This window comes from Micromonospora sp. CPCC 206061, assembly GCF_036906915.1.
GTDB lineage: Bacteria > Actinomycetota > Actinomycetes > Mycobacteriales > Micromonosporaceae > Phytohabitans.
This window is the reverse complement of sequence record NZ_JBAKHX010000020.1, coordinates 1-106,577: the sequence shown is the minus strand read 5'-3', so window position 1 is coordinate 106,577 and position 106,577 is coordinate 1. Positions and strand designations below refer to the sequence as shown.

Annotated in this window: 97 protein-coding genes; 59 read left to right on the top strand and 38 right to left on the bottom strand. The window is 71.3% G+C overall.

Features of this window, described 5'->3' with window-relative positions:
- On the bottom strand, nt 1-232 hold a 232-nt coding region (locus V6V89_RS16660; RefSeq protein ID WP_334620030.1), incomplete at its 3' end, for a hypothetical protein.
- 236 nt (nt 233-468) lie between these two features.
- On the bottom strand, nt 469-2,142 hold the full coding sequence (locus tag V6V89_RS16655; protein ID WP_334620029.1) for a hypothetical protein: 1,674 nt from the start codon (nt 2,140-2,142) through the stop codon (nt 469-471).
- Between the two features lie 115 nt (nt 2,143-2,257).
- Between V6V89_RS16655 and V6V89_RS16650 the strand changes: the two genes are divergently transcribed.
- The 5 genes from V6V89_RS16650 to V6V89_RS16630 all read left to right on the top strand — a co-directional run bounded on the left by V6V89_RS16650 (nt 2,258) and on the right by V6V89_RS16630 (nt 6,803).
- A complete protein-coding gene (locus tag V6V89_RS16650; protein WP_334620028.1) occupies nt 2,258-2,680 on the top strand; it encodes a TraR/DksA family transcriptional regulator in 423 nt (140 codons plus the stop codon).
- Entirely contained in the window at nt 2,677-3,252 is a 576-nt protein-coding gene (gene lspA, locus V6V89_RS16645) for a signal peptidase II (RefSeq protein ID WP_334620037.1), read from the top strand. The genes V6V89_RS16650 and lspA overlap by 4 nt, the downstream gene beginning before the upstream one ends.
- A gap of 41 nt (nt 3,253-3,293) precedes the next feature.
- Nucleotides 3,294-4,178, top strand: coding sequence for an RluA family pseudouridine synthase (locus V6V89_RS16640; RefSeq protein WP_334620036.1), 885 nt, complete (start codon nt 3,294-3,296; stop codon nt 4,176-4,178).
- A gap of 94 nt (nt 4,179-4,272) precedes the next feature.
- On the top strand, nt 4,273-5,256 hold the full coding sequence (locus V6V89_RS16635; protein WP_334620027.1) for a hypothetical protein: 984 nt from the start codon (nt 4,273-4,275) through the stop codon (nt 5,254-5,256).
- 281 nt (nt 5,257-5,537) lie between these two features.
- The gene (locus V6V89_RS16630) at nt 5,538-6,803 is read left to right on the top strand and encodes a MinD/ParA family ATP-binding protein (protein ID WP_334620026.1); all 1,266 of its coding nucleotides are present in this window, start codon (nt 5,538-5,540) and stop codon (nt 6,801-6,803) included.
- Here V6V89_RS16630 and V6V89_RS16625 read toward each other — a convergent pair.
- Nucleotides 6,800-8,524, bottom strand: a complete 1,725-nt coding sequence (locus V6V89_RS16625; protein WP_334620025.1) for a hypothetical protein — start codon at nt 8,522-8,524, stop codon at nt 6,800-6,802. The genes V6V89_RS16630 and V6V89_RS16625 overlap by 4 nt on opposite strands.
- A 357-nt stretch (nt 8,525-8,881) precedes the next feature.
- Here V6V89_RS16625 and dnaE point away from each other — a divergent pair, with 357 nt between their 5' ends.
- Together dnaE and V6V89_RS16615 are read left to right on the top strand one after the other, a co-directional pair.
- On the top strand, nt 8,882-12,412 hold the full coding sequence (gene dnaE, locus V6V89_RS16620; protein WP_334620024.1) for a DNA polymerase III subunit alpha: 3,531 nt from the start codon (nt 8,882-8,884) through the stop codon (nt 12,410-12,412).
- A 104-nt stretch (nt 12,413-12,516) separates the two neighbouring features.
- Nucleotides 12,517-13,308, top strand: a complete 792-nt coding sequence (locus tag V6V89_RS16615; protein WP_334620023.1) for a DUF2567 domain-containing protein — start codon at nt 12,517-12,519, stop codon at nt 13,306-13,308.
- Here the strand turns inward: V6V89_RS16615 and V6V89_RS16610 are convergent.
- Nucleotides 13,223-13,924, bottom strand: a complete 702-nt coding sequence (locus tag V6V89_RS16610; RefSeq protein WP_334620022.1) for an LON peptidase substrate-binding domain-containing protein — start codon at nt 13,922-13,924, stop codon at nt 13,223-13,225. The two genes, V6V89_RS16615 and V6V89_RS16610, sit on opposite strands and share 86 nt — an antisense overlap.
- 87 nt (nt 13,925-14,011) lie before the next feature.
- Between V6V89_RS16610 and hisD the strand changes: the two genes are divergently transcribed.
- The 8 genes from hisD to hisF all read left to right on the top strand — a co-directional run bounded on the left by hisD (nt 14,012) and on the right by hisF (nt 19,862).
- Nucleotides 14,012-15,301, top strand: coding sequence for a histidinol dehydrogenase (gene hisD / locus V6V89_RS16605; protein ID WP_334620021.1), 1,290 nt, complete (start codon nt 14,012-14,014; stop codon nt 15,299-15,301).
- Nucleotides 15,298-16,407 (top strand): histidinol-phosphate transaminase, encoded by a 1,110-nt coding sequence (locus V6V89_RS16600; RefSeq protein ID WP_334620020.1) that lies wholly within the window; start codon nt 15,298-15,300, stop codon nt 16,405-16,407. The genes hisD and V6V89_RS16600 overlap by 4 nt, the downstream gene beginning before the upstream one ends.
- Nucleotides 16,404-17,015 carry an imidazoleglycerol-phosphate dehydratase HisB gene (gene hisB / locus V6V89_RS16595; protein WP_334620019.1) on the top strand — a complete coding sequence of 204 codons (612 nt, stop codon included), beginning with the start codon at nt 16,404-16,406 and terminating at the stop codon, nt 17,013-17,015. Before V6V89_RS16600 ends, hisB begins: the two co-directional genes overlap by 4 nt.
- On the top strand, nt 17,012-17,182 hold the full coding sequence (locus tag V6V89_RS16590; RefSeq protein WP_334620018.1) for a hypothetical protein: 171 nt from the start codon (nt 17,012-17,014) through the stop codon (nt 17,180-17,182). Before hisB ends, V6V89_RS16590 begins: the two co-directional genes overlap by 4 nt.
- A 251-nt stretch (nt 17,183-17,433) precedes the next feature.
- On the top strand, nt 17,434-18,060 hold the full coding sequence (gene hisH / locus V6V89_RS16585; protein WP_334620035.1) for an imidazole glycerol phosphate synthase subunit HisH: 627 nt from the start codon (nt 17,434-17,436) through the stop codon (nt 18,058-18,060).
- The gene (locus tag V6V89_RS16580; RefSeq protein ID WP_334620017.1) at nt 18,053-18,370 is read left to right on the top strand and encodes a hypothetical protein; all 318 of its coding nucleotides are present in this window, start codon (nt 18,053-18,055) and stop codon (nt 18,368-18,370) included. Before hisH ends, V6V89_RS16580 begins: the two co-directional genes overlap by 8 nt.
- 17 nt (nt 18,371-18,387) lie before the next feature.
- Nucleotides 18,388-19,107: a bifunctional 1-(5-phosphoribosyl)-5-((5-phosphoribosylamino)methylideneamino)imidazole-4-carboxamide isomerase/phosphoribosylanthranilate isomerase PriA gene (priA, locus tag V6V89_RS16575; RefSeq protein WP_334620016.1), complete on the top strand. Its 720-nt coding sequence runs from the start codon at nt 18,388-18,390 to the stop codon at nt 19,105-19,107.
- On the top strand, nt 19,104-19,862 hold the full coding sequence (gene hisF / locus V6V89_RS16570) for an imidazole glycerol phosphate synthase subunit HisF (protein ID WP_334620015.1): 759 nt from the start codon (nt 19,104-19,106) through the stop codon (nt 19,860-19,862). Before priA ends, hisF begins: the two co-directional genes overlap by 4 nt.
- On the opposite strand, the gene V6V89_RS16565 is transcribed toward hisF, so the two are convergent.
- Both V6V89_RS16565 and yczE read right to left on the bottom strand, forming a co-directional pair.
- On the bottom strand, nt 19,859-20,293 hold the full coding sequence (locus V6V89_RS16565) for a hypothetical protein (RefSeq protein ID WP_334620014.1): 435 nt from the start codon (nt 20,291-20,293) through the stop codon (nt 19,859-19,861). The genes hisF and V6V89_RS16565 overlap by 4 nt on opposite strands.
- Before the next feature lie 96 nt (nt 20,294-20,389).
- On the bottom strand, nt 20,390-21,001 hold the full coding sequence (gene yczE / locus V6V89_RS16560) for a membrane protein YczE (RefSeq protein WP_334620013.1): 612 nt from the start codon (nt 20,999-21,001) through the stop codon (nt 20,390-20,392).
- Nucleotides 21,002-21,059: 58 nt separating this feature from the next.
- Between yczE and yczR the strand changes: the two genes are divergently transcribed.
- The 3 genes from yczR (at nt 21,060) to V6V89_RS16545 (ending at nt 23,334) form a co-directional block, all read left to right on the top strand.
- Nucleotides 21,060-22,517 carry a MocR-like transcription factor YczR gene (yczR, locus tag V6V89_RS16555; protein WP_334620012.1) on the top strand — a complete coding sequence of 486 codons (1,458 nt, stop codon included), beginning with the start codon at nt 21,060-21,062 and terminating at the stop codon, nt 22,515-22,517.
- Nucleotides 22,514-23,071 carry a DUF1349 domain-containing protein gene (locus V6V89_RS16550; RefSeq protein WP_334620011.1) on the top strand — a complete coding sequence of 186 codons (558 nt, stop codon included), beginning with the start codon at nt 22,514-22,516 and terminating at the stop codon, nt 23,069-23,071. Before yczR ends, V6V89_RS16550 begins: the two co-directional genes overlap by 4 nt.
- A 101-nt stretch (nt 23,072-23,172) precedes the next feature.
- On the top strand, nt 23,173-23,334 hold the full coding sequence (locus V6V89_RS16545) for a hypothetical protein (RefSeq protein ID WP_334620010.1): 162 nt from the start codon (nt 23,173-23,175) through the stop codon (nt 23,332-23,334).
- Nucleotides 23,335-23,345: 11 nt separating this feature from the next.
- Here V6V89_RS16545 and V6V89_RS16540 read toward each other — a convergent pair whose 3' ends face one another.
- The 3 genes from V6V89_RS16540 to V6V89_RS16530 form a co-directional block, all read right to left on the bottom strand.
- Nucleotides 23,346-25,172 (bottom strand): AMP-dependent synthetase/ligase, encoded by a 1,827-nt coding sequence (locus V6V89_RS16540; RefSeq protein ID WP_334620009.1) that lies wholly within the window; start codon nt 25,170-25,172, stop codon nt 23,346-23,348.
- Between the two features lie 43 nt (nt 25,173-25,215).
- A complete protein-coding gene (locus V6V89_RS16535) occupies nt 25,216-25,653 on the bottom strand; it encodes a GNAT family N-acetyltransferase (protein ID WP_334620034.1) in 438 nt (145 codons plus the stop codon).
- Between the two features lie 406 nt (nt 25,654-26,059).
- A complete protein-coding gene (locus V6V89_RS16530) occupies nt 26,060-26,689 on the bottom strand; it encodes a TIGR03085 family metal-binding protein (RefSeq protein ID WP_334620008.1) in 630 nt (209 codons plus the stop codon).
- 118 nt (nt 26,690-26,807) lie between these two features.
- Here V6V89_RS16530 and V6V89_RS16525 point away from each other — a divergent pair, with 118 nt between their 5' ends.
- On the top strand, nt 26,808-28,598 hold the full coding sequence (locus V6V89_RS16525; RefSeq protein ID WP_442935155.1) for an ABC transporter ATP-binding protein: 1,791 nt from the start codon (nt 26,808-26,810) through the stop codon (nt 28,596-28,598).
- Nucleotides 28,595-30,376, top strand: coding sequence for an ABC transporter ATP-binding protein (locus tag V6V89_RS16520; protein WP_334620006.1), 1,782 nt, complete (start codon nt 28,595-28,597; stop codon nt 30,374-30,376). The genes V6V89_RS16525 and V6V89_RS16520 overlap by 4 nt, the downstream gene beginning before the upstream one ends.
- On the opposite strand, the gene V6V89_RS16515 is transcribed toward V6V89_RS16520, so the two are convergent.
- Nucleotides 30,373-31,134, bottom strand: coding sequence for a DUF2470 domain-containing protein (locus tag V6V89_RS16515; protein WP_334620005.1), 762 nt, complete (start codon nt 31,132-31,134; stop codon nt 30,373-30,375). The two genes, V6V89_RS16520 and V6V89_RS16515, sit on opposite strands and share 4 nt — an antisense overlap.
- Nucleotides 31,135-31,209: 75 nt before the next feature.
- Here V6V89_RS16515 and rpsD point away from each other — a divergent pair, with 75 nt between their 5' ends.
- Complete coding sequence (rpsD, locus tag V6V89_RS16510) at nt 31,210-31,818, top strand: 30S ribosomal protein S4 (protein WP_334620004.1); 609 nt, start codon at nt 31,210-31,212, stop codon at nt 31,816-31,818.
- On the opposite strand, the gene V6V89_RS16505 is transcribed toward rpsD, so the two are convergent.
- From V6V89_RS16505 to V6V89_RS16495, 3 genes are read right to left on the bottom strand one after another with little or no spacing between them, the layout of a single operon-like run.
- On the bottom strand, nt 31,815-32,408 hold the full coding sequence (locus V6V89_RS16505; protein WP_334620003.1) for a TetR/AcrR family transcriptional regulator: 594 nt from the start codon (nt 32,406-32,408) through the stop codon (nt 31,815-31,817). The two genes, rpsD and V6V89_RS16505, sit on opposite strands and share 4 nt — an antisense overlap.
- Before the next feature lie 10 nt (nt 32,409-32,418).
- Complete coding sequence (locus V6V89_RS16500) at nt 32,419-33,156, bottom strand: ABC transporter permease (protein WP_334620002.1); 738 nt, start codon at nt 33,154-33,156, stop codon at nt 32,419-32,421.
- Nucleotides 33,153-33,938, bottom strand: coding sequence for an ABC transporter ATP-binding protein (locus tag V6V89_RS16495; protein WP_334620001.1), 786 nt, complete (start codon nt 33,936-33,938; stop codon nt 33,153-33,155). The genes V6V89_RS16500 and V6V89_RS16495 overlap by 4 nt, the downstream gene beginning before the upstream one ends.
- Before the next feature lie 111 nt (nt 33,939-34,049).
- Here V6V89_RS16495 and V6V89_RS16490 point away from each other — a divergent pair, with 111 nt between their 5' ends.
- Genes V6V89_RS16490 through V6V89_RS16480 form a run of 3 tightly spaced genes read left to right on the top strand, consistent with a single transcriptional unit; the run spans nt 34,050 to nt 36,263 of the window.
- Nucleotides 34,050-34,418 (top strand): MerR family transcriptional regulator, encoded by a 369-nt coding sequence (locus tag V6V89_RS16490; RefSeq protein WP_334620000.1) that lies wholly within the window; start codon nt 34,050-34,052, stop codon nt 34,416-34,418.
- Complete coding sequence (locus tag V6V89_RS16485) at nt 34,415-35,410, top strand: aldo/keto reductase (RefSeq protein ID WP_334619999.1); 996 nt, start codon at nt 34,415-34,417, stop codon at nt 35,408-35,410. Before V6V89_RS16490 ends, V6V89_RS16485 begins: the two co-directional genes overlap by 4 nt.
- Nucleotides 35,411-35,453: 43 nt before the next feature.
- The gene (locus V6V89_RS16480; protein WP_334619998.1) at nt 35,454-36,263 is read left to right on the top strand and encodes a hypothetical protein; all 810 of its coding nucleotides are present in this window, start codon (nt 35,454-35,456) and stop codon (nt 36,261-36,263) included.
- Here V6V89_RS16480 and V6V89_RS16475 read toward each other — a convergent pair.
- Both V6V89_RS16475 and V6V89_RS16470 read right to left on the bottom strand, forming a co-directional pair.
- Nucleotides 36,256-37,125 carry a methyltransferase domain-containing protein gene (locus V6V89_RS16475; protein WP_334619997.1) on the bottom strand — a complete coding sequence of 290 codons (870 nt, stop codon included), beginning with the start codon at nt 37,123-37,125 and terminating at the stop codon, nt 36,256-36,258. The genes V6V89_RS16480 and V6V89_RS16475 overlap by 8 nt on opposite strands.
- 92 nt (nt 37,126-37,217) lie before the next feature.
- Complete coding sequence (locus tag V6V89_RS16470; protein WP_334619996.1) at nt 37,218-38,174, bottom strand: SCO2525 family SAM-dependent methyltransferase; 957 nt, start codon at nt 38,172-38,174, stop codon at nt 37,218-37,220.
- On the opposite strand from V6V89_RS16470, the gene fxsT reads away from it, so the two are divergent.
- Nucleotides 38,161-40,260: an FxSxx-COOH system tetratricopeptide repeat protein gene (fxsT, locus tag V6V89_RS16465; RefSeq protein ID WP_334619995.1), complete on the top strand. Its 2,100-nt coding sequence runs from the start codon at nt 38,161-38,163 to the stop codon at nt 40,258-40,260. The genes V6V89_RS16470 and fxsT overlap by 14 nt on opposite strands.
- A 58-nt stretch (nt 40,261-40,318) precedes the next feature.
- Here the strand turns inward: fxsT and V6V89_RS16460 are convergent, their stop codons facing one another.
- Nucleotides 40,319-42,256, bottom strand: a complete 1,938-nt coding sequence (locus V6V89_RS16460) for a hypothetical protein (RefSeq protein WP_334619994.1) — start codon at nt 42,254-42,256, stop codon at nt 40,319-40,321.
- 241 nt (nt 42,257-42,497) lie between these two features.
- Between V6V89_RS16460 and hisI the strand changes: the two genes are divergently transcribed.
- Genes hisI through V6V89_RS16445 form a run of 3 tightly spaced genes read left to right on the top strand, consistent with a single transcriptional unit; the run spans nt 42,498 to nt 44,922 of the window.
- The gene (gene hisI / locus V6V89_RS16455) at nt 42,498-42,914 is read left to right on the top strand and encodes a phosphoribosyl-AMP cyclohydrolase (protein ID WP_442935154.1); all 417 of its coding nucleotides are present in this window, start codon (nt 42,498-42,500) and stop codon (nt 42,912-42,914) included.
- Nucleotides 42,911-44,452 (top strand): anthranilate synthase component I, encoded by a 1,542-nt coding sequence (locus V6V89_RS16450; RefSeq protein WP_334619992.1) that lies wholly within the window; start codon nt 42,911-42,913, stop codon nt 44,450-44,452. Before hisI ends, V6V89_RS16450 begins: the two co-directional genes overlap by 4 nt.
- Entirely contained in the window at nt 44,449-44,922 is a 474-nt protein-coding gene (locus V6V89_RS16445; protein ID WP_334619991.1) for a Trp biosynthesis-associated membrane protein, read from the top strand. The genes V6V89_RS16450 and V6V89_RS16445 overlap by 4 nt, the downstream gene beginning before the upstream one ends.
- Here V6V89_RS16445 and V6V89_RS16440 read toward each other — a convergent pair.
- Nucleotides 44,850-45,116, bottom strand: coding sequence for a hypothetical protein (locus tag V6V89_RS16440; RefSeq protein WP_334619990.1), 267 nt, complete (start codon nt 45,114-45,116; stop codon nt 44,850-44,852). The genes V6V89_RS16445 and V6V89_RS16440 overlap by 73 nt on opposite strands.
- A gap of 211 nt (nt 45,117-45,327) precedes the next feature.
- Between V6V89_RS16440 and V6V89_RS16435 the strand changes: the two genes are divergently transcribed.
- From V6V89_RS16435 to trpA, 4 genes are all read left to right on the top strand, one after another.
- On the top strand, nt 45,328-45,585 hold the full coding sequence (locus V6V89_RS16435) for a hypothetical protein (protein WP_334619989.1): 258 nt from the start codon (nt 45,328-45,330) through the stop codon (nt 45,583-45,585).
- A gap of 173 nt (nt 45,586-45,758) precedes the next feature.
- Nucleotides 45,759-46,562, top strand: coding sequence for an indole-3-glycerol phosphate synthase TrpC (trpC, locus tag V6V89_RS16430; RefSeq protein ID WP_334620033.1), 804 nt, complete (start codon nt 45,759-45,761; stop codon nt 46,560-46,562).
- Entirely contained in the window at nt 46,559-47,776 is a 1,218-nt protein-coding gene (trpB, locus tag V6V89_RS16425; protein ID WP_334619988.1) for a tryptophan synthase subunit beta, read from the top strand. Before trpC ends, trpB begins: the two co-directional genes overlap by 4 nt.
- A gap of 103 nt (nt 47,777-47,879) precedes the next feature.
- Nucleotides 47,880-48,752, top strand: coding sequence for a tryptophan synthase subunit alpha (gene trpA / locus V6V89_RS16420; protein WP_334619987.1), 873 nt, complete (start codon nt 47,880-47,882; stop codon nt 48,750-48,752).
- 187 nt (nt 48,753-48,939) lie between these two features.
- Here the strand turns inward: trpA and V6V89_RS16415 are convergent, their stop codons facing one another.
- On the bottom strand, nt 48,940-49,443 hold the full coding sequence (locus V6V89_RS16415; protein WP_334619986.1) for an NUDIX hydrolase: 504 nt from the start codon (nt 49,441-49,443) through the stop codon (nt 48,940-48,942).
- A 128-nt stretch (nt 49,444-49,571) separates the two neighbouring features.
- Here V6V89_RS16415 and lgt point away from each other — a divergent pair, with 128 nt between their 5' ends.
- The 3 genes from lgt (at nt 49,572) to V6V89_RS16400 (ending at nt 55,090) form a co-directional block, all read left to right on the top strand.
- Nucleotides 49,572-50,786, top strand: a complete 1,215-nt coding sequence (gene lgt, locus V6V89_RS16410; protein WP_334619985.1) for a prolipoprotein diacylglyceryl transferase — start codon at nt 49,572-49,574, stop codon at nt 50,784-50,786.
- Nucleotides 50,787-50,816: 30 nt separating this feature from the next.
- The gene (locus V6V89_RS16405; protein ID WP_334619984.1) at nt 50,817-52,013 is read left to right on the top strand and encodes an FAD-dependent oxidoreductase; all 1,197 of its coding nucleotides are present in this window, start codon (nt 50,817-50,819) and stop codon (nt 52,011-52,013) included.
- A gap of 83 nt (nt 52,014-52,096) precedes the next feature.
- Nucleotides 52,097-55,090, top strand: a complete 2,994-nt coding sequence (locus tag V6V89_RS16400) for an AfsR/SARP family transcriptional regulator (protein ID WP_334619983.1) — start codon at nt 52,097-52,099, stop codon at nt 55,088-55,090.
- On the opposite strand, the gene V6V89_RS16395 is transcribed toward V6V89_RS16400, so the two are convergent.
- Complete coding sequence (locus tag V6V89_RS16395; protein WP_334619982.1) at nt 55,091-55,918, bottom strand: GNAT family N-acetyltransferase; 828 nt, start codon at nt 55,916-55,918, stop codon at nt 55,091-55,093.
- Between the two features lie 115 nt (nt 55,919-56,033).
- Here V6V89_RS16395 and gltB point away from each other — a divergent pair, with 115 nt between their 5' ends.
- The 3 genes from gltB (at nt 56,034) to V6V89_RS16380 (ending at nt 62,883) form a co-directional block, all read left to right on the top strand.
- Nucleotides 56,034-60,629: a glutamate synthase large subunit gene (gene gltB / locus V6V89_RS16390; protein ID WP_334619981.1), complete on the top strand. Its 4,596-nt coding sequence runs from the start codon at nt 56,034-56,036 to the stop codon at nt 60,627-60,629.
- A complete protein-coding gene (locus tag V6V89_RS16385) occupies nt 60,622-62,136 on the top strand; it encodes a glutamate synthase subunit beta (RefSeq protein WP_334619980.1) in 1,515 nt (504 codons plus the stop codon). Before gltB ends, V6V89_RS16385 begins: the two co-directional genes overlap by 8 nt.
- Before the next feature lie 405 nt (nt 62,137-62,541).
- Nucleotides 62,542-62,883 (top strand): AAA family ATPase, encoded by a 342-nt coding sequence (locus tag V6V89_RS16380; RefSeq protein WP_334619979.1) that lies wholly within the window; start codon nt 62,542-62,544, stop codon nt 62,881-62,883.
- Between the two features lie 151 nt (nt 62,884-63,034).
- Here the strand turns inward: V6V89_RS16380 and V6V89_RS16375 are convergent, their stop codons facing one another.
- From V6V89_RS16375 to dhaK, 3 genes are read right to left on the bottom strand one after another with little or no spacing between them, the layout of a single operon-like run.
- Nucleotides 63,035-64,543: a putative PEP-binding protein gene (locus V6V89_RS16375; RefSeq protein WP_334619978.1), complete on the bottom strand. Its 1,509-nt coding sequence runs from the start codon at nt 64,541-64,543 to the stop codon at nt 63,035-63,037.
- Nucleotides 64,540-65,157 carry a dihydroxyacetone kinase subunit DhaL gene (gene dhaL, locus V6V89_RS16370; protein ID WP_334619977.1) on the bottom strand — a complete coding sequence of 206 codons (618 nt, stop codon included), beginning with the start codon at nt 65,155-65,157 and terminating at the stop codon, nt 64,540-64,542. The genes V6V89_RS16375 and dhaL overlap by 4 nt, the downstream gene beginning before the upstream one ends.
- Before the next feature lies 1 nt (nt 65,158).
- Nucleotides 65,159-66,157, bottom strand: a complete 999-nt coding sequence (gene dhaK, locus V6V89_RS16365) for a dihydroxyacetone kinase subunit DhaK (RefSeq protein WP_334619976.1) — start codon at nt 66,155-66,157, stop codon at nt 65,159-65,161.
- A gap of 49 nt (nt 66,158-66,206) precedes the next feature.
- Here dhaK and dhaM point away from each other — a divergent pair, with 49 nt between their 5' ends.
- The 6 genes from dhaM to V6V89_RS16335 all read left to right on the top strand — a co-directional run bounded on the left by dhaM (nt 66,207) and on the right by V6V89_RS16335 (nt 71,140).
- The gene (gene dhaM / locus V6V89_RS16360; RefSeq protein WP_334619975.1) at nt 66,207-66,584 is read left to right on the top strand and encodes a dihydroxyacetone kinase phosphoryl donor subunit DhaM; all 378 of its coding nucleotides are present in this window, start codon (nt 66,207-66,209) and stop codon (nt 66,582-66,584) included.
- On the top strand, nt 66,568-66,828 hold the full coding sequence (locus tag V6V89_RS16355) for an HPr family phosphocarrier protein (protein ID WP_334619974.1): 261 nt from the start codon (nt 66,568-66,570) through the stop codon (nt 66,826-66,828). Before dhaM ends, V6V89_RS16355 begins: the two co-directional genes overlap by 17 nt.
- An 89-nt stretch (nt 66,829-66,917) precedes the next feature.
- A complete protein-coding gene (gene pyk, locus V6V89_RS16350; protein ID WP_334619973.1) occupies nt 66,918-68,369 on the top strand; it encodes a pyruvate kinase in 1,452 nt (483 codons plus the stop codon).
- On the top strand, nt 68,366-69,241 hold the full coding sequence (locus tag V6V89_RS16345) for an acyl-CoA thioesterase (RefSeq protein ID WP_334619972.1): 876 nt from the start codon (nt 68,366-68,368) through the stop codon (nt 69,239-69,241). The genes pyk and V6V89_RS16345 overlap by 4 nt, the downstream gene beginning before the upstream one ends.
- 252 nt (nt 69,242-69,493) lie before the next feature.
- A complete protein-coding gene (locus V6V89_RS16340) occupies nt 69,494-69,943 on the top strand; it encodes an RrF2 family transcriptional regulator (protein WP_334619971.1) in 450 nt (149 codons plus the stop codon).
- Nucleotides 69,944-70,210: 267 nt separating this feature from the next.
- A complete protein-coding gene (locus tag V6V89_RS16335; protein WP_334619970.1) occupies nt 70,211-71,140 on the top strand; it encodes a sulfite exporter TauE/SafE family protein in 930 nt (309 codons plus the stop codon).
- A 57-nt stretch (nt 71,141-71,197) separates the two neighbouring features.
- Here the strand turns inward: V6V89_RS16335 and V6V89_RS16330 are convergent, their stop codons facing one another.
- Complete coding sequence (locus tag V6V89_RS16330; protein ID WP_334619969.1) at nt 71,198-72,247, bottom strand: LacI family DNA-binding transcriptional regulator; 1,050 nt, start codon at nt 72,245-72,247, stop codon at nt 71,198-71,200.
- On the bottom strand, nt 72,240-75,104 hold the full coding sequence (locus V6V89_RS16325; RefSeq protein ID WP_334619968.1) for a glycoside hydrolase family 3 C-terminal domain-containing protein: 2,865 nt from the start codon (nt 75,102-75,104) through the stop codon (nt 72,240-72,242). The genes V6V89_RS16330 and V6V89_RS16325 overlap by 8 nt, the downstream gene beginning before the upstream one ends.
- 332 nt (nt 75,105-75,436) lie before the next feature.
- Here V6V89_RS16325 and V6V89_RS16320 point away from each other — a divergent pair, with 332 nt between their 5' ends.
- Nucleotides 75,437-75,574, top strand: a complete 138-nt coding sequence (locus tag V6V89_RS16320; protein ID WP_334619967.1) for a hypothetical protein — start codon at nt 75,437-75,439, stop codon at nt 75,572-75,574.
- A gap of 429 nt (nt 75,575-76,003) precedes the next feature.
- On the opposite strand, the gene V6V89_RS16315 is transcribed toward V6V89_RS16320, so the two are convergent.
- Nucleotides 76,004-77,224, bottom strand: a complete 1,221-nt coding sequence (locus tag V6V89_RS16315; RefSeq protein WP_334619966.1) for an ROK family transcriptional regulator — start codon at nt 77,222-77,224, stop codon at nt 76,004-76,006.
- Nucleotides 77,225-77,404: 180 nt separating this feature from the next.
- Between V6V89_RS16315 and V6V89_RS16310 the strand changes: the two genes are divergently transcribed.
- Genes V6V89_RS16310 through V6V89_RS16300 form a run of 3 tightly spaced genes read left to right on the top strand, consistent with a single transcriptional unit; the run spans nt 77,405 to nt 81,047 of the window.
- Nucleotides 77,405-79,084 carry an extracellular solute-binding protein gene (locus tag V6V89_RS16310; protein ID WP_334619965.1) on the top strand — a complete coding sequence of 560 codons (1,680 nt, stop codon included), beginning with the start codon at nt 77,405-77,407 and terminating at the stop codon, nt 79,082-79,084.
- Nucleotides 79,081-80,130, top strand: coding sequence for an ABC transporter permease (locus V6V89_RS16305; RefSeq protein ID WP_442935153.1), 1,050 nt, complete (start codon nt 79,081-79,083; stop codon nt 80,128-80,130). Before V6V89_RS16310 ends, V6V89_RS16305 begins: the two co-directional genes overlap by 4 nt.
- On the top strand, nt 80,127-81,047 hold the full coding sequence (locus V6V89_RS16300; RefSeq protein ID WP_334619964.1) for a carbohydrate ABC transporter permease: 921 nt from the start codon (nt 80,127-80,129) through the stop codon (nt 81,045-81,047). Before V6V89_RS16305 ends, V6V89_RS16300 begins: the two co-directional genes overlap by 4 nt.
- Nucleotides 81,048-81,142: 95 nt before the next feature.
- Here the strand turns inward: V6V89_RS16300 and V6V89_RS16295 are convergent, their stop codons facing one another.
- Nucleotides 81,143-81,817, bottom strand: a complete 675-nt coding sequence (locus V6V89_RS16295) for a S1 family peptidase (RefSeq protein ID WP_334619963.1) — start codon at nt 81,815-81,817, stop codon at nt 81,143-81,145.
- 229 nt (nt 81,818-82,046) lie between these two features.
- Between V6V89_RS16295 and V6V89_RS16290 the strand changes: the two genes are divergently transcribed.
- A complete protein-coding gene (locus V6V89_RS16290) occupies nt 82,047-83,969 on the top strand; it encodes a beta-galactosidase (protein ID WP_334619962.1) in 1,923 nt (640 codons plus the stop codon).
- Nucleotides 83,970-84,248: 279 nt separating this feature from the next.
- Here V6V89_RS16290 and V6V89_RS16285 read toward each other — a convergent pair whose 3' ends face one another.
- Genes V6V89_RS16285 through V6V89_RS16275 form a run of 3 tightly spaced genes read right to left on the bottom strand, consistent with a single transcriptional unit; the run spans nt 84,249 to nt 86,149 of the window.
- Nucleotides 84,249-85,274 carry an NADP-dependent oxidoreductase gene (locus V6V89_RS16285; protein ID WP_334619961.1) on the bottom strand — a complete coding sequence of 342 codons (1,026 nt, stop codon included), beginning with the start codon at nt 85,272-85,274 and terminating at the stop codon, nt 84,249-84,251.
- Complete coding sequence (locus tag V6V89_RS16280) at nt 85,271-85,693, bottom strand: organic hydroperoxide resistance protein (protein WP_334619960.1); 423 nt, start codon at nt 85,691-85,693, stop codon at nt 85,271-85,273. The genes V6V89_RS16285 and V6V89_RS16280 overlap by 4 nt, the downstream gene beginning before the upstream one ends.
- Nucleotides 85,694-85,702: 9 nt before the next feature.
- Nucleotides 85,703-86,149 (bottom strand): MarR family winged helix-turn-helix transcriptional regulator, encoded by a 447-nt coding sequence (locus V6V89_RS16275; protein ID WP_334620031.1) that lies wholly within the window; start codon nt 86,147-86,149, stop codon nt 85,703-85,705.
- A 243-nt stretch (nt 86,150-86,392) separates the two neighbouring features.
- Here V6V89_RS16275 and V6V89_RS16270 point away from each other — a divergent pair, with 243 nt between their 5' ends.
- Nucleotides 86,393-87,763, top strand: coding sequence for an NAD(P)/FAD-dependent oxidoreductase (locus V6V89_RS16270; protein ID WP_334619959.1), 1,371 nt, complete (start codon nt 86,393-86,395; stop codon nt 87,761-87,763).
- A gap of 11 nt (nt 87,764-87,774) precedes the next feature.
- Here the strand turns inward: V6V89_RS16270 and V6V89_RS16265 are convergent, their stop codons facing one another.
- Nucleotides 87,775-89,019 (bottom strand): sialidase family protein, encoded by a 1,245-nt coding sequence (locus V6V89_RS16265; RefSeq protein WP_334619958.1) that lies wholly within the window; start codon nt 89,017-89,019, stop codon nt 87,775-87,777.
- A 54-nt stretch (nt 89,020-89,073) separates the two neighbouring features.
- A complete protein-coding gene (locus V6V89_RS16260; RefSeq protein WP_334619957.1) occupies nt 89,074-89,778 on the bottom strand; it encodes a hypothetical protein in 705 nt (234 codons plus the stop codon).
- 126 nt (nt 89,779-89,904) lie between these two features.
- On the opposite strand from V6V89_RS16260, the gene V6V89_RS16255 reads away from it, so the two are divergent.
- On the top strand, nt 89,905-90,870 hold the full coding sequence (locus tag V6V89_RS16255; RefSeq protein WP_334619956.1) for an NAD(P)H-dependent flavin oxidoreductase: 966 nt from the start codon (nt 89,905-89,907) through the stop codon (nt 90,868-90,870).
- A 90-nt stretch (nt 90,871-90,960) separates the two neighbouring features.
- Here V6V89_RS16255 and V6V89_RS16250 read toward each other — a convergent pair whose 3' ends face one another.
- Nucleotides 90,961-92,508, bottom strand: coding sequence for an MFS transporter (locus V6V89_RS16250; protein WP_334619955.1), 1,548 nt, complete (start codon nt 92,506-92,508; stop codon nt 90,961-90,963).
- A gap of 126 nt (nt 92,509-92,634) precedes the next feature.
- Between V6V89_RS16250 and V6V89_RS16245 the strand changes: the two genes are divergently transcribed.
- Nucleotides 92,635-93,663: an ROK family protein gene (locus V6V89_RS16245; RefSeq protein ID WP_334619954.1), complete on the top strand. Its 1,029-nt coding sequence runs from the start codon at nt 92,635-92,637 to the stop codon at nt 93,661-93,663.
- Here the strand turns inward: V6V89_RS16245 and V6V89_RS16240 are convergent.
- Nucleotides 93,644-94,816: an MFS transporter gene (locus V6V89_RS16240; protein ID WP_334619953.1), complete on the bottom strand. Its 1,173-nt coding sequence runs from the start codon at nt 94,814-94,816 to the stop codon at nt 93,644-93,646. The two genes, V6V89_RS16245 and V6V89_RS16240, sit on opposite strands and share 20 nt — an antisense overlap.
- Before the next feature lie 63 nt (nt 94,817-94,879).
- Between V6V89_RS16240 and V6V89_RS16235 the strand changes: the two genes are divergently transcribed.
- A complete protein-coding gene (locus V6V89_RS16235; protein ID WP_334619952.1) occupies nt 94,880-95,869 on the top strand; it encodes a LacI family DNA-binding transcriptional regulator in 990 nt (329 codons plus the stop codon).
- A gap of 205 nt (nt 95,870-96,074) precedes the next feature.
- On the opposite strand, the gene V6V89_RS16230 is transcribed toward V6V89_RS16235, so the two are convergent.
- From V6V89_RS16230 to pdxR, 3 genes are all read right to left on the bottom strand, one after another.
- Nucleotides 96,075-96,524, bottom strand: coding sequence for a GNAT family N-acetyltransferase (locus V6V89_RS16230; RefSeq protein ID WP_334619951.1), 450 nt, complete (start codon nt 96,522-96,524; stop codon nt 96,075-96,077).
- Between the two features lie 94 nt (nt 96,525-96,618).
- The gene (araA, locus tag V6V89_RS16225; RefSeq protein ID WP_334619950.1) at nt 96,619-98,139 is read right to left on the bottom strand and encodes an L-arabinose isomerase; all 1,521 of its coding nucleotides are present in this window, start codon (nt 98,137-98,139) and stop codon (nt 96,619-96,621) included.
- Between the two features lie 108 nt (nt 98,140-98,247).
- Nucleotides 98,248-99,642 (bottom strand): MocR-like pyridoxine biosynthesis transcription factor PdxR, encoded by a 1,395-nt coding sequence (gene pdxR / locus V6V89_RS16220; protein ID WP_334619949.1) that lies wholly within the window; start codon nt 99,640-99,642, stop codon nt 98,248-98,250.
- 47 nt (nt 99,643-99,689) lie between these two features.
- Between pdxR and V6V89_RS16215 the strand changes: the two genes are divergently transcribed.
- Together V6V89_RS16215 and V6V89_RS16210 are read left to right on the top strand one after the other, a co-directional pair.
- On the top strand, nt 99,690-100,145 hold the full coding sequence (locus tag V6V89_RS16215) for a carboxymuconolactone decarboxylase family protein (RefSeq protein WP_334619948.1): 456 nt from the start codon (nt 99,690-99,692) through the stop codon (nt 100,143-100,145).
- Nucleotides 100,142-100,939 carry an isocitrate lyase/PEP mutase family protein gene (locus V6V89_RS16210; protein WP_334619947.1) on the top strand — a complete coding sequence of 266 codons (798 nt, stop codon included), beginning with the start codon at nt 100,142-100,144 and terminating at the stop codon, nt 100,937-100,939. The genes V6V89_RS16215 and V6V89_RS16210 overlap by 4 nt, the downstream gene beginning before the upstream one ends.
- Here the strand turns inward: V6V89_RS16210 and V6V89_RS16205 are convergent.
- Entirely contained in the window at nt 100,911-102,059 is a 1,149-nt protein-coding gene (locus V6V89_RS16205) for a sensor histidine kinase (RefSeq protein ID WP_334619946.1), read from the bottom strand. The genes V6V89_RS16210 and V6V89_RS16205 overlap by 29 nt on opposite strands.
- On the bottom strand, nt 102,056-102,712 hold the full coding sequence (locus V6V89_RS16200) for a response regulator transcription factor (RefSeq protein WP_334619945.1): 657 nt from the start codon (nt 102,710-102,712) through the stop codon (nt 102,056-102,058). Before V6V89_RS16200 ends, V6V89_RS16205 begins: the two co-directional genes overlap by 4 nt.
- 119 nt (nt 102,713-102,831) lie before the next feature.
- Here V6V89_RS16200 and V6V89_RS16195 point away from each other — a divergent pair, with 119 nt between their 5' ends.
- The 4 genes from V6V89_RS16195 to V6V89_RS16180 are packed head-to-tail and all read left to right on the top strand — an operon-like array spanning nt 102,832 to nt 106,272.
- Entirely contained in the window at nt 102,832-103,362 is a 531-nt protein-coding gene (locus tag V6V89_RS16195; RefSeq protein WP_334619944.1) for a hypothetical protein, read from the top strand.
- Nucleotides 103,359-104,420: an efflux RND transporter periplasmic adaptor subunit gene (locus V6V89_RS16190; RefSeq protein ID WP_334619943.1), complete on the top strand. Its 1,062-nt coding sequence runs from the start codon at nt 103,359-103,361 to the stop codon at nt 104,418-104,420. Before V6V89_RS16195 ends, V6V89_RS16190 begins: the two co-directional genes overlap by 4 nt.
- Entirely contained in the window at nt 104,417-105,076 is a 660-nt protein-coding gene (locus tag V6V89_RS16185) for an ABC transporter ATP-binding protein (protein WP_334619942.1), read from the top strand. Before V6V89_RS16190 ends, V6V89_RS16185 begins: the two co-directional genes overlap by 4 nt.
- A complete protein-coding gene (locus tag V6V89_RS16180; RefSeq protein WP_334619941.1) occupies nt 105,073-106,272 on the top strand; it encodes an ABC transporter permease in 1,200 nt (399 codons plus the stop codon). The genes V6V89_RS16185 and V6V89_RS16180 overlap by 4 nt, the downstream gene beginning before the upstream one ends.
- Nucleotides 106,273-106,577 lie beyond the last annotated feature (305 nt).

Below are 106,577 nucleotides of genomic sequence, written 5' to 3'. Positions count from 1 at the left end.
CGGACGACGAACCGTAAAGCGCTGGGACGGCCTGGCCGTCTGCTTCGCGGAACACGGCGACGACCGCGACGCCTAAACGCGCCGTCCGCGCCGCGCCGTCCGCGCCGCGCCGTCCGCGCCGCGCCGCGCCGTCCGCGCCGCGCCGTCCGCGCGGAGCGCGCCCCTTTCCGTCGATCAAGGGCGAATGCACGTGGTTCGATCTCATTTCCACGTGCATTCGCCCTTGATCCATGCAGATCTCCTTGATCGACGCCCTTGGATTGAGTGATCCGGCGCTGCGTCAAGGTCGTTTGCCGATGGGACCGGTGCCGTTCCGCGCCCCTCACGCGACCGAATTGCCCGGTCCGTGCTGGGGAGCTGCTAGGGCTTGAAACGACTTCCGTGCAAAGACGGACATATCACCGCTTCCCGGCCGCGAGCGAGGCGGCGAACGACGCGGCGGGCACGACGCGTGGTCGCGCAGCGCCCTCACGAGTGCAGCCTGTCACCACAGAGGCCCACCCCGCCGGCGTGAGGCGGCTGTGATCGGGCTCGTGCATGGGATGTCGAGTTTATCGCTGAGGTTGGGCGTTTTGCGTTGTTTGTGGGTTTAGGGTGGTCTGAATTGGGTACCAGCGGTGCGGCATGTTGTCGGACGTCTTCACGTTCCGTATTCTTGCCAGCCACCGGAGTGCGCGGCGTCCCGCCGCGCGCCGTTTTGCTAGTGGGGGACGCGATGGCCGAGCGGGCGAAAGCCGCACGCAAGGCGGCATCGAAGAGCGGCGCTGCTACACAGCGTGCCGCAGGGGCGCGGGCGACCGCGTCGCGAGGGAAGAGCACGCCGGCGACGACGGCACCGGCGGGCCGGAAGGCGGCGCCCGCCAAAACAGCCGGGCCCGGTAAGAAGGCCGCGAGCAGCGCGAAGACCGCTGCGGGGAGCAAGGCCGCGCCAGCCAAGGCGGCTTCGGCGAAGGCCGCCCCCGCGGCGAACGCTAAAGCGACACCTGCCTCAAAGGCCGCGCCGGCTACGAAGGCCGCGTCCACCGCGAAGGCCGCGCCTGCCGCGAAGGCCGCGCCGGCTACGAAGGCCGCGCCTGCCGCGAAGGCCGCGCCTGCCGCGAAGGCGGCATCTGCGACTAAGGCCGCAGCCCGCGGCCAGGCGGGTGCGAAAGGCCAAGCACCGGGGAAGGCGCCGGCGAAGGTGGCGACCAAGGCCGCCCCCAAGGCCGCGCCGACGGCAGAGGCCCAGCCTGCCGCGACCGCGGCCGGTGGGACGAGGGCCAAGGCCGCGACTGGCCGTAAAGCTGCGGCGGCGGGTGCCGGATCGGGGGCCAAGGCGAGCAAGGCCGGGGCTGCCAAGAAGGTTGCCGCTCCGACGGCCGGTGGCGCGTCGGCGGCGAAGCCGACGGCTGGTCGTAAGGCCGCTGCGACGGCCACGCGTGGCGAGCAGAGGGCGAAGAAGGCAGCACCCGTGAAGGCGAGCACTGCCGCGACAGGCAGGGCCGCAGCGAGCAGGGCCGCAGCGAGCAAGGCCGCCCCGGCCACGGCGCGGGCCAAGGTAGCGCCCGCTGCGAAGACCGCGCCCGCTGCGAAGACCGCGCCTGCTGCGAAGACCGCGCCTGCTGCGAAGACCGCGCCTGCTGCGAAGACCGCGCCTGCTGCGAAGACCGCGCCTGCTGCGAAGACCGCGCCTGCTGCGAAGACCGCGCCTGCTGCGAAGACCGCGCCCGCTGCGAAGACCGCGCCCGCTGCGAAGACCGCGCCCGCTGCGAAGACCGCGCCCGCTGCGAGGACCGCGCCTGCTGAGAAGACCTCGACAAAGAAGACCTCGACAAAGAAGGCCGTAACGAAGGCAGCTAAGGCCGCCGCCGCGCCACAGGCGCCGGTCGAGAAGGCGGCGGCACCTTGGAAGAGGTCGGCTTCAACGACGAAGGCGGCACCAGGTAAGAAGGCCGCGCCAGCAGCGAAAGCCGCGGCCCCCGCCGAACCGGTGAGCCAGGCCGGGGCAACGCCAGCCAGCGACGCGAAGCCCGCGAGCAAGGCCACGGCGAAGCGGGCCGCCAGGAAGGGCGCGACTAAGGCGGCGTCGCCAGTGGGCGACGTGCGAGATGACACGACGGCCGGTACGACCCCGGCCACCGGACCGTCTGAAGAGACGGTCACCGCCGCTCCAGACGCTACGGCGAGACCCGCTCGTAGCGCTGAGGAGATCACCACACCGACCGCGGCCACCCAGGCCCCGCCGACCGCCGCGCAGACCGCGGACAAGGGAGCGACGATGGCGAAGACTGCCGACACGAAGACCACCGCCGCAAGCCGCAAGCCGGCCAAGGGCACCCGCACTGCCGCGGAGACCGAGAAGATCAGGGCCGCGCTGGCGGCTCGGCTGGACGAACTGCGCACCGAGTACGATCAGACGCTGAGCGAGATTACCGAGCTTCAGCGCGAGCGGCTGACCGACTCGGCCGGCGACGACCAGGCTGACACCGGCACCAAGACGTTCGAGCGTGAGCAGGAGATCTCTCTCGCCAACGGCATCCTGGAGCGGGTCAGCCAGGTGGAGCGGGCGCTGGAGCGGCTCGATGAGGGCGGCTACGGCTGGTGCGAGCGGTGTGGCAACCCGATCCCGGTGGAGCGGCTTGCCGCGTTCCCCTCCGCGACACTGTGTGTGACCTGTAAGCAACTGGAGGAGCGGCGCTGACTGCGGACGCGGAGACGACGGCGGCCGATTCGACGGCCGGGACGAAGGCGACCACGCGAAGGCGTGCGGTCACCATCCTGGCCGCGACGGCCGCCGTCGTGTGCCTTGCCGACCTTGGCACCAAGCACTGGGCGCTCGCCGCGCTCGAAAACCGCGAGCCGGTGAGGTTGCTGGGCGGCGCGGTCTACCTGACGCTGACCCGTAACAGTGGTGCGGCGTTCAGCATGGGCAGCGACTACACGTTCGTGTTTCCGGTCGTGATGGCCGGTGTGGTGGCGTGGATCTGCTTCATGGCGGTGAAGCTGCGATCGCTGCCGTGGGCGGTGGCGCTCGGGCTGGTGCTCGGCGGCGGGCTCGGCAACTTTGTCGACCGGCTGTTTCGGGCGCCGGGCCCCTTCGTCGGGCACGTCGTCGACATGGTCAGCCTCTTCGATCCGTACGGCCAGGTGTGGCCGATCTTCAATCTGGCGGACAGCGCGCTGGTGTGCGGCGTGGTGCTCGCGGTGGTGCTGGAGTTGACGGGGCGGCAGCGCGACGGCTCGCGAATCCGATCCAAGAAGGATCCTTCGTGACGCCGACCCGCTCGTTGCCAGTACCCGATGGCCTGGATGGGATGCGCCTGGACCAGGCCGTGTCACGCCTTTTCGGGCTGTCTCGCACTGCCGCTGCCGCGCTGGTCGAGGCCGGCGACGCGCTCGTGGATGGCGTGCCCCGGCCGAAGGCCGACAAGGTCAGCGCCGGTTCGTGGCTGGAGGTGACGCTGCCGGCGCCACCGGCGCCACCCCAGGTGGTGGCGCAGGCTGTGCCGGGCCTGCGCGTGATCTACAGCGACGAAGACATCGTGGTGGTCGACAAGCCGGTCGGCGTGGCCGCGCACCCGAGTCCGGGGTGGACGGGGCCCACGGTGATCGGCGGCCTGGCCGGCATGGGGCATTCGATCTCGACGAGCGGCGCGGCCGAGCGACAGGGTGTGGTGCACCGGCTCGACGTCGGCACGACGGGCCTGATGGTGGTCGCTAAGAGTGACCAGGCTTACAGCGCCTTGAAGCGAGCGTTCAAGGAGCGCGAGGTCGAGAAGCGATACCACGCGGTGACACAGGGGCATCTGGATCCGCTGCGGGGCACGATCGACGCGCCGATCGACCGGCACCCGACGCACGACTACAGGTGGGCCGTGATGTCAGGCGGTAAGCCCAGCGTCACGCATTACGACACGCTGGAGGCGTTTCCGTCCGCAAGCCTCGTCGATGTCCGGTTGGAGACCGGCCGTACGCACCAGATCCGGGTCCACTTCTCGGCCATGCGGCACCCGTGCGTGGGTGACCTGACGTACGGTGCGGATCCGACACTCGCGGCGCGGTTGGGGCTGTCCAGACAGTGGTTGCATGCCCGGGCGCTCAGCTTCCTGCACCCCCGTACGGGGGAAGAGGTTCATTTCGTCAGCGACTACCCTGATGACCTGGCGAGGGCGCTGACGAAGCTGCGCGACGCCGCCTGACCAAACAAGCCGAAATCCCGGTCGATCGCCGTCGTGGGCAGCCACGGCTCCTACCGGGTTCGAAGGTGACCCGCGACGGAGGGAGAGCGACGCCGTGCGCGCTGGCGACCTGCTGCGCCGGCTTGACAGCCGGATGCTGCCACCCCTGGCGGCAGCGCTGGGTCGGCTTGCGCATGGTCGGGTGCGCATTCGTGTACTCACGGCTACCGCTCTGCTCTCGGTGAGCGCGGTGCTGTTGACCGCGGTGTGGACGGCGAGCCGCGGCCAGCCCTCCGGTGACGTCACGGTGGGTGATGTCGTGCGGGTCGGTGTGACCGACGGGGAGTCGATCCCGCAGTACGTGCGGTCGAGCCGAAACGAGCTCGCCACGCTGGCCGAGGGGCAGGAGACGTACGCTCTGGTCACCCTCTCGGCGTACCTGGAACCCGAGAGGCTGAAGCCGATCCTGGGTGGGATCGCGGTGTCGCAGGTTTTCGGGCGGGTGCCGCTGCCGGAGACCCAAACCCAGATAGTGCGCATTCCGGCGCTGCGCGTGCCCGACGACGTCACGGCCGGGATGGCGATCGTCGCCGGCCGCAAGGAAGCCGAGGCGGCGGAGTACCGCCAGCTCAGCGAGCAGCTGACCGGCGGCAGCGCGCGCGAGCGGGAGCTGCGCCAGGTGTACGACCGCGGCGCGACGGTGGCCGTCGCGGAGGCTGAGGCATACCGCGGTGGCTGTTCCTGTGTGTACGCGGCTGTGGTTCGCGCCACATCCCAGGCGTTGGATCGGGTTTTCGAGCGACCGGAGGTGCGCGCCGTCGACGCCGCGCCGGAGGTGCGGCGGCTGGACCGCGCGGTGTTCCTCCCGCCGTTGCCCGAGCAGCGCGACATCGTCCGCCCGCCGGCCGATACCGCCCTGCCGTCCGAGCCACCGGCCTCCGCGACACCCGCCCAGCCTGCGGAAAGCCCGTCGGCCTCGCCCGCTGAGCCGTCGCCGGAGCCGTCCGCCGAGCCGTCGCCCAGCGCCTCCAGCGACGCCTCGGAGCCCTCCACACCCGCGCCGAGCGACCCCGCGACGACGACGCCCTCGTCTCAGTGACAACCGTTCGGCAGCATCTCGCGGCCTGTCCGGCCGTTGAACCTTTGGGTGGGTGCCGCTCGTGTCCCAAAACGGGTCGATCGGAGTGTCGTGCTCTCGTAGGGCCGATGGTGTGGTCTCAATAGGGATTTGTTCGTAGCCTGTCATGCGGGGTCCTCGCTGAGAAACGCCGATCGAAGCGAGGGACCAAGACCGGAGTTCAGGTCAATCGCCGTCGTTGGTCGCCACGGCTCCTACCGGGATCCGCAGGTGGACCGAGATGGCGCTGGGAGGGGCGAGCCGTGGAGGGCACCGAGACCGGCTGGGGCCGGCCTGCGGAACCAGCGCCGCGATGGCGTGCGCTATTGGACCGTGCCCTACTAGGCAACCGCTCGGGCGAAGACCCAGAGGTCGTGGTCGATCAGCAGGGCATGATCCGGCGGGCACCGAGCCCGCTCGATGGGCAGGCGCCACGCCCCCGGGTGAACGGCGCGAACGGCCGCCCGAGCTACGGCGGGTACCCGCAGGACTACGACGAGGGCTATCCGCCCGACATCCGCTACCGCGACGACTACCGGGATCAGCCCCGGTACCCCGACGACTATGAGAGGCGGTACCCGCCGCAGCGCGAGGAGTACAACCGGTACGCCGCTCTGGAAGAGGAGCGCTACCTGCCACCCCCGCCGAGCAACGGATACGCCCCGCCCGCACCCGACCCGTACCCGTCGCGCATCGAGTGGCGGCAGAGCCGGCCCGACCCCGAGGTCGAACGTGCGGTGGGCGTGCTGCGCCGCGACCTGGGCAACCCGAAGGTGCTCGCGTTCGCCAACCCCAAGGGCGGCGTGCACAAGACCACCGCGACCGTGCTGGCCGCCGCGACGGTCGGCAGTGTCCGCGGGCGCGGGGTCCTGGCCTGGGACGACAACGAGCTGCGCGGCACGCTCGGCCTGCGCGCCGGCAGCGCACGCCACGCGCGTACCATCCGGCACCTGATCGCCGATCTGGCTGACGTCGAGGCGATGCACGGGATCGACCTGAAGGACACCCTGGACGACTACCTGCGGCACGCCTCCGACGGCTCGTACGACGTGCTGGCCGGCGAGGAGAGCCCACGGTTCGCGCAGCGGCTTGACCAGTACACCGTGCGGCGGGTGCTGGAGCTGCTGCGCCGCACCCACGACGTGATCTGTGTCGACACCGGCAACAACGTGGAGAGCGCCAACTGGCAGACCGTGCTCCAGGCGGCCGACCAGCTCGTGATCACCACGGTGCCGCGCGAAGACGCCGCGTTCACCGCCGACTGGATGCTCGACCTGCTGTACGAGGTGGGCATGGGCGAGCTGGCGGAAAACGCGGTCACGCTGCTCTCGTGCCCGACGCCGGCCAAGTCGCCGCTGCTCGACGACCTGGCGGGGCACTTCGAGGGCAGGACCAGGGCGGTGGCCGTAGTGCCCTACGACCCCGCGCTGGAGGCCGGCTCCTCGATCGAGTACGCCCAACTCCAGCCGGAGACGCGGGAGGCGTGGCTGAAGGCGGCGTCGGTGATGCTGGAGCCGTTCGTCCGTTAGCTACCTTTTTTGATCACGGGGCGCTGCTGGGGCCACGACTTCGGCAGGATGTCCTTTTCGTACTTCGGTCGCGGGTCGGGTCGGCAGCCGTAGACGATGCCCCAACGCGGGCAGGACCCGTCTGGTAGCCGCTTCATGTGGGCGATCCACGACATGTACCCGACGGTGTCGCGGCGCTCGGTGTCCGGCATGTACCGGTTGGCGGTGGCCGAAGCGGCCGACGCCAGCACCAGCATGATCGGGATCAGCATGACGCCGGCCGGGGCGCCTCCGCGCTCTGTCTTCGGCTCGAGCCGGTGCGCCATCATCCGGCGGACCGCCTTCACGCCGTACAGCACCGCGAACCCGGTGAGCAGCAGCGTGCAGTACAGCAGCACGGCGGTCGTGCGCGGGTACAGCCGGACGGTCATCGTGGCCCACTGCTCGCTGGCCAGCCACATCCGCAGTACCCAGGCGCCGGCCGCGAAGCAGCCGAGCGAGATCACCGCGCTGCGCCGCCAGCCGAACCAGAGCGCGGCGCCGATGCCGATCGCGAGCAGCAGCGTGAACACGCCGACCCCGCCGAGCTCGCCGGTTGGCGGCCACAGCAGCGACTCGGCGCCCGGCCGGTCGTTGCGCCACATCGCGAAGTAGGTGGGCTCGGTGTTTGTGTCGAAGTAGAAGTAGTTGTCGCTTGTGGCACCGGTGGGCGCGAAGATGCCCATGATCGTGCCCCAGGTGATGCGCAGGAAGATCAGCAGCGCGCTGCCGGCGAGCAGCAGCGCCTTGACCCAGCCGCGCCGCCATGGGGTGACTATCAGGAAGGCGAGCACCACGCCGGGCGCGCACCAGACCGCCCAGCCGGTGTAGAGCTGGAAGAGCAGCGCCAGGATCGCGCCTATTCCCGCGCCGTAGAGCAGGGCGAGCAGCGGGTGCAGCCGGTCGGAGCGCCTGGCCTGGCGCAGCAGCGCCACCAGTACGGGGATCATGATGACGAGCGTCAGCTGCGGGTACGGCTTGACCGGCTCGATGAACGGCAGCATCGCCACGACGCCGATGCCGAGGGCCCACATCGGGCGCAGGCTCATCCGCCAGGCGAGGTAGGCGCCCGGTCCGAAGAGCGCGGTGCCGAAGATCTGCAGATCCTTGAGGGCGTACAGGGGCAGCTGGTCGGAGCGCTCTGACCAGTACTGGATGATGGTGAACGGCAGCGGACCGTAATGGTCGGGGATGTCCTCGCCTCGCATGAGCATCTCGGTCCATTGAAGGATCCAGACGTAGTCGCCGCCGCCGGCCCAGAGAGGCTGTGGGGTGTCGCGAAGGGCGACCTGGATGCCGCCCGCGACCATGCCTGTCGCGAGGCCCGCGACCGCGGCGCACCCGATCCGGACGACGACATCGCGCCAGTACGGGCTGAGCAGCTTGTGCGCGACGATGAGCACCGTGACGATCGCGACGGCGATGATCGCGAACCGGAACTGGAGCGCGGAGAGCCCGCTGACCTGGCCGATTCGGTTCATCGGATCGACGTCGATGTTTTTTGCCCAGAAGGGGAAGATCAGGGCGGCGGTGACCGCGGTGGCGATCTCCAGCGGGATCCACAGCGCGCGCAGCCAGTTGCGCCAGCGTTGGCGCTTGACGGGCGGGCCGGCCGGTTCTTCCCGCGGTTCTTCCGTGACGGTTGGTGCTGATGTGGTTTCGACCGGCGGCAGCGGGTCCTCAAGCAGTTCCTCAACCGGCATGGGCTCCGGTTTCCGGCCTACTGCCGGTTTCGCGGTGTCTCCCACCAAATCTTCCGCTACCATCCATCCACCTTCGCCCCGTGGGATTGCGGAAGCCCGCGGCGGCACAGGATACCCGAGCCGGGTAACGGCCCGGTGGCGTCGCTCATACCTACCGTAGGTGGCGCCGCTTGGTCATGTCACGGTATCGGGCAATTCACTCGCGTCCACTGTGGACGTGCGTGGTGATCGATGGGTGAGCTGTGCCCAAGTGATCCAGATGGCACGACGTGAGGCCGTGTCGCCCCTGCCGGGTGTCAGCCCCCCGGGCTAGGCTCTGTGACCGGTAAGTCGCACGCGAACGGGAGGGGGCCCAGGGTGTCTGACTCGTTCGTGCACCTGCACGTGCACACCGAGTATTCGATGCTCGACGGTGCCGCCCGGCTCAAGGATCTTTTCAGCGAGACCAAGCGGCTCGAGATGCCCGCCCTCGCGATGACCGACCACGGCAACCTCTTCGGGGCGTACGACTTCTACAAGCAGGCCACCGCTGCCGGGGTCAAGCCGATCATCGGCTGCGAGATGTACCTGACGCCCAACACCGACCGCCGCGACCGCACCCGGGTCCGCTGGGCCGACGGTGGGGAGAACGACGTCTCCGGCGGTGGCGCCTATACCCACATGACCATGCTCGCCGCCGACGCCACCGGCCTGCGCAACCTCTTCCGGCTCGGGTCGCTGGCCAGCTTAGAGGGGTATTTCTACAAGCCGCGCGCCGACCGCGAGCTGCTCCACCAGCACGCAAAGGGGATCATCGCGACCACCGGCTGCCCGTCCGGCGAGGTCCAGACCTGGCTGCGCATCGGCGACTTCGAAAAGGCGTGCGCCTCGGCGGCCGAGTTTCGAGACATCTTCGGTCCGGAGAACTTCTACCTTGAGCTGATGGATCACGGGCTCGGCATCGAGACCAGGGTGCGCGAGGACCTGATCCGGCTCGGCAAGCGCCTCGGGCTCAAGCCGGTCGCCACCAACGACCTGCACTACACCTACGACCGCGACGCCGACGCGCACGAGGTGCTGCTCTGCGTGCAGTCCGGTTCGACGATGGCCGACCCGAAGCGGTTCAAGTTCGACGCCCGCGACTTCTATCTCAAGTCGCCCGCCGAGATGCGCAAGCTGTGGGACGCCGAGGTGCCCGGCGCCTGCGACCACACGCTGGAGATCGCGGAGAAGATCGGCGACTACTCGACGCTGTTCGCGTCGCGCGACCTGATGCCGCAGTTCCCGGTGCCGGCGGGGGAGACCGAGGAGTCGTTCCTGCGCAAGGAGGTCATGCGCGGCCTCGAAAACCGGTTCCCCAACGGAGTGCCCGAAGACCGGCGGCAGCAGGCCGAGTACGAGCTCGACGTCATCCTCAAGATGGGCTTCCCCGGCTACTTCCTGGTCACCGCCGACCTGGTGGCGCACGCCAAGAAAGAGGGCATCCGGGTCGGGCCGGGCCGCGGTTCGGCAGCGGGCGCGCTGATCGCGTACGCGCTGGGCATCACCGAGCTCGACCCGATGCAGCACGGCCTGCTGTTCGAGCGGTTCCTCAACCCCGACCGCGTCTCGATGCCCGACATCGACATGGACTTCGACGAGCGCCGGCGCGGCGACATGATCCGGTACGCCACGGAAAAGTACGGGCAGGAGCGGGTCGCGCAGATCATCACGTACGGCACGATCAAGGCGAAGGCCGCGATCAAGGACGCCGCGCGGGTGCTCGGATACCCGTTCGCCATGGGCGACAAGATCACCAAGGCCATGCCGCCGGCCGTGATGGGCAAGGACATCCCGCTGGGCGGCATCTTCGACTCAAGCCACCCGCGATACCCCGAGGCGGTCGAGTTCCGGCAGCTCTACGACTCCGACGCCGAGGTGCAGAAGATCGTCGACACCGCCAAGGGGCTCGAAGGACTCAAGCGGCAGTGGGGCGTGCACGCCGCGGCCGTGATCCTGTCCCGCGACCCGCTGGTCGACGTGCTGCCGATCCAGAAGCGCGAGCAGGACGGCGCGATCATCACCCAGTGGGACATGGGCGCCTGCGAAAACATCGGCCTGTTGAAGATGGACTTCCTCGGCCTGCGCAACCTCACGATCCTCGACGACTGCCTCGAAGCGATCCGCGACAACCGGGGCGTCGACGTGGTGCTCGAAGAGCTGCCGCTGGACGACAAGCCGACGTACGAGCTGCTGGCGCGCGGCGACACGCTGGGCGTGTTCCAGTTCGACGGCGGTCCGATGCGCGCGCTGCTGCGCTCGATGGTGCCCGACAACTTCGAAGACATCTCCGCGGTGGGCGCGCTCTACCGGCCGGGTCCGATGGGCGCCAACGCCCACAACGAGTACGCCGATCGCAAGAACAACCGCAAGCCGGTCGTGCCGATCCACCCCGAGCTGGCCGAATCGCTGCAAGAAATCCTGGGCGACACCTACGGGCTGATCGTCTACCAGGAGCAGGTTATGGCGATCGCGCAGAAGGTCGCCGGCTACACGCTCGGCGCCGCCGACCTGCTGCGCCGGGCCATGGGCAAGAAGAAGAAGGAGATCCTCGACAAGGAGTTCGAGCCGTTCTCCGCGGGCATGAAGGCCAAGGGATACTCCGACGCGGCGATCAAGACGCTGTGGGACATCCTGGTCCCGTTCTCCGACTACGCCTTCAACAAGGCGCACTCCGCGGCGTACGGCGTCGTGTCCTACTGGACCGCGTACCTCAAGGCCAACTACCCGGCCGAGTACATGAGCGCGCTGCTCACCTCCGTCGGTGACGACAAGGACAAGTCCGCCGTCTACCTCGCCGAGTGCCGGCGGATGGGCATCAAGGTGCTGCCGCCCGACGTCAACGCGTCCAACGCCCGGTTCGCGGCCGTCGGCAACGACATCCGGTTCGGGTTGGCCGCCGTGCGCAACGTCGGCGCCAACGTCGTCGAGTCCATCCGGCGCTGCCGCAAGGAAAAGGGCGCCTACACCGACTTCTACGACTACCTGCGCAAGGTCGACGCCGTCGCCTGCAACAAGAAGACCGTCGACGCGCTGATCAGGGCGGGCGCGTTCGACTCGCTGGGCCACAGCCGCAAGGGCCTGCTCGCGATCCACGCCGACGCGATCGACTCGTTCCTCGACATCAAGCGCAACGAGGCCGTCGGCCAGTACGACCTGTTCGGCGACGCGTTCGGCTCCGACGACAGCGGCGGCGGCATGGTCGTGACCCCGGTCATCCCCACCGACGAGTGGGACAAGTCCGACCTGCTCGCGTTCGAGCGCGAGATGCTCGGCCTGTACGTGTCCGACCACCCGCTGCTCGGTGTCGAGCACGTCCTGCGGGACGCCGCCGACATGACCATCGCCGCCCTCGCCGAAGAGGGCAACGTGGCCGACGGCCAGGTCGTCACGCTCGCCGGCATCCTCTCCGGAGTGCAGCGGCGCATCACCAAGCAGGGCCGGGCGTGGGCGTCCGCTTCGCTGGAAGACCTGGGAGGCGCCGTCGAGGTGCTCTTCTTTCCCAACACGTACGAGGTCGTCGGGCAGTACATCGCCGAAGACGCCATCGTCGTGGTCAAGGGACGCGTCGACCGGCGTGACGACCAGCCGCGGCTGATGGCGATGGACATGTCACTGCCCGAGATCACCGCCGCCGACGAGGTCAAGCCGATCGTGCTCGCGCTGCCCCCGTCGCGGTGCACGCCGCCGCTGGTGGAACGCTTGCGTGAGGTGCTGACCAGCCACCCGGGCAGCGCCGAGGTCCACGTCAAGCTCGTCAACGGCTCCCGCTCCACCCTCCTGCGCCTGGGCCCGACGAGGGTCGCCCCGACGACGGCGCTGATGGCCGACCTCAAGGCGCTGCTCGGCCCCAACGCCTTGGCCAGCTGACCCACCTGCCCCAAAGCCACGGCGTCTGGCCTTGATCGGCGGGGAAGATCGGGCGGTGGGGCACCCGGTCGGGTGGGGGTGCGGGAGGCTGAGAGGATCGGGGCGTGACGGAGGAGCTGCGCGAGCCAGAAGTCGAACTTCGTACCGCGCCGGCGCGGCCGCGTCTGCTGCGGGTACTGGGCGTCGCGGCCCTGGTCGCGGTGGTGCTCGCCGTGTTGGGTGCGCCGCTCGGCCTGCTGTGGAAGGCGATCGCGCCGGGTGTGCCCATGGTGAAGACGGCCGAGGGGGCCCGGCTGGTGGATCCACAGCCGGAGGAGTTCGTGGCGGCTGACGGGTGGTTCACGCTGCTGGGTCTCGGGTTCGGTGTCGTGGCGGCGATCGTGCTGTGGATGGTGTTGCGGCGCTACCGGGGGCCGGCGGTGCTGGCCGGGATCGCGGTCGGCACCGTAGCTGCCGGGCTGGTGGCGTGGTGGCTGGGCAGCAAGGTGGCGCTCGACGACTTCGACCAGGTGGTGGCGGCGGCACAGGTCGGTCAGCCGCTGCGCCGGCCGCCGGACCTGCGGGCGGGCGGGTTCGAATGGCTCTACGGCGTCATCCCGACCTTGCGTGGTGACGTGCTGATTCCGGCGTTCGGCGCGGTGGTCATGTACACCTTGTTGGCCGGCTGGTCCAAGTACCCCGGTCTGCGCCCGGAGCCGGAGGCCGACGGCGCGCCAGCGATCGACGGCGCGCCAGCGATCGACGGCGCGCCAGCGATCGACGGCGCGCCAGCGATCGACGGCCCGCAAGCGATCGACGGCCCGCAAGAGATCAGTTGGGGCTCACCGGCACCGCAAGCTCCGACAGCGGCACCGGCACCGCCCGTACCTGATTCAGCAGCGCCGCCTCGCGACTGAGCAGCCGCAGCTCCGCCCGCAGCCGCGCCGCCGTGTCGGGCGCGGCGAGCAGCCGCTGGCGGTCATCGAGGGTGAGCGCCGTGGTGGCCGCCACCAGGTGTGACAGGACGGTCGGGTCGTCGGGGAGCTGCTCGGTGGCCTCGTCGGTGTCGGCGCGCATGAGGCTCAGGTACTGCCGGAACACCGAGAGGACGCGCGGCGCGAGCAGGTTGGCGATCTCCTCCTGGCCGGCCGGCTCGGGCAGCCACTCGACGTTGGCGGTGAGGTACGGGGTGGAGTCGGCGTCGACGTCGATGACGCGAAACCGGCGCCGTCCCACGGTCACGATGTCGTACTTGCCGTCGGGCAGCTCGGTGACCTGCCGCAGTTCGGCCGTGCACCCCACCTCGTGGAGGCTGACATCCGAGGAGCCGGGAACTGAGGACGGCCCGGCGGTGGGCAGGGTCTCCCAGCCGCGACTGATCGCCACGACGCCGAACTCGCGGGGTGTGCCGTCGGGCAGGGAGACGAGGTGGCGCACGAGCTCGCGGTAGCGCTCCTCGAAGATGTGCAGCGGCAGCACCAGCCCCGGAAAGAGCACCGTCCCCAGTGGGAACACCGGCAACCGCTGATCCACTTCACAACCCTACCGAACGAGTCCCACTGCCTGGACCCGCCGGACGGGCGCGCCTCCACCAGCGAAATGGCCGCATAGACTTGCGGCGTGTTGAACCGGATCGACCTGCGGGGCAGTGCCACCGACCCCCGCGGCCTCCTGCCTCGTGCGCAGCTCGACGTCTCCGTCGCGGTCGACAAGATCCGTCCGGTCGTCGAGGCGGTGCGCGAGCATGGGGCCGCCGCGGTCCGGGAGGCGACGGAGCGGTTCGACGGGGTGACCCTGGGCGCGCTGCGGGTGCCGGCTGAGGCGATCGCGGCGGCGGTGGAGGCGCTCGACGCCGACGTGCGAGCCGCGCTGACCGAGGCGATCGCGCGGACCCGCAAGGTGCACGCCGACCAGCGGCGCGCCGACGTGACCACCCAGGTCGTGCCGGGTGGCACGGTCACCGAGCGCTGGGTGCCGGTGGCGCGGGTCGGCCTGTACGTGCCGGGTGGCCTCGCCATGTATCCGTCCACCGTGGTCATGAACGTGGTGCCCGCCCAGGTGGCGGGCGTGGGTTCGCTGGTCGTCGCGAGCCCGCCGCAGGTCGACAACGGTGGCCTGCCCGATGCCAGGGTGCTGGCGGCGTGCGCGCTGCTGGGCGTCGACGAGGTGTACGCGGTCGGCGGCGCCCAGGCGATCGCCATGCTGGCGTACGGGGTCGACGAGTGTGATCCCGTCGACATGATCACCGGGCCGGGCAACATCTGGGTGACCGCCGCCAAGCGCCTGCTGCGCGGCGTGGTGGGCATCGACGCCGAGGCGGGCCCTACTGAGATCGCCATCCTGGCCGACGACACCGCCGACCCGGTCCACGTCGCCGCCGACCTGATCAGCCAGGCCGAGCACGACCCACTGGCGGCGAGCGTGCTGGTCACGCCGTCCGAGGCGCTGGTCGAGGCGGTCGAGCGCGAGCTGACCCGGCAGGTGGTGGCCACCAAGCACGCCGGCCGGATCACCGAGGCGCTGACCGGGCCGCAGTCCGGAGCGGTGCTGGTCGATGACCTGGAGGCGGGGCTGCGGGTGGTCGACGCGTACGCGGCGGAGCACCTGGAGATCCAGACGGAGAACGCGCGCGAGTGGGCCCTGCGGGTGCGCAACGCCGGCGCGATCTTCGTGGGGGCGTACTCGCCGGTGTCGCTGGGCGACTACTGCGCCGGCTCCAACCACGTGTTGCCCACGGGCGGCTGCGCGCGGCACTCGTCGGGGCTGTCGGTGCAGTCGTTCCTGCGCGGCATCCACATCGTCGACTACGACGAGGCGGCGCTGCGCGACGTCGCCGGCCACGTGGTCACGCTCGCCAACGTCGAAGACCTGCCGGCACACGGCCAGGCGGTGGAGGCGCGGTTCAAGTGAGCCTTCCCCTCCGCGCTGACCTCAGAGGATTGAAACCGTACGGAGCGCCGCAGCTCGACGTGCCCGTGCGGCTCAACACCAACGAAAACTCCTATCCGGTGCCGGAGCCGGTGGTCGAGGCGATCGGCAAGGCGCTACAGGCCGAGCTGCGCGATCTCAACCGGTACCCGGACAGGGACGCCGTGGCTCTACGCGCCGATCTGGCCGACTACCTCGGGCACGGGCTGAAGACCGAGAACCTCTGGGCCGCCAACGGCTCCAACGAGGTGCAGCAGCAGTTGCTCCAGGCGTTCGGCGGGCCTGGGCGCACGGCGCTGGGCTTCACCCCGGCGTACTCGATGCACCCGCTCCTGGCCACCGGCACCGGCACGCGCTGGGTCGACGGATACCGGGCGGAAGACTTCGGCCTCAGCGTCGAGCACGCCGTTGCGCAGGTCGAGCAGCACCGGCCCGACATCGTGTTCCTCTGCTCGCCCAACAACCCCACCGGCACCGCCCTCGACCCCGCCGTGGTGGCTGCCGTGCTCGACGCGGCACCGGGCATGGTGGTGGTCGACGAGGCGTACGCGGAGTTCGCCCGGCCGGGCACCCCGAGCGCGCTGACCGTGCTCCCTGGGCACCAGCGGCTCGTGGTGACCCGCACGATGAGCAAGGCGTTCGGGTTCGCGGGCGGGCGGCTCGGCTATCTCGCCGCCGATCCGGCGGTCATCGACGCCGTGCAGCTCGTGCGGCTCCCGTACCATCTCTCCGCCCTCACGCAGGCCGCCGCCCGCGCGGCGCTCGCCCATCGCGGCGCCCTGCTCGCCACCGTCGAGGCCATCAAGGAGCAGCGCGACCGCATCGTCGAGGTGCTGCGGTCGCGCGGCCTGCGGGTCGCCGACAGCGACGCCAACTTTGTCCTGTACGAAGTTGGCGGCGACCAGAAAATCGCGTGGCGTGCGCTACTCGACCGTGGTGTGCTCGTGCGCGACGTCGGCCTCGCCGGTTGGCTGCGAGTCACCGCCGGCACACCAGACGAGACGGACGCCTTTTTGGAGGCGCAAGAACGAGCGAGCGGAGCGCCGCCTCGGGCCGCCGCGCAGCGAGCGAACCAGGAGGAATCGTGAGCCGCACCGCCCGCATCGAGCGGACGACCAAGGAGACCAAGGTGCTCGTCGAGGTCGACCTCGATGGCACCGGCAAGGGTGACATCAGCACGGGCGTCGGCTTCTACGACCACATGCTGCACCAGATCTCCCGTCACGGCGGCTTCGACCTCACCGTCCACACCGTGGGCGACCTGGAGATCGACGCGCACCACACCATGGAAGACACCGCGCTCGCGCTTGGCGCGGCCTTCGCGGAGGCGCTCGGCGACAAGGCGGGCATCAGGCGGTACGGCTCTGCCGTCATCCCGATGGACGAGGTGCTCGTACAGGCCGCCGTCGACCTGTCCGGCCGGCCCTACGTGGTGCACGACGAGCCCGCCCTGGCCCCGTACATCGGGCCGGTGTACCCGACGAGCATGACCCGGCACATCTGGGAGTCGTTCGGCCAGGCCGCCAAGATCACGCTGCACGTGACGGTGCTGCGGGCGGCCCGCCCCGGCGGTCACCCCGACGCGCACCATGTGGTCGAGGGCCAGTTCAAGGCGGTGGCGCGGGCACTGCGCGAGGCCGTGTCGATCGACCCGCGAGCGGCGGGCGCGATCCCGAGCACCAAGGGCGTCATATGAACAGCGTGCTGCCCGTCGTGCTGTTCGCCCTCGCCGGCGTACTGGTCGGCGGGGCCTGGTCGATGCACCGCCAGGGCGCCGCGAAGGGGGCGGTCGGCCTCGTCGGTGTGCTCGCGGCGCTGGCTGCCGCCGGCGGCGTGCTCTGGCTTATCCCGGGAGACGGATGATGCCACCCGACGAAATCGCTCCGCTGCGCTCCACGATTCCGCGGGGGCCCCAGCAGCCACCCCACGAAATCGCTCCGCTGCGCTCCACGATTCCGCGGGGGCCCCAGCAGCCACCCCACGAAATCGCTCCGCTGCGCTCCACGATTCCGCGGGGGCCCCAGCAGCCACCCCACGAAATCGCTCCGCTGCGCTCCACGATTCCGCGGGGGCCCCAGCAGCCACCCCACGAAATCGCTCCGCTGCGCTCCACGATTCCGCGGGGGCCCCAGCAGCCGCCGCGCGTGGTGATACTGGACTACGGTTCGGGCAACCTGCGGTCCGCCGAACGCGCGCTGGCGCGCGCCGGCGGCGACGTCACGGTCACCGCTGACCTGTCGGCCGCGGCCGACGCCGACGGGCTCGTCGTGCCGGGCGTCGGCGCGTACGCCGCCTGCATGGCCGGCGTCGAAGCGCTCGACGCCGGGCCGGTCATCGCCGAAAGGGTCGCCGCCGGGCGCCCGGTCCTCGGCATCTGCGTCGGCATGCAGATCCTTTTCGAGTACGGCGAGGAGCGTGGCGTCGTCACGAAGGGGCTGGGCCTGCTGCCGGGCGGCGTGACCCGGCTGCCCGCCGAGCGCGTGCCGCACATGGGCTGGAACGAGGTTCAGGCCGCCCCCGACTCGATGCTCTTCGCGGGGCTGCCAACTGGCACCCGGTTCTACTTCGTCCACTCGTACGCCGCTTTCGGTGCCGGTCCCGGCGTGACCACCTGTACCCATGAAGAGCCCTTCGTGGCCGCGGTCGAGCGCGGACCGCTGTCCGCGACGCAGTTCCACCCGGAGAAGTCCGGCGACGCCGGCGCGGCCCTGCTGCGCAACTGGGTGACATCTCTTGGCTAAGGAGCGGGCGCGGCGGCGGGCGCTCCGGGAGGCTGAGGCGGCGCGCGAGCGGGCCGTCGCCGCGCGGCGACGGGAGCGGCGCGCGCGGCTGCGCCGGCTCAAGCCGAAGCTGCCCAGACGCTCCCGCACCGGCCGCCTGTTCGCCCGCCGCAGCCGCGCGGAACGCGCCGGCATCGTCGCCCTGTGCGTGGTACTGCTGACGGTCGTGTGGGTGTTCGTCGACCCGATCGCATTGCGTGTGGCGCTGATCGCGCTGCTCGTGCTCGTCTTCCCGGCCGTCGTGGTGATCGCGTTCGGCCGCCGCACCTGATCGTTCTTGGAGATCCCGTGAGCCTTGTCCTCCTTCCCGCCGTCGACGTCGCGAGCGGCCAGGCGGTCCGCCTCGTGCAGGGCGCCGCCGGCAGCGAGACCGTGTACGGCGACCCGCTCGACGCGGCGCTCGCCTGGCAGCGGGACGGCGCCTCGTGGGTGCATCTCGTGGACCTCGACGCGGCGTTCGGCCGGGGCTCCAACGCCGCTCAGCTCGCCGACGTCGTCGGCCGGCTCGACGTGCACGTGGAGCTCTCCGGCGGCATCCGCGACGACGAGTCCCTGCGCTCCGCACTCGCCACCGGGGCGGCCCGCGTCAACATCGGCACCGCCGCCCTCGAAGACCCGCAGTGGTGCGACCGGGTCGTCGGTGAGTACGGCGACCGGGTGGCCATAGGGCTCGACGTGCGCGGTCACACGCTGTCGGCGCGCGGCTGGACCCGCGACGGTGGCGACCTCTTCGAGGTGCTGGAGCGGCTCGAAAAGGCCGGCTGCCAGCGGTACGTGGTGACCGACGTGCACCGCGACGGCACCCTCACCGGCCCCAACCTCGACCTGCTGCGCGAGGTGTGCGGGCGCACCGACAAGCCGATCATCGCGAGCGGTGGCGTCTCCACGCTCGACGACCTGCGGGCGCTGTCGGGCCTGGCGTCCGACGGCGTCGAGGGCGTCATCGTCGGCAAGGCGCTGTACGCGGGCGCGTTCACCGTCGCTGAAGCGCTGGAGGTCCTGCGGTGAGTGTCGCCGTACGCGTGATCCCCTGCCTGGACGTCGACGCCGGACGGGTGGTCAAGGGCGTCAACTTCCTCGACCTGCGTGACGCCGGTGACCCGGTCGAGCTGGCGGCGGCGTACGACGCTGCCGGCGCCGACGAGCTGACCTTCCTCGACGTGACCGCCTCGTCGGACGACCGCGGCACGATGCTCGACGTCGTACGCCGTACGGCCGAGTCGGTGTTCATCCCGCTGACCGTGGGCGGCGGCGTGCGCTCGGTCTCCAACGTGGACGTGCTGCTCCGGGCGGGGGCCGACAAGGTGGGCGTCAACACGGCCGCCATCGCCCGGCCTTCGTTGATCAGCGAGATCGCCGACCGGTTCGGCAACCAGGTGCTCGTACTCTCGCTCGACGTGCGGCGCGGGCCGATGCCGAGCGGTTTCGAGGTCACCACGCACGGCGGCCGCCGCGGCGCCGGGCTCGACGCGGTCGAGTGGGCGCGGCGCGGCGCGGAGCTGGGCGCGGGCGAGATCCTGCTCAACTCGATGGACGCCGACGGCACCAAGGCCGGGTTCGACCTGGAGCTGATCCGGGCGGTCCGCGCCGTCGTCGACATCCCGGTGATCGCGAGCGGGGGTGCCGGCAAGCGTGACGACTTCCCGCCGGCGGTATCGGCGGGGGCCGACGCGGTGCTGGCCGCGAGCGTCTTCCACTTCGGCGAGCTGACCATCGGCGAGGTCAAGCAGACCCTCCGCGAGGCCGGTCACCCCGTCCGCTAGGGGGCCAGGTAGCGGACGGTGTATTCGCGGACGGCGGCGGCGTAGTCGTCTTCGGCCAGGGTCCAGGTCATGCTGCCCAGGGGGCCTGGGCGGATCGAGCGGTTGAGGACTCCGTGGATGGTGTCGACCGCCGTCGCGAGACCCGTGCGGGGGCGGCCGCGCCACAGGCGTTCACCCATTGGGGTGAGGCCGAAGAAGCCGTCGGTCACCGTAACGAGGCCGGCGCCGGACAGCCGGTGGACCGCGACCTCGACGTCGTCACGCGTGGGGATGCTGTCGTTCAGGTGGGCGGCTGTGGCGAGCAGGTCGGCGAGCGCCACGCCTTCGGGGCGGCGGGTGTTGGCCGCCCTCAGGTGTCGCCCGGACCCGCCCCCGATGACCACGGAGACGAAGACCCACGCGTCACTCCACTCCCAACCGGCATCCGCCATGGCGCCATGATGCCTTGGCGGGACCGGTTCAAGGAAGGCGGATGTGATCTGCTGAGCATCCCTCAGTTTTCTTGAACTGTCGAGGCATCGTCCACGTTAGACATACTCGGGGGCGGGGACGGTGAAGAGGGGTATGAACGCGTGCGCCAGCGGGCCGATCGTTACCGCGTACGCGACCGTGCCGATACCGACGGTGCCACCAAGGAGCCAGCCGATGGCGAGTACGGTCACCTCGATGGCCGTACGGGTGCGGCGGATTGACCGGCCGGGCTTCAGCGCCACCCATCCGGTCATGAGTCCGTCGCGGGGGCCGGGGCCGAGCCGCGCGCCGATGTAGAGGCCGGTGGCGGCGCCGTTGAGCAGGATGCCGGCGGTCAGGAACGCCACCCGTGCTGGCAGGCCCTGCGCGGCGGGCAGGAGCGCGAGTGCGCCGTCGACGGCGAGGCCGATCACCACGACGTTGGACACGGTGCCGACGCCCGGGCGCTGCCGCAGCGGTATCCAGAGCAGCAGCACCGCCGCGCCGGTGATGATCACGATCCAGCCGAACCGCAGCCCGGTGGCCTCGGCGAGTCCCTGGTGGAAGACGTCCCACGGGTCGAGCCCGAGCGACGACTCGATCATCAGGGCCATGCTGAGTCCGTACAGCACGAGGCCGCCGAGCAGCTGCCCGTACCGCCGTAAAGTGGCCTTGCCCGGGGTGATCATACGTGCCACTCTGAAGGCCAATTAAGATGCTGGAAAGGGCCAATCAGGGAGGGGTGGCATGACGAGCTTGGTCCGGGGGAGTCAACTGGCCCGCTTACTCGGGCATTGGCACGCGCTTCCGGGGCGCAGGCGCAGCCCTGACTACGCCGCGCTCGCCGGTGCGGTGCGCGGGTTGCTTGCCGACGGGCGGCTGCCGCTGGGCGTACGGCTGCCGGCCGAGCGCGAGCTGGCCGAGGCGTTGAAGGTGAGCCGCACCACGGTCACCGCCGCCTACCGGGGGCTGCGTGAGTCGGGTCACCTGACCAGCCGTCGCGGTGCCGGCAGCTGGACCACGCTGCCGCGCGGCCACCGGGTGGCCAGCTCGGGCCTGTGGACGCCGCTCGACGACATGGACATGATCGACCTCGGCTGCGCGGCCCTCGCGGCACCGGCCGAGCTGCTGCCCTCCGCGCGCGCCGCCGCCGAAGACCTGCCCCGGTACCTGGATGGTGCCGGCTACCACCCGACCGGCATCGTGGAGCTGCGGGAGGCGATCGCGCAGGAGTACACCGAGCGCGGGTTGACCACCTCGGCCGAGCAGATCATGGTCACCAACGGCACGCAGCACGCCCTCGACCTGGTGCTCCGGTTGACCGTGCCGGCCGGCGCCGGCGTACTCGTGGAGTCACCCACGTATCCCAACGCGCTGGCCGCGCTGTCCGCGCGGCGCGCGCGGATCGCCACGCACGGCCTGGACGCGCTCGGCGCGGGCTGGGATGCCGACCTGCTCCTCGACGCCATCCGGCAGACGAGGCCGCGGCTGGCGTACCTGATCCCCGAGTTCCAGAACCCGACCGGCCACCTCATGCCAGCGGAGCTGCGCGAGCGGGTCGTCGCCACCGCGCACGCCAGCGGCACCGACCTGGTCGTCGACGAGTCCTTCGTGGACCTCGCTCTCGACGGTACGCCGATGCCCCCGCCCACCGCGGTCTTCGACCGGCACTCGCGGGTGGTGTGCATCGGCGGCATGAGCAAGCCGTACTGGGGCGGCCTGCGCGTCGGCTGGGTGCGCGCGTCGGCGCCCTTCGTGCAGCGGCTGGCCGCCCTGCGGGTCGGTGTCGACATGGCCAGCCCGGTGCTCGACCAGCTCGTCGCGGTACACCTGCTGGCGCGCGCGGACGTCATCGTGCGGGCGCGGCAGGCACAGCTCGCGGCCCAGCGCGACGCGCTCGCCGCCGCGCTGCGCGAGGCCCTGCCGGAGTGGCGTTTCACGCTTCCGCGCGGCGGCGTGACGCTGTGGGCGGAGCTGGACGGGCCCATCTCCAGCGCGCTCGCCCGCGCCGCCGAGGAGGTCGGGGTGCGGTTGGCGCCCGGCCCGCGGTTCGGCGTGGACGGCACGCTGGAACGCTTCCTGCGCTTCCCGTTCACGCTGCCGGCCGCCGAGCTGGTCGAGGCCGTGAGCCGCCTCGCGGCGGTGCGCTACGACCTCGATCGCACATCGCGTCCACAGTGGAAAGAACCGGCGGTGTTCGCATGACAACCACCATCACGGAGCTGCCGGAGCGGCTCGAGCTTACGGCGCCGGCGCGCACCGACCTCTTCATCGACCCGGGTCGCGGTGAGCCGACGCTCAACGCGAAGCGCGTGCTAGGCACCGTGCCGGACGGCCCGTTCCAGTTCTCCGCGCGGGTCCGGGTCGGCTTCAACGGCACCTTCGACGCCGGCGCGCTGCTGGTGTGGGCCGGCGAGCGCAACTGGGGCAAGCTCTGCTTCGAGTACTCGCCGCAGCGCGAGGCGATGGCGGTTTCCGTCGTCACCCGCGGATACTCCGACGACGCAAACAGCTTCACCGCCGCGGCCGACGCTCCACTGTGGCTGCGCGTGTCCCGCCTCGGGCCGAACTGGGCCTTCCACGCCAGCACCGACGGCAAGTACTGGCACTTCGTGCGCCACTTCGCGCTGGAGGACAGCGACGAGCCGGTGCTGGTCGGCCTCCTCGCGCAGGCGCCGATGGGTGACGGGTGCACGGTCTGGTTCGACCAGGTGACGTTCGTCGCGGAGCGGCTGGCAGACTTGCGCAGCGGCGAGTAACGGCAGGATGACGCTGGCGGCGCGTATGCTGCCGGTCACCGAGGACGCGCGGGTTCAAGCGGCGCACGCTCGGGCGCATCGGCTGGATCCGGCCGGCGGCGGTGGCGGTGCTGCTCGCCCTGCTGTCGGTGGCCAACCTGGTGCCGGCGCTGGCGGCCCTGGCGACGCTCGCCGTGGTGTGCGTGGCCCTCGTGATCGTCGAGACCGTCGTGTACGCGGAAAGCCGCCGGGAGGTCCGTGCCTCCGCGGCGGCGTCCCACTAACTACGGGTCGGTCAGATCTCGGCGAGGGTGCCCTCGTACATCTTGTCGATCTCACCGGCGAAGTTCTGCTCCACGGAGCGACGCTTGATCTTCATGGACGGGGTCATCTCGCCGTCTTCGATGGTCAGGTCGCGGTGCAGGATCGCGAACTTCTTGACAGTCTCCCAGCGGTTGAGCTTGGAGTTCAGCTCCTCGACGTACCCGGCCACCATCGCCAGCGCCTCCGCCGACGTGGAGATCTCCTCGTACGACTTGCCTTCCAGCGGGGTGCCGGCAGCCCAGCCGACGATCGCGTCCGGGTCGAGCGTGACGAGCATCGTGCAGTAGTTGCGGGCCTGCGAGATGACGACCGCTTGCGAGGTGTACGGGCACAGCGCCTTGAACATGCCCTCGATGTGCGACGGCGCGATGTACTTGCCGCCGGACGTCTTGACCAGGTCCTTCTTACGGTCGGTGATGCGCAGGAAGCCGTCTTGCGTGAGCTCGCCGATGTCGCCGGTGCGGAAGAACCCGTCTTCGGTGAACGCGGCCGCCGTCTCCTCGGGCAGGTTGTGGTACCCGCGCATCACAGGCGCCCCGCGCAGCAGGATCTCGCCGTCGTCCGCGATGCGGCACTCCAGGTCGCCGAGCGCCGGCCCACAGGTGCCGATCTTGATGTTGCCGCTGCGGTTGACGAAGTTGCCCGCGCTCGCCTCGGTGAGGCCGTACCCCTCGCTGATCGGCAGCCCAGCCGCGGCGAAGAACTCCGCGATCGGCACCGACAGAGGCGCCGAGCCGGACACCAGTACCCGGATCCGGCCACCCAGACGGGCCTGGAGCTTGCTGAAGACCAGCTTGTTGGCGATCGCGTACTTGAGCTTCAGGCCGGCGGGCACCGGCTGGCCAGCCTGCTCAAGGGTGACCTTCTCCTTGCCGACGGCCACCGCCCAGCCAAAGATCTTGGCCTTGGCGCCACCCGCGTCCTGAGCCGACGTGACCGCCTTGTTGTACACCTTCTCGAAGATGCGCGGCGCGCCACACATCAGCGTGGGCTTGACGATCGCGAGGTTGTCGACCAGCTTGTCGATCCGACCGTCCACATAGGTGGGCAGCCCGACGTGGATGACGCCGCACAGCAGCGTCTTGCCGAACGAGTGTGACAGCGGCAGCCACAGGTACTGGAGGTCTTGCGGCTCCAGCAGGCCGAGGTCGGACTGGGCAACTCCCTCCCAGCACCAGCCCCGGTGCAGCAGCTCGACGCCCTTCGGCCGCCCGGTCGTGCCGGACGTGTAGATGAGCGTGGCGAGGTTGTCCGGCCCGATCGTCGACACGATCTGCTCGATCAGGCCGGGCTCGGCAGCCAGCTGCGCCGTGCCGCGCGCCTCCAACTCGGCGAGCGTGAGCTGCGTCGGCGACGCCGACGCGTCGGCGTCGCCGTCGATGAGGACCACGTGGGTCACACCGGGCAGCGTGGCGCCGGCGAGCTTCGCCGCCTGCGCCTGGTTTTCCGCGATGATTACCTTCGAGCCGGAATCGCCGACGATGTAGGCCACATCTTCGGGCTCGGTCGTCGGGTACACGGTGGTGGTGGCGCCGCCCGCGCACATGATGCCGAGGTCGGCGATGACCCATTCGAGCCGGGTGTTGCTGATGATCGCCACTCGGTCTTCGGTCTCGATGCCGAGGCCACGCAGGCCGGCGGCGACCGCCTTGGCGCGCTCGCCGACCTTGGCCCAGGTCAGCCATACCGGTCCGGAGTCGTCCGGTGCCGGGTGAGCGAACGCGTCCTTGTCAGGGGTCGCGGCGACGCGCTTAAGGAACATATCCGGAATGGACTGGTAGGGAACGTCAATAGCCATTGCGAAGGCCGCCTTTATTCAAGCCAGGGTGACCACCGTCACGTTACTGTGAGGTTACCGTACGGTAGTCGCCCTGCGTCTCCGCCGCTAGACCCAGCTTCATGCCCTCATGGCTGGCGACAAAGCCCAGCCTCTCGTAGAAGCGGTGTGCGTCGGCGCGTGACTTGTCCGTGGTGAGCTGGACCAGCGCACATCCCCGCTGGCGCGCCTGGTCGACCGCCCACCCGACGAACCGCTGCCCGACGCCGGAGCCCCGCCGGTCCGCCCGTACCCGGACCGCCTCGACCTGCGAGCGCTCGGCGCCGTGCCGGCTCAGCCCTGGGATGTACGTGATCTGCATGCACCCGACCACCTCGCCGCCGTCGTCCGCGACGGCCAGGATGTTGCGGGGATCGGCGGCGATGTCCGCGAAGGCCCGCTCGTACCGTTCGTCCACGACCGCCACGTCGCGGGCCGCGCCAAGCTGGTCGTCGACCAGCATGGCGAGGATGGCGGGCAGGTCGGCGAGGACGGCTTCACGAAAGATCACCCTCCGACCCTATCCAGGGCCGTGCGGCCCGGCGGTGTGCCGGGCCGCACGCGATGCCTGACCGGTCAGGCGCCCTCCGGGCGCGTCCGAGGGACGAGTTCGGCGATATAGCGAGCGGCGCGAGCGCCGCTCTCGGTCGCACGAGGCGGTCGGCGGCGTGGCGCCGGTCGCGCGGGGAAGGCGTGCGCGGAGCGCCGCCGATCAAGGGAAATCGCATCGATCAAGGGCAAATGCACGCGGAAATGAGATCCAAGCACGTGCGTTTGCCCTTGATCGGCGGCGAGGTCGGCGGCGAGGTCGGCGGCGAGGTCGGCGGCGAGGGTGGCGGCGAGGGTGGCGGCGAGGGTGGCGCGGCGGGCTAGATGCCCAAGCGGGCCGTGCGGAGGCGTTCGGCTACCTCGGGTGGGGCGTCCACCTGGACGCGGGTGGCTCGCTGGCGGCCGCTCAGGAAGAGGGCCAGCTCGGCCGGTGGGCCGATCAGGCGTACCCGTTGCCCGCCGGCGCCCGCGGTCGTCTCCCCGTACCCGGGAGCCTGGATGAGCACCGCGGCGCGCACGCGGCGCAGCGCGAGCCGAGCGGACCCGCTGGCCCGCCGCCACAGGGTTTCCTGAAAGTCCCGCGGCAGCTCGCGGGCCCGCCAGCCCGGCGTGGCCCGGCGCACGTCTTCGTGGTGGACGAAGAATTCGAGGGTGTTGACCGCGGCGTCGGTGAGAGGATTGCTCACCGGGCTCCACCAGGGTGCCGCTCGCACGAGGCCGACGAGCTCCGGGTACGGCTTGTCGGCGAGCTTGCGGCGCACCCGCTCGGCGTGCCCGCGAAGCGCGCCGATCACGATGCCGGCGGCGGCGTCCGGCCGGCGCTCCCGCATCACGATGTGCGCGGCGAGATCGCGGGTGGTCCAGCCCTCGCAGAGGGTTGGCGCGTCCGGCCCCACCGCGAGGAACAGATCGGCGAGTGCCCTACGTTCGTCTTGGGCGTACGAAGCCACGCTTGCAGCGTATCTGTGACCGCCGACACAACCGTGTAACGGATCGCTTTGGTAAGGATGTTATGGACCAGGAGTGCTTACGGCGGGGGAGCGCGTGACCGACAAGACGAGCCGAGACGTGCTGAGCAGAGGCATGCGCGTTCTCGGGCACGGCATCCGCGAGGAGCCGTGGATCTTCACGGCGGGCGTGGTGGGCAGCGCGTTCTTCGGCCTGCTGACGGTCGTCGGCGCGTTCATCGTGGGCGCGATCGTCGGCGAGGTGGTGGTGCCGTCGCTGGAAGACGGCCATGCCGAGACCGGCCTGCTCGCGCTCATCGCAGCCGGGCTGGTTGGCTTGAGCCTGGTCAGGGTGGTGGCCATCTTCGGGCGCCGGCTGGGCGCGGGGTTCATGCAGTTCCGGCTCCAGGCCGTGTACCGCCGCCGCGTGACCCGCCGCTACCTGGACCTCCCAGTCTCCTGGCACCACCGCAACGCCACCGGCACGCTGCTGTCCAACGCGAACTCCGACGTCGAAGCCACCTGGTTCCCGATCGCGCCGCTGCCGTTCGCGGTCGGCACGGTGGTGATGCTGCTGGCGGCGTTCGTGACGCTGTTCGCCACCGACTGGGTGCTCGCGCTCGTCGGCGTGCTGATCTTCCCGGCCCTCTTCGGCCTCAACGTCGTTTACTCCCGCCGCATGGCCCCCCGCCAGGCCCGGGCGCAGCAGCTGCGCGCCGAGGTCAGCGCGATCGCGCACGAGAGCTTCGACGGCGCGCTGGTGGTCAAGACGATGGGGCGGGAGGCGGAGGAGACCGCTCGGTTCGCGGCGCGCGCCCGCGAGCTGCGCGACGCGCTGATCGCCGTCGGCCGGCTGCGCGGCATCTTCGACCCGATGCTGGAGACGCTGCCCAGCCTGGGCACGCTCGCGGTGCTGATGGTCGGCGCGTGGCGGCTCAGCCAGGGCGCGATCACGATCACCGAGCTCGTCAGCGTCGCGTTCCTGTTCACCGTGCTGGCCTTTCCGGTGCGCGCGATCGGCTGGGTGCTCGCCGAGCTGCCGCGCAGCGTCGCCGGCTGGGACCGCGTCCAGCGCGTCATCACCGCGACCGGCGACATGCCGTACGGCACGGCGTCCGTCGAGGGCAGGGATGCGCCGGCCGCCATCAGCTTCGAGCAGGTGTCCTTCGGGTACGAGGATGGCACCGTCCTGCGGGACGTCTGCTTCACCGTCCCAGCGGGACGGACAGTGGCGCTCGTGGGACCGACCGGTTCCGGCAAGTCCACGATCGCCTCGCTGGCGGCCCGCCTCGTCGACCCGGCCACCGGCACGGTGCGGCTCGACGGCGTCGACCTGCGGTCGCTGTCCGCGGACGCGCTGGCCGGCTCGATCGCGCTGGTGCCGCAGGTGCCGTTCGTGTTCGACGACACGGTGCGCGCCAACGTGGGCCTCGATCGCCCTGGACTGTCCGATGAGGACGTCTGGGCGGCGCTGCGGTTGGCGGAGGCCGACGGGTTCGTCGCGCGGCTGCCCGACGGGCTCGACACGATGGTGGGCGAGCGCGGCACCACGCTGTCGGGTGGGCAGCGGCAGCGGTTGACGCTCGCCCGCGCCCTCGCCGGCAACCCGCGGCTGCTGGTGCTCGACGACGCGACCAGCGCGGTCGACCCGCGCGTGGAGGCGGCGATCCTGGCGTCGCTGCGGTCCACGTCCTCCGGGCCGGCGGCGTCGATACTCGTGGTGGCGTACCGGCGGGCCACGATCGCGCTCGCCGACGAGGTGGTCTACATCGAGCACGGCCGGGTGGTCGCGACCGGCACCCACCCCGACCTGCTGGCCACCGTGCCCGGATACGCGGACCTGGTCACCGCCTACGAGAAGGCCGAGGCAGAACGCGAACGTGAACACGCATACGAGGAGGTGACTCCGTGAACACGCTGCGACGCGGGCTGGCCCTGTCGCCGGAGCTGCGTGCGGGGCTCGCCGGCACGCTGTTCTTCGCCGTTGTGGCCATGGCGGGGCGGGCCGCCGTACCGGTGGCGATCCAGCAGGGCATCGACCGGGGCCTGCGCGCGCCCGGCGGCCCCGACCTCGGCGTGGTGGGCGTCGTCGTGGCGGCCACCGTCGCGGTGCTGGCGGTCACCACGCTGTGCGGGTACCTGATGATGCGCCGCCTGTTCACGGTGAGCGAGACCGCGCTCGCCAACGTGCGGATCCGCACCTTCCGGCACGTGCACGACCTGTCGATGCTGCACCAGCAGGCGGAGCGGCGCGGCTCGCTGGTGTCGCGGGTGACCAGCGACGTCGACCAGATCACGCAGTTCCTCCAGTGGGGCGGCGTGATCCTGCTGATCAGCCTCGGCCAGGTCGCGGTCACCACGGTCGTGATGGCGGTGTACTCGTGGCAGCTCACGCTCGTCGTGTTCGCCGCGTTCCTACCGGCGGCGGTCGTCATCCGGGCGTTCCAGCGGCGGCTGCGTGGGGCGTACGGGGTGGTCCGGGAGCGCACGGGCGCCATGCTCGCGGCCGTTTCGGAGAGCGTGGTGGGCGCCGAGGTCATCCGGGCGTACGGGGCGTCCGGGCGGACCGCCGTGCGGCTGGACGCGGCGATCGACGGCCAGCGCAAGGCGCAGCAGCGGGCGCTCCGGTTGAGCGTCACCGGGTTCTCCACGGGGGAGCTGGCCGCCGGCCTTGCCCTCGGTGCGGTGGTGATGATCGGTGTACTGCTCGGCGTCGACGGTCAGATCACCATCGGCCAGCTCACCGCGTTCCTGTTCCTGGTGACGATGTTCACCCAGCCGGTGCAGATCGCGACCGAGGTGCTCAACGAGGCGCAGAACGCGGTCGCGGGCTGGCGCCGGGTGCTCGACGTGCTGGACATCGAGCCCGACGTGGCCGATCCGGCTGCGGACGGTGTGGACCTGCCGGCCGGCCCGCTCGACGTCCGCTTCGAACACGTCTCGTTCTCCTATCCGGGTGCCCTCCGGACCGACGGCGACGGGACTGCCAGCCAACAGAGCCCCAGGGTCTTGTCCGATGTGGACCTGGAGATACCGGCGAAGACGCGGGTGGCCGTTGTCGGCGAGACCGGCAGCGGGAAGACCACGTTCGCCAAGCTGCTGACGCGGCTCATGGACCCGAGCGAGGGCGCGGTGCTGCTGTCGGGCGTGCCGCTCGACCGGGTGCGGTTCGCGTCGCTGCGCAGCCGGGTGGTGATGGTGCCGCAGGACGGGTTCCTGTTCGACGCCACCGTGGCCGAGAATGTCCGCTTTGGACACCCGGAGCTGAGCGACGAGCAGCTGGCGCTGGCGTTCGCCGAGCTGGGGCTGGCGGACTGGGTCGAGGGCCTGCCGCACGGCGCGCAGACGCCGGTGGGCGAGCGCGGTGAGGCGTTGAGCGTGGGGGAGCGGCAGCTCGTGGCGCTCGCTCGGGCGTATGTGGCGGACCCGGACCTGCTGGTGCTCGACGAGGCGACCAGTGCGGTGGACCCCGCGACCGAGGTGCGCCTGCAACGCACCCTGGACGCCGTGACCCGCGGCCGCACCACGGTGGCGATCGCCCACCGCCTGTCCACCGCCCAGGCGGCCGACGAGGTCATCGTGGTCGACAACGGTGAGGTCGTGCAGCGAGGCCCTCACGCGGCGCTCGTGGCGGACCCAGACAGTGTCTACGCACGCCTCTACGCCAGCTGGCTGGAGCAGACCCGCTAGGCCTGGTCCGCGGCGGAGCCGCAGTGGCGGCACAACACGGGGTGGAGGAGGCGGGCCAGGTCGGCGCGGTCGTCCACCGGGCGGGGAAATGCCAGGCGCACGCGGTACTCGGCGTTCGCCGGCCCTAGGGCCACCACGAAGCCGTACCGGTCGAGGCGGACGACGCGGGGTGTCGGGCCGGCGGGTGCGGTGTGGCCGCTGCCGGCGAGCTGCCGCTCGATGAAGCCGGTCATTTCCGGCACGTGGTGGTCGGCGAGGTCGGTGAGCAGGTCGCACTCGATGTGGTGCAGCGGGTCGGGCTCGGCGGCGGCGTACTCGTCCGGGTCCACCTCGACCGTCCCACCGGCCCGCTCCAGCCGCACCTCGGCCGGCTCCATGCGGTACAGCACCTGGCCCTGCCCGACGTCGAGCAGGTCGCCGACCGGGTCGCAGTCGGCGAAGTCGAGCGCCGCCTCGCGCGCCTCGGCCCCGTCGAGCGCCACGGCCCAGCCGGATACCCACACCCGTCCGAGTGACGGCGAGCCGGCCACCGGCGGTACGTCGGGGACGTCGAGGACGACCGCGATGTCGTCGGCGCCGTCCGTGGGGCGCAGGGCGCGGGTGAGGTCGCTGTCGGCGGGCACCAGCAACAGGACCCGACCCGCCCGATCGGTGGCGTGCCGCACGCGGTGCGGACCGGGGCGGCAGGCGATGTGCGCGCTGCCGGCGAGCCGGCCGGCCGCCAGTGTGCGGGCGACCTCGGCGGGACTGGGCTGCATCTGGCCTCCAAGGTTAGGTTAAGCTAACTTGCGCAGGTAATGTAAGGCTAACCTAACTTGTCAGGAGGCGTCTACGTGAACCAGGCCCGACCGAAGGCGAGGCTCTCCCGGGCACTCGGCATCCCGCTGACACGGAAGTGCGTGAAGTACTTCGAGCGCCGGCCGTATCCGCCCGGCGTGCACGGTCGGGCGCGGCGGAAGACTTCCGACTACCAGGTGCGGCTGCTCGAGAAGCAGCGGCTGCGGCACCAGTACAACATCAGCGAGGCCCAGATGCGGCGCGCGTTCGAGGAAGCGGCCCGCAGCACCGACAAGACCGGCGAGCGCCTGGTGAGCCTGCTGGAGCGGCGGCTCGACGCGGTCGTGCTGCGCGCCGGGCTGGCCCGCACGATCTACCAGGCCCGCCAGCTCGTGGCGCACGGCCACTTCACTGTGGACGGTCGCAAGGTCGACATCCCGTCGTACCGGCTCAAGCCCCACCAGGTCGTCGCGGTGCGCGAGTCGAGCCGGCAGAAGCCACCGTTCCAGATCGCGGCCGCCGGTGCCCACGCCGAGGGCCCCATCCCGCACTACCTGTCGGTGGCGCTCTCCGACCTGCGGGTGACGCTGCTCAAGGAGCCGGAGCGGCGCGAGGTGCCGGTGCTCTGCGACGAGCAGCTCGTCGTCGAGTTCTACTCCCGCTAACTGATCTTGCCGGCGATATAGCGCTGGAGCGTGGGCGCTACCGCCGAGATCACCACCTCCGGCGGGGCGGAGGCCAGCGGCTCCAGCTTCAGTACGTATCGGACCATGGCGAGCCCGGCCATCTGGCTGGCCACGAGGCTGGCCCGAAGCCGGGCCTCGTCAGGCTCCCCGCCGAGCTTCGGCAGGACGTACCGGAGCATCTGCGTCGTGACGAACTCGCGCAGCAGGCGCGCGGTCCACTCGTTGCTGAGGGCCGAGCGCAGCAGCGCGACGCCCGCCGCGCCCGCGGGTGAGTCCCAGACGGACAGGAACATGCGGACCACCCGCTCACCGATCCCGTCCATGCCGCCCTCCAGCACCTGGGGCAGCACCGTCGCCGGGTCGATCGGGAAGTCCATACACGCCCGGAACAGCTGCTCCTTGGTGCCGAAGTAGTGATGCACCAGCGCCGGGTCGACCCCGGCGCTGGTGGCGATGCCGCGGATGGACGCCGCGTCGAACCCGCGCTCGGCGAACGCCTCCCGGGCCGCGGCGAGGATCGCCTCGCGGGTGTCCGGGTTGCCGGGGCGCCGCCCGGTGCGTCGTGCCATCCGCGGACCCTCAGGCGGTGCGCCGGCGAAGGGTGGCAGCGGCCAGCACCAGGGCGACGGTTACGGCGCCGGCGACGATCGCCAGGTCGCGCCACATCGTGCCGGTGGGATCGGTGTGCACACCCACCTCTTGGAGCGCCTCCACCGCGTACGACAGCGGCAGCACGTCGCTGATCGCCTCCAACCAACCCACCATCTGGTCACGGGCGACGAACAGGCCGCAGAGCATGATCTGCGGGAACGCCACCACCGGTAGGAACTGTACGGCCTGGAACTCGGTGCGCGCGAAGGCACTGCACAGGAGGCCGAGCGCCACCCCGAGCACCGCGTTGACCACCGCGATCAGGATCACGAGCCATGGGCTGCCCTGCGTGTCGAGGCCGAAGAGCCAGTACGCCACGGCCGAGGCGACCGCAGCCTGGACGGCAGCGGCGATCCCGAACGCGATCCCGTATCCGAAGAGCAGGTCGATCTTGCCCAGCGGGGTGGTGAGCAGGCGCTCCAGCGTGCCGGTGGTGCGCTCGCGCAGCATCGCGATGCTGGTCACCAGGAACATGATGATGAACGGGAAGACGCCCAGCATGACCAGCGCGATCCGGTCGAAGACCTGCGGCTGGTCGTCGAACATGAAGTACAGCAGGGTCAGCAGCACGACGGGCACCAGCAGCAGGAGCGCGATCGTGCGCCGGTCGTGGCTCAGCTGGCGCAGGATGCGGCCGGTCGTGACGGCGAGGATGCGGGGGTTCATCGGGACTCTCCGGTGTTGGTAGGAGCCGCGGCCGACCTCGACGGACCTCGACCCGGATTCCGTTTTGGGCTCTCCTCCTGGGCGCGGATGAGGCGCAGGAACGCCTCGTCGAGGTCGTCGGTGCCGGCGCTCGCCCGCACCGCGGCGGGAGTGTCGTCGGCGATCAGCTGGCCCTCGCGGATCAGCAGCAGCCGCTCGCAGCGGGCCGCCTCATCCATGACGTGGCTGGAGACCAGCAGGGTGGCGCCGTTCGCGGCCATCTCGTGGAACCTCTTCCACAGCTCGTCGCGTAGCACCGGGTCTTGCCCGACGGTGGGCTCGTCGAGGACGACCAGGTCGGGGTTGCCAACTATCGCGCAGGCCAGCGAGGCGCGGCTGCGCTGCCCGCCGGAGAGCGTGCCGACCAGCTGGCCGGCGGCCTGCTTGAGACCGACGTCGGCGACCGCCTGGTCGGCCTCGGCCGCGTCCATCCCGTACAGCGCCGCGAAGTACCGCGCGTTCTCCCGCACGGTCAGGTCGGCGTACACGCTCGGCGCTTGTGTGAGGTAGCCCATCCGGCGGCGCAGCGACGCCGCCCCCGCCGGCTCGCCGAAGACGGCGATCGAACCGGACTTGACGATCTGCACGCCCACGATCGCCCGCATGAGCGTGGTCTTGCCGCTGCCGCTCGGGCCGAGCAGACCGGTGACGCTGCCGCGCGGGATCGTGCAGCTGAGACCGTGCAGCACGGTCCGCTTCCCACGCTCGATCACGAGGTCATGGACCTCGATCGCGGTGTCCATGTGTGCTCCTTCGGGTAATTCAACGCCTGTTGAACTCAACGCTAGATGAAATCTTGGAACGGCGCAATCGGGCTTGACTTCGAGTGCGCTCGAACTGGAACCCTGGAAGGCATGACGATGACCGTGAGCGAGGCGGCGGAGCGGGTCGGGCTCACCGCGTACACGCTGCGTTGGTACGAGCAGGAAGGGCTGGTCGAGCCGGTCGACCGCGACTCGGCCGGACGCCGCCGGTACTCCGATCAGGACGTCGGCTGGCTGGTGCTGCTGACCCGGCTCCGGCGCACCGGCATGCCGGTGCGCGACATGCGCCGGTACGCGGAGCTCGCCCGCCAGGGCGACCGCACGCTCGGCGCGCGCCGAGCGCTCTTCGAGGCGCACCGCGACCGGGTACTGGCTCGCATCGCCGAGCTGGAAGAAGACCTGGAAGTCTTGAACTACAAGATCGACGTCTACGGGAAGATGGAGCGGGAACTACAGTGACGCGAAAGATCGCCGACGCCGACGTCGCACCCATCGGCCTCGGGTGTATGGGCATGAGCATGGCCTACGGCGTCACCGACGACGCCGAGTCCACCCGCACCCTGCACCGGGCCCTCGACCTCGGCGTCAACCACCTCGACACCTCCGACGCGTACGGCGCGGGCGCCAATGAGCGGCTGCTCGCACCCGTCGTCCAGGCACGCCGCGGGGAGGTGTACCTCGCCACCAAGTTCGGCATCCGGATGCCGCCCGGCGCCTCCCACTCGGCCACGCCCGGTACCCGTATCGACAGCAGCGCAGAGTGGGCCGCCGAGGCCTGCGATGCTTCCCTGTCGCGGCTCGGCATCGACACGATCGACCTGTACTACCTGCACCGCCGCGACCCGGCCACCCCGATCGAGGAGACCGTCGGCGCGATGGCCGCGCTGGTCGGCGCCGGCAAGGTCCGCCACCTCGGGCTCTCCGAGGTCAGCCCGGCCACGCTGCGGGCGGCCCACGCGGTCCACCCGATCGCCGCGGTGCAGATGGAGTACTCGCTGTTCACCCGCGACGTCGAGAGGGAGATGCTCGCCACCTGCCGCGAGCTCGGCGTGACCCTGGTCGCGTACTCGCCGGTCGGTCGGGGACTGCTCACCGGCGCGATCACATCGACCGCGCAGCTCGGCGACGGAGACTTCCGGGCCGCCGCGGCGCCGCGGTTCGCGCCCGAGAACCTCGACGCCAACCTGGCCCTCGTCGCACGGGTCCGCGAGGTGGCCGCCGAGATCGGCTGCACACCGGCCCAGGCGGCGCTCGCCTGGCTGCTCGCCCAGGGCGACGAGGTGGTGGCGATCCCCGGCACCAAGCGCGTGAAGTACCTGGAGGAGAACGCGGCGGCCGCCGACATCTCGCTCACCGCCGAACAGCTCGATCGGCTCACCGCCGCGGTGCCGCCCGAAGCCGTCGCGGGGGAACGGTACGCCGAGGCAGCAATGCGATTCATCGGACACTGAGTTGATATTGCCCCCCGGATCGGGCGTGCGGCACGATGGCGCCGTGATCGAGTTGCCGGTCGTCGAATCGGGGTTCCTGGGAGAGTGGGTGGACCGGCTGCGGAGCGCGGCCGGCCCGCCCGTGGTCGGGATCCTGTTGCGCGGCAGCTACGCCCGCGCCGCCGCCACCGCGTACAGCGACGTCGACCTCGACGTGGTCGTCACCGGTCCCACCTACGAGGCGCACCCCGCTTACCTGGCCGAGACCGGTGTGGGGCGCCTCGTGCACATCTCCATCGCGATGGCCGACGCGGCGACGTGGGCCGCGCACGTCGCCGCCCCCGCCGACTGGGCGTTCGGGCTGCCGGTGCGCTCGCCGATGCGCGTGCTGTGGGCCGCCGACGAATGGCGCGAGCGGCTCGACCGTACCGAGATCCACCAACCACCCGCGCGGCCACAGCTCGAAGCGCTGGTCGCCGACCTCGGCAAGGTCGCCGGCGCGTTCGCCGCCGGTGACGACCTCGGCGGCCGCTTCGCGGCCAGCGACCTCGCCCGCCGCTGCCCGTCCGTGCTCCGGCTCGCCAACCCCTCGGTCACCGTCGCCAGCCGCCGCGAGGCCCTCGACGCGGCGCTCGGCCTGCCGGCCGCGCCGCCCGGCTACCGCGAGGCCATGCTCACCTGCCTCGGCCTCACCGGCGGTTCACCATCCGATGTGTACGCGGCCGCGCGCCGCCTGGTCAGCGGAACGGTGGCGACGGTGCGCCCCTACGCACGTGAGCTCGCCGAATCAGCCGGACAGGATTGGGGTGAGGCGCTGGTCGACGGCCGCCTCGACCGCTACCTCGCACAGCTACGCCCGCACCGGTTTACGTAGGGCCGGCTGGGAAGACGTCGACCCGGCAGGCCAACGGAGAATCGCTGGCCAGATAGTCGAGCGTGACGTCGTAGTCCGCGCCCGAACGCACGCGCACCGGCGTCGGCAGGAAAATGATCTGCGGATTGAGCAGGAACTCGGTGGGCTTGTCGGCCCAGACGCCGTCGGCGAACTCGATGTCATACGTGATCTTCACGGCGTTCGCCACACCGTCGTCGGTGCCCGTCACCCGCACCCGGGTGTCGATCCTCTCGTCGGAGGGATCGAGGAAGTCGGTCGACAGATACAGCGCTGGGCTGGTCAGCGAGCGATCGTCGTCGAGCTCGGTGAACCGCGAGTCGTAGGTGAACTTCAGCCCGTACAGCTCTTCCTGGGCGTGGAGCAGCTCGACATAGTTCTTCATCTGCATCGGCACCACCCGGCCGCCCGGCTTGAGAAACCGGAGCAGGTTTCGCACGATCTGCAGCTGCGGTTCGAAGAAGAAGCCCGCGCTGATCACTTCGCTGATGAGGACGTCGACGCCTTCGGGCAGGTCGGTGGTGGTGGCGTTGGCGTTGAGCGCGATGACCCGGTCGCTCAACCCGTTGCGCCGGGCGTTTTGCTCGATGACGGGGATGAACTCGGGGTTGAGCTCCAGGCAGTAGACCCGCGCCGCGCCGGCCTGCGCCGCGAGCATCCCCAACAGCCCAGTGCCGCTGCCGGCGTCCACCACGACATCGCCTGGCCTCACAGCCTGGTGGATCGCTGTCCGCAGATACTCGACGCGATGCGCATCGTACAGACAAGCTTGGATGTCATATGTGGTGAACGCCTTGTCGGTGACGTTTCCGTGGGTCGGAACAGAGTCACTGGAGTGAACCACCGGTACCTGCTTCTGTGAGGTCGACTTGCGTGTACCTACCGGGCGCCGACCGCAATCTTAGCTGGCTCGGTGACCCCATCGACCAAGTGCGCTCACGGCCGGGGCCGGCGGTTTCGGCTACCCAGGGCCAGAACCATGCCGTCCCAGCCATCGCGGAATGCCTGGCCGGGCGCCACATGCTCGACCGTCAACTCGTCGGCGTAGGGCCGCAGCACCCGTCTGACCTCGTACTCAGTAACTGCTACCGCGGGAAACCGCAGGTCACGGACGTGGTATCCGCGAGAGTTCCGGATGAACGCCGCGGCGAATGGTGCGCCGGGCCGAAGCGAGGTGAGGAAGTTGCGCGTCGCCAGCTCGAACTCCGTGGGGATACCGGTGATCGACTCGGCGACGAAGAACATCGTGCCGAGATCCCAGAGCCCCTCGGGCAGAGCGAAGACGCTCGCCTTTTCCACCTTGGCGATTGCGGGCAGCACGGCACGCGGGCGCTGGAAGCGGCGGTACATCGGCGCGGACTCGCGCAACGCCTCCCAGAACGGATCCCAGAGCTGTCCGTACGGCCGGACGCCGTGCTCCAGCCACCGCACGTTGGAGGCGGAATATTCCCACAGGGTGATGGACTCGGCGACGGGAAGCATCGCCAGCGCGGGGTAGAGATTCGTGCCCGAACCGACGTCGATGGCGTGGCGTTTTCGGCCGATCGCCCGCGTCGCGAAGAACCTGCCGACGCGTGAAATGACGGCATGGTCGTCGGGATGGATCTCGCCGTAGTTATGGTCCGCGTACCACTGCGAGTCGAACTCGTCCCACGGCGCGTCTGCGTTGCTGACAGCAGTGGCGACTTTTTGATCTGGTATGACCGCCATCGATCGGCTCCTTACGCTGCGCAGCAACTGAATCAACGCTATCAGCGATAGTTGGTAAGTACCCATCAGACGACCGGATACGCCTGTGTCGGGAAAAGGATCTGTCGAAAGCAATATCTTGACGGGCGAGCGGTTCCGACCCTCGAACACCACCGATACCGTGTGACTCATGGCGCGCGGCAAGATGCAGATGGTAAGTAGCGTCATCGGTGGCCTGACCGTCTTGTTTCTCGGCAGCCTCGCGTTCAACGCCGCGTCCAACCAGGAGCGCTGGCCCGGCGCGCTCGATCTGGTGCGCACGAATCCATGGATCACGGTTGTGCTGCTGGTGCCGCTCGCCACCTGGTTGCTGTGGCTGTCCGCGGGCGCTGCCGGTCGCACGCAGAGATACGGCCGTCGTGGCACCCTGCCGCCAGCCAAGACATTCCGGATGCCGCCGAGGAACCTTCTGTTCACGGGACGCGAGCTGGCGATCCACGAAGTGCGGACGGCGCTTACGAGCCACCGGTCGGTCACGGTGCAGGCGATCGAGGGCATGGGCGGCGTGGGAAAGACCCAACTCGCGATCGAGTACGCCTACCGGTATCTCCATAAATACGCCTTCGTCGCATTCATCGACGCCGAACGGCTCGAATTGATCTCCTCGCAGTTCGTCGCGCTGGCCAATGCCCTCGATGTGCCGGATCCGGTCGCCGAACAGGCTGTCACCGCGGTGTATCGGGCACTGGCCAACCGTTCGCCGTGGCTCGTCATCTTCGACAACGCCGGCGAGGACTTCACCCCACAGCAGTTGCTGCCGAGCGGCGAGACCGCCGACGGGCACGTGATCGTCACGACCCGCCACCGCGGTTGGTCCAGTCGCGGCACCGTCCTCGAACTCGACGTGTTCGAAGACCAGGAGTCCGTCACGCTCCTTCGACAGCGCGTCCCGGACATCCACTGGCGAAACGCACACCGCATCGCCGAGATGCTCGGCAACCTCCCTCTCGCGATCACCCAAGCGGCCGCGTACCTCCGGTACACCGGGATGCCCGCCGCCGAGTACGCCAGCCTGCTCACCCACCAGATCGAGACAATGATCGAGCGGGGCGACGTCACCGACCGGCCAGGCGTGGTCGTCGCCACCCTCTGGAGCCTCCACCTGCGCGGCCTGGAGGTCGCTCACCCGCCCGCGGTCGCGCTGCTGCAGGTGTGCGCGATGCTGGCGCCCGAACCCATCCCGCTCCACCTCTTCACGCGGCACCCCGGGGTGCTGCCCGAGCCGCTCCAGCGATCCGCGCGAGACCCCGTCCGCTGGAACGACGCGATCGGCGCGGTCGTCGGGCGCAGCCTCGCCAGGCGGCAGAGTGACCGCCTGCTGGTGCACCGGCTGGTGCGGGCGGCCATCCGGCGCGACATGTCGGAGGACGCCAGGGCGGCGACGCACGAGTTGGCGTGCCGCCTGCTCGCGGCCGAGGCCCCGCCCGACATACGAGACCACCCGACGCGCTGGCAGATGTGGCAGGACCTTCTGCCGCACGTCTTCGCCGTGGTCGAGCAAGGGCCGGTGCCGGGTGCCGACACCGAGGTCGCGGTGATCCTGCGGGTCTCGGCCTGTTGTGTGCGCAACATGGGCGATCCGGTGACCGCGCATCCGCTCGCCGAGCGCGCACTGGCCATCGACGAGCGCGTGTACGGCCGCCAGCACCCGCGAGTCGCCGAAGACCTGCACATCCTCGGCCAGAGCCTGCGCGACCTTGGACGTCCGGCGGAGGCCCGGCCGCTCGTCGAACGGGCACGCGAGATCCACGACCGCCGGTACCTGCCGGGAGACCGCGCCAGCGCGCAGGATCTCGCTCAGGATCTCGCGCTGCTCGCGCTCATCGTCCGCGACCTCGGCGAGCCGGAGGTCGCCCTACCTCTCGTCGAACGCGCCCACGAGATCGACCTGGCGACCCACGGGCCGACCCACGGCTACATCGCTGACGACCTCACTACGCTGGCCCGCCTCCGGCAGGACCTCGGCGATCCGCAGGGCGCGCGGGAACTGGCGGAACGCGCCTTGGCGATCGACACTCGGCTCTACGGGTCGAGCCACGCCTACGTCGGCATCGACTCGACCATCCTCGCCAACATCCTCAACGACCTTGGCGAACGCGACGCCTCCCGAGAGCTGGCGGCCGTCGCCACTGCGATCTTCCAGGCCAGGCCGGGCACCGACTACCGGTGGACCGAGGAGGACCGGAACCTGCTTCGCAAGCTCTACCCCGAGGGCTGGAGCGCCTCCTGACGCGTACGGCTCGGCGCCCCGGCCACGTGCCGGGACGGCCGAGCCGTCGCTTGTCCGGTCAGAGGGCGAGGACGCGGTCCAGGAAGTTCCGGTACCGGCGCATCGCCACCCGCATTGCCTCGGTGTCGGGGGTGTCCGAGTGCCGGCGCGGGTCGAGGTCGACCTGCTCGGCCAGCAGCCGCTCGGCGAGCGTGTGCACCGCGCTGGCGACGAGCGCCTGTGCCTGCGCGACCGCCGCCTCGGGGTCGTCGACGAACAGCGACTTCACCTGGTGCCAGTCGTCGCGGAAGCGTTCCGCGTCGTCCCCGCTCCACACGGCGATCGGCGTCTCCGCCACGTCGCCCGGCCGCAGCGGGCTGGCGGCGGCGACCAGCACGGGCTCCGGCTCCTCGGTCACTGCCTCGGACTCGCCGTCCTCCTCGGCCTCGCCGTCCTCCTGGGCCGCCTGGGCGGCCTCGCCGCCCGCGGGGGGCGGCGTTCCCCAGTCGTGTTCGTCCTCCTCGTCGGGGCCGTCACCGCCCGCGGCGTCCGCATCCTCCTCGTCGGAGCCCTGCCCGTCGCCCTCCTCCTCCGGTGCCTGCTCGCTCTCCGCGACAGGCTCGCTGTCCGCGGTGGTCTCATCGAGTACAGGCGGAGCGGTCAACAGTTCGGTGATGTCGGCCGTGTCGGAGTGCTCGTCGGCCGTCTCCTCGGCGGAATCCACGCCGCTCTCAGCGTCGACCTCGGCCGCCGGCTCGTCGGCGCCCTCTTCTTCGTCCGTGTCGGTGAGCGCCTCGGCCTCGTGCGCATCCTCAGCCTCGTCGTCGGCGTCGGACTGCCCGGCAACGTCTTGCCCGGCAACGTCCGGGGCCGCGAGCGCGTCGGCGCCGTCCGTGGTGTCGTCTTCGTCGGTCTCGCCCTCGGTTACCGGCTCGGCGAGTGCGTCCGCGTCGTCGGTGTCGCCCTCAAGCTCGGCGACCGTTTCTGGCTGGTCGTCGGACGCTTCGTCTTCGTCGGCGCCTTCCGGGTCGGTGAGCGCGTCGGCGTCGCCCGTGGTGTCGTCTTCGTCCTCGTCCGTGACGGCTGGGCTGGCGAGTGCGGCTGCGGTGTCGTCCTCGGGCTCCGCGAGGGCGTCGGTCTCGTCCTCCGTGACGTCGCTGTCATCCTCGGGGCCGGCGAGCGCCTCGGCGTCTTGCGCGTCCTCAGCCTCGTCGTCGGCGTCGGACTGCTCGGCAACGTCTTGCCCGGCAACGTCCGGGGCCGCGAGCGCGTTGGCATCGTCCGCAGTGTCGTCGTCTTCATCGGTCTCATCCGTGACCGCGGTGGCGGCGAGCGCGTCGGTGTCGTCGGAGGCTTCGTCGGAGGCTTCGTCGGCGCGCTCCGGGTCGGTGAGCGCCTCGGCGTCGTCCGTGCTGTCGTCGGTGACCGTTGGGCTGGCGAGTGCGTCGGCGGTGTCGTCTTCGTCGGTGTCGCCTTCCGACTGCACGAGCGCGTCGGCCTGGTCTCCGGCGGCGTCACTGTCGTCGGTGGGTTCGGCGAGTGCGTCGCTGTCGGCCCCGTCGATGGCGTCTTCAGGGCCTGCGAGCGTGTCGTCGGGCTCGTCCGTCGCCGGTGACTGCGCGAGCGCGCCGGCGTCGTCCGGGTCCGTCTTCGCGGGCGTCGCGAGGGCGTCGGCGCTTTCCGGTGCGCCGGAGGATTCGGCGTCAGATTCGTCGTCGTCGAGGTTGGGCGGGGCGTCCGGGGTGGCGAGCGTGGCCGTCGGCTCTTCGGCGGCAGCGGGCGCGGAGGTGGGCGCGGCGGACTCGATCAGCTGGGTGGCGATGGGCGGCAGCGGGCTCGGCGGTTCCTCTTCGAGCCGGGGGCGGATGACCGGCATCTCGGTGGTCGGCTCGTTGAGCACGGGCGTATCTGTGGGTGGGCGCGGGCCGGGGAGTGCGATGGCGCCTGGCGTGGGGATCGCGATGGTGGGGTCGGCCTGGCCGTTCTGGCCAGGTGTCGAGGTCGGGCTGGGGTGCATTGCTGTGTGTCCTCCGTCCGCTCGTCTGGGCGCGACCGGCGGGCCGGTGCCGGTGCGCCCCAGGTGCGCCCGTACAGGTTTCTTCGGCGTCGCTGACCCGACGAAGGCTGGACCGGGTGACCTGAGGAAGGGCCCGATGACCAGAAAAGGGGGAGCGCGCCCCGCCGGAGACGACCCGTGGCGGCGCACAGTCAACCTACCGCCGGAACACAAATAGCACAGCCCCCGAAACCGTGGTCAGATGCGTACGGAACAATCGGGCACTGTGCCAGTACCTGAACCGCCGGCCGGCCGCGTACGGTCGTCCGCCCTCGCCCCAGACGTCGCCAGCCGGCTTCGGCGCAACGACGACGGCCTCGTGGCCGCGATCGTCCGAGAGCACAGCACCGGCGAGGTGTTGATGATGGCGTGGATGGACGACGAGGCGCTGCACCGCACGCTCACGACGGGCCGGGCGACCTACTGGTCGCGCAGCCGCCAGGAGTACTGGGTGAAGGGCGCGACGTCGGGGCACCACCAGTACGTGAGGTCGGTGGCGCTGGACTGTGACGGCGACACGGTGCTGGTGAGCGTCGAGCAGGTCGGCGCCGCGTGCCACACGGGCGCTCGCACGTGTTTCTTCACCGAGTTGCCCGCGAAGCAGGGGAGTCCCGCATGACGACCGGTGCTGTGAGCCCTGACGAGAGCGGGTTTGGCGAATTGGCGGCCACTCGCCGGGTGGTGCCGGTGACGCGGCGGCTGCTGGCCGACGGCGAGACCCCGGTGGGGGTTTACCGGAAGCTGGCCGGCGGCCCGGGCACGTTCCTGCTGGAGTCGGCCGAGCAGGGCGCGGGCTCGGCGGGTACGGCCTGGTCGCGGTACTCGTTCGTCGGTGTGCGCAGCGCCGCCACGCTGGTGGAGCGTGACGGGCGTGCGCAGTGGCTGGGCACGCCGCCAGCGGGGCTGCCCACCGGGGGCGATCCGGTGGCGGTGCTGCGCGAGACGGTCGCGGCGCTGACCGGCGACACGGCCGTTGACGGCCTGCCCCCGCTGACCGGCGGCATGGTGGGATATCTGAGCTATGACCTGGTGCGCCGGTTCGAGCGGCTGCCGAGCATCGCCGACGACGACATCGGCCTGCCCGAGCTGGGCATGATGCTGGCGACCGACCTGGTGGTGCTCGACCATTTCGACGGTTCGGCGATCCTGGTGGCGAACGCGATCCTTCCCGAGCGCGCCACCGACGCCGATCGCGTGGCCGCGTACCACCACGCGGTGGGCCGGCTCGACGCGATGACGACGGCGCTGTCCCGCCCGATCCCGCCGATGATCTCCACTGTGGAGAGTGCGGGGCTGGGCGACGTGGTGAGCCGCACCGATCCCGGCGCGTATCCGAAGGCGGTCGAGACGGCCAAGGAGGCCATCCGGGCCGGCGAGTGCTTTCAGATCGTGGTGGCCCAGCGGTTCGAGCGGGAGACCACCGCCGACCCGCTCGACGTCTACCGGGTGCTGCGCACCACCAACCCGAGCCCGTACATGTACCTGCTGCGGTTCGACGGGTTCGACATCGTGGGCTCGTCGCCGGAGGCACACTTGAAGGTCACGGGTGGCACTGGAGGCACAGCGAGGCGGGCACTTCTTCATCCCATCGCCGGCACCCGGCCGCGGGGCGTGACCCCGGAGCAGGACGGCGCGCTGGCCACCGAGCTGATCGGCGACCCGAAGGAGCGGTCGGAGCACGTCATGCTGGTCGACCTGGGCCGCAACGACCTGGGCCGGGTCTGCCGGCCGGGCACCGTGGAGGTGCCCGAGTTCGCGATGATCGAGCGGTACAGCCACGTCATGCACATTGTCTCGACCGTCGTTGGTGAGCTGCGCGAAGATCAGACGGCGTTCGACGCGCTCGCCGCGACGTTCCCGGCGGGCACGCTCTCCGGCGCGCCCAAGGTCCGCGCCATGGAGATCATCGAGGAGCTGGAGCCGACCCGCCGGGGACTCTACGGCGGCACGGTCGGGTACTTCGGGTTCGGCGGCGACCTGGACATGGCGATCGCGATCCGCACGGCGCTGCTCCGGGGCGGCCGGGCTTACGTGCAGGCTGGCGCGGGGATCGTGGCCGACTCGGACCCGCTCGCCGAGGAGCGTGAGACGCAGAGCAAGGCGGCCGCCGTGCTCGCCGCCATCGCGGCCGCGGAGACGCTGAAGCCAGCACGATGAACACTCGGCGGGAGTTGAGCCTCGCGGTGCTGTTGTGCGCCGCCGGCGCCGGGCTGGCGCTCTTCGCGGCGACCCGCACGTGGTGGGTCGAGGTGGTGCCTCGCCCGGCGCCGCTGCCGGCGACCCGCACGGCTCACGACGGTGGCGGTCTGCTGCCGGCGCTCGCACTGGTGGGACTGGCTGGGGCAGGGGCCATGGTGGCCACCAAAGGGCGGGCGCGCAGGTGGCTGGGCGTACTGCTGCTTCTGAACGGTGCTGGAGTGGCGACCGGCGGGGCGCTTGGTCTGAGCGATGCCATCGGTTGGCCTTTGGCCTGCGTAGCAGGCGGGGTGGCGCTCGTCGCCGGCGGCGCGCTCGCCGTCGTGCGCGGCGGCCGATGGCCGAGCCTTGGTACGCGTTACGAGCGCGCGCCCGTCGCGACCTCGGACTGGGACGCGCTCGACCGGGGCGAAGACCCGACGCTGCGCTGACTGAGCTGCCGGCGGATCTCGGCGATGCGGTCGGCCCGGGCACGGTCGGCGCAGACGGCCTCCCAGGCGTTGCCGCGGGCGGTGCGAATGCGGTCTTCGCCGACGACGGCCCGCTCGACCGTGTCGATGACGCCGACCGCCATGGAGAGAACCGTGCGGGGGAGGGCGACGAAACCGCTCTCGGGTGTGTTCATGGCTTCGCTCCGCAAATGATCAAACCGGTTGGGGCGCCGTCGAATAGTTTGCCCGATAACCAGCCTGCGCGGGGCGTGTTTCGGGGTGGTGACCGCACCGTCAACTCTCCGGTCCCCGGGCCGTATCGGCAACGCCATGCTCGTCACACCGAAATGTGTCTAAGGTCGGTTTCGTGGGTATTAGCGCCGCAACGCCCCAACAGGGAGGTTGATGAAGCGGATCGTGCTTCCCATCGCCACCGCGGCTGTCGCGGCCGCGGGCCTCATCGCCCTCGCCGGTCCGGCTCCCGCTGCCCCTGAGCAGCCCGTACCGACGCTGTGGCCCGTGCCGACATGCATCGCGCTACCCGCGTGGCCGGTGCCGACGCCGTTGCCGAGCGGGGTGCCGACCGACCTCCCGCTGCCGACCGCGTGGCCGCAGCTGCCGCTGCCCACCTGCGCGCCGTCGCCCACGGTGACGCCCTCGTAGCGGGCGGCCGGGCATTATGCCGCAGTCCACGGGGTGAGGGTTGCCATACCCCGGACTCCAACTATTCCGTGGCGACGCCTAGCATCGGGCGAATGACACCCGGAAAGGGGAGTCCGTTGGTGACTGCTGAGCATGCAAGCGCGGATGACGATGGCACCCGGCCATCCGTGAGTGTGCTCGACGAGATTCTCGCTGGAGTGCGCGAGGACGTCGAGCAGCGACAACGACAGGTCTCGCTGGAGCGGGTTAAGGAGCTGGCCGCCGCGGCACCGCCGGCGCGCGACGCGTACGCCGCGCTGCGCAAGCCGGGCGTCGCGGTGATCGCCGAGGTGAAGCGGTCGTCCCCCTCCAAGGGGCAGCTCGCCGAGATCCCGGACCCGGCAGACCTGGCGACCGAGTACGCGTCCGGCGGCGCCCGGTGCATCAGCGTGCTCACCGAGGGGCGGTGGTTCGGCGGGTCGATCGAAGACCTCGTGTCCGTGCGCGCCGCCGTCGACGTGCCGGTCCTGCGCAAGGACTTCATCGTGTCCAGCTACCAGGTGCACGAGGCGCGGGCGCACGGCGCCGACCTGGTGTTGCTGATCGTGGCCGCCCTGGAGCAGAACGTGCTCGTCGGCCTGCTGGAGCGCATCGAGTCGCTGGGCATGACCGCCCTGGTCGAGGTGCACACCGAAGAAGAAGCCGACCGCGCACTGGAGGCCGGTGCGCAGGTGATCGGCGTCAACGCCCGTGACCTGCGCACGCTGGAGGTCGACCGGTCGGTGTTCGAGCGGATCGCCCCCGGGCTGCCCAGCAGCGTCGTCAAGATCGCCGAGTCGGGCGTGCGGGGTCCGCACGACCTCATCCGGTACGCCTCGGCGGGCGCCGACGCGGTCCTGGTGGGTGAGGGCCTGGTAACCCAGAAGAGCCCCCGCGACGCCGTGGCCGAGCTGGTCAACGCCGGCAACCACCCCGCTACCCCGCGGCCCGTCCGGTGACCGCGTCCCTCGCCGGCCTGCTGCCCGACGTCGCCGGGCACTTCGGGCGGTACGGTGGCCGGTTCGTGCCGGAGGCGCTGGTCGCCGCCCTCAACCAGCTCGACGCGGCCTATCGGCACGCGATGGCCGACGAGGCGTTCCAGGCGGAGTTCGGCGCGCTGCTGCGCGACTACGCGGGCGTGCCCTCGCTGCTGTACCGCGCCGACCGGCTCTCCAATGAAGTGGGCGCCCGCGTCCTGCTCAAACGGGAAGATCTCAACCACACCGGCGCGCACAAGGTGCGTAACGTGCTCGGCCAGGCGCTGCTCACCAAGCGGATGGGCAAGCGCCGGGTGATCGCCGAGACCGGTGCGGGGCAGCACGGCGTCGCCAGCGCCACGGCCGCCGCGCTCATGGATCTCGAGTGCGTGGTCTACATGGGCGAAGTCGACACGGAGCGGCAGGCGCTCAACGTCGCCCGCATGAAGATGCTCGGCGCCACCGTCGTGCCGGTGACCAGCGGCTCGCGCACGCTCAAGGACGCGCTCAACGAGGCGCTCCGCGACTGGGTGTCCACGGTCGACCACACCCACTACGTGATCGGCACGGCGGCGGGTCCACACCCGTTCCCGGCGATGGTGCGCGACTTCGCCCGCGGCATCGGCGTCGAGGCGCGGCGGCAGTGCCTCGACCTGACCGGCGCGCTGCCCGACGCGATCGGTGCCTGCGTCGGCGGCGGCTCCAACGCGATCGGCATCTTCCACGCGTTCGTCGGTGACGAGGGCGTGCGGCTGTACGGGTTCGAGGCGGGCGGCGAGGGCATCTCCAGCGGCCGGCACGCGGCGCGCTTCTCCGGCGGCACGCCGGGGGTGCTGCACGGCACGCGCACGTACGTGCTCCAGGACGACGACGGGCAGACCCTCGAATCACACTCGATCTCGGCGGGGCTCGACTACCCCGGAGTGGGGCCCGAGCACGCGTGGCTGCACGACACCGGCCGCGCCTCGTACCTGCCGGTGACCGACGACGAGGCGATGGCGGCGTTCCAGCTGCTGTGCCGCACCGAGGGCATCATCCCGGCGCTGGAGAGCGCGCACGCGATCGCCGGCATCATCAAGGTCGTGCCCTCACTTCGTGAAGAGCTGGGACGCGAGCCGACGATCATCATCAACCTGTCCGGGCGCGGCGACAAGGACGTCGAAACGGCCGGCGCCTACTTCGGGATCCTGAAATGACAGAGCTAGCTGGCGCTCGCCTCCGCTCGCGCGGGTCATGCGCCCCAAAGCCTCCCTGTAGCCGCCAGTCGCTCCGCTTTGTGGCGGCTGCGGGAGGCGGCGCATGACCATCGCGGTCGCCTTCGAGAAGGCGCGGGCCGAGGCGCGGCCGTCCGGCCGGGAGCGGCCCGGACGGGCCCTCGTCGTCGGGTGCATGCCCGCCGGGTTCCCCACGGTCGAGGGCAGCATCGCGTCGATGAAGGCGATGGCTGAGGCGGGCGTCGACGTGATCGAGGTGGAGTTGCCGTACTCCGACCCGGTCATGGACGGCCCGGTCATCCAGAAGGCGAGCGACATCGCGCTGGCCGCTGGGGTACGCACCCGTGACACGCTGCGCATCATCGAGGCGGTCGCGGCCACCGGTGTGCCGGTCGTACTGATGACGTACTGGAACCCGATCGAGAAGTACGGCGTCGACGGCTTCGCGCGCGACCTCGCCGCGGCCGGCGCCACCGGCATGATCACGCCCGACCTGATCCCCGACGAGGCGCAGGAGTGGCTGGCGGCGTCCGAGACGCACGGGCTCGACCGCACGTTCCTCGTCTCGCCGTCGTCGACCGACGACCGGATCGCGATGACCGTCGGCCACTGCCGCGGCTTCGTGTACGCGACGTCGATCATGGGTGTCACCGGGGCACGCGAGCAGACCTCGTCGGCGGCGCCTGAGCTGGTCGCCCGGGTGCGCGCGGTCAGCGACCTGGCCGTGGGCGTCGGCCTGGGCGTACGCGACGGTGCGCAGGCCGGCGAGGTGGGGCGGTTCGCCGACGCGGTGATCGTGGGCAGCGCGTTGATCCGGTGCGTTCTGGAAGCGCCGGACGAAGCGGCGGGGCTCGACGCGCTCCGCACGTTGAGCGCCGACCTGGCGGCCGGCGTCCGGGCTGAGTCTGGTGCCCTCGCTCCGCTCGGGTCGCTCGCGCGCTCGGAAGCCGCCCTGTAGACCACAGTCGCTCTGGTCGCTTCGCTCCCGACGCTTTGTGCGGTCTGCGGGCGGCGCGCGCTCGCTGTGTCTGGTGCCCTCGCTCCGCTCGGGTCGCTCGCGCGCTCGGAAGCCGCCCTGTAGACCGCAGTCGCTCTGGTCGCTTCGCTCCCGACGCTTTGTGCGGTCTGCGGGCGGCGCGCGCTCGCTAACGAACCAACGCCGCCGCGGGCTGGTCGGCCTCGGCGTCGTCGGCCTCGGGAAGGTCCGGCTCCTTGTCGCGCTGGACCTCGCGCAGCACCCCGCTGCGCCCCGCGACCGCGTCCGCGACGGCGGCCCGCGCGGTCGGGGTCATCGGCTCGGGCAGCGCGTCGGGGTCGTGCCACGAGAGGCGGCTGATCCGGCCCGGCGAGTTGACCGACGGCTCGCCGCCGTCGATCTCCGCACGGAAGACGTGCATGAGCACGTCGGGCAGGTCTTCGCCGCACGCGTCGCCGGTGAGCTGGTAGATACCCAGCAGGTCGACCATGTGCGTCTCCAGCCCGGTCTCCTCGCGGATGTCGCGCACAGCCGCGTGCATCGGGCTCTCGGCCTGGCGGATGCGACCGCCGGGCAGGCACCAGAGGCGGTGCCCTTGACGAAGCTGACAGAGCAGTACGCGGCCGGCGGCGTCGGTGATGACGGCGGCGACCGCGGAGGTCAAGGAGCTCATGTAAAGAGCCTACGGCCGCCCGAACGTCAAGTCAGCCTCCCGGCCAGGTCCTTCGATACCGGACCTTGGTCAAACACCGGCCGACCGGGGTGACGCGGTGGGTCCTTGCGGCGGTAGCGTGTGCACCCGTGACAATCGCCGCAATCCCGAGCCCGAGCACCGCCATCTGGCACCTCGGCCCGATCCCGGTTCGGGCGTACGCCCTCTGCATCATTCTCGGCATCGCGGTGGCGTGCGCGGTGACCGAAGTGCGGTTGCGCCGCCGCGGCGGCCCGCAGTGGGCGGTGCTCGACATCGCACTCTGGGCGGTGCTGTTCGGCATGGTGGGCGCGCGGCTCTACCACGTGATCACCTCGCCGCAGGACTACTTCGGTGCGGGCGGTGAGCCCATCCGGGCGCTGTACATCTGGGAGGGCGGCCTCGGCATCTGGGGCGCCGTCGCGGGCGGTGTGCTCGGCGGGTGGCTCGCGGCCCGCCAGCTCGGCATCCCGTTCGCGGTGGTGGCCGACGCGGCCGCGCCCGCCCTGCCGCTCGCGCAGGCGGTCGGCCGGATCGGCAACTGGTTCAACAACGAGCTGTACGGCGGCCACACCGACCTGCCGTGGGGCCTCAACGTGCACCAGATGGACCCGGAGAACCCCGGCGAGGCGCTCAAGGACCAGAACGGCGACCCGATCCTGGAGCCGGGCGGCCCGTTCCACCCCGCGTTCCTGTACGAGGCGCTGTGGAACGTCGGTGTCGCCGGCGTGGTGATCTGGGCCGACCGGAAGTGGAAGCTCGGCAAGGGCCGGGCGTTCGCGCTCTACGTGATGGCCTACACGGTGGGGCGGTTCTGGATCGAGCTGATGCGCACCGACGAGGCCAACAAGATCCTCGGCGTGCGCCTCAACGTCATCACCTCGGTCGTCGTCTTCCTCGGCGCCCTTATCTACTTCCTGCGCGTCCGCGGCCCCCAGGAGTACCTGGTGCCGGTCGACGCACCGGTGGCCGCCCCGGCGGGCGGGGCCGGCGGCGACGTGTCGCAGCGCGACGTCTCCGGCGCGTCCGGCGCCGCGTCCCGCAAGCCGCAGCGGTACCGCGCGGTGACCGAGGAGCAGTACCGTGCGTACCAGGAGACTGGTGTGCTACCCGTCGTGGAGAAGGGTGATCTCCTCGACGACTTCGCGGACGACGAGACGGACGAGCCCGACGACGAGCCCGACGGCCTCGACGACGCGGCGGAGGACGACGCGGACGAGGTCGAAAAGTCGGACGAAGAGTCGGACGACGAGTCCGACACCGACGCTCGCGGCCGCGCCGAGAATGGCGGCGATTCAGCCGTCCGCACCACCGACGACCGCTGAGAGACCAAACCGAGCAAGGGGGCGCAGCCCATGCGTACCGCAGTCGTCGTGGGTGCCGGGATCGGTGGCCTCGCGGCCGCGGGCGGGCTGGCCCGGTCCGGTTGGCAGGTAACGCTCCTGGAGCGCGACGACCGGGTCCGCCCCGGCCGCACCGCGCTGATCCTGTGGCCCAACGCGGTACGGGCTTTGGAATCGCTCGGCATCGCTGACGGGCTGGCCGCGATCGCGACGCCGCTGCCCGACACGGGGATACGCCGTCCGGACGGCCAGTGGCTCGTGCAGCCCCGGGTCGGCGGCACCCGGCTGCCGGTCGTGGTGCACAGCGACGACCTGCAGGACGCGTTGGTGGCGGGCCTCGGCGACCGGGTGGAGATCCGCACCGGTGTCACCGTGCGCTCGGTACGCGCCAACCCGGGTGACCGGCCGGCGGTAGGCGACGGGCGCACCACGTTCGAGGCTGACGTCGTGGTGGCCGCCGACGGCATCGACAGCGCCGTCCGGCAGCGGCTCGCGCCCGAGTCCACCGTCGTCAGCTCCGGCTGCGCGGCGTGGCGGGCCGTGATCCCGTGGTACCGGGCGCCCAGCCTGCCCGGCGACGTGCCCGTGCGCGGCGAGACCCTCGGTGCCGGATACCGGTTCGTGGCCGCGTCGCTGGGCGAGCGCGGCTCGGCGGGCGCTTCCACGCGCGGCGGCATCTACTGGGTCGCCACGGCGGCCGGCGCGCCCCGCCCCGAGCCGCCCGCAACCCAGCTCGCGCTGCTGCGGCGGTGGTTCTCCAGTTGGCACGCGCCCATCGGCGACCTGCTCGCCGCCACCGAGCCCGACGACCTGGTGCAGCAGGAGGTGCGCGAGCTGCGCCCGCTGCCCCGGGGCTACGGGTTCCCAGCAGGTACGGGCGGGTTCGTGCTGCTCGGCGACGCCGCGCACGCCATGCCGCACCACCTCGGCCAGGGCGCGTGCCTCGCCCTCGAGGACGCGGCGACGCTCAGTTCGGTCCTGCGCGAGGTCGTGCCGGGCCAGCAGGCGCAGGCGGCCGTCGAGGCCTACTCGCGGCTGCGCCGGCCGCGCGCGGTGACGGTCGTGCGCCAGACCCGCCGCATGTCGGCGGTGCTCCAGACGCGTGGGCGCCTGGCGCTGCGAGCCCGCGACGCCGCGCTCGGCACGATCAGCCCTCGCCTGATGAGCAGCGCCGCGACGGCGGCCGCCGCCTGGAAACCCCCCGCCTGACCCGACACCACGGGAAAGGGACAGCCCGAACGAGCCGAACGGCCGGCTGACCGTCGCGCTCCGCAAGGTGCACACTACGCGGGATGACGAACGGGCGGCGTGGAGTCGAGGGGCACATCCGCTTGCTCGGCCCGGTGGAGCTCGCGGGCCCGGACGGCACCACCGCGTTGGCCGGGGGTCCGCGAGACCTGTTGTGCGTGCTCGCCCTTCGCGCCGGTGAGACCGTCAGCCGGGCGCTGCTGCGCGAGGCGGGTCGCGAGCCGGCCACGCTCGACCGCGACGCAGCCGCCCTCTCCGGCGCCCTCGCCCGCTGCGGCCTGCGGGGCTCGCTGGAGGTGCACCCAGCGGGATACCGGCTGGTGACGCGGCAGGTCGACGTGCGGCGGTTCCAGAGCGCGGTGCGCCGGGCGCAGGCGTGCAGACGCGGCGGTGACCTGCCGGGCGCGGTGCGCTTCTACGACCGGGCGCTGGTGCTGTGGCGCGGCCCGGAGCCGCTGGCCGAGGCGCGGATGTCGGGCTGGGCCGACGCCGAGGTGCGCCGGCTGCGCGAGAGCCGCACGGTCGCGCTGGAAGACCGGTGGGAGTGCGCGCTGCGCCTGGCCCGTGCGGCCGTGCGGGCGAGCGGTGCCCCGGTGGCCGACCGCGAGGCGGTGACGGCTGCCATCGCGGCCGCCGCGGAGGCTGCCGCCGCGATTCCCGCGCTGCAAGAGGCGGTCGCCGCCCACCCGCTGCGCGAGCGCCGCTGGGAGCTGCTGCTCATCGCCACGTTCCTCAGTGGACGCCGTCACGAGGCGGTCGCGGTGTACGAGCGGGCCTGCCAGACCTTCCGCGACCAGCTCGGCGTCGAGCCGGGCGAGCGGCTGCGCGCCCTGGCCGCGGCCGCCGAGCGGGGCGATCTCGCCGAGGCCGACCAGGTGCCGCGGCCGGCCATGCGGGGCCCGGTCCGCAGCGCACACGGCGCGACATTGCCAGTACCGCTGACGAGTCTGCTGGGGCGCGACGCCCTGCTCGACGCGATCGCCGGCTGGCTGCGCGACCGCCGGCTGGTCACGCTGGTCGGTCCGGGTGGCGCCGGCAAGACCCGGCTCGCCATCGCCGCGGCGCGCCAGGTCCGCGGGCCAGTGCCCTGGTTCGTCGAGCTGAGCTCCGTGGAGTCTCCGGTACGTGTGGCAGGGGCGGTCGCCGAGGCGTTGGGCCTGCGGGAAGAGTCGAGCCGCGACGCGGTCGACGCCATCGTCGACGAGATCGGCAACCAGGACCTCCTGCTGGTGATCGACAACTGCGAGCACCTCCTCGCCGGCTGCACCGAGCTGGCCGCCCGCCTGCTGCGCAGGTGCCCGCGGCTGCGGATCCTGGCGACCAGCCGCGCCGCGCTGCGGATACCTGACGAGCTGGCGGTGCCGGTGCCGCCGCTGCCGCCCGAGGCCGCGACCCGCCTCTTCCTGGAGCGCGCGCAGGCCCGCGCGGGCCGCCCGGTGGCGGAGGGCAGTGCCGGTGCGGTGGCGCAGCTGTGCGCCGAGCTCGACGGGCTGCCGCTGGCCATCGAGCTGGCCGCCGCCCGCACCCCGCTACTCAGCGTGCCCGAGATCGTCGCCCGGCTCCGCACCGACCTGCGGCTGCTGCAGAGCCCAGACCCGACCGTGCCCGACCGGCACCGCACCGTCGCCGCCACCGTGGAGTCCAGCCTTCGCCAGCTCGACCCCGCCACGCAGGCGTACTTCGACCGGCTCGCCGTGTTCGCCGGCTTCGACGCCACCGCCGCCGAGGCCGCTCGCCAGGCGATGTCGTCCGGGGCGCCCGGCGCGGAGGCGCTCGCCACGCTCGTCGGAGCGTCGCTCGTGGAGCGCACCGGTGACCGGTACCGGATGCTCGTGCCGATTCGCCGGCACGCTCTCGACCGGCTTGCCCGCGAGGGCGGCGAACTCGCGGCGCGGCGCGCGCACGCCGCCCACTATCTGGCGGTGGCGGAGTCGGCCGACGTCCAGTTGCGCGGCTCCGGGCAGGAGATCGGGCTGGCCCGGCTGCGCGCCGACGCGGCCAACCTGCGGGCGGCGATGGCTTGGTTGGCCGAGTCCGGGGCGGCGGCCGTGCCGTACGGCGACCTGCGGCTCTCGACGGCGCTGGCGATGGCGTGCCGGATCGGCGGCCACTATCGGGAGGCGCTGGGCTGGCTGTCGGCGGCCCTGGTGCGGCACCCGGACGCGCCGGCTCCGCTGCGGGCGGCCGCCGGTGCCGACGCGGCGATGCTCGCCATGCTGCTGTGCGACTACGCCACGGCCGCCGACTACGCCGAGGCGGCCCGGTCGGCGTACCGGGCCACCGGCGACCGGCGCGCCGAGGCCCGCGTGGTGATGACGCTCGGTTCGGTGGCCCGCGAGCGCGCCCAGTACGCGATCTCCGCCGCCCATCTCGACGAGGCGACCGCCACCTACGTCGAGTGCGGCGACGAGCTGGGCGAGGCGCGCGCGGTGCTGCTGCGGGGGTTCACCGCGTGGCTGGCCGGCGACCTCGCGCGGGCCGAGTCGCGGCTGCGGGCGTGCCGGCGCTGGTTCGAGCGGCTGGACGACCCGGAGCAGGCGGCGACCGCCCTGATGAACCTGGGCGCCGTCGCCCTGTACCGGGGCGACATCGACCGGGCCGGCTCGCTGCTCGACGCGGCCCTGGAGCGGTACGCGGCGCTGGGGTTCCCGGAGGGCGTCGGCTGGGCGCACAACCTGCGCGGCCTGGTGGAGCTGCGCACCGGCCGGATCGACCGCGCGGAGGCGCACCTGGCGCTGAGCCTCGCGACGCACCGCGAGGTGGGCGACCGGTGGCGCACCGCGAGCGTGCTGGAGGCCCTCGCCGAGGTGCACCGCTCCGGTGACCCGCGCCGGGCGGCCCGCCTGCTGGGCGCGGCGGCCCGCATCCGGGCGGAGATCGGCGCTCCGGTCCCCGTGTGCGAGAGAGCCGACCTGGCGGTGACGACTGCGGGCGTCCGCGCCGCGCTGGGCCCCCTCTTCGAGCCCATCTACGCCGAAGCGCGCACGCTGGACCTGGACGAGGCGTTCAGGCCCCGCCCCCTCGTCGCCGCACCGTAGTCACCCCAGGGGAGGGATCGACTCCGGCTCGGCTATGCAGGCCGTGCCCACGCGGCGGAAACCGACCCGCGTGTAGACCCTCGCGATGTCGTCGCTGCCCGCGCTCAGGAAGACCAGGTCGGTGCCCTTACTGAGGGCGTGACTGGCCAGGGCGGTTGTCACGGCAGCGGCCAGGCCGCGGCGGCGGGCCGACGGGAGGGTGGCCACACCGACGATCTCGGCCACGTCGTCGACCCGCTGGTACATGCCGCTGGCCAGTACGCCATCGGGAGATGGCACGAGCGCGGACGCCCGCCGGCCCGCGAGCGCCGCCTGCCGCTCGCTCTCGACCTCGTCCTCCGCGAGCGGCACCGTCGCGATGTCCCGTTCCGTGGGACCGGCGCTGCCGGCGGCGGTGCCCGGCGTGCTGAACCCGACCGCCGCCACGGCCCGCCGCGCCGCGAGGTGCGCGGCGAACGACGGCGCCTCGGCATCGATGATCGTTACTAGGTCCGGTGGCGGTGTGACCAGCGCCTCCCGGTCCAGCACGAGCAGTGGCGCCTCGAGCACGCGCAGTCCGGCCGACCGGGCCACGGCGAGGAGATCTGGGCTCGTTTCATGGACCCACTCGAATGCTTCTGGTGCTCCGACCTCGCGCTGTCGGGCTCGAACCGCGATAACATCGGCTGCGGACGGCGGTTCCGTAGCACCCAGTCGGGGCCGCGCGTAGTACGGCCAACCCGCGCCGTCGCGTACGAAGAGCACCAGCCCGCCGAAGTCTTCGGTGTGGGCCCCGTCACGGGGTACGGCGTCGTAGAAGCGTTCCAAACGGTCAAACAGCTCAGTCACGTGTGATCAATCTCCGCTGGTGGAGTTCGGCAACCCCTAACGTAGACTCAAAGGACTCAGCAGGGCCGACGTCGTCCCGATCTTTGATTCAGCGCGAGCGACGACAGGAGGCCCGGTGGTTCATCCGCACCTTCAGCCATCTCCCGAAGGGCTCTACGACCCGGCGTACGAGCACGACGCCTGCGGCGTGGCCTTCGTGGCGGATCTCTCCGGTCGCCGCTCACACGACGTGGTGGCGAAGGGGCTTTCGGCCCTGTGCCGGCTGGACCACCGGGGTGCCCGGGGTGCGGAGCCGAACACTGGTGACGGGGCCGGCATCATGGTCCAGGTCCCCGACGAGTTCTTCCGCGCCGTCGTCGACTTCGAGTTGCCCCCCGAGGGGCAGTACGCGACGGGTCTGGTCTTCCTGCCGCACGACCCCGACCAGGCGACGCGCGCGCTACAGGTGCTGGAGAAGTACGCGCTCGTGGAGGGCGCCGACATCCTCGGCTGGCGTGAGCTGCCCGTCGACCCGTCCGATCTGGGCGAGACGGCCGAGGCGGCTCGCCCGCACATCCGGCAGCTGTTCATCGCCGCGCACCGGCTGACCGACTCGCCGGAGGGCCGGGCGGGCTCCCCGCTGACCGGCATCGACCTCGACCGGGTCGCGTTCTGCGTGCGCAAGCGCACCGAGCGCGAGACCGCCGAGCGGGGCGTGCCGGCGTACTTCCCGTCGCTGTCGTCGCGCACGATGGTCTACAAGGGCATGTTGACGCCGGAGCAGGTGCCGGCGTTCTTCCCGGACCTCGTCGACGAGCGGGTGGCGAGCGCGATCGCGCTGGTGCACTCCCGCTTCTCCACCAACACGTTCCCGTCGTGGCCGTTGGCACACCCGTACCGGTTCATCGCCCACAACGGCGAGATCAACACGATCCGTGGAAACAAGAACTGGATGAACGCCCGCGAGGCCCTGCTGGCCTCGAAGAACATCCCGGGCAACATCAGGCGCCTCTTCCCGATCTGCACCCCCGACGCCTCCGACGCGGCCAACGTCGACGAGGTGCTCGAGCTGCTGCACCTGGCCGGGCGCAGCCTCCCGCACGCCATGTTGATGATGATCCCCGAGGCGTGGGAGAACGACACCGACATGGACCCGGAGCGGCGCGCCTTCTACCGCTTCCACGCGAGCCTGATGGAGCCGTGGGACGGTCCGGCGGCGGTCGCCTTCACCGACGGCACGGTCGTCGGCGCGGTGCTCGACCGCAACGGCCTGCGCCCGGGCCGCTGGTGGCGCACCAGCGACGGCCTGGTCGTGCTGGGCAGCGAGGCGGGCGTGCTCGACCTCGACCCGGCCACCGTCGTCGCCAAGGGCCGGCTGCAGCCGGGGCGGATGTTCCTGGTCGACACCGGCTCCGGCCGCATCGTCGAAGACGACGAGATCAAGGCTTCTCTCTCGGTGGAACACCCGTATGACGACTGGCTGCACGCGGGCTTGATCAACCTGGAGGATCTCCCCGAGCGCGAGCACATCGTCTACACGCACGACTCCGTGCAGCGCCGCCAGCAGACCTTCGGATACACGGAGGAGGAGCTGAAGATCCTCCTGGCGCCGATGGCCCGCACGGGCGCCGAGCCGCTCGGGTCGATGGGCACCGACACCCCGATCTCGCCGCTGTCCACCCGGCCGCGGCTGCTGTACGACTACTTCCACCAGCTGTTCGCGCAGGTCACCAACCCGCCGCTCGACGCGATCCGCGAAGAGCTGGTCACCAGCCTCCAGTCGACGATCGGCCCCGAGGGCAACCTGCTCGACCCTGGCCCGGCCAGCTGCCGTCAGATCGTGCTGCCGTACCCGATCATCGACAACGACGAGCTCGCCAAGATCCTGTCGATTGACGACGACGGCGACCTGCCCGGTTTCAAGGCGGTGCGGGTCTCCGGCCTGTACCCGCTGCGCGACGGCGCCGCCGGCATCAAGGCGCGACTGACCCAGATCTGCCGGCACGTCTCCGAGGCGATCGAAGACGGCGTGCGCATCCTGGTGCTCTCCGACCGCGACTCCAACGCGCAGCTCGCGCCGATCCCGTCGCTGCTGCTCACCGCGGCCGTGCACCAGCACCTGGTGCGGGAGCAGACCCGCACCCAGGTCGCGCTCGTCGTCGAGAGCGGCGACTGTCGCGAGGTGCACCACGCGGCCGTGCTGATCGGATACGGTGCGGCGGCGGTCAACCCCTACCTGGCGTTCGAGTCGGTCGAAGACCTGATCTCCACCGGAGTGTTGAAAGGAGTCGCGCCCGCAGGGCTGAATGGGCGGCCTTCGGCCGCGGTGGGCGTGCGCAACTACGTCAAGGCGCTCGGCAAGGGCGTCCTGAAGATCATGTCGAAGATGGGCATCTCGACGGTGTCGTCGTACTGCGGCGCGCAGGTCTTCGAGGCGGTCGGCCTCGAGGCCCGGCTCGTCCAGCGGTACTTCAACGGCACGCCCAGCAAGATCGGTGGGGTCGGCCTGTCCGGCATCCACGAGGAGATCAAGGCCCGGCACGCGCGGGCGTACCCGGCCAACGAGGCCGAGCGGGCGCACCGCCGGCTCGACGTGGGCGGCGAGTACCAGTGGCGCCGCGAGGGCGAGGTGCACCTCTTCAACCCGGAGACGGTGTTCCTGCTCCAGCACGCCACCCGCAGCCGGCAGTACGACGTGTTCAAGCGGTACACGTCCAAGGTCGATGAGCTGGCGAAGGACGCTGGCTCGCTGCGCGGGCTGTTCACGCTGCGCACGGGCGTGCGGCCGGCCGTCCCTCTCGACGAGGTCGAGCCGGCTTCTGAGATCGTCAAGCGCTTCGCGACGGGCGCCATGTCGTACGGGTCGATCTCGGCCGAGGCGCACGAGACGCTCGCCATCGCGATGAACAATCTCGGCGGCAAGTCGAACACCGGCGAGGGCGGCGAAGACGTCGACCGGCTCTACGACCCGGCCCGGCGCTCGGCCGTCAAGCAGATCGCCAGCGGCCGCTTCGGCGTCACCGGGGAATACCTCGTCAACGCCGACGACCTGCAGATCAAGATGGCGCAGGGCGCGAAGCCTGGCGAGGGCGGCCAGCTCCCGGGCAACAAGGTGTGGCCGTGGATCGCCAAGACCCGGCACGCCACCCCGGGCGTCGGTCTCATCTCGCCGCCGCCGCACCACGACATCTACTCGATCGAAGACCTCGCCCAGCTCGTGCACGACCTGAAGTGCGTCAACCCGGCCGCCCGGGTACACGTCAAGCTGGTCTCCGAGATCGGCGTCGGCACCGTCGCCGCGGGCGTCGCGAAGCTCAAGTCCGACGTGATCCTGATCTCCGGGCACGACGGCGGCACCGGCGCCTCGCCGCTCAACTCGCTCAAGCACGCCGGCACCCCCTGGGAGCTGGGGCTGGCCGAGACCCAGCAGACGCTGCTGCTCAACAGGCTGCGTGACCGGGTCACCGTGCAGGTCGACGGCCAGCTCAAGACCGGCCGCGACGTGGTGGTCGCCGCGCTGCTCGGCGCCGAGGAGTACGGCTTCGCCACCGCGCCGCTGATCGTCTCCGGCTGCATCATGATGCGGGTCTGTCACCTCGACACCTGCCCGGTCGGCATCGCCACGCAAAATCCTGTGCTGCGCGAGCGATACACCGGCAAGCCGGAGTTCGTCGAGAACTTCTTCCTCTTCCTCGCCGAGGAGGTCCGGGCGTACCTGGCCGAGTTGGGCTTCCGCACGCTCGACGAGGCGATCGGCCACGCCGAGCTGCTCGACGTGGCGCCCGCGGTCGAGCACTGGAAGGCGCAAGGTCTGGACCTTGCCCCGGTGCTGCACGTGCCGGCGCTGCCCGAGGGCGCGGCCCGCCGCCGCATCCGCTCGCAGGACCACGGTCTGGAGCAGTCGCTCGACAACGAGCTGATCGCGCTGGTCCAGCCGGCGCTGGTCGACCGCGAGCCGGTGCGTGCCGAGGTCGCGGTGCGCAACGAGCACCGCAGCGTCGGCGCGATGCTCGGCGGCGAGGTGGCCCGCCGGTACGGCGGTGCCGGCCTGCCCGTCGACACCATCGACATCACGCTGCACGGCACGGCTGGGCAGTCGTTCGGCGCGTTCCTGCCGGGCGGGGTGACCCTGCGGCTGCACGGCGACGCCAACGACTACGTCGGCAAGGGCCTCTCGGGCGGCCGGATCGTGGTGCGGCCGGCGGCCAGCGCGCCGTTCACCGCTGAGGAGCACATCATCGCCGGCAACACCATCCTCTATGGAGCAACGGCCGGCGAGCTGTTCCTGCGCGGCCGGGTCGGCGAGCGGTTCGCCGTACGCAACTCCGGTGGTGTGGCCATTGTGGAGGGTGTCGGCGACCACGGCTGCGAGTACATGACCGGTGGCACCGTCGTGGTGCTCGGCCAGACCGGCCGCAACTTCGCCGCCGGCATGTCCGGGGGCACGGCGTTCGTGTGGCGCCTCGACAAGAGCAAGGTCAACCCCGAGCTGGTCGAGCTCCAACCGCTCAGCGACGAGGAGCAGGTAACCCTGCGCGCCCTCGTCGAGCGGCACTTCGCCGAGACCGACTCGGCCGTAGCCGAAAACCTGCTCAAGCGCTGGCCCGAGGCGGTCGACGAGTTCACCGCCGTGGTGCCGCGCGACTACAAGCGCGTCATGGAAGCGATCCGCACCGCCGAAGCCGCCGGTCGGAACATCGACGAAGCGGTGATGGAGGTCGCTCGTGCCTGATCCTCAGGGGTTCCTTCGCTACGGCCGCCAGCTGCCGAGCCGGCGGCCGGTCCCCGTGCGCATCCAGGACTGGCGCGAGGTCTACCCGGTCGCCGGCGACGCGCTGATCCGCGAGCAGGCCACCCGCTGCATGGACTGCGGCATCCCGTTCTGCCACGACGGCTGCCCCCTCGGCAACCGCATCCCGGACTGGAACGACCTGGTCCGCACCGGCAGCTGGGCCGCCGCCATCGAGGCGCTGCACGCCACCAACAACTTCCCGGAGTTCACCGGGCGGCTGTGCCCGGCGCCGTGCGAGGCCGCTTGCGTGCTCGGCATCGCGGGCGGCGAAGCGGTCACGATCAAGCAGGTCGAGGTCGAGATCATCAACCGGGCCTTCGACTACGGCTTCGTCACCCCGCAGGCGGTGCCGCCGCCGTCGGGCAAGCGGATCGCCGTCGTGGGCTCCGGGCCCGCCGGGCTCGCCGCGGCGCAGCAGCTCGCCCGCGCCGGTCACGAGGTCACCGTGTACGAGCGCGACGACGCCATCGGCGGCCTCATGCGGTACGGCATCCCCGACTTCAAGCTGGAGAAGCAGCACATCGACCGGCGGCTTGAGCAGATGGCGGCCGAGGGCGTCCAGTTCCGCACGTCGGTCAACGTGGGCGTCGACGTCACCGCCGCCTCGCTCCGCGAAGGGCACGACGCGGTGCTGCTCGCCTGCGGCGCCCTGGCCGGGCGCGACACCCCCGAGACGCCCGGCCGCCAGTTGCGCGGCGTCCACCTCGCGATGGATCACTTGGTACCCGCCAACCGCTTCGCTGCCGCGACAGCGGCTGCCGGCAATGATTCAGCCGCGGGTCCTCTGCCTCGTGTGCCGATCGACGCCGCGGGGAAGCACGTGGTGATCATCGGTGGTGGCGACACCGCGGCCGACTGCCTCGGCGTCGCCCACCGGCAGGGCGCGGCCGGCATCAACCAGCTCGACATCTACCCCGAGCCACCCTCCTCGCGGGACGAGGAGCGCGACCCCTGGCCCGTCTGGCCGTGGATCCTGCGCAACTACCCCGCCCACGAAGAGGGCGGTTCTCGCGTGTTCGCCGTCGCCGTGCGCGAGTTCGTCGACGACGGCACCGGCCAGGTGCGCGCGGTGCGCATCTCGGAGGTACAGGTCGAAAAGCGCGACGGCCAGCGCATCATGACCTACGTGCCCGGCTCCGACCGCGAGCTCCCGGCTGACCTGGTGCTGCTGGCGATCGGCTTCGACGGCACCGAGGAGCAGCCGCTGCTCGACCAGCTCGGCGTCGCCCGCAACAAGCGCGGCGCCGTAGACGCCCGCCCCGACTGGCAGACCGACGTCGACGGCGTCTTCGTGGCCGGCGACATGCACCGCGGCGCCTCGCTGATCGTGTGGGCGATCGCCGAGGGCCGCGCGGCGGCAGCCGCGATCCACCGCTACGTGGGCGGCGCCGGCGACCTCCCCTCTCCCGTAACCCCATCCACCCAACCCTTGACCGCAGCCCGCTAACCCGCGCCCGCCCGCGCCCTTCGGTCGCCGCCCGCCGGCGACCGCCCGGCCCTTGTCCGCCGATCAAGGGCAAATGCACGTGCTTTGATCTCCGATCCACGTGCGTTTGCCCTTGATCGATGGAAATCTCCTTGATCGGTGCCGCGAGCTCGGCGTTCGCGCAACCCTGCCGCGCTGTGCGCCGGGCGCGATCGCCGACGCCGCCGTCATGATTGCGGGCGATCGCCCACCGCGCGGTCCTGGTCGGGGATGGTCGTCGCGCCGCACACCCCGCACGGTGTCCGCGCGACGCGCGACGGACGCCGCGGGTACGGCGTCGACCGACGCCGCGCTCGGGCGGCTGCGCGGCGCTCGCCGGATGGCACGGCGTGGAGACCTTCGCGACGAACCCGCTACCGTCGCAGCGTGCACGCGATCCTGATCTCTGGCCTGCCCGGCGCAGGCAAGACCACCGTCGCTCGGCTGCTGGCCGCGCGATACCCGCGCTCGGCGCATATCGAGGGCGACCTCGTGGGGGAGCGGTTCATCGTGAACGGATACGTCCCGCCCGGTGGATCACCTGCCGACGAGGCCAACGCCCAACTACTGCTGCGCCGCCGCCTCATGTGCCACATGGCCGACGGGTACGCCGAGGCGGGCTTCGTGCCGGTGCTGGACGACGTGGTCGTGTCCCCGTCCCACCTCACCGCCGAGCAGGCCGTCGACCGCATCGAAGCCGACCTTCACGCCGCCATGGTCGTGTCTTGATCGCCTTCGTATAGCTACTTGTCGGGAGCCGGACGGCACCCGGCCGACCGCCGTGTCCGATGTAGACGGTGGATGGATCGACGAGCTGGCCGCCGCCGCACGCCGGGCGTGCGAGGCCGCGGCAGGGGCGACCGAACCAGGTCCGGTTGCGTCAAAGCATCCGGATGAGCGCACGCACCTCGTCGAGAGCGGACGGCGCGACGGAAAGCACTGTGCAGCCGAGCCCGATCAGCAGCGGCGCGACGGATGGGTCGGCTGCCGCGTCGCCGCACACCGATACCGGCTTGCCGTGCCGTCCGCCCGCCGCGACGACGGCGGCGATCGCTTGCAGCACAGCGGGTTCGGCGGCGCTGGCGGGGGTGAGCCGCGGGTCGCGGCGGTCGAGGCCGAGCAGGCTCGCGCTGAGGTCGTTGCTGCCGATGGACAAGAAATCGGCTGCCTCCGCGATGGCCTCGATCGCGTCGATGGCCGACGGCAGCTCGATCATCGCGCCGAGCGGCACGGAGGGTGAGGCGAGCAGCTCCCGGCAGCCGCGCACCTGCTCCGCGGACTCCACCAGCGGCAGCATGACGCGCAGCGATGTGTCGGCGCCGGCCAGCCGGATCGCGCGTAGTTGGGCCGCTAGCGCGTCGGGTGCCGACAACGACAGCGCGACACCTCGCAACGATTGTCCATCGAGGAACGGCGGGAGCTTGTCGCCGCCGAAGTCCAGCGTCCGCACCGTCGCCACCCGCCCAGCCAGGGGAGCGAGCACCGGTCTCAGGGCCGCCACGTGGTCGGCTTCGGTGGGCCATGCCGTCGCGGCAAGGAATGGCAGCTCGGTGCGGACCAGCCCGGCGCCCGCCGCACCCGCGGCCACCGCCGCCGCGGCCTCGTCCGGCGTGGAGACGTTGGCCAGCAACGTGATGGCCCGCCCGTCGCGTGTGGCCGCCGGCAGCTCGCGCTCGACCGCGAGCGCCGCTCGCCGCTCGCCCGCCGCCCGCATCGCCGCCAGCGCGGCATCCCGCTCACCGTCGCTCGGCCCGACGATCAGGGACGCACCATCCACGATGGCCAGCGCGCCGTCGGGGGCATCCAGATCCAGACCAAACACCAGTGGTACCCCGAGCGCCCGCGCCACGATCGCCACGTGCGCGTTGGGTCCACCGAGCAGCGACACCGCACCCGCCACCTCGTCGGGAGCGTCGAGCAGGTCGTCGGCGCCCAACTCCCGCCCGACGAGCACGAGCGGGCCCTCCACAGTGGATGCCACACCGCCCTGCAGCACCGCGACCGCCCGCCGCCCCACCTGCCGTACATCGGTGGCCCGCTCGGCGAGCGCCGGATCGGGCAGCGTCGCGAGCATGGTCGCGTACCGCTCGGCCGCGACGCGAGCAGCCGTGTCGGCGGGCTGGCCGGCGCGCACCTCCGCCACGGCGGCCTCGCGCAGGTCGGGATCGTCGGCGATGAGCGCCATCGTCTCGGCGATGTCGGCCGGCTCGTCGAGCCCGTCGCCCCGCAGCGCCTCGGCCCGCGCCCGCAGCCGCGCCGCCACCGCGTCGAACGCCCCCAGCACGTCGCCAGGGCCGGCCAACCCACCGCCAGCCGGCACCACGCGGTCGACGTGCCAGACGCGGCCCAGTCCGACGCCGGGCGCTCCGGGCGTACCCAGGTGTCTCATGCCGCGACGCTGGCCAGCGCCTCGAACACCAGCCACGTCGACGTGGCACCTGGATCCTGGTGCCCGACGCTGCGTTCGCCCAGGTACGACGCCCGGCCCTTGCGCGCCTGGAGGCCGGTCGTGGCCCGCATCCCTTCCGCCGCCGCGCCGGCCGCAGCCCGTGCCGCCGCGGCGAACCCGTCACCGGCCGACTTCTCGAAGGCCACCACCGCCGGCTCGTACGCGTCGACCATGGTCTTGTCGCCCGGTGCCGCCCCGCCGAGCTTGCGTACGGCGTCCAACCCGGCTCGCAGCCCCGCACCGAAAGCAGCGGCGTCCACAGTCGACGACGAGCCGAGCGCCTTGCCCAGAGCCCGGAACGCCGACCCGTACAGCGGCCCCGAAGCGCCACCGACCTTTGACACCAGGGTCGTGCCGGTGCGCGCCAACACCTCACCCGGCGTTTCCAGGGACGCGCCGTTGAGCGCGGCCAGCACCGCCGTGAAGCCCCTGTTGAGGTTGACGCCGTGGTCCGAGTCGCCGATCGCCGCGTCCAGCTGGGTCAGAAGCTCGGCTTGTGAAGCGACGGACGCGGCCACTGCGGAAACCCACGCGCGGGCGAGTGTGGCGTCCACGTCAGACACCCCACCGCAGTGCGGGTGTGCGCACTGGCGCGTCCCACAGCCGCAGCAGCTCGGCGTCCACTTTGCATACCGTCAGCGACGCGCCGGCCATGTCGAGGCTGGTGACGTAGTTGCCGACGAGGTTTCGCGCGATCCGCACGCCCGCCTTGTCGAGCAGCGCCGCCACCTCTCCGTACAGCAGGTACAGCTCGATGAGTGGGGTGCCGCCCAGCCCGCCCAGCAGCACGATCGTCTCGGAGCCGGCGCTGAGCGGCTTGGCGCCGAGGACCGCGTCGACCGCGAGCGCGGCGATGTCGCGGGCTGGGCGCAGCTTTTCCCGCCGCCGTCCGGGCTCACCGTGGATGCCGACGCCCACCTCCATCTCATCGTCCGGCAGTTCGAACCCTGGCCTGCCGGACGCCGGCGTGGTGCAGGCCGTCAGCGCGACCGCGAACGACGCGCTCGCCTCGTTGACACGCGCGCCAGCGGCGGCGACGGCCGCGGCGGAGGCGCCGGTCTCGGCGAGCGCCCCGGCCACCTTCTCGACGATGAGGGTCGCGCCGGTGCCGCGCCGGCCGGCCGTCCAGGTCGAGTCTTCGACCGCGACGTCGTCGTCGGCCAGGACGGTGTGCACCTCGACGCCCTCGTCGCCGACCAGCTCGGCCGCCATCTGGAAGTTCATCACGTCGCCGGTGTAGTTCTTCACCACGTGCACGACGCCCGCACCGCCGTCGACCGCCTGGGTGGCCGCGAGGATCTGGTCCGGTACCGGAGAGGTGAAGACCTCACCCGGGCAGGCCGCGTCGAGCATGCCCAGCCCGACGAAGCCGCCGTGCAGCGGCTCGTGCCCGGACCCGCCGCCGGAGACGAGGCCGACCTTGCCGCCTCGGGGCGCGTCCGACCGTACGATGATCTGCTTTTCCAGGTCGACGCGCAGCTCGGGATGGGCGGCGGCGATGCCCGCGAGGGCCTCCCGAACGACCGCCGAAGGGTCGTTGACGAACTTCTTCATGCCTGCGATCGTCGCGCCCGGCCGGCGGACACGCCAGTAGCATTCGCGCATGGTCGGGATCGTGTTGGTTTCGCACAGCGCCGAGCTGGCGGGCGGGCTGCGGGCGCTGCTGCTCCAGATGGGCGCCGAGGCCGTCGAGGTGGCCGGCGGCACCGCGGAGGGTGAGCTGGGCACCAGCTACGACCTGGTGCTGGAGGCGATCCAGCGCGCCAACGGCGGCGCCGGTGTGCTCGTCCTGCCGGACCTGGGCAGTTCGGTGCTCATCGCGCGGGCGGTGCTGGAAGACCATCCGCTGCCGGGTGCGTTGATCGTGGACGCGCCGTTCGTCGAGGGTTCGGTCGCCGCGGCGGTCACCGCGTCGACCGGCGCCGACCTGGCGGCCGTGGCGGCCGCGGCGGAGGAGGCGCGCGATGTCCGCAAGTTCTGAGACCACCGTCGTGCTCCCGGTCGCCCTGCACGCCCGGCCGGCGGGCAAGGTGGTGCAGGCCGCCGCGCGGTTCGAGGCACAGGTGGAGATCGGGTACCGGGACCGCGTCGCGAACGCCCGAGGCGTACTCGGACTCATGGGGCTGGGTGCGACCGCAGGTGCGGCTGTGACCCTGCGCGCGACGGGCGCCGACGCCGCTGCGGCCGTCGAGGCCGTTGCCGCCGTGTTGACCTCCGCGAGCTAAGCTGATCCGGCGGTCGCTGGTGCCCGCCCTAACGAGGGGTCAATAGGGGTCGGCCGGAAGACGGCCGTTCCAGCGAGGGGACTAGCCTGATGGCCGTGACACGCCGCGCGAAAATCGTTTGCACACTCGGACCTGCCACATCGTCGCCGGAGCGCATCCGCGGCCTCGTAGACGCGGGTATGGACGTGGCGCGGCTGAACTTCAGCCACGGCAGCCACGCCGACCACGAAGAGGTCTATCACCTGGTCCGCGGTGCGGCCGGGTCGACGGCGCGCGCGGTCGCGGTGCTGGCCGACCTGCAGGGGCCGAAGATCCGGCTCGGCCGCTTCGCCGAGGGCCCCGTTGAGTGGCGCACCGGTGACTCTGTGGTGATCACCAGTGACGACGTGGTGGGCACTCAGGACCGGGTCTCGTGCACCTACAAGAAGCTGCCGCAGGAGGTCAAGGCTGGCGACCGCCTGCTGATCGACGACGGCAAGGTCGCGGTCGAGGTCAGCGCCGTCGAGGGCAACGACATCCGCTGCCTGGTGATCGAGGGCGGCCCGGTCTCCAACAACAAAGGCGTCTCGCTGCCCAACGTGGCGGTCAGCGTGCCCGCGCTCTCCGAAAAGGACGCCGAAGACCTGCGCTTCGCGCTGCGGCTGGGCGTCGACCTGGTGGCGCTGTCGTTCGTGCGCTCGCCCGATGACATCAAGCTCGTGCACTCGATCATGCACGAGGAGGGCGTGATCCGCCCGGTGCTGGCCAAGGTGGAAAAGCCCGAGGCGGTGACCCACCTGGAGGCGATCGTCGACGCGTTCGACGGCGTCATGGTGGCCCGCGGTGACCTGGGCGTCGAGCTGCCCCTCGACCAGGTGCCCCTGGTGCAGAAGCGCGCCGTGCAGCTTTGCCGCGAAAACGCCAAACCGGTCATCGTGGCCACCCAGATGCTCGACTCGATGATCGAAAACTCCCGCCCGACTCGCGCCGAGGCCTCCGACGTCGCCAACGCCGTGCTCGACGGCGCCGACGCGGTGATGCTGTCCGGCGAGACCAGCGTCGGCAAGTACCCGGTCCTCACGGTCAGCACGATGGCGAAGATCGTCACCACGACCGAGGCCGGCTCGATCAACGTGCCGCGGCTCCAGCACGACCCGCGCACCCACGGCGGTGCGCTCACCGTGGCCGCGTCCCAGATCGCCCGCAACATCGGCGCCAAGGCGCTGGTCGCGTTCTCGCAGACCGGCGACACCGTCCGGCGGCTGTCGCGGCTGCACTGCGAGCTGCCGCTGCTGGCGTTCACCCCGGTCCAGGAGGTGCGCGACCAGCTCGCTCTCTCGTGGGGCGTCGAGACGTTCCTGGTGCCGTTCGTGCGGCACACCGACGACATGTTCCGGCAGGTCGACCAGGCGCTGATCGGCCTCGGCCGGGCCAACCCGGGCGACTACGTCGTGGTGGTCGCCGGCAGCCCGCCCAACGCCCCCGGCTCCACCAACACCCTGCGAGTGCACCAGCTCGGTTCCCTCGTCGAAGTGTCGTCGGCGGCCCGCACCACGCGATGAGCGCGCTCACCGGCCAGTCGGCCGTCGACCAGCTTCTCGAAGTGCTCGACCTGAGCCAGATCGGCGAGTCGACGTTTCGCGGCGTAAGCCCGCCGGTCGGCCCCCAGCGAGTCTTTGGGGGGCAGGTCGCCGGCCAGGCGCTGGTGGCGGCCGGCCGCACCGTCGAGCCGACCCGCTTCGTGCACTCGCTGCACGGATACTTCGTGCGGCCCGGAGACCCGACCGAGCCCATCGAGTACCGGGTGGAGAACATCCGCGACGGGCGCTCGTTCTCGGTCCGCCGCTCGGTGGCCTACCAGCACGGCAAGCCGATCTTCTTCATGGCGGCCTCGTTCCACCGCCAGGAGGAAGGGCTCGACCACCACGCGCCAGCCCCCCTCGACGTGCCGCGCCCCGACGAGCTGCCCACGATGGCCGACCGGCTGGCCAAATACTCGGAACGCGCCGGCATCTGGGCGGCGATCCCGCGCCCCATCGACGTCCGGTATGTGGGCGAGCCGGGCTGGGTACGCCCCGGTGATCGCCCCGCCGACCCGCACCAGCGGGTGTGGATGCGCCTGGACGGCAAGCTGCCCGACGACCCGCTGCTGCACGCATGCGCGCTCGCCTACGCGTCCGACCTGACGCTGCTCGACTCCGTCCTGTCCGTACACGGTGAGGTGTGGGGACCCGGCGGTGTCGTGGGCGCGAGCCTCGACCACGCGCTGTGGTTCCACCGGCAGTTCCGCGCCGACGAGTGGTTCCTGTACGACTGCTGGAGCCCGTCGGCGTCCGGCAGCCGCGGCTTGGCGACCGGACGAATGTTCACCCTGGAAGGCCGCCACATCGCAACAGCCGTACAAGAGGGCCTCCTCCGCCGCGTAGGCGCCTAACCCCCGCGGTGCCCGGCCCCTTTCTACGTCGACGCTTCTATAGGGGTGGTGATCGGGCCCGGGGGTTCGTGATCAAGGGCAAATGCACGTGGTTGGATCTCTTTTTCGCGTGCATTTGCCCTTGATCGATGCGATCTCCCTTGATCGGCGTTGCCGTCCTACCCGCTTGCTGGAGCACCCACCCGCGCCATGCCCTGGAATAGATCGTCAGGTCTGCGCAGGTCGGCAAAGCCGACCGGGATAATAGGTTTCATGCGACTGTCCGCCCGGGTCGACTACGCGCTCCGCGCCGCTACCGAGCTCGCCGCCTCGCCTGACCGGCCGCTCACGGCCGAGCGCATCGCAAAGGCGCAGGAGATCCCGCCCAAGTTTCTGGAAAGCATCCTGCTGCAAATGCGCCGGGGCGGCATCGCGCACGCCCAGCGCGGGCCAGAGGGCGGATACTGGCTCGCCCGCCCGGCCACTGAAATCTCCCTCGCCGAGATCATCCGGGTGATCGACGGGCCGTTGGCGCACATCCGCGGCCAGCGACCGGAAGACGTCGGGTACGGCGGCGCCGCGGCCGCGCTCCAGGAAGTGTGGATCGCCCTGCGCGCCAGCGAGCGCGAGATCCTGGAACTGGTCACGCTGGCCGACGTGGCGACCGGCAAGCTCCCCGACCGCGTCCGCGACCTGGCCTCAAACCCCAGCGCCTGGGCATAGCACCGCGTCCGCCCGCGCGCCGCGCGGGCCCCGCGCGGGCCCCGCGCGGGCCCCGCGCGGGCCCCGCGCCTCCTTCCGCCGATCAAGGGCAAACGCACGTGGTTTGATCTCCGATCCGCGTGCGTTCGCCCTTGATCGACGCGGATGCCCTTGATCGCGGACGCTGGGGAGGCGTGCGTCTCAGGACGCGGAACGGGGGTTGACCTGCGCCTTGGCATGAGAGATTCTCGACCAAGCCGATCGGAAATGCCAAGGAGGTAGGCGATAGTGCGAAAGCTCATCGTGCTCGCTCTTGTCGGGCTCCTGGCCCAGCTCATCGACGGCTCGCTCGGGATGGCGTACGGCGTCACCTCCTCGTCCCTCCTCCTCGTGGCCGGGCTGGCACCCGCCTCCGCCTCCGCCTCGGTGCACCTGGCCGAACTCGGCACCACCCTGGCAGCCGGTGCCGCGCACTGGCGGTTCGGCAACGTCGACTGGAGCGTGGTACGCCGCATCGCACTGCCGGGCGCGATCGGGGCGTTCGCCGGTGCGACGTTCCTCAGCTCCATCTCCACCGAGGCGGCAGCGCCCTGGATGTCCGGCATACTGCTCGCGCTTGGTATCTACCTCCTTGTCCGGTTTGCGCGCCCACTTCGCCCGCGTACCTCCAACCGCAGCCCGCGCACCGCGTTCCTGGCGCCGGTCGGGCTGGTGGGCGGCTTCATCGACGCCACCGGTGGCGGCGGCTGGGGCCCGGTGGCCACACCGTCACTGCTGGTCTCCGGCCGGATGGAGCCGCGCAAGGTGATCGGGTCGGTCGATACCGCCGAGTTCATGGTCGCCGGGGCGGCCAGCGTGGGCTTCCTGATCGGTCTCGGCTCTGAAGGCTTCGTACTCCCGACAGTCGCGGCGCTGCTCGTCGGCGGGCTCATCGCCGCGCCGATCGCCGCGTACCTGGTGCGCATCGTCCCGGCACAGCTCCTCGGCGCCGCCGTCGGCGGCGTCATCGTCCTGACCAACGCGCGCACGATCATGAAAGCCGCGGACGTCGCGTCGGACATCCGGCCCATCGTGTACGGGTTCGTGGTGGTCGCCTGGGCGGTGGCGATCACGTTGTCGGTGCGCGCGCTCCGCCGTACCCGCCGGGCAGCCGCCGCGAAGGCCGAGCCCACCGCGGCCCCGCACCCCACTCCCACCCCAGCCCTCGACGTCGCCTGACCCCTGCGCGGCCCGCTAGATCTTGATGACTTGTGGCGCGTAGGTGCCGGCCAGGGCCTAGGCGGGGGAGGGGGCTGTCACTGCCGCGGTGCTGGCGCGGACCGTCAGGCGCGGGTCGAGCAGTGTCGCGGCCGGCACAGGATGCCCTTCCAGTTTGCGCATCAGCAGCGTCACCGCCTGCCGCCCCACGTCTTCGGCGGGGATGAGCACCGACGACAGGGTCGGACTGGCGCGCTCGGCCACCTCGTCCGGGCAGATCGCGACCACCGAGATGTCGTGCGGCACCTGCCGTCCGAGCAGCGGCAGCGTGGCGAGCACGTGCGCGACCGCGGCCTCGTTGTGCACGACGAGGCCGGAGAGGTTGGGGTGGCGTTCGAGGAGGCCGGACAACTCCTGGCGTACCCCGTCGAAGCTTTCCTCGCACGGCTGCGCGACCGTGTCGATGCCATAGCGCTCGGCGGTCTCTGTGAAGCCCGCGCGCGTGCGATGCGCGAACCCGGTGTCGCGCTCGTAGACCACCGCTGGCGCGCCGAGCAGCGCGATGTCACGGTGGCCGAGCGCGGCCAGGTGCTCGACGCAGATGGCGCCGGCGCGATAGAAGTCGAGGTCGACGCAGGTGAGGTTGGCGGCCTCGGCGGGGAAGCCGATGAGCACGCTTGGCCGTTCCAGGTCGCGCAGGAGCGGCACGCGCGGGTCGTGCATCTCGATGTCCATGAGGACGATGCCGTCGACCATCGCGCTGGCCGCGATACGTCGCAGCCCGTCGGGGCCTTCGTCGGCGGTGACCAGCAGGACGTCGTGGTCGAACTGGCGCGCGGTCGTCACGACCGCCGTCGCGAACTGCATCAGCACGGGCAGGTGCATGCCGGAGCGCAGCGGCAGAACGAGCGCGATGACGTTGGCGCGGCGGCTTGCGAGGGCGCGGGCGCCCGCGTTGGGGTGGTAGCCGAGCGCCCGGATGCTGGCGAGCACCCGCTGACGCGTCGTCGCCGAGATCGCCCGCTTTCCGCTCAGCACATAGGAGACCGTGCTCACCGCGACTCCCGCGTGCCGGGCGACGTCGGTGATGGTAACCATGTCGGCGCGCTTCGCCCCGCCCTCAGCCACCAGACTCCTTGCCTTCGAACGTCAGATAGCTCACGGTAGCGCCTGGCGCCTCGAATGACAGATAGAGGTCCCGTACGCCAGCCGCTCCGGTGACCGGGGCTCGGACCTCGGTCCAGTCGTGTCGTCCGGTCGCCGATGGAACGGTGACCGTACCGGCGACCGGCCCGGACACCGGATCGTCGAGCCGCAGCGTGACCCTTGCACCGGCGGCTTCCCGGCTGCGACTGGTCACCCGGGCGGCCACGGTGGACGCGCCGTCGCCGAAGTCGACCCGCTCGAAGCCGATCCAGCCCGCCGGCTCGACCGCGCCGACGGCGTCGGTGCCGCTCGGTACGTCGTCCAGCGGCACCGTGCCGGCGTACCCGTCGTTGTCGATCGCTCGCAGTGGACTGTCCACAGGGTGCCGAGGTGCGATCTGCTCACCGCGCACCGCCAATGTGGCGGTCAGAGCGATGTCCATGCTGGACCGTCCGACCTGGATGGTGTGCCGGGCCGTCTCGACGACCGGCCCGCCTCGGGACACGTCCCAGAACGCGAGCTCGGCCGCCGGCAGCTCGAACGTCACGGTGGCGCGCTCACCAGGTGCCAGCGTGAGCTTCCGGAACCCGCGGAGCTGCCGCAGCGGCTGCTTCACCTGCGAGCGTCGCTGCCGGGTGTACAGCTGCACGACCTCGTCGCCGGTGCGTGTGCCGGTGTTGGTGACGTCGACGCTGACCTCGACCGTGCCGTCGGCGTCCACTTCGGTCGCCGCGAGCCGCAGATCGGTGTACTCGAAGGTCGTGTAGCTCAGTCCGTGCCCGAACGGGTACAGCGGTGCACCGCGGTAGTAGAGGTAGGTGGCGTCGCACGCGATGATGTCGTAGTCGAGGAGGTCGGGCAGTTCGGCCGCGCTCCGGTACCAGGTCTGCGTGAGCCGGCCGCCCGGATCGGTGTCGCCGAGCAGCACCCCCGCGAGCGCGTGACCGTACTCTTGGCCGCCGTGCGCCGACCACAGCACCGCGGGCAGGTGCTCGTCGGCCCAGCCCACCGCGTACGGGTAGCTGCTGCTGACGACCAGCACGGTGCGCGGGTTGGCCGCGTGCACCGCCTTGACGAGCGCCTCCTGCCCGGGGGGCAGCACCAGATCGGCCCGGTCTTCTGTCTCGCGGCCGTTCACCATCGGGTGGTTGCCGACCACGACGACCGCGACGTCCGCGTCAGCGGCCAGCGCCGCGGCGTCGCGCGCCCCGTCCGTGACAAGCTCCACTGTGAACTCAGTGGCGCGCTCCGGGTCTTCCGCGTCCGCGCGTAGCACCGCGTCGGCTCCGGCGGTGACGTAGCGGTCGCTGGCGAGATGGTGCAGCACCACGTGTCCGGAGCCGCGTTCGACGAGGCGGAACGTCTCGCGCACCACCCAGCCGCCTGGCTGTGTCCGGTCGTTGACGAGGGTGCCGTCGTCGTCGACGCCGACGTGGCGACCGTTTGCCGCGGCCCGCAGCGCCACCACACCCTCGCCCCAGTCGAAGATGTCGAACCACGCCTCCGGCGCCGCCATCGGCACGTCGGCACGCACCGGGCCGCCGACCTGACGGTCGACCGCCCACGCATATCCGGCGGAGGAACGCAGCGCGACGCGGTCGACACCCTCGTGGAAGACCGCGCCTTGCGCTCCCAGCCGGTTCACCAGTCCCGTGTACGCCGTGACGGCGTACGGCAATGTCCCGCTGTACCAGTCTTCGTAGACGGTGTCGGCCAGTGGCCCGATCACGGCGACCTTAGCCACCGACAGGGGGAGCAGGCCGTCGTTCTTGAGCAGCACGATGGACTGGCGAGCCGCCTCGCGGGCCAGTTCCTGATGGGCGGCACAGTTGATGACCTCGGCGGTGACGGCGTTGTACGGGTTGGCCTCCGCCGGGTCGAACTCGCCCAGCCGGAACCGTGTCGCCAGGACCCTCCGCACCGCGCGGTCCACATCGGACTCGTCGATGAGACCGCGCTCCAGCGCCTCGGTCAGCCGCTCGATGGTGGGCTCGGAGTCGGTGTCGTCCTCGGTGAAGCTGTCGATTCCGGCGCGCAGCGCGGCGGCGTACCCGCAAGGATGGTCTGGGTGGTAAGCCTGCGCGCCCGCGATGTTCGACGCGGCGGCGGCATCGCTGACGACCATCAGGTCGTCAGCCGTCCACCGGCGCAGCTCGCCCTCGATGAGCGGGCTGAGGTGGGCGGGGCGGCCGTTGACGAGGTTGTACGACGCCATCACGGCGACCGCCGCGCCCGCCTCGATCGGCGCCCGGAAGGCGGGCAGCTCGTACTCGTGCAGCACACGCGGGGGCAGGTTGCTGGAGGTGGTGCAGCGGTCGGTCTCGTTGTTGTACCCGAGGAAGTGCTTGAGCGTCGGGGCGGTCTTGAGGTAGCGCGGGTGGTCGCCGCGCAGGCCGTTCGCGTAGGCGGTGCCCATCACGCCGGTCAGCCACGGGTCCTCGGAGTACCCCTCCTCGTTGCGCCCCCAGCGCGGGTCGCGCAGCGGGTTGACCACGGGCGCCCAGACGTTGAGGCTGATCCGCTCCGGATCTTTGTGGTGAAAACCGCGCACCTCGTCACCGACGGCGTCGCCAACCTCGCGGACGAGGTCGGGGTTCCACGTGCTGGCGAGTCCTACCGCCTGCGGAAAGACGGTGGCCGGGCCGACCCACGCGAGGCCGTGCAGCGCCTCCGTGCCGGTGCGGAACGGGCCGAGCCCGAGACGGGCGATCGGCGCCTGGTGCTGGTGCAACAGGCTGACCTTCTCGGCCAGGGTGAGCCGGCCGACCAGGTCAGCGACTCGGGTGGGGAGGGGCTGGTCAGGGTCGCGGAAGAGCATTCCCTCCGGTGCTTCTGTCATCACCGATCACCCGATCTTCGTGTGCCCTGGGCTATCACGCGAAGCGCTTCGACAGGCTACCCGTGGCCGGGTTGCAGGACTCGAAGCGCTTCGACAACCTGTCGAAGAAAGCTCCGCCGCTGGCACGAGTTTCCGCCGTGTTACGCCGGAGCCCTTTGAGACTGGCATCACAGAACGGCCTAGGTCAATAGGGAGCGCTCCCAAATGTCCTAGCCCCTTTATTTCGGCACGTCACACCGCGTCCCACCCGGTCCGACCCGTCCTCCCGCCCCCTCCCTGTCGATCAAGGACGAATACACGTGGTTCGATCTCCGTTCCGCGTGCATTTGCCCATGATCGACGCGGACGTCCTTGATCGGCGGGGCCGGGGCCGGGCGCCCGGCTGGCTGGCGTCCGGCCGGCGCCGGCTGGCGTCCGCGCCGGTCGAGCGGCGCGCCGCGCAGAGCGCGGCGGTGGGTCGCACGCTTTAGGGGAAACTTGCGATATCAGACGCGGGTCGAGGCCACGCTTCCTCGATACTGCGCCCGACGCCCGACGCCCGACGCCCGACGCCCGACGCCCGACGCCCGACGCCCGACGCCCGACGCCCGACGCCCGACGCCCGACGCCCGACGCTCCCGGCGCCGCCGATCAAGGGGCATTGCGTTGATCAAGGGCAAATGCACGCGGAACGGAGATCAAAGCACGTGCGTTTGCCCTTGATCGACGGAAGGGGCGCGCCACGCGCCACGCGCCACGCGCCACGCGCCACGCCAGCGCCACGCCAGCGCCACGCCAGCGCCACGCGCCACGCCAGCGCCACGCCGGGGCGCGTCAGGCCGCTGCGGCGGTTCCGCGCCGGGTCGCGCAGGGCGGGGGCGGGTCGCCGGCGGGCGGGGCGGTTTGGGGTCGGTGGGCTGTTAGTGGGGTGGGGGTGGGGGGAGGTGGCCGGCGTCTACGGTGGCCAGGGCTCGGGCGGCGCCGCCCACCGCGGCCGTTCCCGAGCCGAGTGTCGAGGCGGCGATCCGGCAGCCGCCCGCGTCGGGGGCGATCGCGCGGGCTGCCAGTTCGGCTTCGGCCGCGGGCAGGAGCCACGGCGCCAGCGGCACGAAGTTGCCGCCGAGCACCACCACGTCCGGGTTGATGACGTTGGTGAGGATGGCAACCCCGTGACCGAGGTGCCGGCCGACGGCCGCGAGCGAGTCCACTGTGGCCGGATCGCCGCGCCGGGCTAGCCGGACCACCTCGTCGATCTCAGGGGCGAAGTCGGTGATCGGCCCGTCGGTCTCGGCGTCGGGCAGCACCCGGCGGATGATCGCGGGGATGCCGGCCATGGCTTCGAGGCAGCCGGTGCGCCCGCAGGGGCAGCGGGGGCCGCTGGGGTCGATTTGGACGTGGCCGATTTCGCCGCTGAACCCGCGGCCGCCGCGCAGCAGCCGTCCGTCGACGATCACGCCGGCGCCGATGCCGACCTCGCCGGTCAGGTACACGAGGTCGGACGTGCCCACGAACGCGCCGTACCGGTGTTCGGCCATCGCGGACAGGTTGGCGTCGTTGTCGACGGCCACGTCGTATTTGGGGTCGCGCAGCGCGTGCACGAGGTCGGCGCGCAGGTCGACGTCGCGCCAGCCGAGGTTGGGGGCGAGGCGCACGGTGCCGTCGGAGTCGACGAGTCCTGGTACGCCGACGGTGAGCCCGAGCACCTGCCGGTTTTGGCTGCTGACGCGGCCGGCGACTCGGCTGGCGAGGGCGGCGATGGCGCTGACCGCCTTGCCGGGCGAGGAGGCGAGCGCGGGGAAGGTGCGGCGCCACGACAGCAGCTGCTCGCCGGCCAGGTCGACGGCGACGGCGGTGAGCTGGTCGGCGCTGACCGCGAGCCCGATCGCCGCGTACGGCTGGCCGTCGAGCACCAGCATGGTGGCGGGCCGGCCGATCCGGTGTTCGGCGAGGCCGGTCTCGCGCAGCAGTCGCCGCTCGATGAGGTCGGCGACCAGGCTGGACACGGTGGCCTTGTTGAGGCCGGTTGCGGCGGCGATGTCCGCGCGCGAGCAGGGCGCGTGGTTGCGGACGTGACGCAGCACCACGGCGAGGTTGGTGGCTCGCACGTCGGCGAAGTCGGCCGGTTGTGGCCCTGTCTGCATCGTGATCAAGTCAGCCCCGTTCCCGGCGAGATGTCTTGATGGTGCCCCCGGGCTGGCCTGAACTCATGCCGTACCGGGTCTGCCCTTGTGGCGGCGGTCACCGTTGGTCTAGTTTGTTTAGTCGGCAGACGAACTAACTCTACAGTTCTATCACTTTTTAGCAACGGAAGGGAGTGCGCCGTGACGTCACCCCTCGCGGGCGCGGCCACCAACCGCAGAAACTTCCTCGGCCTGGCGGGTCTCGGCGTGGCGGCTCTCGCCGGCGGCGGCCTGCTCTCCGCATGTGGCGGAGAAGCGGGCGGCGAGGGCGCTGCGACCGGATCTGACAAGATCGCCAGCTTGCTGCCGAGGCTCAAGGAGCTGAACCTCGGCATCCCCAAGCCGGATGTGCCGGGCGTACGCCCGATCGCCGACGGTTATACGAAGTACCCGTCCACGCTGGTCGACGCGATCAGCGAAAAGCCGGGCACGAGCGGCAAGGCCATCAAGACCATGTATCCGGCCTGGGGCCCGCCGCCGCCGGCGTTGGGCTCCAACCAGTACCTCGCCGCCGTCAACGAGGAACTCGGCATCGACGTGGACCCCAGCGCGCAGGACGGCCTGGTGTACGCGGACAAGATGAACGCGCTGCTCGCCGCCCGCGACGTGCCCGACCTGCTCTGCATCCCCGACTGGGAGGTGGAGAAGCTGCCGCGGTTCGGCGACGCGGTAAAGGCCCTGTTCGAGGATCTCACCGACTACCTCGCCGGCGACAAGGTCGACGCGTACCCGATGCTGGCGACCTTCCCGACGGGCGCCTGGCGCCGGTCGGTGTGGAACGAGCGCCTGATGGCGATCCCGAACCCGACCGACGGCCCGTTCGACTGGGGCTTCTTCTACCGCAAGGACCTGCTCGACGCTGCTGGCCAGAGCGTCCCGAAGAGCATCGAGGAACTGATCCAGGTCGGCAAGGCGGTCACCAACCCCAGCAAGGGCGTCTGGGCGTTCGACGACATGTTCGCCATGGTGCAGATGTTCCACAAGGTGCCGAACGCGGACACCGGCTGGCGCCTGAAGTCCGACGGCACGCCCGAGCACAAGTACGAGACCGCGGAGTTCAAGCAGGCAGCCGAGGTGATGGCCCGGATCTACAAGGAGAACCTGGTCCACCCCGACCTGGTGGCCAGCAAGGGGGCCGACGCCAAGAAGCTGCTGGAGAGTGGCAAGATCATCTTTAAGCAGGACGGCATGGGCATGTGGCAGGGCATGCAGGCCGAGCAGCAGAAGGTCACGCCCGGGTTCAACATACAGCCGGTACCGATCTTCTCCGCGACCGGCGGCGACCCGCTGGTCTGGGGTGACGAGAAGCCGATTTCGTACACCTTCATCAAAAAGGGCCTCGGCAAGGAGCGCGTGGAAGAGCTGCTCCGGGTCATCAACTGGTGCTCGGCGCCGTTCGGCACCAAGGAGTCGCAGCTGCGCGGGTACGGCGTCGAGGGCAAGCACCACACGATGACGGCGGATGGGCCGGTCAAGACCGACCTGGGCTTCAAGGAAGCCGGCGACCAGTACTTCTTCATCAGCGGCCGGACCCCGGTCATCTCGCCGACGCCGCAGACGCCGAACTACGTCAACGACCTGATCACGTACTCGAACTCGATGGCCAAGTTCCTCGAGAAGAGCCCCTGGGGCGACTTCAAGCTGGAGTTCCCGGCCAAGTACAAGGCCGAGACCGTACCCACCGAAGACAAGATCACTGACATCGTGCGGGGACGGCGCCCGCTGAGCGACCTCGACAAGGTCGTGCAGGAGTGGCGCACCAATGGGGGCGACGAGGCGCGGGACTTCCTGGCCAAGACGCTGTCCGACGCTGGGCGATGAGCACTCGCGAAGCACCGCCGGTGGCGGGGTCGGGCGCGTCCCGTACCCCGCCTCCGGGCACCAACCCCGACGCGGCGGCCGGGGCGCCCGCGCGGCGCAAGCCGTCAAAACCCCATCGGGTACCGTTCCGTGCCCGCCTGCGCCGCGACTGGCCGCTGCTGTTGATGACCCTGCCCGGCGCGCTCGTGTTGTTCGTGTTCCACTACCTTCCTGCCCTCGGCAACGTCGTCGCGTTCCAGGACTACAACCCGTGGGCCGGTGACACTCCGCTCCAAGCGTTTCTGGGCAGCGAGTGGATCGGGTTCGGCAACTTCGAAAACCTCTTCAGCAGCAACGCGTTCTGGGAGGCGGTCTGGAACACGCTGTCCATCACGGCATTCCAGCTCGTGTTCTTCTTCCCGCTGCCGATCGCGCTCGCCATCCTGCTCAACAGCGTGATGTCGACGAGGCTGCGGTCGTTCATCCAGACCATCGTGTACCTGCCGCACTTCTTCAGCTGGGTGCTGGTCGTGACGTTCTTCGTGCAGATGCTGGGCGGTGCCGGCCTGCTCGCGCAGGAGATGCGCGAGGCTGGCTTCCAGCCGTGGAACATCATGACGAACCCGGACACGTTCATCATCCTGGTGACCGCCGAATCGGTGTGGAAAGACGTCGGCTGGGGCACCATCATCTTCCTCGCCGCGCTGTCCACCATCGACACCAACCTGTACGAGCAGTCCGCTGTGGACGGCGCCAACCGGTGGCGACGGCTCTGGCACATCACGCTGCCCGGCCTGCGGCCGGTCATCGTGCTGCTGCTGATCCTGCGCCTCGGCGACGCGCTGTCGGTGGGCTTCGAGCAGTTCATCCTGCAACGTGACGCGGTCGGCCGCGGCGCCGCCGAGGTGCTCGACACCTTCGTGTACTACCACGCCATCGCGACCGGCGACTACGGCTTCGGCGCCGCGGCCGGTCTCTTCAAGGCAGCCGTGGGGCTCGTGCTGATCCTGGCCGCTAACAAGATGGCCCACCTCCTGGGCGAACGGGGGATCTACTCGAAGTCATGAGCGTCCAACTCGCCACCAAGCTGCGCAAACCATCCGGCCGCCCGGCCTGGGAAGAGAAGCCGACTCCGGTCGGCCTCGCCGTCAAGGGCCTCGTCCTGACCGGCGTCGTCCTCGCCGTGATCGTGCCATTGTGGACCGTCGTGGTCACGAGCCTCTCCTCCCGCCAGACCATCAACGAGGCGGGCGGCCTCGTGATGATTCCCAAGGGGATCGACGCGTCCGCCTACGTGGTGATCTTCTCCGGCGGCACGGTCACCAGGGCCCTGTGGGTCAGCACGCTCGTCACCGTCGGTGGTACCGCGATCAGCCTCGTGCTGACCGTGCTCGCCGCGTACGGGCTGTCCCGGCCGGGCTCGGTCGGGCACCGGTCGCTGCTGTTCTACTTCCTGCTGACGTTCCTCATCTACCCGGGCCTGGTGCCGAGCTACCTCGTGGTGACCGGGCTGGGGCTCAAGGACAGCCTCTGGGCGCTGATCCTGCCGACCGCCGTCAGCGTCTTCAACCTCGTCGTGATCCGGGCGTTCTTCCAGGCCATCCCGCAGGAACTGCTTGACAGCGCGCGCATCGACGGCGCCAGCGAGCTGCGCATTCTGACCCGGATCGTGCTGCCGCTGTCGAAGGCGGTGATCGCGGTGGTGGGCCTCTTCTACGCGGTCGGGTACTGGAACACGTGGTTCAACGCGCTGCTATACATCGACGACAACGACAAGTTTCCGATCCAGCGCATCCTGCAGAGCATCGTCCTGCAGGGACAGTCGCCGACCTTCTCCGGCCTGCCGGTCGGCACGTCGATGCCGCCCACGCTGGCCGTCAAGATGGCGGTCGTGGTGGTGGCGGTCGCACCCATCGCGATCGTGTACCCGTTCATCCAGCGGCACTTCGTCAAGGGCGTCATCCTCGGCGCGATCAAGGGCTGAGATCCCCCGCCCCCACGACCGTGATCAGGGCGTCCTTCAAGTCGCTCTTATGACTTGAAGGACGCCCTGATCACGAGAAACGGGGCGCAGGAGCGTCAGACGCCCGCGACCGACGTGATCCAGCTGCGGCTGTTGGCCACGCTGCCGTAGTTCTGGTATGTCGAGCCGTTGCCCGTCGAGCAGACGCCGACCTGCTGGCCGTTGTAGAACTGCGGGCCGCCCGAGTCACCGCGCCAGGCCACGCCGTTGACGCCGGTGCTCCGGATCGCCTGGCCGCCGTACGCGTCCGTCGCGCTGTTGCTCGTCACCCGCACGTTCGCGGTCTTCAACTGTGCGGAGGCGCCGCAGTTCGTGCAGGTGCGGCCCCAGCCGTAGATCTGGTTGGTGGAGCCCACCGGCGGATTGCTGTTGGCGAGCGTCACGTACGTGGTGCTGACCGCGCTGTTGAGGAACAGCAGGGCGAGGTCGAAACGGGTGGACGTCGAGGTGACGGTCCGGGTCACGCCGCCGGAGGCGTAGTACACGCTGCCGACCCGCACCGACATGCTGCCGCCGACGCAGTGACGGGCGGTCAGCACCCAGCGGGGCGCGACGATCGATCCGGAGCAGGTGAACGAGCCGCCGCTGAAGACCGCCGCCGCCCACGGCGCGGACGAGACGGTACCGCCGCCGATGATCGGTTGCGGAGCGGCGCTGGCCGCGGTCGGCGCGAGCAGCACGCCGGTGAGTGCGGTGGTGGCGAGGGTGGCGAGGACCAGACGGATGCGCACGGTGAGCTCCTTATGGGAGGGGCCGTTTGACGCATCACGCTAGGGCGGTCGCAGTGCATCTACAAGGGTGGATCGATACCGCTTCAGTAATAGCGTGTTCGGTCGTGGCGCGGAGGCACCACGCCCTCTTGGGACGCGGTGCCTCCGGCCGGGCGCCCCCACCATGGCGCCACGTCGTGACAGATACCATACTTCGGCTGGACTCCAAACAAAAGGCAAGGGGGCGGGCGTGCGCTGGCCGAAGGGTGTGAGCGGGCTCTGCTACGGCGGTGACTACAACCCGGAGCAGTGGTTCGAAGACGTGTGGCGCGAGGACGTCGAGCTGATGCGCCGCGCCGGCGTCAACCTCGTGAACGTCGGAGTGTTCGCCTGGTCGCGACTGGAGCCGGAAGAGGGCCATTACACGTTCGGCTGGCTGGACCGGGTACTCGATCTGCTGGCGGACGGCGGCGTCAAAGTGGCGCTCGCCACGCCGACCGCGTCGCCGCCGCCGTGGTTCTCGCTCGCCTATCCCGACGCGCTGCCGGTGCGCGGCGACGGCACGCGGCTGCTGCACGGCAGCCGCGACACGTACTGCGCGAGCGCGCCCGCGTACCGGGCCGCCTGCCGGAGGATCGCGGGAGCGCTCGCCGAGCGGTACGCCGGGCATCCCGCGCTCGCGCTCTGGCACGTGCACAACGAGTACGGGACGGTGTGCCACTGCGATCACGCGGCGGCCGCCTTCCGTGGCTGGCTGCGCAAGGAGTACGGCGGCCTGGACGCGCTCAACGACGCGTGGGTGAGCGCGTTCTGGAGCCAGCACTACTCGGCGTGGGAGCAGATCTTCCCGCCGCGCGCGACGCAGTACCTGCCGAATCCGGGGCAGCTACTGGACTTCCGCCGGTTCTGGTCCGACGAGTTGTTGTCCGCGTACGTCGAGCAGCGCGACCTGCTCCGCGAGGCCACTCCCGACGTGCCCATCACGACCAACTACGTCATCGGCGGCTGGGTGCCAGTCGACCACGCCCGCTGGGCGCGCGAGGTCGACCTGGTCGCGATCGACCACTACCCGACCGACGCCGGGCTGGGCGCGGAGGAGCAGACAGCCTTCGGCGCCGACCTGGCGCGGTCGTGGGCCGGCGGCAAACCGTGGCTGCTCATGGAGACCGCGCCGAACCTCGTCTACACGCCCGAGCGCATGCACGCCAAGGAACCCGGGCGGATGATCCGCCACAGCCTGTCGCACGTGGCGCGAGGCTCGCGCGGCGCGATGTTCTTCCAATGGCGGGCGCCGCGTGGCGGGGCCGAGCGGTACCATTCGGCGCTCGTGCCCCACGCCGGACCCGACAGCCGCGTGTACCGCGAAGCGGTGCGGCTAGGGGATTGCCTCTCGCGATTGACCGAGGTGGACGGTGCTCCGATCGAGGCGTCGGTGGCCATCGCGTGGGACGCCGCGTCGTGGTGGGCGTTGCAGGCGCCTGGAATGCCGATGGAGGTCGACTACGCGGCCGAGGTCCAAGCGGCCCACCGCGCGCTGTGGAGGGCCGGTGTCACCACCGACCTCGTGGCCCTCACCGACCCGCTGCCGCACCGGTTGCTGGTGCTCCCCGCGCACTACCTTCTCTCCGACGACGCGGCGGCGGCGATCCGGGCCTATGTGGCCGGTGGCGGCCACCTCGTGGCGACGTATCTGTCCGGAGTCGCCGACGAACACGGCCGGATCCGGCTGGGCGGATATCCGGGCGCGCTGCGCGACGTGCTGGGCGTACGGGTGGAGGAGTTTCAGCCATCGCCGGACGGGTGGGCGGAGCTGGTGCGACTGGCGGGCGCGTCGCAGGTGCGGCCGGGGGTGACGCGGCACGGGTACGGCGCGGGTGTCGCGTGGTACATCTCGGCGCGGCTCGACGACGGCGCATACCAGGACGTGTTGACGGAGGCGGCGCGCGGCGCCGGGGTCGCCGCTGGCGGCGTACCCGGTGTGGAGGTGGTGCGCCGGGGCGGTGGGTGGGTGTTCGCGCTGAACCACACCGACCAGGCTCACGAGATACCGGCCGAGGGCGTCGACGTCCTTACCGGCGTCGCCGTGACCGGCGTCCTGACCCTGCCAGCCGGCGCCTACGCCGTCCTCCGTCCCACCCCTGACCTGGCCGAGCGCCGCGCGGAGCGAGCGTAGACGTGCGTGTGCCGGTGGGGATGGGCACCTATCCCCACCGGCACCAGCGGTGCGGCGTGCACCGTGTACGCGATCGCCGGCCCCACGATTCCGGCATCCCCGCGCCCACACCAAAAGAGTAGGCCCGTCCAGGTTTCGGGTGGTGACACGCCTATGACGTTGTTGTTTCGACTCTGGTCAATTGATCGGTGCGCCTGAGCAGGCCGGGGGTGATCAGGGCACTCGCGCGGCCGCGAACGTCGCGGACCGGAACGGCTCGGCGTACAGGGCGTCGCTGCGCTACCGCAGGCGTACGACCATCTTGCCGACGTTGTCGCCGCGCAGCATGCCGAGGAACGCGTACACGGCGTTCTCCAACCCGTCGACGGTCGTCTCGTCGAAGCGCACCTTGCCGTCGCGCAGCCAGTCCGCCATCTGCGCGGCGAACTCGCCCGCCAGGTGGCTGTACGAGTTCACCAGGAACCCCTTGAGCGTCAGCTGCTTGCCGATCGCCAGCGCGAGGTTTCGCGGCGCGGCGGGTGGCGTGGTGTCGTTGTACTGAGCGACGGCTCCGCACATCGCGACCCGCCCATGTGGACGGAGCGCGGCGATCGCGGCCTCCAGGTGGTCGCCGCCGACGTTGTCGAAGTACACGTCGATCCCGTCGGGTGCGGCCTCCCGCAGCGAATCGCGGACCGGGCCGTCGTGGTAGTCGAACGCCGCGTCGAAGCCCAGCTCGCGCGCGTACGCCACCTTGGCGGCGCTGCCCGCGCTGCCGACGACGCGCGCGGCGCCGCGCAGCTTGGCGATCTGGCCGGCGAGACTGCCCACCGCGCCCGCGGCGCTGGAGACGAAGACGGTGTCGCCGGGGCGCATCGAGGCCACCTCGACCAGCCCCGCGTACGCGGTGAGCCCGGTCATGCCGAGCGCGCCCAGGTACGCCGACGGCGACGCGAGCCCGGGGTCGATCACCCTGGTGCGGGCCGCGTCGAGGACCGCGTAGTCGCGCCACCCGAGCCCGTGCACCACCAGGTCACCCACCTTGCGGTCGGGCGACTCGGAGACGATGACCTCGCCGACCGCGCCCCCTTCGAGCGCCGCGTCCAGCGCGAATGGCGGGACGTAGGACTTCACGTCGTTCATCCGGCCGCGCATGTACGGGTCGACCGACATGACGACGTTGCGCACGATGACGTGGCCGGGACCGGGTGCCGGCACCGGCGCCTCGACAAGTTGGAAGTTTTCTGCCACGGGCCAGCCCGACGGCCGCGAGGCGAGCCGCACCTCACGCCCGACGAGGCGGCCGGCGGCCCCACCCGCGCTCATTCGTCCACCACCGTCAGCGCCACGTCGACGTTGCCGCGCACCGCGTTCGAGTACGGGCAAACCTGGTGTGCGCGGTCGACGAGCTGTCGCGCGGCCACGCGCTCGACGGACGGCATGGCGATTTCCAGCTCGACGGCGAGACCGAACCCGCCGGCGCTGTTCGGTCCGATGCTGACCCGGCCGATGACGGTCGACCCGCTCACGTCGGCGCGCGCCTGGCGCGCGACGCGCCGCAGCGCGGAGTGGAAACATGCCGCGTATCCGGCCGCGAAGAGCTGCTCAGGATTGGTCGCGCCGCCGGCGCCACCCAGCTCCTTCGGGACGGCCAGATCGGCCTCGAGGAGACCGTCGAAGCTACGGACGTGTCCCTCGCGCCCGTCGCCACTGGCCAGGGCTTCCGCGGTGTACAGCACCTGCATCGTGTGCTCCTACTTCTTCTTGGTCGCCAGCTCTTGGGCGGCGGTGTCCATGGTGGATGCGAAAGTGGTGAGCGTGTCGCGCAACTCCACGAGCGTCTTCCGGTCGAGGCCGGTGGCGGCGACGAGCGTCGCGGGCACGCTGCGCGCGCGGGCCTGAAGCTCGGTGCCCGCGTCGGTCAGGCGTACCTCGACCACGCGCTCGTCGCCAGCCGTCCGGTGGCGCTCCACCAGGCCGGCGGCCTCCATGCGCTTGAGCAGCGGCGAGAGCGTGCCGGAATCCAGCCGCAGCTCTTCGCCGAGCTCCTTGACGGTGCGCCCATCGCGCTCCCAGAGCACCAGCAGCACCAGGTACTGCGGATACGTCAGGCCGAGCTCGTCGAGCAGCGGCCGGTAGAGCGCGGTCGTCGCCCGGGATGCCGCATATAGCGCGAAACACACCTGGCGCCGGAGGGCCATCTCATCCACGTACTGAACGGTAACGTGCAATTAAGTTGTGCACAACCGAAGTTTGATGTGATCTGCGCCGCGCCGCCATAGTGACCCGATGGACTCCACAGCGATTCGGGTGGTCGACACCATCGACGTACCCGAGGCGCCCGTGCGGACGGCGGTGTCGTTCGCCGTCGAGGCGGGACGGCCGCGCATCCTCCCCGCTTGACGGGAGAGACACCGCACGAGGGAATCGGCCACTATGGAGACATGCCGAAGCCCCGTCACGCCATCGTCGTCGGCGGCAGCCTCGCCGGTCTCTGCGCGGCCCGCGCCCTCTCGCACCACGTCGAGCAGGTCACCGTCATCGAGCGTGACCGCTTCCCGGACGAACCCCAGGTGCGCAAAGGCGTACCCCAGGCCCATCACCTGCACGTGCTAGTCACCGCCGGCCAGCGCGCCCTGGAGCGGCTCTTCCCCGGCATGATGGCCGAGCTGCACGCCCTGGGCGCGGTGCCGGTCGCCGCGCCCACCGACATCCTGTACCTGAGCACCACCGGCTGGCGGGAGCGGTTTCCGCCCACGCACGGCCTGGTCGGTGCCAGCCGGGAACTCATCGACTGGACCGCCCGGCGGCGGCTCGTGGAGGACGCCCGGGTGGGGTTCCGCACCGCGCAGGCGGTCGTCGGGCTGCTGCCGAGCGCCGCCGGCGATGGCGTCGCCGGCGTCGAGGTCCGCGACCGGGACAGTGGCGCCGTCGAGCGGATCGCCGCCGACCTGGTGGTCGACGCCAGCGGCCGGAGCTCGCGCAGTCCTGACTGGCTGGCGCAGCTCGGGTACGGGCGGCCGCAGGAGAGCCGCATCGACGCCGGGCTCGGGTACGCCAGCCGGCGCTACCGGTTGCGCCCCGGCGCGATCGACGGATGCAAGAACATCCTGCTCATGCCCAAGCCGCCGGACTCGTCCCGGGGCGGCGTGCTGTACCCGATCGAAAACGACCGCTGGATGGTGACGGTCGGCGGATTGGGCAACGACTGCCCGCCGACCGACGAGGCGGGCTTCCTGGAGTTCACGCGCAGCCTGCGCAGCACTCTGCTGTACGACGCGATCCGGGACGCCGAGCCCGACTCGCCGATCCACGGCTTCCGCCAGACGTCCAACCACCGACGACACTACGAGTCGATGCCCCGCTGGCCGGACGGGTTTCTGGTCGTGGGTGACGCGGCGTGCGCGTTCAACCCCGTGTATGGCCAGGGAATGGCGGTCGCGGCGATGGCCGCCGTGCGTCTCGACGAGCACCTGCGGCTCCAGCCCGGCGTCTTCGGGCGTCAGATGCAGGTCGCCGTCGCCGAGTGCAGCGCCGCCGCCTGGCTCATCGCCACGGGCGCCGATTTGCGGTACCCGACCACGGCCGGTCCACGGCCGGGGCGGCTAAGCCGGCTCTCGCACTGGTACCTCGACCGTACGTCCGATGTGGCCAACCGCGACGCGCGAGTGTCCGAAGTGCTCACCGACGTGCTGCACCTCGTCTCGCCGCCGGCGGCGCTGATGCGGCCGGGCGTCGCGTGGCGCGTACTCCGGGGGCGACCCGGCCCGACGCTGACCGAGCCGCCCATGACCGTAAGGGAGGAAGGGGCCTGAGCCTCGCGTCTCTACTCGGTGGTCCCGTTGAGGATCCAGGGCAGGTTCACCTTGCGGAACACGATGGACCGGTGCGAGGTACCGCTGTTTCCGGTGTTTTCATTGACCTCGACGAGCGCGCCCACGTAGTAGTCCGCCGTCTTGGCCATGCTGGAGTACCCGCCCTCGGCCCACGCCCCGGAGCCCAGTGCCGCCCAGTCGGGTAGCGGGGCGTCGCTGAGGAAGCGGTGTACCGGCCAGGTCCGGCCCTCGTCGTAGCTGATCCGCAGGTTCATCTTGGTCCGGGTCACTGTGCTGGCCGAGTTGAGAAAGACGATCCGGGTCGGCGAGTCCAGGTTGTACCGCAGCACCGAACCCTGCATCGCCGGGTCCAGCAGCGTGTCGTGTGGCGCGAAGGTGCTGAAGCTGCCGCCGATCGTGCCGCGCGAAACCCACCGGCGCTTGCCGGTGTTCCAGACCGTTGAGGTGGCGCGGTCGTTGCGCATGAGCCGGCCGTCAGTCAGTTCCAGCACCGTGCCTTCGCTGGTGCCTTCCTGGTACGCGCCGCCGCTGGTCGTGATGCGCTGCACCTTCCACGTGACGCCGTGGTCGTCGCTGTAGATGTTGCGGTGCTGCGCCGGAATGACCAGACGCCCGGTGGAGGTCTGGATGCCGACGCCCGGCCCGATGGCGTCCCACGCCCACGGGTCGCCGTCGGCCATCGTGCGCGGCTTGAGGGTCGCCGTCATGTCCACCGGGTCGCTGAAGGACAGCCCGTCGTCGGTGCTGCTGGAGACGTACACCTTGCGGTGTTCCCACGCGGTGATCTTCGTCGTGCCGTCGACGCCGTTGATGCTGTATCCGGCCGGGTTCCACGACATGAACAGCCACACCTTGTTGTTGCTCTGGTCGACCACGGCGGTGGGGTTGCCCCACGTGCCCTGCCCGGCGCCGACCACTTCACGCAGCCCCGACCAGGTGGCGCCGTTGTCGGTGGAGCGCTTGTAGAGCAGGTTGATGTTTCCGTGGTCGCTGTTGGCCGCCGCTCGTCCCTCGACGAAGGCGAGCAGCGTGTTCGACCGGGTGCGGACCAGCGACGGGATGCGGAACGAGTGGTACGTGATGCCGTTGAGCGACTCGCTGCCGCCGCCGTCGAAGAGCAGCCGCTCACTGTGTGCCGGCGCCGCGGCGCCGGCCGGGCGGGACACCGATGTCACCGCCAGGCCGGCGAGCAGGCAACCGGCTACGAGGAAGGACGTCCTACGAATGTCAGCCACGTAGGCATGATTGCAAATATCCTTCGGTGTTCGTAAGTAGACGGTAGGTGAATTTCATGCCTTCAGCGCGGCCGCCGCCGCTGGCGTGAGGCTCAGGTTCGCGTCGAACGTGAGCGACGACTCGCCCGCGGGTGACGGGAGACCCGTGATGGCGTTGAAGAGCGCGGCCACCAGCAACGGGCACTTCCAGTTGTGCTGCGCCGCGGGCACCGGGTCCTCGTTGCCGACCAGCTTGCCGTTGAGGTTCGTGGTGTCGGTACCGGTGAACGGCGCGCCGGTCAGGGCGCCGCTGCGGTCCGTGGTGAGCGCCGAGCGGAACGGTCCGATCGAGCAGGTGCTCAGCAACACGTCGGCGTTCGCGACCACTTGGCCGCTCAGTGCGATGTGGATGCCGTCGGCGCCGAACGTGACCGGCCCGCTGAAGTCGGTCACCGGCACGATCTCGACCTCGACCGACAGCAGGCCGATCGGCACCGAGAGCGGCTCGAACGCCAGGTTTTCCTTGGGAATGGTGCCTTCGAGCGTCAGCTCAGGTGTCCAGCGCACGACGCCGCAGGCGGTGGCCGAGGCGCCGGTTGCCGGATCCAACTGTCCGATCTGCACGACACCGTTGCTGAGCGTGCTGGTGAACGGGATGCCGTCCGTCGGGCAGGCGGCGGCCGCGGCGGCGGGCCGCTGCGCTACGAACAGCGTGGCGAGAAGGGCGAACAGGGCGAGGGTGACCAGCCGCCAGCGACGGCGAGCAGGGTTGAGCGACACGTCTCCACCTCCGGGAGTGTGGCAAAGAAGTCGCTACCGATCGGTAAGTTACCGGCGAGTTTAGGAGGTGTAACGGCAGTCGTCAATGTGTGCGGACCACCGCGCCGAGCCGCGATAGGGTACGGCGTGGCCTGGAGCGATACGCCATTGGCGCGCGAGCTGGGCGTCCGGCTGCCCGTCATCCAGGCGCCCATGGCCGGCGGCCCCTCGACGCCGCGCCTCGCGGCCGCCGTCTCGGCCGCCGGCGGCCTCGGCTCCATCGCAGGCGCGATGCTCGCGCCCGACCAGCTCCGCGCGGCCATCGCGGAGCTGCGGTCGCTGACCGGCGCGCCCTTCGCGGTCAACCTTTTCGCACCGCAGCCGCCGCCGCGCACCGACCGCGTCGCGGAGTGGTCCATCTTGACCGGTGTACCGCTGGCGGAGCGGCCGCCGCCGCCCAGCTTCGACGACCAGCTCGACGTCGTAGTCTCCGAGCGGGTACCGGTTTTCAGCTTCACGTTCGGGATACCGCCGCTCGCCGGCGTCGACGCGGTCATCCTCGGCACCGCCACCACCGTCGCCGAGGCCGTCGCACTCGAAAAGGCCGGCGTCACCGCGGTGGTCGCCCAGGGCTTCGAGGCCGGCGGGCACCGGGGCACGTTCGACCGCCCCGTCGACCGGTCGCTGATCGGCACCCTGGCGCTCGTGCCGCAGGTCGTCGACGCGGTGTCGGTGCCGGTCGTCGCGTCCGGCGGCATCATGGACGGTCGCGGGATCGCTGCGGCCCTCATGCTCGGCGCTCAGGGCGTGCAGCTCGGCACCGCGTTCCTGCGCTGCCCCGAGGCCGGCACGAGCGAGGCGCACCGGCGAGCGGTGGGTGAGGAGACCACCGTCACCCGGGTCCTGACCGGCCGCCACGCCCGCGCGGTGCGCACCCCGCTCGTCGATCGCCTAGAGGCGTCCACAGTGGAGCCCCCCGACTACCCGCTGCCCCGCTACCTGAGCCCCGACCCCCCGATGCTGGCAGGCCAGGCCGGCGGCCTGTCCCGCGCCCTCCCCGCCGCAGACCTGATGGCAACCCTGGCCTCCGAAACCACTGCCCTCCTCCCATAGCCTCCCTGCCCTCCGGCTCCCGGGCGCGCGCGGGTGCGGGCCGTGTGAGTGGGCGCCGGGTGGGGATGGGAGCTGCGGGCGTGCGTGGGGTCAGAACCAGGGGGAGCGGCCCGTCGCCGCCGGTATCGGGGGGCGTGTTGAGGGTTTGGTGTCCAAGGCGGGCGTGAAGCGGCGCGGGGCCGCCGGCAATGCGAGCCGGTTGCTCGCGGGCAGGGCCGCCACAGGAACGGCGTCGGGCCGGCGGCGCGGGCGGTCGGTGATCGTCACCAGCATGGCCAGCAGCGCGAACGCCACCCCCGCCGCCCCGAACGCCCACGCGTATCCGCCAGTGGTCGCCACGACGTCGCCGGCGTCGGACAGCCGCGCGCTCCGCGCCGCCGCCACCGCCATCAGCATGGTCAGCCCGACGGTCGGGCCCACCTCCATGGCGGTGTTCATGACGCCACCGGCCAGCCCGGCCTGGCGCGCCTGCACGCCGGCCAGCGACAGGACGGTCGCGCCCGCGAACGCCAGCGCCAGCCCGGTGGCGACGAGCAGGAGGCTGGGCAGGATGCCGGTGACGTACGGGGTGCGCGGGTCGAGCGCCGCGAGCAGGAGCAGCCCGGCGGCGGCCGAGGTCAGGCCGAACGAGATGACGCCGTACGGGCCGCGCCGCTCCAGCCTGCGCCGGCACAGCCGCCCCGCGAGCAGCAGCGCGATCCCGTACGGGAGGAAGGCGGCCGAGGTGCGCAGGGGCGTCCAGTCGCGGATCTGCTGGAGGTACAGGCCGAGCAGCAGGGTGATCAGCGAAGCGCCGGCCGCCGCGAAGGCGATGGTGAGCAGGCCGACGATGCGGCTGGTGTCGTCGAGGAAGGACAGCGGCAGCAACGGGGACCGCCCGCGTGCCTCCACCGCCACGAACAGCGCCAGCAACAGCACACCACCGCCGAGCGGCCCCGCGACCATGGGGTCGCTCCACGGGTACTGGTCGGTGACGACGAGGCCGTAGCTGACGAGGGTGACGCCGGCGGTGGCGAGAACCGCGGCGAACAGGTCGAGCCGCGGCCGCTCGACCGGTGCGCTGCGCGGCACGAGCCGGGGGGCGAGCAGCAGCCCGAGGGTCGCCACGACGATCCCGGGCGCGAACATGTATCGCCACGACACCCACGTGCATACACCCGCGGTCAGGATGCCGGCGGTGGCGCCGAGTACGGACAGGCCGCCCCATCGGGCCATCGCGCGGCGGTGGCTGGCCGGGTCGGCGTACAGGCGGTGCAGGACCGCCACGGCCGCGGGTGCCGCGAGCGCCGCGCCCACCCCCTGCCCGAAGCGGGCAGCCACCAGCATTTCAAAACCATTCGAGAGCGCCGCCGCGGTCGAGGCGGCGGCGAAGAACGCCAGGCCCCAGAGCAGCAGGCGGCGGCCGCCGTACCGGTCGGCGAGCCGGCCGCCAAATAGGAGCAGCCCGCTGAAGGAGAGCGCGTACGCCGCGCTGACCAGGATGAGTTCGGACCGGGTGAGGCCCCAGAGCGTGCCGATGGCCGGTAGCGGGACGGAGACCACGGTGATCGTGAAGATGAGCGTCGCCTGCACGGTGCCAAGCAACGCGAATGCGCGCCGGCGCCTGACGATGGCGCGCCGGGGGAATGGCACTACCATGGCCGGTCCCTCCCCGCACCGCAGAGATTTAGTACCGTGTGTGGCCGACCCATCACCGTTCGTATCACTGTATCAATATCAATCGTCATCTAGGGACCTGCGCCGGCCAGATCGTACGATCAAGGCGTGCACGCATCAGCCGGTCCCGTGGTCGTAGGTCTCGACGTGGGTGGGACCAGTACCAATGCCACCCTCCTCGACTCGTCTGGCCAGTTCCTCGTCGACCGCATGATCGAGACGCCGAGCTGCGTGCTGCAGGGGCCTGACGCGGCCCTCGACGCACTCGCCGGCTCGGTCGAGCAGGTCCTCCGCCTAACCGGGACGGACACGGCGGCGGTACGCGCGGTGGGGCTCGACACGCCCGGCCCGGCCAGCGCCGACGGGGTGATCTCCTCGCGCGGCGCCACGAACTTCTCGCTTCCCGCCTGGTACGGGTTCGACATCCGGGGCGCCCTCGAAGCGCGGCTGGGCTGGCCCGTGGTCTACAACAACGACGGCAACGCGGCGGCCCTGTACGCACACGTCGTGCACTTCGGCGCCGACGCCTTCCAGCGCTCGTCGATCTCGGCGATCGTGGGCACCGGGCTGGGCGGCGGTGTCATCGAGTCCGGGCAGGTGGTCAAGGGCGCCACCGGCACGGCCGGCGAGCTGGGCCACGTGCACATCCCGCTCGACGGGCTGCTCGCCGAGGGACAGCCCGTCCCGAGGTGCAACTGCGGGTTCAGCGGTGACGTCGAGAGCGTCGCCTCGCTGACCGGCATCGTGAAGAACCTGCTGCCGTACTGGCTGACCCGCTTCGACGGGCACGAGCTGGCGGCCGTACCGATCGACAAGGCGGCCCGCCTGGTCCGCTCGTACGGCGAGCGGGGCGACCCCCTCGCGCGGGCGATCTTCGAGCAGCAGGCGATGGCGCTGGGGCGGCTCTTCACGATCGCGGCCAACTTCACCGACCCGCACGCGTTCTTCGTCGGCGGCGGGGTCGTCGAGACGGTGCCGGAGTTCCGCGACTGGTTCCTCGGCAAGGTCCGCGAGCACACCGTCCTGCGGCGGGAACAGTCCGAGACCGTGACCTTCTCATTGGTACCCGACCTGGACATGGCCGGCGCGCGCGGCGCCGCCCTGGCCGCGCAGGCCCTCACTGCCGGCGGCGTGTAGCGGGCACGAGCGCGAGCGCGGGCAGCAGGATCAAGGGGACGATCAAGAGCGCCTTCAGGGTGCCCACGCGGTCGCCGAGCAGGCCCACCAAGGGCGGGCCGGCCAGGAACGCCGTGTACCCGATCACCGCGACCACGCTGACCCGCGCGGGCGCGCGGTGTTCCTCGTCGGCCGCCGCGCTCATGCCCACGGGGAAGCCGAGCGACGCTCCCACGCCCCACAGCGCGACGCCCACGAGCGCGACCGCCCACGAGCTGGCGAGTATCGCGATCAGCGCGCCGGCGCCCGCGACGAGGATCGTGACGGCCAGCGTGCGGACCCGGCCCCAGCGGTCGATGGCGACCGTGCCGGCGGTGCGCCCGGCCGTCATCGCGGCCACGAACACGCCGAACGTCGCCGCGCCCGCCGCCTCGGTGACGTCGTGACCGTCGACGAACGCCACCGCCAGCCAGTCGTTCGCCGTGCCCTCGGTGAACGCCATGATCAGTACCAGAAGGCCGATCAACAGCGTGCGCGGCTCGCGCCAAGCGGCGAGGACGCCGCCCGACTTCTCGCGCGGGGTGTCCGGGTCGACCGCCAGGAAGGAGCGGACGGCGACGAGGGTACCGGCGAGCATGATGCCCGCCGCGAGGATGAGGTGCGCGGCGAGGGGAAGCCCGAGGCGCGCCCCGCCGGCGCCGATGCCCGCGCCCGCGACCGTGCCGAGGCTCCACGCCGCGTGGAAGCGCGGCATGATCGTGCGGTCGAGCCGGCGCTCCACGGCCGCGCCCTCGACGTTCATGGCGACATCGCACGTGCCCGAGCCGTACCCGAGCGCGAAGATCCCCATGCCGACCACGAGGATCGACGCCATGGCGCCGCCGAGGCCGGCGAGCGCGAGGCCGCCGGCCGCGATGGTCGCCGCGACCGCGACCGTGCGGCGCGTGCCGAGCCGGTGGGTGACCACGCCGGACGTCGGCATGGCCAGGATCGCGCCCGCCGACATCGCGAGCAGCAGCATGCCCAGTCGCCCCGCGGACAGGTCGAGAGCGTCGCGCGCGGCCGGCACGCGGGCGAACCACGAGGCGACGCCGAGCCCGTTGAGCCCGAAGACCACCGCCACGCCGTTGCGGGCGGTTAGTAAGTACCGTGGCGGGGTGGTGGTCGTGACCATGTCGTCGATACCACCCCTGAAAGCGCTCTCAGAACAAGCGGCTGGTGGTGCATGATTGCTCACATGAGTAGACCGGTGGTACACCGCGCCACGCTGGACGACGTGGCCCGCGCGGCTGGCGTGTCGCGCTCGACCGCCTCCCGCGTGATCGCCGGCTACGGGCCGGCCTCGGCCGCGACGCGCGACCGGGTCGTCGAGGCAGCCGGCCGGCTCGGGTACGCGCCGAACCCCGCCGCCCGCGCGCTGGTGACCGGCGCCGGCTTCCGGCTCGTCGTGGCGGTGATCGGCGCGACCCCGGACGTGCTGCACGACCCGTACGTCGACCGGGTGGTCAGCGCCGCCGCCACCCTGTGCGCCCCGCACGACGTCGGCGTGTCGCTGCGCTGGCTGTCACTGCACGCGCCCGGCGACCTGGACAAGATGGCCGACGACCCCAGCGTGCACAGCGTGCTGCTCGTCAACACCACCCAGTCGATCATCGACGCCGTCCCCACGCGCCTGCTCGGGCGGGTGGTGTCGATCGGCATCGGCTCGCCGCAGGTGCCCGGTTTCGACGTCGACAACGGCGGCGCCGCCGCGGCCACCCTCGCCCACCTGTACGCCTCCGGCCGGCGCCGGATCGCGATGGTGACCGGTCCACAGTGGATGCCCTGCACGCATCGGCCCGTCGAGGCGTACGTCGCCGCGATGCACGCCGCCGGCCTGCCCGTGCGGTCGGTGCCCGGCGACTTCACCGCCGCGAGCGGGCGGGCCGGCATGGCCGAGGTGCTGCACCGCTGGCCCGACACCGACGCGGTGTTCGCCGGCAGCGACGCCATGGCGCTGGGCGCCCTCGCCGTGCTCCGCGAGCGCGGCATCGACGTGCCGTCCGACATCGCCGTCGCGGGCTTCGACGACGTCCCGTTCGCGGCGCTGAGCGCGCCGGCGCTCACCACCGCCACCCACCCCGTCGAAGAGATCGCCGCCGGGGCCGTCACGGCCCTGCTGGCACAGTCGCGGGTACCGCCGCAGACCGCGTACGCCTCCGAACTGGTCCTGCGGGAGAGCGCCTGACATGCCCTCCCGCCCCGTCCTCCCGCCCCCGCCCTCCCGCCCCCGCCCCTCCGCCGCCCCGTCTCTTCCGCCGATCAAGGCCGAACGCACGTGGTTTGATCTCTTTTCGACGTGCGTTTGCCCTTGATCCATGCAGATGTCCTTGATCGCGGAGCGCCACGGGCGCCATGCGGGGAGCGCGACGCGCCACGCTGTGCCGTAGCGCCTACTTCTTGATCCAGCGGGTCCATTCGGGGTCGCGCCTGTATCCGGCTGCCTGCCACGCGTGGTGGGCGAGTTCGTTGCGGTCGAGGACCATCGCGTCGAGGCGCCGGGCGCCCAGCGCGAGCAGCCGCCGCTCGGCCGCTTCCAGCAGCGCGGTGCCGATGCCACGGCGACGGTGGTGGGGGTGCACGGCGAGCCGGTACAGGTGTGCGCGCCAGCCGTCCCAGCCGGCGATGACCGTACCCACGATCTGCCCGCCGGCCTCGGCGAGCAGCAGCGCCTCGGGATCCCGCGCGATCAGCGCGGCGACGCCGTCGGGGTCGTCGCTGATGCTGGTGCCTTCCGCCCCGACGCGCCAGAACGCGAGCACCGCGTCGACGTCCGCCTGTGTGGCGGCTCGGACGGTGACCAACGTGATCTCCTTTCGCTCGTCGATCAAGGAAGATCTCATGGATCAAGGGCAAACGCACGCGGAAAAAGATCAACCCACGTGCGTTTGCCCTTGATCGACGGAATGGAAGGCCACGCGGCCCGCGTAGCGGGCGCTACAGGCCCTGGGCGAGCCGGTAGTACGCCGCGTTTAGACGGATCTCGCGGGTGAAGGACCTCAGGTCGGTCTCCGCGTCGATGGTCAGGAGTTCGATGCCGGCCATGTCGGCGAAGTCCTGGAACGCCTCGATACCGACCGCCGTGGTCATCACGGTGTGATGCGCGGCGCCGGCCGTCAGCCACGCCGCCGCCGACGTGTGGAAGTCGGGCTGGGGCTTCCACACCGCGCGGGCCACCGGCAGCTTCGGCAGCGGCGCGTCGGGCTGGATGACCTCGACGACGTTCGCGGTCAGGCGGAACCGGTCGCGCATGTCGCTGAGCGCCACCACCAGCGCGGGCCCGGAGTCGGCGTTGAAGACCAGACGCACCGGGTCTTCGCGCCCGCCGATGCCGAGCGGGTGGATCTCCAGCGAGGGCCGGGAGGTGGTCAGGCCGGGGCTGACCTCCAGCATGTGCGCGCCCAGGATTTTCTCCTCGCCGGGCACCATGTGGTAGGTGTAGTCCTCCATCAGGGAGGCGCCGCCGGGCAGTCCCGCTCCCATGACGGTCGCGATGCGCACCAGAACGGCCGTCTTCCAGTCGCCCTCGGCACCGAACCCGTATCCGTCGGCCATGAGCCGCTGCACAGCGAGGCCGGGCAGCTGGCGCAGCGCACCCAGGTCTTCGAACGTTGTAGTGAACGCGCTGAAGTCGCCCCCGGTCAGGAAGCTGCGCAGGCCCACCTCGATGGCGGCGCCGTACCGCAGCGACTCGTGCCGGTCGCCGCCGGGCCGCAGGGCGGGCATCACGTCGTACAGGTCCAGGTATTCGCTGATCAGCGCGTCGATGTCGGAGTCGGAAGCGGCCTGCACGGCGTCGGCCAGGTCGTTGACGCCCCAAGTGTTAACCTGAACACCGAGGCGCAACTCAGCCTCGGTCTTGTCGCCCTCGGTGACCGCCACATAGCGCATGTTGTCGCCGAATCTGGCCAGCTTCAGCTCGTGCGCGGCCCGCCAGCCGGCGGCGGCGCGCGACCAGGTGCCGATCGCGGCGGTGACGCGCGGGTCCGTGGCGTGGCCGACGACGGTCTTGCGGGCGACGCCGAGCCGCGTCTGGATGTATCCGAACTCCCGGTCGCCATGGGCGGCCTGGTTGAGGTTCATGAAGTCCATGTCGATCTCTGCCCATGGCAGCGCCACGTTGGCCTGCGTGTGCAGGTGCAGCAGCGGCTTGTCGAGGGCGTCGAGCCCGGCGATCCACATCTTGGCCGGCGAGAAGGTGTGCATCCAGGCCACAACGCCGATGACCTTGTCGTCGGCGTTGGCGTCGAGCATGGCCCGCCGGATCGACGCGGTGTCCTTGAGGACCGGCTTCCACGTGAGGGTGACAGGGATGTCGCTGGCCTCACCGAGCACGCGGGCGATCTCCCGCGACTGGTCGGCCACCTGACGCAGGGTCTCCTCGCCGTACAGCCCCTGGCTGCCGGTCAGGAACCAGACCTCGTACCCGGACAGATCCGGGATGATGCTTGTGCTCAACGAAAGCTCCTCTGCCTGGTGGGGCGTGCCGCCTAAGTCTGCCGCCCCGGCGCCGCCCTGGTGTGCCCGCGCCGCCTTCATGGTGCCCACGCCGTCGTGGTGTGCCCGCTAGACGCCCCGCAGCACCCTTGCGAGGGTGTCGAGCGCCGCGAGGTATCCGCGCTCCGGCGGCGTGCCGTAGCCCACGATGATGCCCTGCGGGCGCTCGCCGGCCCCGGTGCCGACGGTGTGCCAGTGGCTGCCCAGCTCGCCGACGGCGAGTCCGCGGTCGGCGGCGGTGGCAAGCACCTCGCCTTCCGTGGGCCCGCCAGCGGGCAGGGTGATCATCGCATGGAGACCAGCTGCGATCCCACCCAGCGGGTGCCGCCGGCCAAGGCGGGCAACCAGCAGGTCACGGCGCCGACGGTACCGGAGGCGGCAGGCCCGCACGTGCCGGTCGTACCCGTGTGTGGCGATCAGGTCGGCAAGAGCGAGTTGCCCGAGGCTTTCGGTGTGGGCGTCGGCGTACCGTTTGGCGTCGGTGACCGGTTCGACGAGGTGTGCGGGCAGCACCATCCAGGCCAGCCGCAGCGCCGGGCCGAGGGTCTTCGAGGCGGTGCCGATGTAGACGACGTGGTCGGGCGCCATGCCCTGCAGCGCCCCGACGGGCTGCCGGTCGTACCGGAACTCGCCGTCGTAGTCGTCTTCGACGATCAACCCGCCCGTGGCGCGGGCCCACTCGGTGAGCGAGTTGCGGCGGCCGGGTGCCAGGGTGGCCCCGGTCGGGTACTGGTGCGCCGGCGTGACCAGGACCGCTCGCTCCTTTGTGGACAGCAGATCGGCGCGCACGCCGTGACGGTCCACGGGAATCGGCGCCACCCCGCGCCCGTGGCGGCGGATCAGCTCCCGATGGAAGGGCAGGCCCGGATCCTCGGTGGCGATCTGACCTTCGACCACCCCGGCCAGCAGTGCCAGCGCCTGCACGTACCCGGACGTCACCACGATGCGCTCCGGGCTCGCGAGCACGCCGCGGGCGCGGCCCAGGTACTCGGAAAGAACCGTGCGCAGCTCGCGCGTGCCGGCGGGCGCGCCGTAGTCGTACCGGCTGGCGGGCGCCGTGGCGAGCGCGCGCCGCAGCGACCGGACCCACGCCGTGGTGGGGAACGTCGACACGTCGGGGCTGCCGGGCCGCAGGTCGTAGCGCGGCGCTGCCGCCTCCGGCGGCGCCGGAGGCGAGGTCGGGTGCGGCGGGTGCGGCAGCCCCGCGACCACCGTGCCCGAGCCGTGCCGGGCGGCGAGGTAGCCCTCGGCGACGAGCTGGTCGTAGGCCGCGCTGACGGTGTTGCGGGCGAGGCCGAGCTCGGTGGCCAGGCCGCGGGTGGAGGGGAGCCGGGTGCCCGGCGTGAGCCGTCCGGCCCGGATCGCGTCACGCAGCGCGCGCTCCAGCCCGGCCCGCCGGCTGCCACCGCCGACGGCCAGGTCAAGATGCAGGTCGCCACCGAAAGTGGCCCAATTTTGCGGCACGATGTTGGACCTTAGCGCGGAGCCACTTACTCCGTAGCGTCATGGGCATGACAACGACGACCGGCACCGTCCGCCTGGCGGTGGACACGCTCGCCCCGCACATCAACCGCGCCATGAACAGCCTCGACGCGGCGTCCCGCAAAACCGACCTCGAGCCCGTCCTGCTCGACCTCGTGCGCGCCCGTGCCTCGCAGCTCAACGGCTGCGCGTACTGCGTCGACACGCACAGCCGCGACCTGCGCGAGGCCGGCGAGCCCGAGCGCCGCATCTACGCGCTGGCGGTGTGGCGGGAGACGCCGTTCTTCACCGCGCGCGAGCGGGCCGCCCTGGAGCTGACCGAAGCCGCCACCCGGCTGACTGACGGCCCCGTCAGCGACGAGGTGTACGGGCGGGCGGCGGCCGAGTTCTCCGAGAAGGAGCTAGCCGAGCTGATCTGGACGATCACGGTCATCAACGCCTGGAACCGGCTCGGCGCCGTCGCGCACCCGTGGCCGCTGTCATGAAGTCCGCTGTCGGCGCCTTCGCTCGCGATCCGGGGCCGGGGCTCGCCGCCCGCGCGGCGGCGCTGCGCGTGCTGCACCGCCCGGGAGACCCGCTCATACTGGCCAACGCGTGGGACGCGGCGTCCGCGCGCGCCACCCAGGCTGCGGGGTTCGCGGCCGTCGCGACCAGCAGCGCCGCGGTCGCGGAGGTGCTCGGGTACGCCGACGGCGAGACCACCCCGGCGGGGGAGATGCTCGACGCGGTCGCGCGGATGGTCCGGGCTGTCGAGGTACCGGTCACCGCCGACCTGGAGCGCGGGTACCGGATGCGCCCAGCCGAACTGGTCGAGCGGCTCGCCGCCACGGGGGCGGTGGGCTGCAACCTCGAAGACTCGGATCCCCGTACCGGAGAATTGGTGGACGCCGGCGAGCAGGCCGACCTCCTCGCGGCCGTGCGCGCCGCGGCCGTCGAGGCGGGCGTCGACCTTGTCGTCAACGCGCGGGTCGACGCGTACATCGCCGGGGTGGCCGGCCCGCTCGACGAGGCGGTCGCACGGTCGCGCCGCTACCTGGCGGCGGGCGCCGACTGCGTGTACCCGATCGCCGCCCGCGACGCGGACGTCCCCGCACTGGTCGAGGCCACCGCCGGCCGCGTGAACGTCCTGGCCCGCCTCGGCGGGCCGGCCGTCGCGGACCTGGCCGCCCTGGGTGTGGCCCGCATCAGCCACGGCGCCGGCTTGTACCGCGCGACAACAGCGCACACCGCGACGCTATTGGCGGCGATCCTCACAGAGGGGGAGCGGCGGGGAGGGTGACGCGGACGGTCAGGCCGCCGCCCTCGCGGGGGTCGGCGGTGACGTCGCCGCCGTGCGCGCGGGCTACCGACCGCACGATCGACAGGCCGAGGCCCGCGCCACGGGCGTGGCTCGTCCGCTCCCTGCCGAACCGGCGGAACGGCTCGAACAGTCCCGGGATCTCGTACCGGGGCACCACCGGCCCCGAGTTGCTGACGGTCAGCTCGACCTGGCCCTCGGGCAGGGTCCGGCAGGCGGCGCGCACCCAGCCGCCGTCTCCGGTGTTGTGCCGGATGCCGTTCTCGACGAGGTTCTGCACGAGGCGTTCGAGCAGCACCGGGTCGCCGAGCGTGAACGCCTCGGCGGGGTCCGGACAGCCGACCGTGATGCCGTCCTTGTCAGCCTCCGGCCCGAGGAGGCCGATCGTGTGCTCGACGACGTCGGCGAGGTCCACCAGCGTCTGGTCGACCATCTCGTTTTCCGAGCGGGCGAGCAGCAGCAGGCCGTTGATGAGCCGCTCGTGCCGCGCGTTGATGTCGAGCAGCAGGTCGGTGAGCTGCCGGACCTCGGGCGTGACCGCCTCCCGGTGCGCGGTGTACTCCAGCACCGCCCGGCTGAGCGTGAGCGGCGTGCGCAGCTCGTGCGAGGCGTTCGCGACGAAGCGGCGCTGCACGTCGAACGAGCGATCGAGGCGTTCCAGCATGGTGTCGAACGCGTCCGCCAGCACCTTGATCTCGTCGCGCGGGCCGGTGAGCGCGATCCGCTCGTGCAGGCTCCGGTCGGCGACGGGCGCGTCCGCGATCCGGTGCGCGGTCTCGGTGATGCGATGCAACGGTCGCAGCGCCCGGTCGGCCAGCAGCCAGCCAAGCGCGACCGCGACCGCGGTCACCACCGCGAGCGCGATGCCGCCCTGGGTGAGCAGATTGGTAAGCGCGGCATCCCGGAGCTGGTCCGACATCTCGGTGCCGTACGTCACGTTCGGCAGCTCTGAGCCGGGCGGCCGGTTGTATGTCGCGAGGACCTTGACCCCGAGCCGTTGGCCCAGCAGGACGTAGGTCAGGGCGAGTATGACGACGCCGGCGGCGAACACCAACGCTCCATAGAGGACGGTCAAGCGGGCGCGGATCGGCAGACGCCTCATCGGATCTGGTACCCCTCGCCGGGCACGGTCTCGATGACCGGCGGGTCGCCGAGCTTGCGGCGCAGCTTGAGCACCGTGACCCGCACCGAGGCGGTGAACGGGTCGGCGTGCTCGTCCCACACCTTCTCCAACAGGTGCTCGGCGCTGACCACCGCCCCGTCGGCGCGCATCAGCTCGGCGAGCATCGCGAACTCCTTGCGGGACAGCGCGATGTACCGGCCATTCCGGTACACCTCGCGGCGCGGCATGTCGAGCCTGATGCCCGCGCGGTCCAACACCGGCGGCGCCGCGGGCCGGCTGCGCCGGCCGAGCGCCAGCACCCGGGCGCCCAACTCCGGAAAGGCGAACGGCTTCGGCAGGTAGTCGTCGGCGCCGAGCGACAGGCCCGCGACCCGGTCACCGATCTCGGCGGCGGCGGTAAGCATGAGTACCCGGGCCTCGGCTCCCGAGTCGACGAGGGCGCGGCAGACGTCGTCGCCGTGCACGACGGGCAGGTCGCGGTCCAGTACCACCACGTCGTAGTCGTTGACGCCCAGCCGTTCCAGGGCGGCGTCTCCGTCGTACGCGACGTCGACCGCGTGTGCCTCGCCCCGCAGCCACCTCGCGATCAGGTCGGCCAGCAGTCGCTCGTCTTCGACGACCAGTACACGCATCGTCCAATGATTACCGGCCGCGATGTTGTTCCGGCGTTAACGCCGGAAGAAACCGTTAGGTAACCGCCGCCCGCGTTCACTGCCTTCGGTCGGTTTCCCTGTGTTGAAGGAGTTTCTTGATGAGACTGGTGTTGGCGGTCGCGGCGCTCGCTTTCGCGCTGACCGCGTGCGGCGGCGAAACCGAGGATGGCGGCATCGCGACGGCGGGTAACGGCTCGGCGGCGAGTCCGAGCGCGTCCGCGCCGGCGGGCTCGGCATCGGGTGACCGCGAGGAACAGATGCTCAAGTTCACCGCGTGCATGCGTGGCGAGGGCGTCGACATGCCCGACCCCGAGCCGGGCGGCGGCATCCGCATCCAGGGCAGCGACCCGGCGAAGACCGACGCCGCGATGGCCAAATGCCGGCAGTTGCTGCCGAACGGCGGCGAGATGCGCCGGATGAACGCGGCCGACATGGAGAAGGCACGGCAGTACTCGAAGTGCATGCGGGACAACGGGGTGACGGCCTTCCCCGACCCCGACCCGGAGACCGGCGGCATCATGCTGCGCGGTGGTCCGGACAGCGGGCTCGACCCGAACAGCGCGACCTTCCAGGCCGCGCAGAAGACCTGCGAGAGCCTGCGGCCGCAGCGCGCCGGAGGGGCCGGATGAGCCGGCGGCGACGCGCCAAGGTCCTGGTCGCCGCCGGGGTCGCAGTCGCCGCGGCGGGTGGCACCGCCGCGGCGGTCGGCTTCGGCGGTACCAGTGGCGGCGCGGCCGGCACCAGTAGCCTCCCGCCCACTACGGCGCAGGTGACCCGGTCGACGCTGACCGACTCGGAGACGGTGGACGGCACGCTCGGGTACGGCACCGAGACAGCGGTGAGCGGCAAGCTCCCGGGCACTGTCACGTGGCTCCCCACCGAGGGCGCCACCGTCAAGCGCGGCCAGCGCCTGTACACAGTGGACAACGAACCGGTGGTGCTGATGCGGGGGCGGTTGCCGATGTACCGCGACCTTCGCACCGGTGTCGAAGGCGCCGACATCAAGCTCTTCGAGGAGAACCTCGCCGCCCTCGGCTACGACGGGTTCACTGTGGACGACGAGTACACGTCGTCGACCGCCGCGGCCGTCGAGCAGTGGCAGGAGGACCTGGGGCTGCCCGAGACCGGGCGGGTGCGGGCCGGGCAGGTCGTGTACGCGCCCGGAGACGTGCGGGTGTACGACCTCCAGGCGCAGGTCGGTGACGCCACGGGACCGGGCCGGCAGGTGCTCTCCTACACCGGCACGACCCGGGTGGTCACGGTGGAGCTCGACATCGACCAGCAGCGGCTGGCGGGCAAGGGCGCCGCGGCTTCGGTGGAGCTGCCCGACGGAAAGGCGGTGCCGGGCACGGTGTCCGCGGTGGACACCATCATCGACCCGGGCGGCCAGAACCAGGAACCGGAGACTCGGCTGGAGGTGACGCTCGCGCTCACCGACCAGAAGGGTCTCGGCACGCTGGACCGGGCCACGGTCGAGGTCACGTTCGTGGCGTCGAAGCGGGAAAACGTCTTGAGCGTGCCGGTGGCGGCGCTGCTCGCGCTGGCCGAGGGCGGTTACGGCGTACAGGTCGTCGAGGGCACCGGCACCCGGATCGTCCCGGTGGAGCTGGGCCTGTTCTCCGGCGGCCGGGTCGAGGTGACCGGCGACGGCCTGGTCGAAGGCGCGTCCATTGGGGTGGCAGGATGAGTGTCTTGGTCCTGGAGGACGTCACCAAGGCGTATCCGGGTGGGGTTGCCGCGCTGCGCGGTGTCTCCATGGCGGTGGAGCGCGGCGAGATGGTCGCGATCGTCGGGCCATCCGGGTCGGGCAAGTCGACGATGCTGCACGTCATCGGCACACTCGACCGGCCGTCCACGGGCACGGTGCGGGTCGACGGGCACGACGTGTCCCGCCTGTCCGACCGGCAACTGTCGGCGCTGCGGGCGTCCCGGATCGGTTTCGTGTTCCAGCAGTTCCACCTGGCATCCGGGGTACCCGCCGTCGACAACGTCGCAGACGGGCTGCTCTACTCCGGCATCCGGCAGCGCGAACGGCGGCGCCGGGCCGCGGCCGCGCTGACCCGGGTCGGGCTGGAGCACCGGCTCGACCACCGGCCGCACCAGTTGTCCGGCGGCGAACGGCAGCGGGTGGCGATCGCCCGTGCGGTGGTCGGCGAGCCCGCCCTGCTGCTCGCCGACGAGCCGACCGGCAACCTCGACACCGCATCGGGCGCCGCCGTGATGGAGCTGCTCCACGAGCTGCACGCGTCCGGTACCACGATCGTGGTCATCACCCACGACCGCGAGATCGCCGCGGCCCTGCCGCGGCAGGTGCGAATGCGCGATGGGCAGGTCTCCGGGTGAACGCGTTGGTACCGGCACGGCTGGGCGCGGCTGATCTGGTGCGTGTGGGTGGCGCCGGGCTGCGGACCCGGCCTATGCGGGCGTTCCTGTCCGCGCTGGGAATCGCGATCGGCATCGCGGCGATGGTGGCGGTGGTCGGCGTGTCCACGTCGAGCCGCGCCGACCTGGAACGCACCCTCGAAGCCCTCGGCACCAACCTGCTCACCGCCGGCCCGGGCAACGATCTGTTCGGCGCGCCCGCGACGCTGCCCACCGAATCGGTCGCGATGGTCGAGCGGATCGGCCCGGTCACCGACGTCTCGGCGACCGGACGGGTGGCCGACGCCCGCGTGTACCGCTCAGACCAGATCCCCGAGGTGGAGACGAACGGCTTGCTGGCGCTTGCGACCCGCCTCGACCTGCTGTCCACTGTGGGCGCCACAGTGGCCCGCGGCACGTGGCTGAACGAGGCCACCTCACGGTACCCGGCCGTGGTGCTCGGCAGCGCCGCCGCGCAACGACTCGGGATCGGCACAGCTGGCGAGGACGTGCGGGTACTCGTAGGCGACGAGTGGTTCACGGTGGTGGGCATCCTGGCGCCGGTGCCGCTGGCCCCGGAGCTCGATGTGGCCGCCCTCATCGGATGGCCGGCTGCGGAGTCCTATGTAGACTTCGATGGGCTCCCCACCACCATCTACACCCGGGCGCGCGAGTCGGCGGTGCCAGCCGTGCGAGACGTGCTGGCAGCGACCGCCAACCCCGAGGCGCCCAGCGAGGTCAAGGTGTCCCGCCCGTCCGACGCGCTGGCCGCCAAACAGGCCGCCGACCGGGCGTTCACCGGGCTGTTGCTGGGCCTGGGCGCGGTGGCGCTGCTCGTCGGCGGCGTCGGGGTGGCCAACACCATGGTCATCTCGGTGCTGGAGCGGCGCGCGGAGATCGGTTTGCGGCGCTCACTGGGCGCGACACGAGGTCAGGTGCGGGTGCAGTTCCTTGCCGAGTCCCTGCTGCTGTCGCTGCTCGGCGGGGCGGGCGGCGTGGCGGTGGGCACAGCCGTGACAGCGGCGTACGCCACGACCCAAGGCTGGCCGACCGTGGTACCCGTGTGGGCCATGGGAGGTGGCCTGGCGGCGACCCTGTTCATCGGCGCCGTGGCCGGCCTGTACCCGGCTGTGCGAGCCGCCCGCCTATCGCCGACGGAGGCCCTGGCCGCCCCCTGAGCCCGGGCTTCCGACCCGGTCACCGCCTCACGCGGCGCCCGGTCCGTGGTGCTTGGTCCGTGGTGCTTGGTCCGTGGCGTTTGGTCCACGGCGCGCCTGGCCGCCGCGTGGCGGCGCGCCTCGCGCGCCAGCGCGCGGGCGCTCCGGGTCCGTCGATCAAGGGCAAATGCACGTGGTTGGATCTCCGATCCACGTGCATTTGCCCTTGATCCATGGGGTTGCCCTTGATCGGCGGGCCAGGGGCGGGGCGCGCCGCGGCCGGGCGCCGCGGCCGGGCGCAGCGGGCGGGCGCAGCGGGCGGGCGC

Coding starts and splice junctions, on each gene's coding strand:
- V6V89_RS16435 (WP_334619989.1), top strand. CDS start 45,328: ATGAAGCGGATCGTGCTTCCCATCGCCACCGCGGCTGTCGCGGCCGCG.
- V6V89_RS16460 (WP_334619994.1), bottom strand. CDS start 42,256: ATGCACCCCAGCCCGACCTCGACACCTGGCCAGAACGGCCAGGCCGAC.
- V6V89_RS16355 (WP_334619974.1), top strand. CDS start 66,568: ATGTCCGCAAGTTCTGAGACCACCGTCGTGCTCCCGGTCGCCCTGCAC.
- V6V89_RS16190 (WP_334619943.1), top strand. CDS start 103,359: ATGAGCCGGCGGCGACGCGCCAAGGTCCTGGTCGCCGCCGGGGTCGCA.
- V6V89_RS16270 (WP_334619959.1), top strand. CDS start 86,393: ATGCCGAAGCCCCGTCACGCCATCGTCGTCGGCGGCAGCCTCGCCGGT.
- V6V89_RS16415 (WP_334619986.1), bottom strand. CDS start 49,443: ATGAGCTCCTTGACCTCCGCGGTCGCCGCCGTCATCACCGACGCCGCC.
- V6V89_RS16285 (WP_334619961.1), bottom strand. CDS start 85,274: ATGAGCGCGGGTGGGGCCGCCGGCCGCCTCGTCGGGCGTGAGGTGCGG.
- V6V89_RS16240 (WP_334619953.1), bottom strand. CDS start 94,816: ATGGTCACGACCACCACCCCGCCACGGTACTTACTAACCGCCCGCAAC.
- V6V89_RS16405 (WP_334619984.1), top strand. CDS start 50,817: ATGCGTACCGCAGTCGTCGTGGGTGCCGGGATCGGTGGCCTCGCGGCC.
- V6V89_RS16540 (WP_334620009.1), bottom strand. CDS start 25,172: ATGGCTATTGACGTTCCCTACCAGTCCATTCCGGATATGTTCCTTAAG.
- fxsT (WP_334619995.1), top strand. CDS start 38,161: ATGGCGCGCGGCAAGATGCAGATGGTAAGTAGCGTCATCGGTGGCCTG.
- dhaM (WP_334619975.1), top strand. CDS start 66,207: ATGGTCGGGATCGTGTTGGTTTCGCACAGCGCCGAGCTGGCGGGCGGG.
- V6V89_RS16535 (WP_334620034.1), bottom strand. CDS start 25,653: ATGCTGGTCGACGACCAGCTTGGCGCGGCCCGCGACGTGGCGGTCGTG.
- V6V89_RS16505 (WP_334620003.1), bottom strand. CDS start 32,408: ATGGCACGACGCACCGGGCGGCGCCCCGGCAACCCGGACACCCGCGAG.
- V6V89_RS16325 (WP_334619968.1), bottom strand. CDS start 75,104: ATGACAGAAGCACCGGAGGGAATGCTCTTCCGCGACCCTGACCAGCCC.
- V6V89_RS16230 (WP_334619951.1), bottom strand. CDS start 96,524: ATGAGATCTTCCTTGATCGACGAGCGAAAGGAGATCACGTTGGTCACC.
- V6V89_RS16650 (WP_334620028.1), top strand. CDS start 2,258: ATGGCGAAGACTGCCGACACGAAGACCACCGCCGCAAGCCGCAAGCCG.
- V6V89_RS16640 (WP_334620036.1), top strand. CDS start 3,294: ATGCGCCTGGACCAGGCCGTGTCACGCCTTTTCGGGCTGTCTCGCACT.
- V6V89_RS16500 (WP_334620002.1), bottom strand. CDS start 33,156: ATGAACCCCCGCATCCTCGCCGTCACGACCGGCCGCATCCTGCGCCAG.
- V6V89_RS16205 (WP_334619946.1), bottom strand. CDS start 102,059: ATGAGGCGTCTGCCGATCCGCGCCCGCTTGACCGTCCTCTATGGAGCG.
- V6V89_RS16210 (WP_334619947.1), top strand. CDS start 100,142: ATGAAGTCCGCTGTCGGCGCCTTCGCTCGCGATCCGGGGCCGGGGCTC.
- yczE (WP_334620013.1), bottom strand. CDS start 21,001: ATGATCACCCCGGGCAAGGCCACTTTACGGCGGTACGGGCAGCTGCTC.
- V6V89_RS16495 (WP_334620001.1), bottom strand. CDS start 33,938: ATGGACACCGCGATCGAGGTCCATGACCTCGTGATCGAGCGTGGGAAG.
- V6V89_RS16345 (WP_334619972.1), top strand. CDS start 68,366: ATGAGCGCGCTCACCGGCCAGTCGGCCGTCGACCAGCTTCTCGAAGTG.
- V6V89_RS16195 (WP_334619944.1), top strand. CDS start 102,832: ATGAGACTGGTGTTGGCGGTCGCGGCGCTCGCTTTCGCGCTGACCGCG.
- V6V89_RS16450 (WP_334619992.1), top strand. CDS start 42,911: ATGACGACCGGTGCTGTGAGCCCTGACGAGAGCGGGTTTGGCGAATTG.
- V6V89_RS16315 (WP_334619966.1), bottom strand. CDS start 77,224: ATGCAGACAGGGCCACAACCGGCCGACTTCGCCGACGTGCGAGCCACC.
- V6V89_RS16490 (WP_334620000.1), top strand. CDS start 34,050: ATGACGATGACCGTGAGCGAGGCGGCGGAGCGGGTCGGGCTCACCGCG.
- V6V89_RS16280 (WP_334619960.1), bottom strand. CDS start 85,693: ATGCAGGTGCTGTACACCGCGGAAGCCCTGGCCAGTGGCGACGGGCGC.
- V6V89_RS16250 (WP_334619955.1), bottom strand. CDS start 92,508: ATGGTAGTGCCATTCCCCCGGCGCGCCATCGTCAGGCGCCGGCGCGCA.
- V6V89_RS16400 (WP_334619983.1), top strand. CDS start 52,097: ATGACGAACGGGCGGCGTGGAGTCGAGGGGCACATCCGCTTGCTCGGC.
- V6V89_RS16320 (WP_334619967.1), top strand. CDS start 75,437: ATGATCGACGCGGACGTCCTTGATCGGCGGGGCCGGGGCCGGGCGCCC.
- yczR (WP_334620012.1), top strand. CDS start 21,060: ATGACGAGCTTGGTCCGGGGGAGTCAACTGGCCCGCTTACTCGGGCAT.
- V6V89_RS16340 (WP_334619971.1), top strand. CDS start 69,494: ATGCGACTGTCCGCCCGGGTCGACTACGCGCTCCGCGCCGCTACCGAG.
- V6V89_RS16185 (WP_334619942.1), top strand. CDS start 104,417: ATGAGTGTCTTGGTCCTGGAGGACGTCACCAAGGCGTATCCGGGTGGG.
- V6V89_RS16565 (WP_334620014.1), bottom strand. CDS start 20,293: ATGGCGGATGCCGGTTGGGAGTGGAGTGACGCGTGGGTCTTCGTCTCC.
- hisI (WP_442935154.1), top strand. CDS start 42,498: ATGCGTACGGAACAATCGGGCACTGTGCCAGTACCTGAACCGCCGGCC.
- V6V89_RS16590 (WP_334620018.1), top strand. CDS start 17,012: ATGAACAGCGTGCTGCCCGTCGTGCTGTTCGCCCTCGCCGGCGTACTG.
- V6V89_RS16375 (WP_334619978.1), bottom strand. CDS start 64,543: ATGAGACACCTGGGTACGCCCGGAGCGCCCGGCGTCGGACTGGGCCGC.
- V6V89_RS16440 (WP_334619990.1), bottom strand. CDS start 45,116: ATGAACACACCCGAGAGCGGTTTCGTCGCCCTCCCCCGCACGGTTCTC.
- dhaK (WP_334619976.1), bottom strand. CDS start 66,157: ATGAAGAAGTTCGTCAACGACCCTTCGGCGGTCGTTCGGGAGGCCCTC.
- trpA (WP_334619987.1), top strand. CDS start 47,880: ATGACCATCGCGGTCGCCTTCGAGAAGGCGCGGGCCGAGGCGCGGCCG.
- V6V89_RS16625 (WP_334620025.1), bottom strand. CDS start 8,524: ATGCCGGTTGAGGAACTGCTTGAGGACCCGCTGCCGCCGGTCGAAACC.
- V6V89_RS16200 (WP_334619945.1), bottom strand. CDS start 102,712: ATGCGTGTACTGGTCGTCGAAGACGAGCGACTGCTGGCCGACCTGATC.
- V6V89_RS16275 (WP_334620031.1), bottom strand. CDS start 86,149: ATGGCCCTCCGGCGCCAGGTGTGTTTCGCGCTATATGCGGCATCCCGG.
- V6V89_RS16300 (WP_334619964.1), top strand. CDS start 80,127: ATGAGCGTCCAACTCGCCACCAAGCTGCGCAAACCATCCGGCCGCCCG.
- V6V89_RS16445 (WP_334619991.1), top strand. CDS start 44,449: ATGAACACTCGGCGGGAGTTGAGCCTCGCGGTGCTGTTGTGCGCCGCC.
- V6V89_RS16515 (WP_334620005.1), bottom strand. CDS start 31,134: ATGCAGCCCAGTCCCGCCGAGGTCGCCCGCACACTGGCGGCCGGCCGG.
- V6V89_RS16305 (WP_442935153.1), top strand. CDS start 79,081: ATGAGCACTCGCGAAGCACCGCCGGTGGCGGGGTCGGGCGCGTCCCGT.
- pyk (WP_334619973.1), top strand. CDS start 66,918: ATGGCCGTGACACGCCGCGCGAAAATCGTTTGCACACTCGGACCTGCC.
- V6V89_RS16550 (WP_334620011.1), top strand. CDS start 22,514: ATGACAACCACCATCACGGAGCTGCCGGAGCGGCTCGAGCTTACGGCG.
- V6V89_RS16215 (WP_334619948.1), top strand. CDS start 99,690: ATGACAACGACGACCGGCACCGTCCGCCTGGCGGTGGACACGCTCGCC.
- V6V89_RS16235 (WP_334619952.1), top strand. CDS start 94,880: ATGAGTAGACCGGTGGTACACCGCGCCACGCTGGACGACGTGGCCCGC.